We start from the raw sequence: 115343 nt of genomic DNA, 5'->3' as shown, positions 1-115343 counted from the left end.
AGCAGGTAATGTGATACCGACAATTGCACCAGGTTGATCGGTTTGCCCTTCAGCGCCGCCACGCTATCCGCGCCTTTCAGCAGGATACCGTCGTTACCGTTGGAGTAGTCGCCGACAATCAGCGCGGTGCTATCAACGCCGCCGGTGGCCGGAATGGTCAGGGCATCCATGTTGGTCATGGTGCAGCCATCAAAGCCGCCTGCGGTGTATTGGTTGACCGACTCGATATAGTCGTTGACCTGTACAAACTGGATGTCGATGCCGTATTTATCGGCCCATTTTTTCACGATGCCGTTCTGTTGGGCGTAATCCCACGGCATCCAGCCTGCATAGATGGACCAGCAAATCTTGAAGGAAGGTTTCGCGGCGGCCAGCGTGTTAACGCTGAACAGCGCGATGGTGCAAAGCAACAGCAAACGAAGGCAGGCTTTGATCATGGTGGTTCCTCTGACGTTAGCGGACGAATAAAGCAGGAGGCGGCGAGTAACGATCTCGCTTTCCTCCCGGGCTTTTATCCCGCCGTGTAACCGTCAGAGGACGGTCGGTCACTCTCGGACCAGCATCTCGCGATCGGAACCCTAGTGACCCATTGCAAATTGTCTGGCGACATCGGTTACCCGCTATCGCTCCTGCATCTGCTAATAGTCAGGCAAAAAAAGTGCCAATATTATATGAAATTGAAATATATGGATTATTTATAAAAAACCGCGCCAGGACGGCCTAAAGATGCACAGCGATGCAGCAACCACGCACCAGGATGTTGCAGGCAAACAGGCTGGAAGTTGACGCCCTTCTCACTTTTCATCTGGCACGAAAAACTTTTTCTTAACGATCATAGGGTTATTTATTCATTACCGAACCAATTAAAAATTGGTTCACTTCTTGCCTAAGCTGATAACAGCCCCCTCCCGTAGCGGCGCGATTTATCGCGCAGGTCTAAGCAGCCGTGAAACAGCTTAAGCGCGCGATAAATCGCGCCGCTACGATTAGGGCAGCATGACGCGTTTAATCGCATCGCAACATCTTTGATGAATAACCAGGCGAACCAATTATGAATGACACGCCAAAACCTGCCATCAACTCCAGTTCCGCACTGGAGCAATTGCGCCAGCTGATTCAACAGCAGGAGCACACGCCCGATCGCGCACTGCCGACCGAACGTGAACTGGCCGAACGCTTTGGCGTGGGTCGTCGTGAAATCCGTCGCGCGCTGGATGTGCTGGAAGAAGAAGGCCGCATCTGGCGTAAACAGGGCAAAGGCACCTTCGTTGGCCCGGCCGCACCGGTGCAGCCACTGGCGCTGCATGATTTGCCACAGCAGTCGAATCTGCTGGAAGTGATGGAAGCGCGGCTACAGCTGGAGCCAGGTTTGGCGCGTCTTGCTGCGCTGCGCGCCAGTAAAGAACAGATCGCCCTGATGAAGCGCCTGATTGAACGCATGCAGGGCATTGTCGCGCCGGAAGATGGCGACCAGCACGAGCTGTGGGATAGCGCCTTTCACCGCGCCATTGCCGAAGCCGCCGGTAACCGCCTGATGCTGGGACTGTTCGATGCCATCGATGCGGTGCGCCGCGATCCTGGCTGGCAGCATCTGCGGGTGCAGGCGCGTACCCCGGCGCGCCTTGATAACTACGACAACCACCATCAGCGCCTGCTGAACCATATCGCCAACCGCCAGCCCCATGAGGCGGCCGCAGCGATGCGTGAGCACCTGCTGGCGCTGCAACAGGCGCTGATGGAAACCCTGTACACCGGCCATGAGGAGACGCCATGAGCGCCCAACCTGTGTTATCGGTCAACAACCTGCGCGTGCAGTTTCGCGGCTCGCCGGTCACGGTGCTGGACGACATCTCCCTGACGCTGCACGCCGGGGAAACGCTGGCGCTGGTCGGCGAATCCGGCTGCGGCAAAAGCATCACCTCGCTGACGCTCATGGGCCTGCAACCCGGCAGCGCACAAATTTTACAGGGTGAGATGCGCTTTGATGGCCGCGACCTGCGCGCACTCAGCAGCAGCGACTACGCCAGTCTGCGCGGCAATCAGTTGGCGATGATTTTTCAGGAGCCGATGACCTCGCTGAACCCGGCCTTTACGCTGGGCGACCAACTGAGCGAAGCGGTGATACGCCACCGTAACGTTGATCGTCGTACCGCGATGGCGACCGCGCTATCGATTCTGCAAAAGGTGCAGATTCCGGCGGCAGAAATGCGTCTCAAGGCTTATCCACATCAGCTTTCCGGTGGGATGCGCCAGCGCGTAATGATTGCCATGGCATTGATCAATCAGCCGAAATTGCTGATCGCCGATGAACCGACCACCGCGCTCGACGTCACCATTCAGGCGCAAATCCTCGACCTGCTCAACACCCTGAAACAGGAAACCGGCACGGCGGTGCTGATGATCACCCACGACCTCGGCGTCGTGGCGGAAGTGGCGCAGCGCGTGGCGGTGATGTACGCCGGTCAGGTGGTGGAGAGCGGCACGGTGGAAGCGATTTTCAACGATCCGCAACATCCCTACACCATCGGGCTGATGGGATCGATCCCCAGCCTCAGCGCGCGCAGTGGCGCGCTGGCGACCATTCCCGGCGCCGTACCGCTACCGGAGAACATGCCCGCAGGCTGCCGTTTCGCTACCCGCTGTCCGTTTGCAGAACAGCGCTGCCATCACAACCGTCCGACGCTGCGCGCGCTGGCAACCGATCATCAGGTGGCCTGTTTTCGCGCCCCACTGGAACAGCACGTTACGCTGGGAGAGATCGCATGAAACCGATTTTAGAATGTCGCGACTTAAGCAAAACCTTCGCCGGACCGCATCGTCTGTTTAAACGCAATCACGGCGTCACCGCAGTGGATCGCGTGTCATTACAGGTGATGCCAGGCGAAACCCTGGCGATTGTCGGTGAGTCCGGCTCCGGTAAATCGACGCTGGGACGTCTGCTGCTGCGCCTGCTCGGTGCCAGTAGCGGCGAGGTGATGTACGAGGGCGAGAGCATCACCCACGCCAGCGGGGCGCGCCTTAACCAATTGCGTCGCGAATTACAGATTATCTTCCAGGACCCGTTCGCCTCGCTCAATCCCCGCATGACGGTACAAGAGATTGTCGGTGAGCCGTTATGGTTGCACGACAAACTGAACCGTGAGGCGCGCCATGCGCGCGTGGCGGAGCTGTTGCGCACCGTCGGTCTGCCCTCAGCCTGGGCGGAGCGTTATCCGCACGAGTTTTCCGGTGGTCAGCGCCAGCGCATCGGCATTGCGCGCGCCCTCGCCTCGCGGCCGAAATTATTACTGGGCGATGAGCCGGTATCGGCGCTGGATGTCTCAGTGCAGGCCCAGGTGGTGAACCTGCTGGAGAGCCTGAAGCAGCAATTTGGACTGACGATGATCATCGTGGCGCACGGTCTGGCGGTAATTCGTCATATGAGCGACCGCGTGGCGGTGATGTACCTCGGCCAGATTGTCGAGCTGGCAACCGTCGATGAAATTTTCGATGCGCCGCTCCATCCCTATACCCAGGCGTTAATTGCTTCTGCGCCGCAGATGCAGCCCGGAGCCAGCCGTTCCATCCCGATGTTGCAGGGCGATCTGCCGAATCCGGCCAATCCCCCCACCGGATGCCGTTTCCATACCCGCTGCCCGTGGGCCACCGCCGAATGCCGCCAGTTTGAACCGATCAACCAGGTACTGAGTGGTGGGCGACAGATCGCCTGCCACCGCTGGCAGGAGATTAACCGTGACCGCAGCGCGATTGTGATTGCGCCACCCTCCGCCGCCTTTTTACGTCGCCGTGCGCTGTTCGAGCAGGCGGTCAATCAGCAAGCCTAACCCTCTGGAGATAAGCCGTGAAGAAAGCGTTATTAACTGCCCTTAGTGGTCTGATGTTGCTGGGTGCCAGTGCGCACAGCCATGCTGAAAGCGTGATTCGTATCGGGTTGGGTGCTGACCCGGACATGCTCGATCCGCATCTGGCGCGTACCTACTATGGGCGTTTTGTGTTTGCGGCCATGTGCGACCGTCTGGTCGATGTCGATGAGAACCTGAAAGTGATTCCTGGCCTCGCCACCGATTGGGCGTGGAGCGACGACGGCAAAACCCTGACCATGAACCTGCGCGACGGTGTGACCTTCCACGATGGTGAGAAATTCGATGCCAACGCGGTGAAATTCAACATCGAACGTGCGCTGACCCTGCCGGGTTCACTGCGTAAAAGCGAAATCTCCTCGATTCAGAGCGTCGAAGTGACCGGGCCGTTGCAGGTGAAATTCCACCTGAAAACCCCGGATGCCGCGCTGCTCAGCCAGTTGACCGACCGTGCCGGTGCAATGTTAGCGCCAGAAGCCGCGAAGAAACCCGACTTCGCCACCCATCCGGTCTGCTCCGGTCCGTACCAGTTTGAAAGCCGCGTGCAGCAGGACCGCATCGTGCTGAAACGCTTTGATCATTACTGGAACAAAGGCGCGTACCACTTCGATAAAGTGATTTTCCTGCCGATTCCTGATGCCTCCGTGCGCCTCGCCAACCTGCGCGCGGGCGATCTCGACCTGACCGAAGGCGTGGCGGCCAGCGATGTGAAAACTGTCGAAGGCGACAGCAAGCTGGCGCTGGCGAAAGTTACCGGTCTTGGCTATCAGGGTATCACCTTCAACATTAACAACGGCAAAGTCGATGCCAACAGCCCGCTGAAAGATCCGCGCGTGCGGGAAGCCTTCTCGCTGGCGATTGATCGCGATGCGCTGAATCAGGTGGCATTCGAAGGTTTGTACACCCCGGCTAATCAGGCGTTTTCCCCGGTCAGCCCGTATCACGTCAACCTTCCAACTCCAGCGCGTGATGTGGAGAAAGCCAAAGCGCTGCTGAAGGCGGCGGGCGTCACCACCCCACTGAATCTGACGTTGCTGGTCACCAACAACCCGACCGCGCAGCAGGTCGGTCAGGTGCTTCAGGCGATGGTGAGCGAAGCAGGTTTCAACCTCAATCTGCAAATGAGCGAGTTCGCGACCCTGCTGGATCGTCAGCAGCGCGGTGATTATCAGCTCAGCCTGTCCGGCTGGTCTGGCCGTCCTGATCCCGATGGCAGCATCTATTCGTTTATTAACAGCAAAGGCACCCTCAACGATGGTCGCTACAGCAACCCGCAGGTGGATGAATGGCTGAACGCGGCGCGTTTAACCAACGATCAGGCACAACGCCAGGCGCTTTACACCAAGGTAGTGAACCAACTGCAAACCGATATGCCGATTGCTTACCTCTACTTTGAGCCACGTATTTTTGGCATGACGAAAAAATTGCAGGGCTTTAAAGCCTGGCCGGACGGGCTGGTGCGCCTGGCAGGCGTGAGCATGGCGCAGTAAGCCGCTAAGGAGCGATGATGCTGGAACTGATTGTTAAACGGCTGCTGCTGGCCATCCCGACCCTGCTGTTGGTGAGCATGATGGTGTTCGCGCTGCAAAAGCTGCTGCCGGGCGACCCGGTGCTGGCGATGGCCGGTGAGGAGCGCGATCCGGCGGTCATCGCTCAGCTACGCGCCGAATACCATCTCGATGACCCGATTCCCACGCAATATTTCGCGTGGATCGGCAATGCGCTGAAGGGCGACCTCGGTATGTCACTGCGCACCAAAGAGCCGGTGACCGCATTGATTGCCAGCAAGCTGCCGGTGACGCTGGAGCTGTCGCTACTGGCGATGCTGATTGCGCTGCTGATCGGCATCAGCATGGGGATTATCGCGGCGGTACGTAAAGACAGTTGGGTGGATCACACCACCAATTTTGTCGCGCTCTCGGGGATCTCGGTGCCGCACTTCTGGCTGGGGATTCTGCTGATCCTGTTGTTCTCGGTGCATCTGCAATGGCTGCCGGCGTCCGGTTTTGTGCCGGTGAGCGAAGACATGGCGCAGAACCTGAAAACCCTGCTGCTACCCGCGCTGGTGCTCGGCACTGGCCTTGCCGCCACCCTGATGCGCCATACCCGCGCCTCAATGATTGCGGTGCTGAAAGCCGACTATATCCGTACCGCGCGCGCCAAAGGCCTGCTGGCACCGAAAGTGGTGCTGAAGCACGCCTTTCGCAACGCGTTGATGCCGATCGTCACCCTCACCACCCTGCTGTTTGGCGAGTTGTTGGGTGGCGCGGTGCTGACCGAGCAGGTTTTTACCCTGCCCGGCTTCGGCAAGATGATTGTCGATGCGGTGTTTAACCGCGATTACGCCGTGGTGCAGGGCGTGGTGTTGGTGGTTGCCATCGGCTTTCTACTGCTCAACCTGCTGGCCGATGTGCTGTATCTGTTAATTAACCCGAAAATGCGAGGCTAACCATGAGCGAGGTCTTAACCGCTGGCGCTGTGCCTGCCGTAGCAAAGCCGAATCGCCGGGTGCTGAAGAAGTTTCTGCGTAATAAAAGCGCGCTGATCGGCGCGGTGATTGTGGTGCTGTTTGTCGCGGTGGCGTTGCTGGCCCCCTGGCTGGCCCCCGCCGATCCGATCAAAGCCAACTTTCTCGCGGTGCGCAAAGCGCCCTCGGTGCTGCACTGGTTCGGCACCGACGAACTGGGACGCGATATTTTGTCGCGGCTGATTTGGGGCGCACGTACTTCGCTGCTGGCGGGCTGCATCTCGGTACTGATCGCCATTCTGATTGGCGTCCCGCTTGGACTGATCGCCGGATACTGGCAGGGCTGGTGTGACGGCATTATCTCGCGCTTTATCGAAGCGCTGCTCGCCTGCCCGTTTCTGATTCTGGCGATTGCGCTCGGCGCGTTCCTCGGTCCGAGCCTGTCCAACGCGATGATCGCGATTGGCCTGTCGGCGATGCCGATTTTCGCCCGCCTGACGCGCGGCCAGGTGATCGCCATTCGTCATGAAGAGTATATCGACGGCGCACGCGCCATCGGCCTGCCGGATCGCTGGATCATCCTGCGCTACGTGCTGCCGAATGTGCTGTCGCCGATTCTGGTGCAGGCCACGCTGGCGATTGCTTCGGCAATTATCACCGAAGCCAGCCTGTCGTTTCTCGGTCTGGGCCAGCAACCGCCATCGCCCTCGTGGGGCGCGATGCTGAACACCGCCAAAGGTTATCTGGAACAGGCTCCGTGGATGTCGATCTTCCCCGGTCTGGCCATTTTTCTCACCGTGCAGGGCTTCAACTTGCTGGGTGACGGACTGCGCGACGCGCTCGATCCGCGCAATGACTCACATTAAGGAAAGGTTATGAGTGAACTGGATTTTAACGTTAGCTACGCCTCACACCGTGCCCCGATGATGGGACGCAATGCGGTCGCCACCTCGCAGCCGCTGGCGGCGCAGGCCGGTATCCGTATGTTGCAATTGGGCGGTAACGCCGTAGATGCCGCGGTTGCCACCGCTATGGCGCTGACGGTGCTGGAACCTACCGGTAACGGCATTGGCAGCGATGCCTTTGCCATTATCTGGGACGGCAAAGCGCTGCACGGCCTGAATGCCTCTGGTCGCGCCCCGGCGGCATGGAACCCGGAACGCTTCGCCGGGCAAAAAACTATGCCGGAAATTGGCTGGGAAGCCGTCACCGTTCCGGGCGCAGTCTCGGCCTGGGTCGCGCTGGCGGAACGCTTCGGCACCCTGCCACTCACTACCCTCGCTCAACCGGCGATTGAATACGCGCGCGATGGCTTTCCGGTTTCGCCGCTGATTGGTCAACTGTGGCAGCGCGGCTACAACAAACTGAAAGGTCAACCCGGCTTCAGCGCCTGCTTTGCGCCGGATGGCCGCCCGCCGCGTGCCGGAGAAGTGTTCCGCAATCCGGCACAGGCTGCCACCCTGCAAAAAATTGCTGAAACCCAGGGTGAAGCCTTCTATCGCGGGGAGCTGGCGCAGCAAATGGCCGCCTTCGCTGCCGAGCATGGCGCGGCGCTGACGCTGGAAGACCTCAACCAACATCGTGCAGATTGGGTGACGCTGCTGTCGCAGCCCTTCGCCGGGGGATCGGTGCAGGAACTGCCGCCCAACGGCCAGGGCATCGCCACGCTGATCGCCCTCGGCATTCTGGAGCATTGTGATATTGGTCGTTACACGCCGGACAGCGTGCCGTGGCTGCATCTGTCAATTGAAGCGATGAAGCTGGCGCTGGCTGACCTCGAACGTTACGTCGCCGATGAGGACCATCTGGAGTTCCCGGCTGAGTTGTTGCTGAGCGACGACTACCTGAAGCAGCGTGCCGCCTTGATCGACCCGGAGCGCGCCTCTGATTTTACCTACGGCTCACCACAGCAGAGCGGCACGGTGTATCTCTCCACCGCCGATGCCAGCGGCATGATGGTGTCCTTTATTCAGTCTAACTTTATGGGCTTCGGTTCTGGCGTTGTGGTCCCCGGCACCGGCATCAGCCTGCAAAACCGTGGCGCAGGCTTCTCGCTCGATCCAGAGCACCCCAATGTGGTGGCCGGCGGCAAACGTCCGTTCCATACCATCATTCCGGCATTTGCGCTGGACGGTGACGGCCAGCCGCTGATGTCGTTTGGCGTGATGGGCGGTCCAATGCAGGCGCAGGGCCATTTGCAAATGGCGCTACGCATCATGCTGCATAAACAGAACCCACAGGCGGCAATTGATGCCCCGCGCTGGCGCGTGGTACAGGGGCGCGAAGTGGTGGTTGAAGCCGGGATGGATCGTAATGCGATCGCAGCGCTACGTGGCATGGGCCATCAGATTGTGGTGGAGGACCCGCTTCAGGGCTACAACTTCGGCGGTGCCCAGGCGATTGTGCGCGACCCGCAAGGGTTCTATATCGCTGCCACTGAAAGCCGCAAAGATGGACAAGCATTGGTGTATTGACGCCAGCCAGTGATTCCCCGCGCAATAAATTGCGCCGCTACGTGCACTGAAGCGTCGCGGCGCGATTTATCGCGCAGTTTTTACCTCACCCCGCCGTTGTGTGCACCAGGCCATTGTTCTATCCTTTAGGACCTTTCCCATCGAATTGAAATCTGCCATTAGGTGACTTACAGGAGTTGAATATGGCGTCAGGAATTTCCCGCATCTGGATGCGTAGCGGCATGCTGGTCGTCACGCTGCTCGCAGTGCTGCAACTTACCGCCTGTGGCGACAAAGAGGGCGATCAGCGTAAAGCCTTTACTGATTTTCTCCAGAACACGGTCATGCGCAGCGGCGAGCATCTGCCCAGCCTGAGCGAAAACCAGAAGCAAACGTTCGGCAACTACGCGAGTGATTACGCCATTCTTTATGGTTTCTCGCAGCAGGTGAATCAGGCCGTTGAACAGGGCATGCGTCCGGTGGTCGATGAGTTGGCGGCCATTCGCGTACCGCAGGATTACCTGACGCGTCGTGACACGCTGCGCCAGGCCAGCGGCAATCTGAGCGTGCTGACACAGCAAATTCAGAGCGCCAAAATGCAGGCCGACAGCAGCCATGCTGCGCTGAAACAGCCAGATGACCTGAAAAAAGTGTATGACAGCGTCTATACCAAAGTGGTCACCCAACCGGCCAGCACCCTGATCCCGTTGCTGCCACAGTTGCAGGCGCTGAGCCAGGCGGCGGTACAGACCGGTGATTACCTGCAATCGCAGGGTACACGCGTGACTTTCAATGATGGCGGCGTGCAATTCCCGACCCAGGATCAGGCCACCCAATACAACACGCTGATGAGCACCCTCTCCAGCAATGCCCAGGCTCTGACCCAGGCGCAGAATACTGTTCAAAGCGGTTTTCAGTAATTCTTCAGGCGGGTAATCATGGATTACCCGCTTTTCAGACTTTTGTCACTTCCTTACATTCCGCTTTTCTGATTCTTCCTGCTGCGGCAGAGTGTGATCTGGCGCATTTTCGACCAAATATTGTTTGTGATCCTCATCACATTTATGAAACAAACCCCATAAGTAAAAAAGTGATAAATGTCACATTTAGCCTCCTGATTTGTCTAAATATTCAGCATCGTACTTTTCTTACACGGCATTTTTGTGATCAATATCACCTAATAGCACCCTTCTCACCCCAACTTAGCGTGATCTATATCACACTTTACCCACGCTCTACGCAGCGTCATAAACTAGTGCTAGAGTCCGCCTGCATACAGTAATGCCACGGCCCCCGCCGTAACGTCTTAACAAAAACAAACGCGCTCTCTTATTGCAGCGCGTCTCAATAAGGGGTGGGTTTATGTCCTCATCAGTGAAGGTCAAAGTTCAGAGCTTTGGTCGCTTTCTGAGTAACATGGTGATGCCTAACATCGGTGCGTTTATCGCCTGGGGTATCATCACTGCACTGTTCATTCCAACCGGATGGATTCCAAACGCGACGCTGGCGAAACTCGTTGGCCCGATGATTACCTACCTGCTGCCGCTGTTGATCGGTTTCACCGGTGGTCGTCTGGTGGGTGGCGATCGTGGTGGCGTGGTCGGCGCAATCACCACTATGGGTGTGATTGTCGGTGCGGATATGCCGATGTTCCTCGGCTCCATGATTGCCGGTCCGCTGGGCGGCTGGGCGATCAAACACTTTGACCGTGCCGTTGATGGCAAGATCAAAAGCGGCTTCGAGATGCTGGTGAACAACTTCTCCGCCGGTATCATCGGTATGCTGCTGGCGCTGCTGGCGTTTATCGGTATCGGTCCGTTGGTGGAAGGTCTGTCCCATATTCTCGCCGCAGGCGTAAACCTGATGGTGCAGAATAACCTGCTGCCGTTGACCTCCATCTTTGTTGAACCGGCGAAAATCCTGTTCCTCAACAACGCCATCAACCACGGTATCTTCTCTCCGCTGGGTATCCAGCAGGCGAGCGAAGTGGGCAAATCGATCTTCTTCCTGATCGAAGCCAACCCAGGTCCGGGTATGGGCGTACTGGTGGCGTATATGATTTTTGGTCGCGGTAGCGCCAAACAATCAGCCGGTGGTGCTGCCATCATCCACTTCCTGGGTGGTATCCACGAAATTTACTTCCCGTACGTACTGATGGCACCGCGTCTGCTGCTGGCGGTAATTCTCGGTGGTATGACTGGCGTGTTCACCCTGACCGTACTGCACGGCGGCCTGGTTTCTCCGGCTTCTCCGGGTTCCATCCTGGCAGTGCTGGCGATGACGCCAAAAGGTACTTACTTTGCTAACGTGACCGCGATTATCGCTGCGTTCGCCGTTTCCTTTGTCATCTCTTCAATCCTGCTGAAAACCAGCAAAGTAAAAGATGAAGACGACATCGAAGCCGCCACCAAGCGTATGCAGGACATGAAAGCCCAGTCTAAAGGCCAGAGCGTTGCAGGTGCGCCGGTTGCCGGTGATGCGATGAGCGTTGACCTGAACCACGTACGTAAAATCATCGTGGCTTGTGATGCCGGCATGGGTTCCAGTGCAATGGGTGCAGGCGTACTGCGTAAGAAAGTGCAGGATGCCGGTCTGAGCAACATTTCGGTGACCAACAGCGCCATTAACGCCCTGCCGGGTGATGTGGACCTGGTGATCACCCACCGCGATCTGACCGAGCGTGCGATGCGTCAGGCACCGCAGGCCCAGCATATTTCGCTGAACAACTTCCTCGACAGTGCCTTGTACACCAATTTGACCGAGCGTCTGGTGGCGGCCAATCGTAGCGAAGCCCATCGCGAAACCGTGCAGACCACGCTGGCTGACAGCTTCGATGCCGGTAACGCGCATCTGTTTAAACTGGGTGCAAACAACGTGTTCCTTGGCCTGAGCGCCAGCAACAAAGAGCAGGCGATTCGCTTTGCCGGTGAGCAACTGGTAAAAGGCGGCTACGTGCAGCCGGAATACGTGGATGCGATGCTGGAGCGTGAAAAGCTGACCCCGACTTATCTCGGTGAGTCGATTGCCGTACCGCACGGCACGGTGGAAGCTAAAGATCGCGTGTTGAAAACCGGCGTAGTGTTCTGCCAGTATCCGGCGGGCGTGCAGTTCGGTGAAGAGTCTGACGAAGTGGCTCGCCTGGTGATCGGTATTGCTGCGCGCAATAACGAACACATCCAGGTCATCACCAGCCTGACTAACGCGCTGGACGACGAAAGCGTGATTGAGAAGCTGGCGAACACCACCAACGTGCAAGACGTGCTGGATTTGCTGTCTGGTAGCAAAACCACCGCCTGAACAAATCGTTAATATCCCTGGGGCGGGTATGCCCGTCCCCACTTTCCGGGGCGGACATGCCCGCCCCATCGTCATTTGATATGGGTCAAATTATGAAAGCGTTACATTTTGGAGCAGGTAACATCGGCCGTGGTTTTATCGGTAAGCTGCTGGCTGATGCCGGTATCGAACTGGTATTTGCGGATGTGAATCAGGTGGTTCTTGATGCCCTTAACGCCCGTCATGAGTATCCGGTTCATGTGGTTGGCGAGCAGGCGAAAGTTGAGATTGTCAAAAGCGTCAGCGCGGTGAACAGCACCAGCGACGCTATCGTCACGCTGATTGCTGAGGTTGATATCGTTACCACGGCGGTTGGCCCGCAGATTCTGGAGCGCATCGCCGGTGGCGTTGCCAAAGGTCTGGCCAACCGCCGCGATAACGGTAATGTCCGTCCACTGAACATTATTGCCTGTGAAAACATGGTGCGTGGCACCAGCCAGCTCAAACAACACGTCCTGAAAGCGCTGCCAGAGCAATATCACGCCTGGGTTGAAGCGCACGTCGGCTTTGTTGATTCCGCAGTGGACCGTATCGTGCCGCCGTCAGAAGCAGGCAGCAACGACCCGCTGGAAGTCACCGTTGAAACCTTTAGCGAGTGGATCGTCGATAAAACCCAGTTCAAAGGCGAGTTGCCGAACATCCCAGGCATGGAACTGACCGATAACCTGATGGCGTTTGTCGAGCGTAAGCTGTTTACCCTCAACACCGGCCACGCCATCACCGCCTATCTCGGCCAACTGGCCGGTCACGCCACCATTCGCGATGCCATTCTTGACCAGAAAATCCGTACCGTGGTGCAGGGTGCGATGGAAGAGAGCGGCGCAGTGCTGATCAAACGTTACGGTTTCGAGGCAGATAAACATGCCGCCTATATTCAGAAAATCCTCAGCCGTTTTGAGAACCCGTATCTGAAAGATGACGTGGAGCGCGTGGGTCGTCAGCCGCTGCGTAAGCTGAGCGCGGGCGATCGCCTGATCAAACCGACGCTGGGCACGCTGGAATATCAGTTGCCGCACGCCAACCTGGTGCAGGGCATTGCCGCCGCGATGCATTATCGCAGCGCGCAGGACCCGCAAGCGCAGGAGCTGGAAGCCCTGTTGGCGGAAAAAGGCCCACAGGCCACGCTGGCGCAGATCTCCGGGCTGGATGCCAACAGCGAAGTAGTCACCTCAGTGGTGAGCGCTTACAACGCTATGGCATAATGCGCGCCACTTAGACTCATCACGCCAGACGGCGGTAGCTGAACGATGCAGGCAATAATGGAAGAGAAGCAAGCTTTTGAAAACCGGGTGCTTGAGCGCCTGAACGCCGGTCGTTCGGTGAGAAGCTTCCTGATCGCCGCCGTTGAGCTGTTGACCGAAGCGGTTAACCTGCTGGTTTTGCAGGTTTTCCGTAAGGATGATTACGCCGTCAAATACGCCGTGGAGCCGTTGCTGCTGGGCAACGGCCCGCTCGGCGAGATGTCGGTTCGGCTGAAACTGATCTACGGTCTTGGCGTGATCAATCGCCATGAATATGAAGATTGTGAGCTGTTGCTGGCACTGCGTGAAGAGTTGAACCACGACACCTTTGAGTACCGGTTCACCGACGATGAGATTCTCGGCCCTTTTAGCGAGTTGCACTGCGTCGCCGCCTGGCCGCCAAAACCCGACTTTACCCGTGACGACGACGAACTGCGCGCCATGCAACAACAGCGCTATTTGCAGATGGTACGTTCGACGATGGTACTGTCGCTCACTGAACTGATTTCCCGCATTTCTCACAAGCAGGCATTTAAAAAGCCCGCCGTCTGAGCTAAAACCTTGCGCGATTTATCGCGCACAGTCAGCGCGGTGCACAGCCGTGCTGATTTGGTGTATCCTTTCCCTGTTTTCCTTAACGAGTTTCCCCGATGAAAGAACAAGAAAAAGCTGAGATCAAACGCCTGAGCGATCAGCTGGATGCCCTGAACCGTAAAGAACCCCAGCTGCTGGAAGCCGGTGATGCCGAAAAACTCGGCGTACTGCTGAAAGAGAAAGAGGCACTGGTGGTGGAGATTGAACGTCTGCGCAATGTGCGTGACGAGAAGCTGAGTAAAGAGGCGCAACAGCTGCAAAAGCTGCCGTTCAGCCGTGAGATCACCAAAAAAGAGCAGGCGAATATGGGTGCGCTGAAGAAAAGCGTGCGCGGCCTGGTGGTGGTACACCCAATGACCGCGCTGGGACGTGAAATGGGTCTGACGGTGATGACCGGCTACGCGAAGCAGCCGTTCTGATTCCTTACGCGGCGTGCGATACGTCGCGTACCTCTGTCACACCCGCCGCCTGTAACACCTGCTGCGCCAGATTATCCAGCAATTCATAACGACGGCGATACTCCGCACGCTTCTTGCTGGCAATCTCATCCAGTGATTTACGCGCCATCTGTAACGGCAACGTAAATACGCCATCCGCCCGCGCTTCTCCGCCTAATGACTGCCAGAATTCACTGTAGCTGGCAAAGAAGTGGTCGCCTTTGCTGCGTCGGTAGCGCAGACTGCGAAATACGTGGGTGGTATCTCCCACCGCGCTAATCGCCTGCACGCCGCATTGTTGCGCCAGAATAAATACCACTTCCATCAACAGACGTTTTGGAAATAAACCCTGGGCAGATTTAGTAGCATCACGAATTACATCATTAGAAATATGTTTTCGTGGCCCCTGCAACCCGCCAATTAATAAGCTTCTTTGTTGGTTCTCATTAAAAATAGAGAAAGACAATGAGGCGATTAATTTCTCTTCATAGCGTAATTCCAGCGTAATCTCGCCTTCACGGTCAAAACGGCCCGGACAGCAGTGAATCACGAATGATTCGTCATTTTTACCTTTAAAGCTGGCCAGCAAATTATCACCCGGACTTTGCAGCAACTGACGCAGGGTGGTATTTTCCAGCGCAGCCATCAGGTGGTAATGGTCAAGAATTGCCTGGGCGCGCTGCGCCACGCTAAAACCAGCCCGCAGATAAGGGCGATGCAGTTTGGCAGGCAGCAAGCCTTGTACCGTCAACATTTGCGGCAGCTGTGGCAGCGCGGCCAGTTGATTCAGGTAACGGTGAGTCGTAACAGGATAAACAAGCGATCTTAAAGCAAATTTAAACCGGAAACTTTTGCTGTGCCACAATTTATTTGGCACAAACTTTCCAGTGACTAACTGAAAAAACAGCGATGTAGACGAATCATTATTCGCCGCAGAAGTGGTTATCATGGACATAATTATTATTTCGTCGAGAAAAACTGACGCGACTATATGCCCCAAATTATCAACGACAGGTTAATAAGTTAGCGGCTGAGGGTTTAGCTGGCGAGAATAGGTGGTTTGTTTAGAAATGGTTTAAAAAAACCGGCGGAACCTGTCCACCGGTTGATGTCATTCAGAATGGCGATGACTTACTTAGCAGAGGCGAAACGCGCAGCAGCTTCGTCCCAGTTCACGACGTTCCAGAATGCTTTGATGTAATCAGGACGTTTGTTCTGATACTTCAGGTAGTAAGCGTGTTCCCACACATCCAGACCAATGATCGGGAAGCCAGAAGCGCCAGAGATCGCTTCGCCCATCAGCGGGCTGTCCTGGTTAGCGGTAGAAACCACAGCCAGTTTGTCACCTTTTTTCACCAGCCACGCCCAGCCAGAGCCAAAACGGGTGGTAGCGGCTTTCTCAAACTCTTCCTGGAATTTTTCAACGCTGCCGAAATCTTTCTCAATTGCAGCTTTCAGTTCACCCTGGAGGGTGGTGCCGATTTTCAGACCTTTCCAGAACAGGCTGTGGTTCGCGTGACCACCGGCGTTGTTACGCAGCGGGCCTTTTTTGTCTGCTGGCAGTTTGTCCAGTTTAGCGATCAGCTCTTCAACCGGAATACCGTCGAATTCTGTACCTTTCAGTGATTCCAGCGCCGCATTGGCGTTGTTCACGTAGGCCTGGTGGTGTTTAGAGTGATGGATTTCCATCGTCTGCTTGTCGAAATGCGGTTCCAGTGCGTCGTAATCGTAAGGCAGGGATGGCAGTGAATAACTCATGTTCTTCCTCTCCATTAGTGTTTGAGCAGCACGACCTCGCTGGCGTGCCGCGTAAGCAGTTGGATCATTATAGTTAAATTCATGATCCGGAAAAGGGTTATCAATGCCTTAGTAATGATAAGGATTTGAGGAATTTGGCGTAGCGGCGCGATCAATCGCACCGCTACAAAGGGGAACTTTTTACCGACCCAACTCGGTCAGCGATTTATCCAGCGCACCGACCAGCCAGTCGATATCACTTTCCTGGAACGCCAACGGCGGACGCAATTTCAATACGTTACCGTACGGGCCAGCCACCGACGTCAGCACATGGTGATCACGCAGCTTCTCGATTAAATCCAGTGCCAGCGCTTTATCCGGCGTTTTGCTGCTGCGATCGGAGACCAGTTCAAAACCAATAAACAGACCCGCACCACGCACATCGCCAATCGCCTCGTGCCTTGCCATCAGTTTCGCCAGCTCGGCCTGCAATTTCGCCCCCACCACGCGGCTGTGTTCCTGCAAGCCCTCTTCTTTGATCACCTTGAGCACCGCCTGCGCGGCCGCCATCGCTACCGGGTTGCCACCGAAGGTGTTGAAGTAAGGGATCTCGTCGCTGAACGCTGCCAGCACATCGCTTTTCGCCAGCAGGCCAGAGACCGGAATTCCGTTACCCATCGGCTTGCCGGTGGTGACCACATCCGGTACCACCCCATGACGGGCGAAGCCCCAGAAGGCATCCCCGGTACGAGCAAAGCCCGGCTGCACTTCGTCAGCAATAAAGATACCGCCGTTGGCATGCACCACATCCACCGCTTTTTGCAGGAAGCCCGGCGGGTTCGGCAGTACGCCATCAGAGGAGAAAATTGAGTCGGCGAGGAAACCGGCGAACTTGATACCGTGCGCCTTCATGTCATCGATCTGCTTCTGGATTTCATTGGCAAACCACTCGCCCAGATCCGGCGCATTAACGCGGTAATGATCCGGTGGCGGCACCAGACGCGTCGTCGGTGCCAGCGGCTGACCGGTGCCCAATGCCGGAGAAGCGCCGGACGTCAGGTCGCTGGTGCCGTGGTAAGCCTCCTGCGACACGATAATCCCGGTACCGCCGCTAAAGGCGCGCGCCACGCGAATCGCCAGGTCATTGGCCTCAGAACCGGTACACATATACATCGCACGGTCGATGGCATCCGGTGTGGTCGCCAGCAGTTCTTCGCTGTAATCCAGAATACGTTCGTGCAGATAACGGGTATGGGTGTTCAGCATCTTCATCTGCTGATTCACCGCCTCAATCACCGCCGGATGACAATGACCGATACTCGCCACGTTGTTATACACGTCCAGATATTTGTTACCTGCGGCATCCCACAGATACTGCCCTTCACCGCGCACCAGATGCACCGGCTTACGGTAGAACAGGCGATACGACTCGCCCAGCACTTTGCTGCGTTTATCGGTCAGTTTGCGCGTATCGGCGTCCAGACCGTCGGCGTGCTCAGCACGAAAACTGTTGGTATCCATGATGGTGGAACGTGTAGCCATGATAACTCCCGTTGCGAGGTGAAAGGGGTGCATGCGTAATAACCGTCTGCTGATATCATGCCGGTTTTTACGACAAATGCAACCAAATACACAAATACAACTAAATACACATGACGGAATGATGAAGCTCAGGTAATCTTAGGCCCACGCTGAACTCGCTACAGGGAAATGTCATGTTGCAGGAAACCCGTTTACATCGCATTCGCGCGCTGCTGACGACACATCATCAGGTCAGTACCGAACGCGTCATCAAAGAGCTGGGCATTTCGCGGGAAACGGCGCGGCGAGATATTATCGAGCTGGAAGCGCAGGGTGTGGCACGGCGTGTCCACGGTGGTTTAGTCGCGGTCGACAGCCAGCCGGAAGCGCCGCTACGCGTACGTCGCAGCGCACAGGCGAAGGAGAAACGCGCCATTGCCGTGGCTGCGGCACAACATCTGCAACCCGGCCAGACGTTATTCCTCGATTCTGGCACCACCACCACCCTGCTGGCCGAAGAACTGCGCACCATGTCCGGGCTGACTATCATCACCAACAGCCTGCAAGCCGCGCTGGCGCTCAGCGCATCGGAAGAACATGAGCCGCTGAATAATCAGGTGATTTTGCTGGGCGGCATGATGTCTGCCGGGGCACAACAGACGCGCGGGGAAATAACGGTGGGCGAGATTTATCGCTATCGGGCCGATGTGGCGCTGTTGTCACCGGTGGGCATTGAGGCCAAACACGGAGCCACCAGCTTTCACCCGCATGAAGCCGCGATTGCGCGCGCCATGGTGCAGCAGGCCAGCCGCACCATCCTGCTGGCGGATCACAGCAAACTGGGCGTGGTGAGCCGTACCCAATACGCCCCGATTGCCGGAATTGATCTGCTGATTTGCGATGCGGGTCAGGCGAAACCCGGTGCGCTCAGCGCGCTGCAACAGGCGCTGGCGCAGGTTCAGGTGGTTTAGCGCAACCGCTGGGGGTGGGTATAGATGGTGGCGCGGCCCGGTTTACTGAAACCGACCAGCGTCAGGTTGCTACGTTGCGCCACCTCCACCGCCAACTGCGTTGCCGCCGACACCGCGAACAGAATTTCAACGCCGCACATCGCCGACTTCTGCACCATCTCATAACTGGCGCGACTGGAAACCAGCACCGCGCCCTGCTGCCAGTCGGCCTTGCTGCGATAACCGAGCAGCTTATCCAGCGCCACATGACGCCCCACATCTTCACAGCCGCCGCGCAGCTCACCTTGCGGCGACATCCAGGCAGCAGCGTGAGTGCAGCCGGTCAATTCACCCACCGGCTGGAAGTCGCGCAGACGCGCTAATCCGGCATCGAGATGCTCAAGGGCAAAGGTTTGGGTAAAAGGCAGCGGTGTAATCGGTTTGCCTATCTGATCCAGCTGCTCCACACCACATACGCCACAGCCGGTACGGCCTGCCATCGCCCGGCGTTGTTCCTTCAGTGCCATAAAGCGACGGCTGGAGAGTTCGATTTGCACTTCAATGCCGTTGCAGCCGGGCACCACATCAAGACCAAAAATATCCTGTGGTGTGTCGATGATGCCTTCAGAGAGCGAAAAGCCAAGGGCAAACGCCTCCAGGTCATTGGGCGTCGCCATCATCACCACATGGGAAATGCCGTTGTAGACCAACGCCACCGGAACTTCCTGCGCCAGCCAGTCAGGCTCCGCGTGAGTGATATCACGCCGCTGCCACACCTGCGCCTGACGCGCGCCTGAGATCTCACTCACATTAGCCTGATCTTTCTGTGTCACTTTGTTCGCCTCGCACAACAACCTTACAAAAGCAGTGGTAATATTTAGCCGCTATACTCGCTTTTTTAGTTGGGTCATTTTGAACCCTTAGCCAGTGCACCGCAAAAATAATAAACGTGAGTAATGTCGAACCAAGGATTATCTCCCATGAACGTCAGCAGAAGAAAATTCTTCAAAATCTGCGCGGGCGGTATGGCGGGGACCACGGCAGCCCTTCTCGGTTTTACCCCCGAGGTGGCGCTGGCGGAAACGCGACAGTACAAGCTGTTGCGCGCCCGCGAAACCCGTAATACCTGCACCTACTGCTCCGTCGGCTGTGGCCTGTTAATGTACAGCCTCGGCGATGGCGCAAAAAACGCTAAAGAAACTATCTTCCACATTGAGGGCGATCCGGATCATCCGGTCAGCCGCGGGGCGTTGTGCCCGAAAGGCGCAGGTCTGCTGGATTTTGTTCACAGCGACAGTCGCCTGCACTACCCGGAATATCGCGCGCCAGGTTCGGATAAATGGCAGCGCATCAGCTGGGACGATGCTTTTGACCGTATCGCGAAGTTGATGAAAGCCGACCGTGATGCCCACTTTATGGCGCAAAACGCCGCCGGTGTCACCGTCAACCGCTGGCTGACCACGGGCATGCTGTGTGCCTCGGCTTCCAGCAATGAAACCGGCTATCTCACCCAGAAAATGACCCGATCGCTCGGTATGCTGGCGGTCGACAACCAGGCACGCGTCTGACACGGACCAACGGTAGCAAGTCTTGCTCCAACATTTGGTCGCGGTGCGATGACCAATCACTGGGTCGACATCCGTAATGCCAACCTGATTGTGGTAATGGGCGGTAATGCGGCTGAAGCGCATCCGGTCGGTTTCCGCTGGGCGATGGAAGCCAAAATCTTCAACAAAGCCAAACTGATTGTCATCGATCCGCGCTTTACGCGCACCGCATCGGTGGCAGATTTCTATACGCCAATTCGCTCCGGCTCCGACATCGCTTTTCTGTCGGGCGTGCTGCGCTGGCTGATGGAAAACGACAAAATTCAGCATGAATATGTGCAGGCGTACACCAACGCCAACCTGATTGTGCGCGAAGATTTTCATTTCGAGGATGGCCTGTTCAGCGGCTATGACGCTGACAACCGTAAATACGACAAAACCAGCTGGAACTACGAGTTGGGCGAGGACGGCTTCGCCAAACGCGACGACAGCCTGAGCCATCCGCGCTGCGTGTGGAACCTGCTGAAGCAGCATGTCAGCCGCTATACGCCGGAGATGGTCGAACGCATTTGCGGCACGCCAAAAGCGGATTTCCTGCACGTCTGCGAACTGATCGGCGAAACCAGCGCGCGCGATCGCACCACCTCGTTCCTGTATGCCCTTGGCTGGACCCAGCACTCCATCGGGGCACAGAACATCCGCACCATGGCGATGATTCAGCTACTGCTTGGCAACATGGGGATGGCAGGTGGCGGCGTTAATGCGCTGCGCGGCCACTCCAATATTCAGGGGCTGACCGATCTTGGCCTGCTGTCACAAAGCCTGCCGGGCTATATGACGCTGCCGTCGGAGAAGCAGACCGATCTGCAAACCTATCTCAACGCCAACACGCCAAAACCGGCGCTGCCCGGCCAGGTCAACTACTGGGGCAACTACCCGAAATTCTTCGTAAGCATGATGAAAGCCTTCTTTGGCGACAAAGCGCAGGCGGAGAATAGCTGGGGCTTTGACTGGCTGCCGAAGTGGGACAAAGGCTACGACGTGTTGCAGTACTTCGAGATGATGTCGCAGGGCAAAGTGAACGGCTACCTGTGCCAGGGCTTCAACCCGGTGGCGTCGTTCCCCAACAAACGCAAAGTGATTGATTCGCTGTCGAAGCTGAAATTCCTCGTCACTATCGACCCGCTCAACACCGAAACCTCGACCTTCTGGCAGCATCACGGCGAGTTTAACGATGTTGATCCGGCACAGATTCAGACCGAGGTATTCCGCCTGCCCTCCACCTGTTTTGCCGAGGAGAATGGCTCAATCGTCAATTCCGGTCGCTGGTTGCAGTGGCACTGGAAAGGTCAGGATGGACCGGGTGAAGCGCGCAACGACGGTGAAATCCTCGCGGGCATCTACCTGCGGCTGCGCGAGATGTATGCGCGCGAAGGCGGTGCCGCGCCGGAACCGGTGCTGAACATGACCTGGAACTACCTGACGCCAGAAAACCCGGCGTCGGAAGAGGTGGCAATGGAGAGCAACGGCAAGGCGCTGGCGGATATCATGGATGACAAAGGCACCCTGCTGGTGAAAAAAGGCCAGCAGCTCAGTACCTTTGCGCATCTTAAAGATGACGGCAGCACCAGCAGCGGCTGCTGGATCTTTGCCGGGAGCTGGACGCCGGAAGGCAACCAGATGGCGCGACGCGATAACGCCGACCCATCCGGTCTTGGCAACACGCTGAACTGGAGCTGGGCGTGGCCGCTCAACCGCCGCATCCTCTACAACCGCGCCTCCGCCGACCCACAAGGCAACCCGTGGGATGCCAAACGTCAGTTGCTGAAATGGGATGGCAGCAAGTGGGCCGGGATGGATATCCCGGACTACAGCACCGCCGCCCCGGGCAGCAACGTCGGGCCGTTTATCATGCAGCCCGATGGCATGGGCCGCCTGTTCGCGCTCGACAAAATGGCGGAAGGCCCGTTCCCGGAACACTATGAACCGTTTGAGACGCCGATTGGCACCAACCCACTGCACCCCAATGTGGTGTCAAATCCGGCGGCACGCGTGTTCAAGGACGATCTGGCGGCGATGGGCAACGCCGGACAGTTCCCGTACGTCGGCACCACCTATCGCCTCACCGAGCATTTCCACTTCTGGACCAAACACGCGCGGCTCAACGCCATCGCGCAACCGGAGCAGTTTGTTGAGATCGGTGAAGTACTGGCGAACAAGCTCGGCATCGCCCAGGGCGACACGGTGAAAGTCAGCTCGAATCGCGGCTATATCAAGGCCAAAGCGGTGGTCACCAAACGTCTGCGTCCGTTGCAGGTAGATGGCAAAACCGTGGATACCATCGGTATCCCGATTCACTGGGGTTATCAGGGCGTGGCGAAAAAAGGCTTTATCGCCAATACCCTGACGCCGTTTGTCGGTGACGCCAACACACAAACGCCGGAGTTTAAGGCGTTTCTGGTTAACGTCGAGAAGGTGTAAGGAGAACGAAGATGGCTTATCAATCGCAAGACATTATCCGCCGCTCCGCCACCAACGGCGTGACGCCGCCACCGCAGGCGCGCAACCATCAGCAGGAGGTGGCGAAGTTAATCGACGTCACCACCTGTATCGGTTGCAAAGCCTGTCAGGTCGCCTGTTCGGAATGGAACGACATCCGCGACGAGATCGGTCATAACGTCGGGGTGTATGACAACCCGGCGGATTTGACCGCCAAGTCCTGGACGGTGATGCGTTTTTCTGAGGTTGAAGAGAACGGCAAGCTGGAGTGGTTGATCCGCAAAGATGGCTGCATGCACTGCGCCGATCCTGGCTGTCTGAAGGCCTGTCCTTCAGAAGGGGCGATCATTCAGTACGCCAACGGTATTGTTGATTTTCAGTCTGAGCAATGTATCGGCTGCGGTTACTGCATCGCCGGTTGTCCGTTCGACGTGCCGCGCCTCAATAAAGAGGACAACCGCGTGTATAAATGCACGCTGTGCGTCGATCGTGTCACCGTCGGTCAGGAACCGGCCTGCGTGAAAACCTGCCCGACCGGGGCAATTCATTTTGGCAGCAAAGTGGATATGCAGACCCTGGCCGGAGAACGGGTGGAGGAGCTGAAAACACGCGGCTACGCCCATGCCGGGCTGTACGACCCGGCAGGCGTTGGCGGTACGCATGTGATGTATGTGCTGCACCACGCCAACAAACCGCAGCTTTACCACGGCCTGCCGGAAAACCCGAGCATCAGCTCCGCCGTCACCTTCTGGAAAGGCATCTGGAAACCGCTGGCGGCGGTGGGTTTTGCTGCCACCTTTGCGGCGGCGGTGTTCCACTACGTCGGCGTCGGGCCGAACCGGGTAGATGAGGACGAGGAGGAAAAATGATGAAAAAGCGCGATCGCCTGGTACGCTACAGCGCGCCGGAACGCATCAATCACTGGATTGTGGCGTTGTGCTTTGTCTTCGCTGCGCTCAGCGGTTTAGGTTTCTTTTTTCCGTCGTTTAACTGGCTAATGCATGTTTTGGGTACGCCGCAGCTGGCGCGTATTCTGCATCCTTTTGTTGGCGTGGTGATGTTTGCTGCCTTTTTAATCATGTTCTTACGTTACTGGCGGCAGAATTTGATTAACCGTGAGGACATCATATGGGCGAAAAACATCCACAAAATCGTGCGCAATGAGGAGGTCGGTGATACCGGCAAATACAACTTCGGGCAGAAGTGTGTGTTCTGGGCTGCTATCATCAGCTTAGTCATGCTGCTGGTGAGTGGAATTGTGATTTGGCGGCCATACTTCGCCGGTGCCTTCTCCATTCCGCTAATTCGCGCCGCACTGGTGGTGCATTCGGTCTCAGCCGTGGCGCTGATTATCGTGATTATGGTGCATATCTACGCTGCCTTGTGGGTTAAGGGCACCATTACCGCGATGGTTGAAGGTTGGGTCCCTGCCGCGTGGGCGAAGAAACATCACCCACGCTGGTATCGCGAGCAGCGCCAACGCCAAACACAACAGGAAAAACGCCCCTGATGAGTATTCGCATTATCCCGCAGGACCAGCTGGAGAAAAGCGATAAGAAAACGGCGGATAACATTCCGCCGTTACTTTTCCCCCGGCTGAAAAACTTGTATAGCCGACGGGCCGCCCGTTTGCGCGAGCTGGCAGCGAAAAATCCGCTCGGTGATTATCTGCGCTTTGCCGCCCTGATCGCCCAGGCACAGGAAATCGTGCTGTATGACCATCCTCTCCAGCTCGATTTGCGTGCCCGCCTGGCGCAAAGTGCCGAACAGGGCATCCCGCCGCTGGATATTCACACTTACCCGCGCGATCCCCACTGGCAACGGCTACTGCATTCGCTGATCGCCGAACTGAAGCCAGAGATGAGCGGTCAGGCGCTGGCGGTGCTGGAGAATCTGGAGAAAGCCTCGGCGACTGAACTGGAGACGCTGGCGACTGCACTGCTCGAAGGTAACTTCGCCCAGGTCAGCAACGATAAATCACCGTTTATCTGGGCGGCATTATCGATCTACTGGGCGCAGATGGCGGCATTAATTCCGGGTAAAGCCCGTGCTGAATATGGCGAGCATCGTCAGTTCTGTCCGGTGTGCGCCAGCGTGCCGGTCGCCAGCGTGGTACATATGGATGTCGGTCAGCAGGGATTGCGTTATCTGCATTGCAATCTGTGCGAAAGTGAATGGTATGTGGTACGCAGCAAATGTTCTAATTGCGAGCAGACGCGTGACCTGCATTACTGGTCGCTGGACAGCGAGATGGCGGCGATAAAAGCCGAAAGCTGTGGCGATTGCGGCACCTACCTGAAGATGCTGTACCAGGAGAAAGATCCGGCGGTGGAGCCAGTGGCAGACGACCTGGCTTCACTGGTGCTGGATGCGCGGATGGAGCAGGAAGGGTTTTCCCGTAGTAGCCTGAACCCGTTTTTGTTTCCAGGCGAAGGGTAATTCTGCGTTTTACATATTTCTGCGCATCGTAGCGGCGCGATTTATCGCGCAATATCGTGAACCGTGCCCGAAAAAAACCGCGCGATTAATCGCGCTACACCACGGAGGCGTTCGATGAAACTGATTGGCAGCTACACCAGCCCTTTTGTGCGTAAAATTTCAGTGATCATGCTGGAAAAGGGCATCGTCTTCGAGTTTGTTAACGAATCACCGTGGAACGCTGACAGCCATGTGCCGCATTACAATCCGCTGGGTAAAGTTCCGGCGCTGGTTGATGACAACAAGCTCACCTGGTTTGACTCGGCGATCATCGCCGAAGCCATCGAGCTACGAGGTGAAGCACCTCAGCTTTTGCCTGATGACCGCTGGCGCGCGTTGCAAATCCGCCAACTGGAAAAACTGGCCGACGGCATCAGCGATGCAGCCCTGCTGATTGTACGCGAACAAATGCGCCCCGGAGATCAGCAATCCGAAGAGGTTTTGTTGCGTAACCGGGAAAAAATCCTGCGCGGTCTGGATGCACTGGAAATCGCTGCCGCTCAGGGCGATCTGCTCAACAGCGACACCCTCAATCTGGCGGATATCGCCACCGGTTGCATGATTGGCTACATTAATTTCCGCCGCGTGGTGCCGAACTGGTGCGTCAATCGTCCGGCACTGATCAAACTGGCAGAGAAGCTATTTAAGCGGGAGAGCTTTGCCCGCACTGTCCCGGCCTCCAGTTAAAAGTTCTGCTTAATGAAAAATCTGTTTAGTCAGCTGCCTGCCATTGATAGCCTGCTGCGCGACCCCGCGTTGCAGCCATTAATTGATGATGCAGGCACCGCCTTTGCCACCCGACAGCTCCGCGCGATGCAGCAAGAAGCACGCGAGTATATCCAGCAACATCAGGGACTTCCCGCCTGGCACGCTAACTGGCCGGATGAAGCGCTGCGCCGCAGTGAGCAACAACGCCAAAGCGCGTTGCGCCCGGTGTTTAATCTGACCGGCACGGTGCTGCACACCAATTTAGGCCGCGCCTGTTTAAGCGATGCGGCAATCGCGGCTGTCACCGCCAGTCTGCGCCAGCCGGTGACGCTGGAATATGCGCTGGATGATGCCGCGCGCGGTCATCGCGATCGCGCGGTTGCCGCCCTGCTGTGCGAACTTACCGGCGCGGAAGACGCCTGTATCGTCAACAACAACGCGGCGGCGGTTTTACTGATGCTGGCGACCCTGGCACCAGGGCGTGAAGTGGTGGTTTCCCGTGGTGAGCTGGTGGAGATTGGCGGTGCGTTCCGTATTCCTGACGTGATGCGCCAGGCCGGATGCCAGCTGGTGGAGGTCGGCACCACCAATCGCACCCATTTAAAAGATTATCGAGCCGCTATCACCGACGATAGCGGCTTGTTGATGAAAGTTCACACCAGCAACTATCAGATTCAGGGCTTCACACATGCGGTGTCCGAGGCTGAACTGGTGGCGCTGGGAGAAGAACACCAGTTGCCGGTCATCACCGATCTCGGCAGCGGTTCGCTCATCGACATGACCGCATACGGTCTGCCCGCTGAACCCATGCCGCAACAGTTGATAGCGGCGGGCGTCAGCCTGGTCAGCTTTTCCGGCGACAAACTGCTGGGTGGCCCGCAGGCGGGGATCATCATCGGCAAAAAAGCGTTGATCGCCCGACTGCAACAACATCCACTGAAACGTGCGCTGCGCGTCGATAAAATGACGCTGGCGGCGCTGGAAGCGACACTGCAACTCTATCGTCACCCGGAGAATCTTGCGGTTGCGCTACCCACGCTGCACCTGCTGACGCGTCCCGCAGCGGAAATCCGGCAACTGGCGGAACGCCTGCTGCCTGCTCTGGAGAATGCGTTTGGTGAGGATTTTTCGCTGACAATCGCCCCTTGTTCGTCACAAATCGGCAGCGGATCGCTACCGGTAGAACGTCTCCCCAGCGTTGCTATTACCTTCAGCCCACGCGACGGTCAGGGCGGCACGCTACACGCCCTGGCACAACGTTGGCGCGCCCTGCCGCAGCCGGTCATTGGCCGTCTCCAGGAAGGCAAGCTGTGGCTCGATTTGCGCTGCCTGACAGATGAAACCGCCTTTCTGCGGAATCTGCTGCCATGATCATCGCCACCGCCGGACATGTTGATCATGGCAAAACCGCGCTGCTACAGGCGCTGACCGGCATCAATGCTGACCGTCTGCCAGAAGAACAACGACGAGGCATGACCATCGACCTCGGATATGCTTACTGGCCGCAACCCGATGGCCGGGTGATCGGTTTTATTGATGTGCCAGGCCATGAGAAGTTTCTCGCCAATATGCTGGCGGGCATCGGAGGCATCCACCATGCGTTGCTGGTGGTGGCCTGTGACGATGGCGTGATGCCGCAAACGCGTGAACATTTGCAGCTACTGAGCCTCGCCGGGCAACCGCCACTTAGCGTGGCGTTGACCAAAGCGGATCGGGTCGACGGCGCACGCATTGACGAAGTGCAGCAGCAGGTCGCGCAGCTCACGCAACAGCTGGGATGGCCTGATGCCGCGCAATTTGTTACCAGCAGCACCACGTTGCAAGGTATTGATGCCCTGCGCCAGCATCTGATTGGGCTGACGGAACCCCCGTTTACTCCCCGCTACCGTTTTCGCCTCGCCATCGATCGTGCTTTTACCCTCAAGGGCACCGGGCTGGTGGTGACGGGTACGGCGCTGGCCGGAGAAGTCCACATCGGCGATACCCTGTGGCTGACCGGCGTCAACCAACCAGTGCGCGTGCGCGCCCTGCATGCGCAGAACCAGGCCGTGAGTCACGCGCAGACCGGGCAACGTATCGCCTTAAATATTGTTGGCGAGGTGGAAAAAGCGCAAATCACCCGAGGTGACTGGTTGCTGAGTCAGCAGCAGGACCAGGGCACCACGCGACTCACGGTGGCGCTTAACCTGCTGCAACCCCAGAAAAATGCGTCTCAACCGGTACACGTCCATCACGCCGCCAGCCATATCACTGGCCGTTTAACCTTGCTCAGCGAGCAGCTGGGAGAACTGGTTCTCAGCACCCCACTGTGGCTGGCGGATAATGATCATCTGATCATTCGCGACAGCAACGCGCAGCACACGCTGGCGGGTGGACGGGTGATTCTGCTGAACAGCAAAAAACGCGGTAAACGCCAGCCCGATTACCTGACCTGGCTTGAGCAGCTGGCGCTGTCTGATGATGATGAAACCAACCTGCGCGCCCATCTCAGGCATCAACCGGCTGACGACAGTGAACTGGCATGGGCGCGACAGCTGACCCCGACCGCGATGGATGCTCTGCTCGCCCGTATTGCCCCGGTGCGTTTACATCATGCGTTGATGGACCCGGCCCAGGCCAGCCGCTGGCAGCAGCAATTGTGCGACGCGCTGGCGCATTTTCACCAGCAGCACCAGGAACAACCGGGTATTGGTCACGATCGCCTGCGGCGCATTGCGCTGCCACAGGCCCCGGCCGGGCTGGTGCTGGCGTTAATCGAGCAGATGCTGGCGCAAGGGGTGATTCAGCAACGCCACGGCTGGTTGCACCTCCCCAACTTCGAACCGCGCTTTAACCCGCAGGAAGAGATGTTATGGCAGCAGGCTGGGCCGCTGTTTGGCGACCAGCCACTTTGGGTGCGGGATATTTCCTCCGCACTCCGGCAGGATGAACTGACGGTTCGCGCCCTGCTGCTGACTGCGGCACGGCTCGGTCATATCACGGCGATCGTGCGTGATCGCTACTACCGCAGCGACCAGATCCAGATCTTCGCCGATCTGATTCGCCAACGCGCTGCGCTGGGTGGCAGCACCACCGCCGCCGATTTCCGCAACCAGCTTGGCACCGGGCGTAAAGTGGCGGTGCAGATTCTGGAATTCTTTGACCGCAGCGGTTTTACCCGCCGTCGCGGCAATGAGCACCTGCTGCGCGATGCGCGGTTGTTTAACGCCTGTTCCTCCGAACACGCAATTTCGTAGCGGCGCGATTTATCGCGCAATTAATGCCCAGAAAAAAAATCGCGCGATAAATCGCGCCGCTACGGAAAAACAAAAGGGACGATTTCTCGTCCCTTTCAGCTACTGCCTGGTGCGCGTTACTGCAACAGCGAAATATCCGCCACTTGCAGGAACAGCTCGCGCAGTTGGGCCAGCAGCGTCAGACGGTTAATACGTACCGCCTGGTCATCCGCGTTGACCATCACTTTGTCGAAGAAGTTATCCACCGATTCACGCAGTTGCGCCAGTTCAATCAACGCATCCTGATAGCGGCCTTCTGCGAAGTACGGTTGCAGTTTGCTGCTCAGGGCCGTCACGAAGGTTGCCAGTTGGATCTCTTCGTTCTCTTTCAGCAATGAAGCCTGCACGCTGTCGTTCAGGGTTTCGGTCGATTTCGCCAGAATGTTGGAAACACGCTTGTTGGCTGCTGCCAGCGTGGTTGCCGCTTCCAGCGTACGGAAGTGCGAAACCGCCTTCATGCGGGCATCGAAATCTGCCGGACGGGTTGGACGACGTGCCAGCACCGCCTGAATGGTGTCCACGCTGTGGCCTTCTTCCTGATACCAGGTACGGAAACGACCCAGCATAAAGTCGATCACATCATCCACAACCTTCACATTGCTCAGCTTGCTGCCGTACAGACGCACGGCTTCCTCGGTGAGGGTTTGCAGATCGAGCGGCAGGTTCTTCTCCACGATAATACGCAGCACGCCCAGCGCAGCACGGCGCAGCGCGAACGGATCTTTATCGCCTTTCGGGTGCTGACCAATCCCGAAGATGCCCGCCAGGGTATCCATTTTGTCGGCAATCGCTACGGCACAGGCAACCGGGTTGGACGGCAGTGCATCACCGGCAAAGCGCGGTTGATACTGTTCATTCAGCGCCACCGCCACATCTTCCGCTTCGCCATCATGACGCGCGTAATGCATCCCCATCACACCCTGGGTGTCGGTGAACTCGAACACCATGTTGGTCATCAGGTCGCATTTGGACAGCAGGCCAGCACGGGTCGCGTGATTCACATCAGCACCGATTTGCGCAGCAATCCAGCCAGCCAGCGCCTGAATACGGTCGGTTTTATCACGCAGCGTACCCAGCTCTTTCTGGAACAGCACGGTTTCCAGACGCGGCAGATGATCTTCCAGGCGCTTTTTGCGGTCAGTATTGAAGAAGAACTCGGCATCGGCCAGACGCGGGCGCACCACCTTCTCGTTACCGGAGATAATCTGCTGCGGATCGCTGGATTCAATGTTGGCAACGAAGATGAAGTTCGGCAGCAATTTGCCGTCGTTGGCGTAAACCGGGAAGTATTTCTGGTCACCTTTCATGGTGTACACCAGTGCTTCTGCCGGTACCGCGAGGAACTTCTCTTCGAACGTGGCAGTCAGTACCACCGGCCACTCCACCAGCGAAGTCACTTCTTCCAGCAGGCTGTCGCTCAGGTCAGCATTGCCGCCCAGCTTCAGCGCCGCTTGCTCGGCATCGGCTTTGATCTGTGCTTTACGGGCCGCGTAATCCGCCACTACCTTGCCGCGTTCCAGCAGCAGTTGCGGGTACTGATCGGCATGGTCGAGGGTAATTTCTGGCTCGCCCATAAAACGGTGACCACGGATCACACGATCGGACTGAATTCCGAGAATGGTAGCCGGGATCAGCTCATCACCCAGCAGCAGTGTAACGGTGTGCACCGGACGCACAAACTGCACGTCACTGGCACCCCAGCGCATCAGTTTCGGGATCGGCAGCTTACTGAGCGCGGTCGCGATCATCGCAGGCAGCAGCGTCTGGGCGCTTTCGCCCTGCACCTGCGCACGATATACCAGCCATTCGCCTTTATCGGTGCTCAGACGCTCGGCCTGATCAACGGTGATGCCGTTACCACGCGCCCAGCCTTCAGCGGCTTTGGTGGCATTGCCATCAGCATCAAACGCAGCAGCGATAGCCGGGCCACGTTTTTCAACTTCGCGATCCGGCTGTGCAGCCGCCAGGCTTGCCACTTTTAGCGCCAGACGACGCGGAGCAGCGAACCAGCTCACCTCACCATGCGCCAGTCCGGCGGCATCCAGTTCAGCGGTAACGTGCGCAGCAAAGGCTTCCGCCAGGCTGCGTAGCGCTTTCGGAGGCAACTCTTCGGTGCCAATTTCCACCAGGAAAGTTTTATCGGTCATGGCTGCCTCTTACTTGTTGTTATTGCACATCGGGAAGCCCAGCGCCTCACGGGAGGCGTAGTAGGCTTCTGCCACGGCTTTGGTCAGGGTGCGAATGCGCAGAATGTAGCGCTGACGCTCGGTGACCGAGATCGCCTTACGCGCGTCCAGCAGGTTAAAGCTGTGCGCGGCTTTCAGGATGCGCTCATACGCCGGCAACGGCAGTGGTTTTTCCAGCGCCAGCAGGTGCTGCGCTTCTTTCTCGTACTGCTCGAAGCAGGTGAAGAGGAAGTCCACATCAGCGTATTCGAAGTTGTAAGTTGACTGCTCCACTTCGTTCTGGTGGAACACATCACCGTAGGTGGTTTTGCCCAGCGCGCCGTCACTCCAGGTGAGATCGTAAACGCTGTCCACGCCCTGGATATACATCGCCAGACGCTCCAGACCGTAGGTGATCTCGCCGGTCACCGGCTTACACTCCAGACCGCCGACCTGCTGGAAGTAGGTGAACTGCGTCACTTCCATGCCGTTGAGCCACACTTCCCAGCCAAGACCCCAGGCACCCAGCGTCGGGTTTTCCCAGTTGTCTTCCACGAAGCGAATGTCGTGTACGGTCGGATCGATACCCAGCTCTTTCAGCGACCCAAGGTACAGCTCCTGAATGTTGTCCGGTGAAGGTTTGATGATCACCTGGAACTGGTAGTAGTGCTGTAAACGGTTCGGGTTTTCACCGTAGCGTCCATCGGTCGGACGACGTGACGGCTGCACATAAGCAGCAGCAATGGGCTCTGGCCCTAATGCGCGCAGGCAAGTCATCGGGTGAGAGGTGCCAGCGCCCACTTCCATGTCCAGCGGTTGGACGATGGTGCAGCCCTGACGCGCCCAGTAATCCTGCAAGGTCAGGATCAGGCCCTGAAAGGTCTTGGTATCAAACTTTTGCATGTTGAATTCGCACGCGATACGGGTGGATTAAAAAAGAGTGCGACAGTATACCCTTTGGTCGCGCAATGTGCAGCCGGAAATCCTGACGGTGGCATCGCGGGTAAAAACCGTTAAAACGCAACAATAAGAAAATCGTATACGATTATAGACACACCATTACATCCCGCCCAAAACCAATTTTAATGATTTAAAATCATACAGATAAATACATACCACATCTGCACCACTTCGTGACGCGCATCACCTTTTTTACCTCATGGTCAAAAATCGCACATTGACACTTGTATAATCGTATACGAAATTGCGGTGAAACGAATTTGATGAGAATTTGACCATGAAAACCGCGATTGCCTATCCCGGCATGAATGCCAACGACCGCCCGATGGGACCAGCACCGCTCTCTGCCGCCGTATTGCATGAGCCGATGCTGTTTATCTCCGGCCAGGTCGCGATTGATCCCTATAGCGGCCAGATCATCGGTAACGATATCGCCAGCCAGACCCGTCAGGTGTTGAAGAATGTTGGCGACCTGTTAAGCGCCGCGCAGATGACTTTCGACAACGTGGTGCGCGTGACCATTTTTCTCACCGACCTCAGCACCTTTGCCGCCATGAACGAGGCGTACAGCGAATTTTTCTCGTTCCCGTTCCCGGCGCGCGCCACCGTCGGCATTCAGCTCAACCATCCTGACCTGCTGGTCGAGATGGAAGTCACCGCGATGCGTTAAGGAGCGGCGATGCATATCCATATTGAAAACGATGCCAACGGCCCGGATGCACTGCAACTCCCCGTTGAACTGCTGCGTCAGCGGCTGGAGACACACCCGCAACTGCGGAGCCACTTCACGCTGACCGAAAACAGCGACGCCACGCACAGCGCCACCTTCCTCGCGAATGCCGACATTCTGTGGGCCGGGCGCAAGCTGGCGCTCGACCAGTTCGCAGCCCCTCGCCTCAGTTGGGTACAGGTGATGTCAGCGGGTGTCGAGCAGTGGCTGCCTCATTTGCCACAAGGCGTGACGCTGACCAACGCCTCGGGAGTACATGGCGACAAAGGCGCGGAATTTATTTTGATGGCAGCGCTGATGTTTAACTTCGGCATCCCTGGATTTCTTCAGGATCAGGCCCAGCGGTTATGGCGTCCGAGCTTCGGTGGCTGTGCGCGGGGCAAAACCGTGCTGCTGCTGGGTGTGGGCGGCATCGGCTCCGCAGCGGCCCGGTTGCTGACGGCACAGGGTTATCGCGTGGTTGGCGTCACGCGCAGCGGCGAATGTAGCGCTCCGGTGGAACGCTGCATCAGCATCGATGCCATCGATGAAGTGCTGCCGCAGGTGGATGTGTTGGTATCAACGCTGCCACTGACGGCGCAAACCCGCCGGTTATTGGATCGTCGCCGTCTCGACCTGCTGCCGAAGCGGGCGGGGATTGTGATTGTTGGTCGCGCCGATGTGTTTGATTACAACGCGATGCGCGAGAAGTTAAACGCGGGCGAACTGGCAGGCGCGGTACTGGATGTCTATCCGCAGGAACCGCTCCCCACTGACGACCCGCTGTGGCACACCCCCGGTGTGGTGATGACGCCGCACTGTAGCCTCGACGATCACGCCGCTTACCTTGAGGGTTGCCTTGAGGTGTTTATCGATAACCTGGTGCGCTTCCGCAGTGGTCGGGCGTTGCGTAATCAGGTGGATGTCGCTCGCGGATATTAAAGGACGCGTGATAAATCACGCCGCTACAAAACATGGGGAATTTTACGCATAGCGGCGCGATTTATCGCGCGAATTTAAAACAGCACCAAAAAGTTCATAAATCAGAAGGTCATCGCTTAACCATTCACCATGCACCAGGGGAACCTTATTATGAAATTTGCACGCCTCGCTTTGTTATCTGGCCTGACCGGCACTTTGCTGGCTGGCCTGTCCAGCGCCCATGCGGCCACTGATCCGATCAAACCCACCGCCAGCGACTTCGCCGCCATGGCGCAGTGCAAAACGCTGCAAACCAAATATCCGTCACTAAAAGGCAAAGATCTGGTGGTTGGCCTTGGTGGCTACACCAAAGGGTTTGAAGCGCCGTCAGAGAAAGATCCCAGCATCATTGAAGGTCTTGATCCTTCGCTGTTCGAACGTATCAGCAGCTGCCTCGGCGCAAAACACAGCTATCAGAACGGTTCGTTCAACGTGCTGCTGACCTCCATCGCCAGTGGCCGTGCTGATATCGGCCCGATGCTGTACGTCACCGATGAACGCCTGAAGCAGATCGCCTTCGTTGCGTCGGTACAGGTGCAGGATGGTTCCGTGGTCGCCAAAGGTAACCCGAAGAAAATCAACAGCGTTGATGATCTGTGTGGCAAAACCGTCGCCGCTGCCGCTGGCACCTATGAAGCCAACAAACTGGTGCCAGAGCAGAGCGCCAAATGCACCGCCGCCGGGAAACCGGAAGTCAGCATGCTGATGGTGCAGAACACCGACAACAGCATCCAGGCAGTGAAAAGCGGTCGTGCCGATGTTTACCTGACCGAAGCCGGCTCAGCCCGTGCCATCGCCAAAGCTGATGGCACGCTGGACAGCGCCTTCACCGTGGATCTGCCGATTATGGTGGGCTTCCCGATTGCCAAAGATAACGCCACGCTGCGCAGCGCGGTGCTGGATGCCATGAAGGTGATTCAGGAAAGCGGCGCACAGAAAAAACTGCTCGATTACTGGGGCCAGGGCAGCAGCGCCGAACGCCCGGTGGTTGCACGCGGTTAATTACGTTCCTGAAAGCCTGCCGGAGATAGTGTGGTGGATGATTTCTTAAAATATTTAACCCTGCCTTATCTCTGGCAGGGCGCCGTGATCGCAGTTGAACTGCTGGTCGGCGCGTTAGCGGGCGGCATTGTGATTGGTTTTTTCCTGGCACTGGCCAGCACCTCTAAGTATCTGTTTATTCGCTTACCGGTAAAGATTTATATCTATACCCTGCGCGGCACCCCGGTGCTGCTGCAACTGATCCTGCTGTACAACGTGCTGCCGGAATTTGGCTTGCGCTTCAGTCCGTTCACCAGCGCGCTGCTGGCATTGATGATTAACGAAACCGCCTTCTGCGCCGAAATCATTCGTGGCGGCATTATGGCAACCGATCGCGACCAAAGCATGGCGGCGCAGGCGTTTGGTTACTCGCGCACCAAAGAGATGATCCATGTGGTGATCCCGCAGGCATTGCGCGCCATCCTGCCGACGATGGGCAACGAAACCGTTGGCCTGCTGAAATCCACCTCGCTGGCCTCGGTGGTGGGCGTCAATGAACTGACCATGCGCGGCCAGGCGATTGTGTCGCAAAACTTCCTGTTTATCCCGGTGCTGGTCGCTTCCGGCGGTATCTATCTGATCCTCTCCACGCTGCTGGCTGGTGGTCAGTGGTGGATGGAGAAATTCTATAACCTCGACGAACGCGCCCGTCGCGCCCGCGCCCGACTGGCATCGCTGCCGCAGGACGCCGACATCACGCCGATGCACCTGCCGAAACGCCGTTGGGATACGCAAACCGCCGCGCCGGTACTGGAAATCGATAATCTGTGCGTCGAATACGCCGGGAAAACCGTTCTGAACGACCTGTCGCTCACCGTGCGTCGTGGTGAAGTGGTGGTACTGCTGGGCCGTTCTGGTTCCGGTAAAAGTACGCTGCTGAAATCGATTCTGGCGCTGACGCCGCGCCTGAAGGGCACCATTCAGACCGAAGGGCATTTTATGGGCACCGATGCCAACGGTAAGCCGCTGGCGCAGCGTCACCTGCCCGTTAACCGCGCCAAATCAGGCATCGGCATTGTGTTTCAGCACTTCGCCTTGTTCGATCACCTCACCGCGTTGGAAAACGTGATGAGCATTTTGCTGCGCGTCCAGGGTGCGCAGCCGGAAGTGGCACGCGCCAAAGCAATGCGCGCACTGAAAATGGTCGGCCTTGGTGATTTTGCGGCTTCGCTACCGCATGAATTGTCCGGCGGGCAGAAGCAACGTGTCGGCATTGCCCGCGCCCTCGCCGCCGAACCACAAATCTTGCTGTTTGATGAACCGACCTCGGCGCTCGATCCCGAACTGGTGCGAGAAGTGAACCAGACCATGCGCAGCCTGGCGCAAACCGGTATCACCATGATCATCAGCACCCACGATATTGCTTTTGCCGCTGGCGTCGCTGATCGCGTGGTGTTTCTGCAAAACGGCGCGCTGATTGAAGAAGGGCCACCAGCGATCCTGAAAAACCCGACCACGCCAGCCTTTGCCACTTTCCTTGAACACGAAAACGCCACGGAGGCGCAGCATGCTAACGCCTGAATTACCGTTTGAACGCGCGGCGCGCGAGCGCCTCGGCGAACCGTTGTTTCGCTATATGCAGGGGCTACCGGCGGATGCCTTTGGCGACGAAAATGATGCCAACCATCTGGCGTTGCGCCGTTTTCGCCTGCTGCCGCGCGTGTTGCAGGGCAACGAAAGCATCGACACGCACATCACCCTGATGAACCAGACATGGGCTGCTCCCATTGGGGTTGGAGCCTTTGCCGGGGACCGTATTTTCCATGAAGAAGGTTTGCTGCCGATTGCCCGCGCCTGCAAACGTCTGCAACTGCCGCTGGTGATCTCCGAAGAGACGGTGACGCCGCTGGCGCAGATTGGTGCGGAGTATGACCGCTGCTGGCTGCAACTGCGCGCAGCAGGTGAGGTCGCGCGGATCAAAGCGTTGATTGACCAAGCGGCAGAAAGCCACTTTAAAGCAATCGTGCTGACGGTGCTGGCACCGGTCCATCCGGTCGCTGGCCTACAACCGGGTGGGTTCTCGGTCGGCGATGCATTGAAACAACGCGGCTGGCACACCATCGGCGGCACGCAACCCGGAGTGGAACCCCTGCCGGCGTTTCCGGTATGGCGTTGGCAACAGATTGATGAAGTGGCAACGCACTGCGCCGATCGCGGTCTGCCGCTGCTGCTGAAAGGCGTGTTGCATCATGATGATGCCGCCCCGGCAGCGGCGCACGGCGTGAGTGGCCTGATCGCCTCCAACATCGGCCTGCGCCAGAGCGCGCGCTGGGTGACACCGGTCGATCAGTTACCCGATTTGCAGGCGGTGACGCGCCTGCCACTGCTGCTGGATGGCGGTATCCGCAGCGGCAGCGATGCCGTGGTCGCACGCTGCCTCGGTGCAACCTTATCACTGAGCGTGCGCCCGGTTATCACCGCGCTGGTCACTGGCGGAGAGACAGCGGTGTTTGACCTGCTTTCCGGCTGGATCAACGCCATCAGCGCCATCAGCCACTGGTGCGGGGTCAGCGACATGGGCGCGCTCAACGGCAGTTTTGTCACGGAGGCGCGTGACTGATGCATCACTTAATTTTCAATCAGGGCGATGCCAGCGAATCACGGATTTATTACTGCGCCCACTATCTGGCAGAAAGTCTCGGCCTGTATGCCGCGCAGCGGCTGAAAGTCTCCTTCACCACCAGCGAATCCGGTGGACATACCATTCAGGGCGGCCAGGTGCCTGCGGTGCTGAGTCGTGAGGCTGATTTAACCCTCGGCGGCCCGATGGTGGTGATGAAGCATTACCAGCAGCACGGTGCCGAGTTGCAGTGCTTCTGCGCCTCGGTCGCCGCCAACCCGTGGTTTCTCGCGGCGGCCCGACCCCAGCCCGATTTTCAACTGCGCGATTTACGTGGCAAGCGGGTGCTGGATGTGGGTAACGTCGGCACCGCCAGCCTGACCTTTCGCTGGCTGCTGGCCCAACATGGCCTGCTGGAGGATGTCAGCATCCTGCCCGGCAGCGGCAATGCCGAAGATGACTTTGCGACCGTGGCAACGGGCGAGGTGGATTACGCGTTGCACGCCATGCATGCGCTCGCGCCTGCCATCACCCGTGGACAACTGGCGAGCGTGATCAGCCTGGCGGGCCTGTGCGGCAGGGTGCCGTGGAGCGCCTATATCGCCCGCAGCGATGTACTGCACGAGAAAGCAGAAGCCTTTGCCGCCTTTGCTACGGCAACACAGCAGGCGCTGGCGTGGATCGCGCAGCATGACGCCACTCGCCTCGCTGAGCGGGTGAAACCCTGGTATCCCGATTATCGGTTTGCTGCGCTGGTCAGCGGGCTGGCGGCCTATCAGCAAGCACAGGTGTTTGCGCCGGATAGCCGCATCCCGCGCGCCGAATTTGACCACTTCAGCCAGTTACTCGGCGCTATCGGCTGGCTCGATCCTTCTCAGCCCGTACCTTATGACGCGCTGGTGACCCAGGCAGGAGCAGAATCATGAAACAGTTAATTATCAACGGCCTGGTCGTGACAGAAAGCGGTGCCGCACCGGCAGACCTGTTAATCGAAGCGGGAAAAATCAGTGGCATTCTGACGCCAGGTGCTTACGACGGCACGGTGGATAACCTGATTGATGCCAGCGGTCTGATCGTGCTGCCGGGAGCGATTGACGTACACACCCACTTCACTGGCTCGCATGATTTCCCCGAACAGGAGCTGCGCGAAGGCACACGCGGCGCGGCGGCGCATGGCGTGACCACTATCGTCGAAATGCCCCACTCGTTACCGCCCGCCACGTCGCTCGCCAGCTTTACCGCCAAACGCAGTTGGCTGGCTGAGAATTGCTCGGTGGATTACGCCATGTGGGCCGGGCTGGATGGTCGCAACGTCCACGAACTGGCCGCGCTGGATCAGGCGGGCGCACTGGCATTCAAAGCCTTTCTCTGTAGCGGCGCGCCGAATGGTGATGCCACGGATGCGAAAGGGTTACCGCGCCTTGACGATGACGGCCTGCTGCGCGCCATGCGTGAACTGGCGACCTTCGACGGTTTGATCGGCGTGCATGCCGAGAACCACGACATTCTGATTGGCGCAGGTAGCGAACTACGCCGCGCCGGGCGTAAAGATATCCGCGCCCATGCGCTGGCCGGGCCAGAAATTGCCGAGATTGAAGCGGTAGGACGCGTGCTGGCGATTGCCGCAGAAACCGGCGCGCGCTGCCATATCGTCCATGTCAGCTCGGCACGCGCCGCCGAAACCATCATCGCCGCCAAAGAGACCGTGCGCGCCAGCTTCGAAACCTGCCCGCACTACCTGATTCTTGATGAGGAAGATCTGGTGCGCATCGGTCCCAATGCCCGCTGCGGCCCGCCGATTCGTCCACGTCCGGTCGTCGATGCGCTGTGGCAGGTGCTGCTGCGGGGCGATATCGACATGATCGCTTCCGACCATTGCCCCTACACGCCGGAGCAGAAGCTGGCCGGTGAATTCAGCATCTGGGATGCCGGTATGGGCCTGACCGGGGTGGAAACCCTCAGCCCGATGTTCTTCAGCGCGGCGCATATCGACCGTGGCCTGCCGCTGACCGAATTTGCCCGCATGACCGCCAGCGGTCCGGCCAAAGCCTTCCGACTGTGGGGCAAAAAAGGGGCCATCGCGCCGGGCTTTGATGCCGATCTGGTGTTTTACGACGCCAGCCAGAGCTGGACGGTGAGCGGGGAAAATTTCCAGGGGCTGGGCAAATGGAGCGCATTTGAAGGCATGCGCTGTCAGGGTAAAGTGGTGCGCACGCTCATTCGTGGCGTCACCGTTTACCAGGATTCCCAGATACAGGTTGAACCTGGCTTTGGTCAGTTCGTGACCCGTCAGGCATAAACAGGATGATTACCATGGCAGGAAAGTCGACCCGTAATAAAAACAGCGCCCCACTGGCACTGGAAGAACAGACCGAAAACAGCTGGAACGCGGCGCGCCCGCGTACCCTGGTCGATCATGCAGTAGATGCCATTCTTAGCGCCGCCTCCCGAGGCCTGATTCTGCCCGGGGACCGCATTGCCGAGCCGGACCTGGTGGCGAAACTTGGCATGAGCCGCGTCCCTATCCGCGAGGCGCTGCGCATTCTCGAAAGTCAGGGCATCGTGACCAGCGAACCGTACAAAGGTATTCGCCTGATGGAGATCTCCCATCAACGGCTGGAGCAGATTATCGATGTGCGAATTCCACTGGAAACGCTGGCCTGCCGCCGGGCGATTGAAGCCGGGCGCAACAGCGCCGCGCAGCTCACCCAGTTGTACCAGGGCGTCGCCGCTATGCAGATGATGATGCAACACGAGGATGTGTATGGCTTTGCCTCAGCGGATACCGATTTCCATCGCACGCTGTGCAGCTTTGCCCAGAACCCGGTGTTGAGCAATTTGTGGGAGTCGATTGCGCGCCAGCTTACGGTGATTTTCGGCCTCTCCACCATGGGCAAATCGATGAGCGACATTATCGAAGAGCATCAGCGGCTGATTAACGTGTTCGCGGAAGGCGATATCGCCAAAATGACCGACGAGATTGAAAACCATATCCGCATTCAGGCTCTGGATGTGGACTACGAAACCATTATTTCGCAGCGCCGACAGCAACGTTCCAGCGCCGGTTGACGCCTTTTTTTGCTTTTACACCAGGATAACCACGATGAAGATTACCAACGTCGAGGCGTTTTACCTGCGCCTCCCGGTCATTGAACAGCGCACCGACAGTTCACAGGATGCGTTGTTGATTAAAATCACCACCGATGCCGGGATTACCGGCTGGGGCGAGGTGGATGGCAGCCCCTATGTCACCAAAGCCATCATCGAAGCCCCCTATTCCCACACCATGGTCACCGGCCTGAAATCGCTGCTGATCGGTGAAAACCCGCTGGAAACCGGACGGTTGTGGAAAAAAATGCATCGCGCCACCATCTACTATGGCCGCAGCGGTGCCGTGTTGCAGGCGATGGCGGGCATTGATATCGCGTTGTGGGATATCAAAGGTAAAGCGTTGGGTAAACCGATTGTCGAGCTGCTGGGCGGCGCGCTGCGCGACAAAATGCGCGTCTACTCCTCGAATATGTTCCAGTTCAGCGTGGCCGACACCGTGGCGCGAGCGAAGCACGCTATCGATACCGGCCATACCGGGGTGAAATTTGGCTGGGAGCCGTTTGGCACCGATGAAGCGCTGGATTTACGCTATCTGGAAGCGCTGCGCCGCGAGATGGGCGACAGCGTGGATCTGATGCTGGACGTCGGCCATGTATGGGATGCCAAAACCACCATCCGTCGTGGTCAGCGTTATGAGCATCTGAACCTGTTCTGGATTGAAGAACCGCTGCACCCGGACAACTACGCCGGTTACGGCCAGGTCTCGACAGCCTGCCAGCAGCACATTGCGGCAGGCGAACAGGAGTGTTCAGTGGTGGGCTTCCAGCGCCTGATCGACGAAGGCGGTATCGATATTGTGCAGATTGACCTGACGCGCACCGGCTTTACCCAGGCGATGGAAATTGCCAGCTATGCGCACAGTCGCGGTCGTAAGGTGTGCAATCACAACTTCACCACCGATATCAACACCGCCGCCTCGCTGCATTTCCTGTGCGCGATTGAGAATGCGCTGGTGATGGAATATTGCGTCGAGCCGGGTGAGATCAGCCGTTCGTTGGCGAAAAATCCGGTGCGCATCGCTGATGGCTACGCCTGGTTGCCTTCAGAACCCGGCCTGGGCGTGGAGCCGAACGAAGCAGTGATCGAAAAATTCCTCGTGCGTGATTAACCGTCAACGCGCCAGCAGCCAGATGGCTCTGAATTTCAGGCCAAAAGGTTGTTGGCGCGCCGGTCGCTGACTACCCTTCTCCACCAGGACGCTCTGCGCACGGGGAAGCTATGTCGCAAAAAATTTACTGGATCGACAACTTACGCGCCATCGCCTGCCTGATGGTGATCGTCATTCATACCACCACCTGGTACATCACCGGGCCGCTGGCGGTAACCGGCATCAGTTGGGACGTCGCCAACCTGCTCAATTCCGTTTCGCGCGTCTGCGTGCCGCTGTTCTTTATGATCTCAGGCTATCTGTTCTTTGGTGAGCGCAGCGCACAAGGCCGGCATTTGCTGCGAATCGTGTTGTGCCTGCTGTTCTACAGCGCGGTGGCGCTGGCGTATATCACCTGGCTGACGCCGATCAGCGAAGGGCGGTCGCTGCTGAAATTGTTGCAGAAGCCGGTGTTTTATCACCTGTGGTTTTTCTTTGCGATTATCGGTATTTACTTGCTGTCACCGTTGATTCAGGTAAAAAATGTGCCACCACGCTATGTCGCGCTACTGGTGGTGGTACTGGTGGTGCTCGCCAATCCCAATACCATCAACCAGTCGGTTGGCTCGTTCCATTGGTTGCCGGTCAATTTGTATGTCAGCGGCGACACTATTTATTACCTGTTATACGCGCTGTTGGGACGGGCGATTGGCTGTATGGACACAGAAAAACGCGGCATAACCGGGCTGGCGGCGCTGGCGTTTATTGCCTGTGTGGCGGGGATTGCGCTCGGCACCAAACAGATGCTGCGCATAAACGGAGCCTTCAATGATACCTGGTATCTCTACTGCGGGCCGCTGGTGTTTATTGCCGCCATCAGCGTGCTGATCTTGAGCAAAAATGTCCTCAATCGCCGTAGTTTGCCAATTTTAGCCACCATAGCGCGTTATTCCCTGCCCATTTACGGCTTTCACGCGCTGTTTATCCATTTCCTGCGCACCAATCATTACGACGACATGGCACAACCGTGGATTGATCTTCCCTGGGTGTTTGGCGTAACGCTAATCGGCAGCTTGTTACTGGCGATGTTGCTTAAACGGGTAGATAAACATCATCTGGTGAGTTGATCGTCCCAGCGCTCCCTGGCACGACGCAACTGTCGTGCAGAAGAGAAACCGGCCGCCAGCGCGGCTTTTTCCGCAGCTTCGCCCTGTTGCTGGCGTTGCCGGGCAATCACCAGCCGCAATTGCTCGTGATATTCGCGCACGCTGATGCCGAGATGCTGGCGGAACAGACGCGTCAGATGCCGCTCGCTGACGTGGGCACGCTCGGCCAGTGCCGGTAATGACCAGTCATGTTCAGGATGGGCAATCATCACATCCTGCGCGCGATGAATCGCCGGGTGCAGGTGATTACGGTAGCGCAGCCACGGCGAGAGTTGCGGATCATCACCGGAACGGCGGAACCACACCACCATCTCGCGTGCCACCGCCAGCGCCTGACGCGCTCCGCATAGCCGGTTAATCAGATGCAGCGCGAGATCAATACCCGCGGTGATCCCGGCGCTGGTCCAGATGCCGCCATCTTCAATAAATACGCGATTCTCTTTTACCCGCGCCGCCGGGGCCGCCGCCTGCAAACGCGGCAGCACTTCATGATGGGTGGTGCACAGCACACCATCCAGCAATCCCGCCTGTGCCGCCAGCAATGAACCGGAGCAGACACAGACCAGGGTGATGCGCTGGGCTTCAATATCCGCCCGTTGCTGCCGCAGCCAGTCACGCGCCAGCGTCGCCGCCGGGGTGTCATAGCAGGTACGCGAATCATGCACACCGGGCACCACCAACAGGCTGTTAGCCGGTAACCGTTCGGGCAGTGGCGCGATATTGCTGATGGTCATGTGGGTGGAGCCGAGCACGCTGGCTTCCGGGCCGATGTAATGCAGCGAGAAGTGACCGCCAGCCAACTGGAAGGTTTCGGCCGGGCCGGTGAGATCAAGCACCATAACGCCGGGTAACGTCAGGAAAAATACGGGTTGCGGCATGGGTATACTCCGGTTGGTTCCGTTTACGTCCCGCATTAAACCCGTAGCGGCGCGATTTATCGCGCATATTTTCGAGCCGGGATACCCGCTGCCAAAAACTTGCGCGATAAATCGCGCCGCTACGTCAGTGCTCATCTTACCTGACTTTATGGCCAGACCCATGCCAATTCCGGCCATCATGCTGACGTATCAGGACATCAACGACTTCAGTTGCTGATAGAGCCGGGCGAATACCTCACGTTGTGGTTGATAAGCCTGATGGCGAGCCGTATCCGGCTGATGGCGTTGCGCCAGTTCCGGTGTGGGCAGTTCGCTGTTGGCATCGACGGCCAACTGCGCCAGGCGTGCCGCCCCCAGTGCCGGGCCGACTTCACCACCATGACAATAATCCAGCGTCAACCCACTGATATCCGATAACATTTGTCGCCAGTAAGCGCTACGTGCGCCACCGCCAATCAACATCACCGTCTTTGGCTGGACGCCACATTCGTGTACCGCATCCATGCCCTCCGCCAGGGCAAATCCCACCCCTTCCAACACCGCTCGCGCCAGTTCCGGCCGGCCATGCTGATGCGTCAGGCCAAAAAATGCCCCCTGCGCCTGTGGATTGTTGTGCGGCGTGCGCTCACCCGAGAGATAAGGCAAAAACCAGACCGGTGAGACATCGCTGCTCGCCCGTTCAGCTTCAGCCAAAAGCTGTGGTACATCTTCGCAGCCGGTGAGTTTGGCCGCCCAGTCCAGACAGGAGGCCGCACTGAGGATCACCGACATCAGATGCCAGCGCTGTGGCAACGCATGGCAAAAACTGTGTACCGCGCGCTGTGGGTTGCTGAGATAACCATCACTCACGAGGAAGTAGACGCCGGAGGTACCGAGCGACAGCATCCCCTGCCCCGGCTCGACCATGCCAACACCCACCGCCCCGGCGGCATTATCACCACCGCCCGCCACCAGTGGCACTGGCTGCATCCCCCAACGGCTGGCGATGTCAGGTCGGAGCGTACCGGTTACCTGATTGCCCTCGAACAGCGTTGGCATCTGGCTACGATGCAGGCCACAGGCATGAAGCAATTTATCGCTCCAGTCACGCTGGGCCACATCCAGCCACATCGTCCCCGCCGCATCCGACATATCCGTGGCGAAGTCGCCGCTTAAGCGCCAACGCAGATAATCCTTTGGTAGCAAGACCTTAGCGACGCGGTTGAAAATTTCCGGCTCGTGCTGCTGCACCCATAACAGCTTGGGTGCCGTGAAGCCGGGCATCATCAGGTTACCGGTGATGGTGCGTGAATCCGGCACCTGCTGCTCCAGTTGGCGGCACTGCTCACTGCTGCGTCCGTCGTTCCACAGGATCGCCGGACGTAGCACCTGTTGCTGCGCATCTAACAGCGTCGCACCATGCATCTGGCCGCTCAGACCCATCGCCTGCACATGACCAAGGTCATGTCGCTGCGCCAGCGCCTGCATTGCCTTATCGGTTGCCAGCCACCAGCTTTCGGGATCCTGCTCGCTCCATAAAGGATGCGGGCGCGACACCTGCAACGGCGCGCTTTCCACGGCAAGCACCTGCCCTTGCGTATCCAGCAACGCGACCTTAACGCCCGAGGTGCCCAAATCGATCCCGATAACCATGCTGTTCTCCTGAAAGGTTAAAAATCAAAAAGGTAATGATTGACCAGGTTTTCCAGTTGTTCCTGACGTCCACTGCGGTGCTGCGGATTAAATTGCTGTTGCTGGGCATGCTGAGCAAGCGACGCCAGGGAGAATTCCCCTTTCAGGATCTGCTGACCAAACTCACCGTTCCAGCCGCTGTAGCGCTGCGCCACGCGTTTATCCAACTCGCCATCAGCCACCATCCGCGCCGCGACTTTCAGTGCCAGCGCCATAGTATCCATCGCGCCAATGTGACCGTAAAACAGGTCATATTTATCGGTGCTCTGACGCCGCACTTTGGCATCAAAGTTTAAGCCGCCGGTGGTGAATCCGCCCGCTTTGATGATCTCGTAAAGTACCAGCGCATTTTCTTCGACGCTGTTCGGGAACTGGTCGGTATCCCAGCCACACTGGATATCGCCACGGTTGGCATCCACCGAACCAAAAATCCCCAAGGCAATCGCGGTGGCAATTTCATGGTGGAACGAGTGACCGGCCAGCGTGGCGTGGTTGGCTTCCACGTTGACTTTGATCTCTTTCTCCAGGCCAAACTGTTTCAGGAAGCCATATACCGTTGCCACATCATAATCATATTGATGTTTGGTCGGCTCCTGCGGTTTTGGCTCAATCAGCAGCATGCCCTGGAAGCCGATTTTGTGTTTATGCTCGACCACCATCTGCATAAAGCGGCCAATTTGCTCACGCTCCTGGCGCAGGTCGGTATTCAGCAGGGTTTCATAACCTTCACGGCCACCCCACAACACGTAGTTTTCACCGCCGAGCGTTTGTGTTGCCTGCATGGCACTGCACACCTGGCTGGCGGCCCAGGCAAAAATTTCCGGATCAGGACTGGTGGCGGCACCCGCGCCATAGCGGGGATGGGTAAAACAGTTGGCAGTGCCCCACAGCAGTTTCACCCCGGTTTCCTGCTGTTTTGCCAGCAGTTTATCGGTCATTACCGCAAAGTTATCACGGTAGGTCTTCAGCGAGTCGCCTTCCGGTGAAACATCAACATCGTGGAAGCAGTAGTAAGGTACGTTCAACTTATGGAAGAACTCAAAAGCCACATCCGCCTTCAGCAACGCCCGCTCAAGCGCATCACCATTCTTCTGCCAGGGGCGATCAAAAGCGCCGACACCAAACATATCCGCACCGTTCCAGCAGAAGGTATGCCAGTAGCAGGCGGCAAAACGCAGATGCTCAGCCATAGTTTTACCGAGAATCACTTCATCAGGATTGTAGTGACGGAACGCCAGAGGATTATGGGTGTTGGTCCCTTCATAACGAACGCGATCAAGCTGGTCGAAATAGGCGTGCATGTTTTGCTCCTTAGCATGAGGACCCGAATGGTCAGCTGTGAGCCATTATTGTGGTGATGCGTTCTGCCGCTTCTCAATTACGATATTTCACACTTAACTTAAGATAATTATTATTTGTGCGTTAGCTCGCAAAACAATGTCGTTATTTCATTGCAATCCAACCCGCAATCCCGCTGCAATTCATTTTTCCGAAAACCGCCAAATATCGATCGCGCTCAAAAAATCACAAATAAACCAAAAAACGTAATGGCCGGATAAAAATCAGTAATTGATGTTGCCGGAAACTCAGGTCAACAATTCAACCGCCCTGTTCATAGCCTTATACCCTAAACAACGACAATAGCCTCCACCTACAGGATGAACACCATGAACATGAAGAAAACGCTGTTAGCCGTCTGCGCGGCCCTGGCACTTGTCAGCCACGCTGGCGCGGCAAAAGAAGTGAAAATCGGTTTGTCGATGGATGATTTACGCCTGGAGCGCTGGCAGAAAGACCGCGATATCTTTGTAAAACAAGCGGAATCTCAGGGTGCCCAGGTGTTTGTACAATCCGCCAACGGCAACGAAGAAACGCAAATGTCGCAAATTGAAAATATGATTAACCGCGGCGTGGATGTATTGGTGATCATCCCCTATAACGGCCAGGTATTAAGTAACGTGGTGGCCGAAGCGAAGCGTGAAGGCATTAAAGTTCTGGCCTATGACCGTATGATTAATAACGCCGACATTGATTTTTATATCTCTTTTGATAATGAAAAAGTGGGTGAACTTCAGGCCGAAAGTATTGTGCAGCAGGTACCAAAAGGAAATTATTTCCTGATGGGTGGCTCGCCGGTGGATAATAACGCACGTCTGTTCCGCGCCGGTCAAATGAAAGTCTTAAAACCTTACATTGATAATGGCAGCATCAAAGTCGTGGGCGATCAGTGGGTTGATGCCTGGTTACCGGAAAATGCGCTGAAAATTATGGAAAACGCCTTAACCGCAAACGGCAACCATATTGATGCCGTGGTGGCTTCCAATGATGCCACCGCCGGTGGGGCGATTCAGGCACTGAGCGCGCAGGGGCTGGCGGGCAAAGTGGCGATTTCCGGCCAGGATGCCGATCTTGCCGCCATCAAACGCATCGAAAATGGCACGCAGACCATGACGGTGTACAAACCCATCACGCAACTGGCGACCGAAGCGGCAAAAATCGCCGTGGAACTCGGTGACGGTCAGACACCTGCCAGCAACGGCAAACTTAACAATGGCTTAAAAGATGTGCCGTCCCGTCTGCTGACACCGATCCAGGTTAATAAAGGCAATATCGAAAGCACCGTGATTAAAGACGGCTTCCACAAGCAGAGCGAACTCTAAGCGCAGACCGCGAAGGAGAGATGTCGATGTTGCTGGAAATGAACCATATCACTAAGCGCTTCGGCGCGGTGAAAGCGGTGGATGACGTCAGCCTGCGGCTGGATGCGGGCGAAGTCATGTCGCTGTGCGGCGAAAACGGTTCGGGAAAATCGACACTGATGAAGATCCTGTGCGGGTTATACCCGCACGGTGACTTCGACGGCAGTATCCATTTTGCCGGTGACGAAATTCAGGCGCAGACCATCCGCGATACCGAGCGCAAAGGGATTGTGATTATCCATCAGGAGCTGGCGCTGGTACGGCAACTGACGGTGATGGAGAACATTTTCCTCGGTGCCGAACTGGGGCGCTACGGCATGGTGGATGACGAAACCATGACGCTACGTTGCCAACAATTACTGGAACGGGTCAAACTCAATGTGTCGCCAGACACGCGAGTGGGCGATCTCGGCCTCGGTCAGCAGCAACTGGTAGAAATCGCGCGCGCGTTGAATAAACAGGTACGTCTGCTGATTCTGGATGAACCCACTTCGTCGCTGACCGAGCAGGAAACCGAAGTGCTACTCAGCATTATCAAAAACCTGCGCGAACACGGCATCGCCTGCATCTACATCTCGCACAAACTCAACGAGGTGAAAGCGATTTCCGACACCATCTGCGTGATCCGCGACGGCCAGCACATCGCCACGCGCGATGCTGCCGGGCTGAGCGAGGATGACATCATCACCATGATGGTGGGCCGCGAGCTCACCGCGCTCTATCCACATACGCCACATGAAATCGGCGAGACGATACTGCAAGTCGATAACCTCACCGCCTGGCATCCCGTTAACCGCCATATCCGCCGCGTCAACAATGTTTCCTTCAGCCTGAAACGCGGCGAGATTCTTGGCATCGCAGGCCTGGTGGGTGCTGGCCGAACCGAAACGGTGCAATGCCTGTTTGGTGTCTGGCCGGGGCGCTGGCAGGGCGACATTACGATCAACGGCAGCAAGGTGCAGATTCACGACTGCCGCGACGCCATTGGGCATGGCATTGCAATGGTGCCGGAAGATCGCAAAAAAGATGGCATCGTGCCGCTGATGGGGGTGGGCAAAAACATCACCCTGGCGGCGCTGGATCAGTTCAGTCAGCGCCTCTCCACGCTGGATGAGGCACGAGAACAGCATGCGATTAACGACGCCATTGCCCGGTTGCGGGTCAAAACGTCCTCGTCAGAACTCCCTATTGGTCGCCTGAGCGGTGGCAATCAGCAGAAGGCGATCCTCGCCAAATGCCTGCTGCTTAACCCACAAATTTTGATTCTCGATGAGCCAACGCGCGGCATCGATGTCGGCGCGCGTCAGGAGATCTATCTGCTGATCAATGCGCTGGTACAGCAAGGGATTGCGGTGATTGTCATTTCGTCCGAGCTGCCCGAAGTACTGGGCCTGAGCGATCGGGTTTTGGTGATGCATGAAGGGCAAATCAAAGCCGATCTGATTAACGATAACCTGACTCAGGAGCAGGTGATGGAAGCCGCCCTGCGGAGTGAACACTATGCTTAAGACCGAAAGTACACAACGCGGCCTGACGACGCCGGGTAAAGCGGGCGCGGGTAAATTTCCGCTCCCCAATTTGCAGGTATTGGTGATGCTCGGGGCAATTGTGTTGATTGCCCTGTTCTTCACCTGGACCACCGACGGGGCCTGGCTTAGCCCGCGTAACGTCTCCAACCTGCTGCGCCAGACCGCCATCACCGGCATCCTCGCGGTTGGCATGGTGTTTGTCATTATTTCGGCAGAGATCGATCTCTCCGTCGGCTCCATGATGGGCCTGCTCGGTGGTGCGGCGGCGATTTTTGACGTCTGGCTCGGCTGGCCGCTGCCCTTAACCATTGTGGTCACGCTGGTGATGGGATTGCTGCTCGGCACCTGGAATGGGTGGTGGGTAGCCTACCGCAAAGTGCCCTCGTTTATCGTCACGCTGGCGGGCATGCTGGCCTTTCGCGGCATTCTGGTCGGTATCACCGATGGCACCACCGTCGCACCAACCAGCCCGGCGATGTCGCAGATTGGCCAAAGCTATCTGCCTGGCGGGGTCGGGTTTGGTTTCGGTTTTGCCGGTCTGGCGCTGTTTATTGTCTGGCAATGGCGCTTACGCCTGCGTCGTCAGCAGCTTGGTTTATCGCAACCCGCAGCGGGTGGTGCGGTCGCGCGTCAGGCAATCACCGCTATTCTGGTGTTGGGCGCCATCTGGCTGTTGAACGACTATCGTGGCGTGCCAACGCCGGTACTGCTGCTGGCGCTGCTGTTGTTGGGCGGGATGTTTATGGCAACGCGTACCGCCTTTGGTCGCCGTATCTACGCGATTGGCGGCAACCTGGATGCAGCACGGCTCTCCGGCATCAACGTCGCACGCACCAAGCTGGCGGTGTTTGCCATCAATGGTGTGATGGTGGCGATTGCGGGTTTAATCCTCAGCTCACGATTGGGTGCGGGTTCACCTTCGGCGGGTAACATTGCTGAACTGGATGCCATTGCCGCTTGCGTTATCGGCGGCACCAGCCTGGCAGGCGGTGTCGGTTCTGTCGCTGGCGCGGTGATGGGCGCGTTTATTATGGCTTCGCTGGATAACGGCATGAGCATGATGGATGTTCCCACCTTCTGGCAGTACATCGTCAAAGGGGCGATTCTGCTGCTGGCGGTGTGGATGGATACCGCCACCCGGCGTCGGGTGTAATCGCGTGGGCGATCACAATGTGGCGCAAATTCTTTCTGCTCCTCAGCCAGCCGTGCTATGCAATGCGCTGGGGGTTTAAGGGAGCGCGCCACTATGCATGAGAAACGATTTCGCATTACGTTACTTTTCAACGCCAATAAGGTGTATGACCGCCAGGTGGTCGAAGGCGTTGGCGAATATTTACAGGCGTCGCAAACTGACTGGGATATCTTCATCGAGGAGGATTTCCGTTGTCGTATCGACAATATTCGCGAATGGCTGGGTGATGGCGTGATCGCCGATTACGATGACAGTTCAATCGAAAAATTACTGGCGAATGTGCCGGTGCCCATTGTTGGGGTGGGCGGTTCCTACCACCAACAACAGGACTACCCGCCGGTGCATTACATCGCCACCGATAACGCCGCGCTGGTTGAGAGCGCCTTTTTACATCTGAAAGAGAAAGGGATAAACCGCTTCGCCTTCTATGGCCTGCCGGCTTCCAGCGGCAAACGCTGGGCGCAGGAGCGAGAGCATGCCTTCCGCCAGTTGGTGGCACGCGAGCGCTATCAGGGAGTGGTTTATCAGGGCATGGAAACCGCGCCGGAAAACTGGCAGCACGCGCAAAACCGCCTGGCTGACTGGCTGCAAACGCTACCGCAGCAAACCGGCATCATTGCCGTCACCGATGCCCGCGCTCGCCATCTGTTGCAGGCTTGCGAGTATTTGAAAATCCCGGTGCCGGAAAAACTCACCGTTATTGGCATCGACAACGAAGAATTGACGCGTTATCTGTCTCGCGTGGCGCTCTCGTCAGTGGCCCAGGGGACGCGTCAGATGGGATATCAGGCTGCCAAGCTGCTGCATCGGTTACTGGATAAACAGTCCCTGCCGCTGCAACGTATTCTGGTACCTCCGGTAAAAGTGATCGCCCGCCGCTCCACGGATTTCCGCTCACTGCGTGACCCGGCGGTGATTCAGGCGATGCATTACATCCGCTTTAACGCCTGCAAAGGCATCAAGGTCGAACAGGTACTGGACGCCATCGGCATCTCCCGTTCCAATCTGGAAAAACGCTTCCGCGATGAAACCGGCGATACCATTCATGCGATGATCCATCGCGAAAAACTGGAGAAAGCGCGTGAGTTGCTGGCCAGTTCTTCGTTAAGTATCAATGAGATCTCTCAGATGTGCGGCTACCCTTCATTACAATATTTCTATTCGGTCTTTAAGAAGAGTTACGCCACCACCCCGAAGGAGTATCGGCAACATTACGGCGAAAACGTGCTGTGACGCACGAGTGAGATCAACAACTTCACACCGTTTGCCGCTATAATTCTGCGGCTGCGGTAAAGGAAGATCGTCGTCTCCGGTGAGGCGGTCGGATTTCAAATCCGATTGGGGCCGCCAGCGGTCCCGGGCAGGTTCGACTCCTGTGATCTTCCGCCACCTTGTTCACGCCTGACCTTCAGGAAAACCCATGTTAATCCACCCATCCGATAACATCCCTTTTGCGGGTGACCCACGCAGAGACGAGTTGCGTCAACGGCTGCTGGAACCGAATGCGCCGAAGGTGATTGCCGTATCGTTGTCCAAAGAGTTGGATCGGGAGAGCCACACACATCGTCATGCTGCCGGACAACTTTATTGCCTGAAACAGGGGTTGATGACGGTTAACACGCCATCCGGTATCTTTGCCAATCCACCACGTTTAGTCGGTTGGATCCCACCGCACTTCGAACACGCGATCGTTGGACCCGGGCAGGTGTTGGGGTGGACCGTATTGATTGACGAAGATCTCGCCGCGCCATTGCCTGATCATCCGGTATTGTTATCCTGCCCGGCAGTGCTGGAACCTCTCGCCGAACGGCTGGCGACCTTAACGCCAGAATTTTGGGGCAGTGAACGCTACAACCGGTTGGGGGAAGTTTTCCTCGATGAACTCTATGAAGCCACCGTCCAGCCTCTCACTCTGCCTTTACCTGAAGATCCGCGTCTGCTCCAGATAGCGCGTTTGCTAATCGACAACCCATCTGACATGCGTACCGGACCCGAGTTGGCAGGCTGGGCAGGGCTTAGCCCCAGAAGTCTGAGCCGCCACTGGGCCAGTGCCACTGGCATGAGCCTGGCAAAATATCGCCAGACCTCACGCCTGTTGAAATCGCTGGAGGGACTCGCCGCGGGCAACAGCGTGCAGCAAGTTGCCTGGCAAGTTGGATTCGAGAATGTCAGCAGCTACATCAGTGCGTTTCGTCATGCCTTCGGCTCGACACCGGGAAAATATTTTACCGCACCGGATGACCATGCGAACGCAACATCAGCAGGCTAGCCGGACCATCAATATGCGGCAGGCTGTGCTGATATTTGCGACGAAATGCCCCTGGCGGTAGGTTGAACATGCGGCGAAAGGTGCGGCAGTAAGTCTGCTGTGAGTCAAAGCCAAACTGCAACGCAATATGCATCAGAGGGGTATTGTCGGTTAACAACGCAATCACCGACGCCGTGAGCTTCCTCTCGCGAATGTAGGTTCCCAGTGCGATACCGGTATAACTGCGGAACAAGCGTTGCAGATGCCACTGCGAATAACCCGCCCGTTGTGCAACGGTTTCCAGAATCAGTTTTTGTTCGATATTAGCCTCAATCCACAGCAGCAACTGATGTATGAAGGCCACGTTAATATCCATCATTCCTCCTGATGCGGTCAGTCAGGAGGATTATAAAAAGTCGGCAACTGGCTATGTTGATGCTTAAGGCCAATCAATATCGATAACTCGCCAAATTGTGCACACGAGTGCCAGGTCAGGGTTGCTTCACCAGACTTGCCTGCCAGTCACTAAACAGCGTCGGCCAGTTTTTTGCCGGGATATTCTGTTTTTTCACGATGCCGAAACCATGCCCGCCCTGCTGGAAAAGATGTAGTTCAACTGCCACCTTATTTTTACGCAACGCCTCAAACATACGCAGTGCGTTTTGCGGCGAGGCCGTGCCGTCATTCAGCGCCTGAACAAGAAAAGTGGGTGGCGTATGGGCAGTCACGCGGTCTTCCTGCGAGAAGTGCTGTTTGATGTCGTTGCTGATGTCTTTGCCAAACATCGCCGCACGCGTACCGTTATGAGTCACACCATCCTGTAGTGACAGCACCGGGTAGATCAACGCCGCAAAATCGGGGCGGGCGGAAACCTGATCGACATCATCCCGTGGTGGGTAATTGGTGGCATCAGGATCATTGCTGACGTTCGCCGCCAGGTATGCGCCAGCGGAAAAACCCATCACTCCTATTTGGTCTGGCGCAATACGATATTGAGCAGCACCGGCGCGAATCAGGCGCATAGCACGCTGAACATCAGCAAAAGCATTATTTCGATTAACGTCAGATCCGCCACGCGGCATACGGTAAAGCAGCACAAAAGAAGAATACCCTTTTTTACTCAGAACCTTCGCGACATCTAACCCTTCAAGATCTTGCATAATATACGAAAATCCCCCACCCGGAATGATTAGCACAGCCGAATGATTATTTTTACCGGCGGGAGGAACATAAATTATTTCTGGGGAATCGACTTTTGTGACAGCACGATTATTATCTGCCGGGTTTTTACTAAAATTAATAAATGTATTATTTCCTGACACTTCATTTGGCCAGATCGGAATTTCCTTATTGGCAAAGGCGCAGGGGAGATAAAACAGGAAAATCAATGCAGATAAAAAAGGTGACTTCATCTCTCTGGCTCCAAATCCTGAATAAAAACAATGATAAACATTCATTCTGAGTGCCATGACGACACAACATTCTGAATCAGAATCCTGTCCCAGAAGAAAAAACTAACATTATAATAAGTCCAATTGAATCTGTAGGGAAAGATAGCAAATAATGACCACCTTTTTCACTCAATATAATACCGGACCAGAAAAAATTAGACTTTTCTCATGTTTACGTTAACAACACCCTATGTTATAAGTAAATTTTAAACTATAAGAATCTGTGACCATGGGAATTTACTGGATCATAAGCCTGAGTTTGACTTTTATTGCAATCGTTGAAGTCATGCTGAGTAAAGATGAAAACACAGCGCGAATCCGATCATATATTTATTTTGTTGCCGTGGTCGTGCTTTTTACCTTTGGCGGGATTCGTGGTCTGGGCACGGGCCTGGATGATTTTCAGTATCGCCAGTTCTTTTCTCAATTCATCGATCAGATTATTATCGAAGGGTTCTGGAATGCCGTTGTCAATTTCCGCTATGAACCGGCTATTTATGCCATTGCAGGCTTCACCAGAATATTTACCGCTAACCCGGATATTTTTATCTATGTCTTTACCATGATAGCGGTCTGCGTCAACGCACATTATTTCCGTAAGCTGACACCATTACCGTTAGTTGCCCTGGCTGTTTATTCTGCGCACCTGTTTATCAATAAAGACATGAACCAGATCCGCTTTGGTTTGTGTTCCGCGTTTCTGATGGGCTTTGTCTATCATTTCGCGCGCAGAAGTAGACCAGGGATGATCACCACCTTCATTCTGTCGTTTATCAGCCATGCTACGGGTATTGTGGCACTGCTGATCCCAATGGCATTAATTGTCAGAAAAAACAAATACATTCCGATACTTATCGTCGTCGCCAGTCTACCCCTGGCCTTTATGGGAAGTTCGGCGTTAATTTCTCTTATTTCCAGCCATATCGGTTCTCTGGGCGACAGGGCAATGGGCTATGCCAACCAGGATTCCGCGCAGGAACAAGGCATCATTACGCTTTCCAACCTGAAAAATATTGGCTTCGTCTTCATTTTTAGCTTTCTGCTGCTAAGTGACAAAATAAAGAATTTCGACGAAGAAAAGTTTCGCCTCTACTACATTCTGGTCATTACGTTTGCCATTGGTAGTGGTTTAAGGATGGCATTGCAGGATTATGCCTCTGGTGGCCGCTTGGCAAACTATCTGTTGCAGGTTGAGCCGGTACTTATTTCTCTGTGTATCTGGGAAACCAGGAAAGCAATGAAGGTTCTGGCCGTGGGTATTACGGTACTCATGGTTCTTTACTATCTATATTACAATACCATTTCAAGTAAGCAGTCGATTACTGGCTACGAAGTTTCACGTACCTTCCAGTTATTCCGCTAATTTCTAATGCGCTGGCATCCAATGCCAGCGCACCTTCCTCTATTTAAGAATACCCCGATGGACACATAAGGAAAATCCGAATATCTTCCCTCATCAGGGCTTCACTTGATTTTTGAACCTTTTAAAACTCTAATAGTAGTACATCTGCGTCAGCAGTGATCGGAATATTCCTAACAACTCATGTAAAATCTAATAACGATTTTACTGGCGCAACGTCACTCAATGAAAGAATGCAGATATGAACGAAAAAAATAACTTCGACATCGTCCGACTATCGCTCGCCTTTATCGTGTTACTGGTGCATTCGGCAGAAGTGACGAGAAATGCTGACATTCGTTTCCTCTCGCACTTCCTGAATAGTGATTTTGCCGTAAGAGGATTTTTCGCAATAAGTGGTTTTCTTATTGCAAAAAGTTACTTGAGAAGTAAATCGCTGACCTCCTATTTTATTAAACGTGCACAACGCATTCTCCCCGCCTATATATTCGTGGTGATTATGTGTTTCGTGATTGGGATGTGCATCACCACGCTGCCTCTGGTCGATTTTCTGAAGAACAAAGAATCGATTAAGTATCTCATTGCGAACTTTTCGTTCCTCAACTTCATCCAGCCTTCGCTGCCCGGAGTGTTCACCAATAACCCCAACCAGCCGATGGATGGTTCGCTGTGGACGATTAAGGCCGAGCTGACGCTTTACGTACTGCTGCCCTTTGTGCTGCCGCTGATGAAGAAGAGCCCGTTGAAAGTCTGGACGGCGATTTTCATCATCTCCAGCCTGTGGTTCTTCTTTTTCTCGATGGTGTATACCGGCCCGAAAGCCGATACCCTGGCGAAACAGTTTATTTCGCTCGCCTCTTTCTTCTTCTTTGGCAGTCTGCTGGCAACGCATCAACCCACTTTTGACCGCCTGAAAGAGATCACCATTGTTTCGCTGGTGCTGTTTTTGTTGTTCAAAAACACCGACTACTCCTTCCTTATTGAACCCATCGCGTTCTCTTCCGTGGTGATTCTGTTCTGCACCAACCTGTGTAGCGAGATTAAAATCAGCCAGTATGGCGACCTGTCTTACGGCATGTACCTCTACCACTGGCCGATTATTCAGCTGCTGCAACACTTTGGGGTTTTCACCGCCAACGCTTACCTGGGCTTGCTGATGACGATTGTTATCACCCTGGCGCTGGCCTACACCTCATGGAATTTGCTGGAAAGCCGCTTCCTGAAACGCGCGCACCACACCCCACCCTCCATCGCCGGCAGCACCGCACGCGATTAAAGCGATTTATCGCGCAAATGAAAACAGCGCGATAAATCGCGCTGTTACGGGGTGTGGGTATTGTGATTCAGATGGTGGCACCCATCGATAAACGATAGTGCAGGTTGACCTGTTCGATGGTCGGCAGATGGTTAATCTTTTTGATGACAATCTCTGTCGCCACTTTACCCATTTCAAAACGTGGTGTGATGACACTCGCCAGGCGGGGCGTGGTGACCTGACCAATTTCCAGCCCGTGGAAACCGGCGATTGCCATCGATTGAGGCACCGCAATGCCAGCGGCATGGCACTCCTGCAACACCCCCACCGCCAGATCATCATTGGTACACAGAATCGCGTCCATATCCGGGTAGAGCTGGCGCGCCAGCGTCATCATGCCGGTACCAATCGACACTGAGGAGACTTTGTTCGGCACAATGCGCCCTTCCGGCAACCCCGCCGCTGACACCGCATCACAATAGCCGGCGTAGCGTTGTTCATCACGACGGTCCGACATGGAGCCAAAGTAGATTACGCGTTTTTTGCCGCTTGCCAGCAGCATTGCCGTCATGTCGTAACCGGCACGATAGTTGTCAAAACCCACATTGATACGATCGCGCGCCTCGGTCAGCCCCATCACCTCCGCCACCGGGATACTGGCCGCTTTGAGGTATTTTTCTGCGCGTACGGTGTGCACCGATTCTGTAAGGATCAGCCCTTTAATATTCAACGCCAGTACCGTGGCGATTTGTTCCTCTTCCCGTTGCGGGTTGTAGTCGTAATTGACCACCAACGTTTGATACCCCTGAGCGCTGGTCACCGATTCGATACCCGCCAGCAGGTCGGCAAAGATTTGATTATTAAAGGAAGGAATAAGCACACCAATGCGCGGTGGGCTGGAACTGGTCTGAGCAAGGTTGTCAGGATCGGGCGTATAACCGATCTCGGCAATCACGCTGGCAATTTTGTCGGCCGTTTCCGTTTTAACTTTTTCCGGCGTACGTAAATATCGGCTCACCGTCATCTTGGTGACCCCCGCCAGGGTGGCAATATCATCCAGAGTGATGCGCTGCGTTTTCATCGCGATATCCGCAAAGACGGCCTTTCAATCAACGTATTATGCCTGCTGCCCGGAAAAAAATGAAACCACGGAGTGCCGCTGCTACAGCCCCTTTTCAACGCGCCTTTTCAGAATGAAAATTCCAGTAAAAAGCAAGCCGTGCAACCTCCCCCTTCGGCAAAAATGACAAAAAAACCTATCATTTCATCTGGATAAACATTAGTCGATTTAACTCAAACCATAATTTTCGCAACACGCCTCACACATTTCGGAAAAAATGATCCAAAAATATCCATTTAGAAAATATATTTCAATATTGAGTACCCTGCGTGAAGAAACGGAACATCGACAACCTACAACATTCCTCTTTCTGGACAAGCAACGTTCAGGCCGTAGAGACAAGGGGCTATAACAATGAATACCAGGCAAAAACGCTACAACATGAAGTATGTCATCCTCTGCTGTACCGTCGCCGCATTTGGCGGACTGCTGATGGGGTATGACTCTTCCATCATCTCCGGTGCCATCGAACCATTAAGTGAATACTTCCAACTGACGCCAGCAGAAACCGGCTGGGCAGTGTCTAACATCCTGCTTGGCAGTCTGGTCGGCTGCTTTATCGCGCCACGTTTGAGCGATGTGCTGGGACGTAAAAAGTCTCTCGCCATCACCGCGTTACTGTTTACCGTTTCGGTCATTGGCACCGCCATTGCGCATAATTTTACGGTGTTCGTCATTTTCCGCATGATCGGTGGCCTGGCAATCGGCCTCGCTTCGGTGATCTCTCCCATTTATCTGGCCGAGCTGTCACCCTCCAAATTTCGTGGCCGCACCACGGCGCTTTATGCGGTGTGTTGTGTCGGTGGACAATCGGTGGTGCTGCTGACCAACTACTTCATCACCAAATCGATGCTGCCTGACGCGATGATCGCCCTGGGCTGGCGCTACATTCTGGCGACAGCGCTGGTGCCGTGTGCGCTGTTTATCTTCTTTATCGCCTTTATCCCGGAATCACCACGCTGGAACGTGCTGAAAGGCAAGTACGATGCCGCGCTGGATACGCTAACCAAAATCTCCAATCGCGAACATGCGGAGAGCGTCTTTAGCGAGATCAAACACTCGTTCTCCGCTGAGACGGCAAGCCAGCATAAAGCGCGCTTCCGTCTGGATAAAACCACCGTGCCTTTGCTGGTGATCGGCATCGGTCTGGCGGTAGGCAACCAAATCAGTGGCATTAACGTGATTCAGTATTTCGGTCCGACGCTGCTGAAGAACGTCTCGGGGAGTGTCGATTCGGCGTTGTTACAAACCTTCTGGCTGTCGGTCTGTCAGTTCATCGGCGTGCTGGCCGGGATGACGCTGATTGATAAAGTCGGACGTCGCAAGCTGCTGCTGCTTGGCGCAATCACCTCCTGCATCTTCCTCGCTTACTCGTTTATTGCCTTCTACTATCATCTGCCTGGCCTGCTGCCGGTGATCGGCCTGTTCGCGTATATGATTTTCTTCGGCATGACCTGGGGACAGATTGTCTGGACGGTGCTGGGTGAAATCTTCCCGACGGAAATTCGCTCCATCTGCGTCGGGATCTCGATTTGTGCGATGTCGATGGCAAACTTTGTCATCAGCACCACCTTCCCGATCATGAACAGCAATCCGCTGCTGATCGACATGTTCCACGGTGGTTTCCCGCTGCTGCTGTTCGCAATCTTCTCACTCGGTATGTACTTCTTCACTTTCCGTTATTTACCGGAAACCGCTGGGGTATCGCTGGAGAAAATTCACGGTCTGGTGCTGGAGAAGTTTAATGTTGAGGCCGAAGTGCCGGCCAGTAGCGGCAGCACGAAAACCAGTGAATCGCTGAATATTCCGCGTCATTAACACATATAGCGGCGCGCGATAAATCGCGCCGCTACGCATCGGAAGAGAGGTTAATCCATCCGCTGCTCATACTGTTCAATCACTGCCAGCGCCAAACCGTTGGCAGGATCAATACGCTGCGGCAGAAAATGCAGCGCGGTATGGGTGAAGGTAAACGCCAACGTACTCGCCTCCGCCGCCTGCTGTACGGCTCTGGTAAAGACCGGGCAGGCATTCCACGCGGCATCAATCATTATGCTGGCCGGATTAAGCAGTAGCATCACCTGACTCAACGCACTGCCGAGCTGCGCCCCTGCCTCACTCAATACCGCATCCACAATCGCCGGTTCACTGTCACGATTTTGCCAGCGCAAACCAGGCTTGCGGCGCAACAGTTGCTGTTGAATGGCTGGCTGACTGACCAGCGCTTCCAGGCAACCCAGCCGGCCACAGCTACAGCGTGGACCGTCAGGCTGTACGGTGAGATGCCCAACTTCACCCGCGGTCCAGCTGCTGCCGGTAAACACTTCACCGTGCTGAACCAACGCCCCGCCAATCCCTTCGGCAATACGGAGATAGAAATGGCTTTGGCTTTTGTCTAACGCTAGTTGCTGCACCGACAGCAAAGCCGCTGCCTTGACGTTATTCATGATGCGCAGTGGCAGGTCAATCCCGCGCCGTAGCGGCGTCAGCAGATCAACATCCTGCCAGCCAAGATGGGAAGAAAAATGCATCCAACCGCGTTGCGGATCGACGATGCCAGGAAAACCGATCGCGATGCCAATCAGTTCCGGGTGCGCTGCACGCAGGGCCTGGCAGCACTCCACCAGCTCCTGGAGCAGTAACGCCGGGTCGCTGGTTTCCGAACGCCAGGTTTGCTCGGCAATCACCTGCGAGAAATAGTCGCAAACTCGCCAGTGTATCGCCTGCCGTTCGACCATAATGCCCGCACTTTTGAGTTTCTCCGGGCGTAGCGATATCTCGATTTTCGGTCGCCCGGCAGCCGCGACACTCACCGGCCCCAGTTCGTTGATTAACCCCTGCGCCAGCAGATCATCCACAATCAGCGAAACGGTATTTTTGCTGAGGGTTAATGCCTGGGCTAAATCCTGGCGGGAGGTCACTCGGGTTTGCCGCAGCTGCGTCATCACCCGCTTCAGGTTATTCAGTCTTAGTAACGCTGGCCCTTTGCCCATCGTTTTCATGACAACCTCAACCGGCAGAATGGTAGAGGTTCAGTGTAGCAGTGTACGGGTGCGCTTTATCTCAGACTTTGTTGTCATTTTTGACGTAGCGCACCAGATAAAATGAGGTTGGATAATTAATACTCATCGCCGCGCACGCGGCTGCGGTAACTTTCCCAATCGAAGCGTACCCACAAGCTGTTGCCCAGGCGCATACGGTCCATTACGCGCTCGCCCAATAGCGCGTTCATACCGGCAGGGTCGAGGTTTGACAACATGCCCGTCGGGCGTTTCGACGAGGAGCGGCGATCAACAATCTGGTTGATGATCACTTTTTCATAGCGTGATTCGCTCTGCATACCGATCTCATCGATCACCAGCAGATCGACGGTGCTGAGATCCTGCAACAGGCGTTCCTCGGTGATATCGCTGCCACCGCTGAAGGTGCCTTTCATGCTCGACATCAAATCTGCCACGGTGACAATCAGCACGCTTTTACCGCGAATAATCAGATCATTGCCGATAGCCGCCGCCAGATGGTTTTTACCGGTGCCAGGGCGGCCGGAAAACACAAAGCTGGAGATACTGTTATCAAAACCCGCAGCGTATTCCCTCGCCAGACTCAACGCTTTGCGCTGCCCTTCGTTTTCCACCCGATAGTTGTCGAACGAGCAATTCATATGCAACTCACGGATACCGGAACGGCCCATGATGCGCTGCATTTTCATTGCGCGGTTTTCACGCACAATCGCCTCAGAACGCAGACGACCCTGCTCCTGATTCCAGGCCAGCAGCTCCTCGCCACTGGTGAATTTTGGCTTTACCTCTGTCGGCATCAGTTTTTTCAGGCGGTTGAATAGATCGTTCGGCGTTTTCATCATTCACCTCGAAAACCATCGGGAATATCATAATCAGTATTGCTGATCTGCGTGATATCGCGCTTCGGCTGACCGCCATTGGCGGCCCGGTTCATCTGCACGCTGCGCGCCAGTTTCTGTTGCCACTGCACATGATGAAACAGACGACCTTCAGCCTGCCAGTAAGCAACAAAGGTCGCCAGCTCAGCCGCCGTCACCGGTTCACTCAGCGCCACACCCCAGATTGCCGCCTGACGTTGAAAATCGGCATCGGGCTGCCAGCCCGCATACATGGCAAATTTACCGACCGGCGTCGCTATCGGGGCAAGCGGAGTGTCAAACAAACTGTCATCCAGGGTGACATCGTTGGGTTGCTGCGCGGCTGCTTCCAGCGCCAGCAATTGCGCCAGCCGTTGTGGCGTCAGCGCATAAAACGCCGGCGCGTTATGCTGCAACACCGCCAGCGTGCCGTTTTCTGCCTGTTGCAGCACCGCGATCGGGTCATGGCAAAAGCCATCTAACCCGACCAACGTAGAAGTTAAGATTTTGACTGACATGAAGAAACCTGACGTTGACAAACCCAGTGCGTCGAACGAATTTCCTCGTCCGACGCTATGGTTGCAGTGTACCTGTTTTAGCGCGCAGGATCGCCAAAAAAGGTTAGCGGGTAGCGATCTGAGGCTGGGCGTGATTCATATTGGAACTCGCTTTGGCAGCAGCCGGGGCGTTAGCGAGCTGTGGACGGGTTTGCCACAAATAACGCACCGAGGCGATGAGGCAAAGACTGTAACCCAGCAGCTCACTGCCTTCCTCAGCCATATTTTTCACCACGCGGTTGTAGCCATCCAGCATCAGATGCTCCCATAGCTGGTGCATACCAAACAGGCGAGAGAACACCAGCACAGCCAGCAAGCCACTCGCCATCATTTGCCAACTCCGGTGCTGAACCAGTTCGACCAGGCCCGGTAAAATCTGTTTAGGCTGACGCAAGGCCATTGCCAGTGAGGCTGCGGTGACTGCCAGAGCAAACCATACCCAGCAGCCATGCTTGATGATGTCGAACAGAAAATCCAGCTCGCGGATCAGCATGCAGGTAAAGAATCCACCCACCAGAATCAAAGCGGGTCGCTGGCGTGAGGCGATAAAAAACAGTCCGGCGTTAATTGCCAGCATGATTTCTTGCGTCACTTCGGTGAATGAAGTCTCCTTCATCGCATCGTTCATCCAGTTGACGTCGATGTAGACCATCGCCATCGCAAAAACTAAAACCAGCCCACTGATGAAAAAAGCCGATAATTCACGGCCAAGTATAAATAAATTGTCGCGCATGTTGTTACCAATGATAATGATTAGCATCCTTATTATATTTTTATCATCCTTATTTACTTCTCATTTTATGCCGATTAAAAACTGGCGCTGACGCCGAGGCTATAAATGAACTGCTCACCGCTGCTCATGGCACCGTTTTGCGAGAATGAGGCAAAAGCCGACAGATGTTGCCCCAGCGGCATATTGGCGCCGACGCTGACATCCATCCAGTTGTTCTCCCGTGCGATCCCCCCATCACTGCGCGGGGTGAAATTCATCTCCCCCAATTGGTGGCTGTAGCTAATCTGTGCGTAAGGGGCTATCCAGCCAAGGCTGGAATCAACGCGCCACCCCAATGATGCAATGTGATCATCTTTATCAGGTTCAACGAATTCGCACTGCGGGCAGCTCAGCGGTGACGAGTCGACAGCGTATTGCGCCACCGGCCCGGTCGTGAGCGTCTCATTGACAGGTAACTGCCAGCCTGCCGACATGCGATGAGTAAAAGGGTTAGCACCGACGCTGGCCGCTTCGGTATGGACGCTGACCACGGCCTCACCCGGTGCATTCAGCGCGGCATCCATCAGATTATTAGTGCTATTTTCTGTCAACATCAGGTGATTTTGGGAAATTTTTTCGGCAAGTATGGCGTTGTAATCCGGTGAAGCTACCGACTGACCCTGGCTGTTCTCATCCCAGGCCAATACCGGGCAGGACACGGCAAATAGCCATGCACACCCCATCACCAGCGCAAGATTGTGCTGGCCTGACCGCTGACTTTTCTGCAACATGAAAGACTCCTGACGAGCCAGATAGGAACCGGGCGTTTAGGTATTGGATATAACAGTTATCGGCGCCCTTTGATTAACTATTAACCGATTATTGAATACGTCAAGGGAAACGAAGTATTTTCCTCTGCTTAAGGAGTGATGCAATGCAACGATGTGGCTGGGTAACACAGGATCCGCTCTATCTGACGTACCACGATACTGAGTGGGGTGTTCCGCAAACCGATAAGCGCGCCTTATTTGAAATGTTATGTCTTGAAGGGCAGCAGGCGGGGTTGTCATGGATTACCGTGTTAAAAAAACGCGCCAACTATCAGCGAGCATTTCATCAGTTTGATCCGCAGGCCATCGCGTCAATGGATGAACAAGATCTCGATCGCCTGATGCAGGACAGCGGGTTAATTCGTCAACGCGCCAAGCTGGCGGCGATCATTACCAATGCCCGCGCTTATCTGGCGATGGAAGCCAACGGAGAGGACTTTTCCCGCTTTATCTGGGAATTTGTCAATAACACGCCAATTTTACACAATTATGCCGACTACAAACTGGCCCCCACCACCTCCGATCCTGCTATAGCACTGTCAAAAGCGCTGAAGAAGCGTGGTTTCAAATTCATCGGCCCCACGATTTGTCACTCGTATATGCAGGCTTGTGGCTTGATTAACGATCATCAAACCGATTGTTTTTGCCATCCCGCTAACCGTTAAGGCATTTCTTTACAATTTAAGACTTATTCTCACGTTTTTTCCCATGATTTGACGGCATAATCAGCACCGTTTTGGGGTTTTTTCCCCCACTTAAATCTAAGGGACTTTTAATGAATAAGCACATTGTTGCACTTGCCTTGTTACTGAGTGGCAGCCTGGCCCTGTCCGGCTGTACGACTAACCCCTATACCGGCGAATCGCAGGCGGGTAAATCCGGTATTGGCGCTGGTCTTGGCGCAGTGCTGGGCGCGGGTGTTGGCATGATGTCGTCATCGAAAAAAGATCGCGGTAAAGGCGCACTGATCGGCGCGGCGTCTGGCGCAGCATTAGGCGGCGGTATCGGTTATTACATGGATGTGCAGGAAGCGAAACTGCGCGACAAAATGCGTGGTACCGGCGTCAGCGTGACGCGTCAGGGCGATAACATCGTGCTAAATATGCCGAATAACGTCACCTTTGATTCCAGCAGCAGCAACCTGAAACCGGCGGGTGCCAACACCCTGACCGGCGTGGCGATGGTGCTTAAAGAGTATCCAAAAACGGCGGTCAACGTGACCGGATATACCGACAGCACCGGCACGCGCGCACTGAATATGCGTCTGTCGCAACAACGTGCTGAAAGCGTGGCCAGCGCGCTGATTGTGCAGGGTGTCGAAGCCAGTCGTCTGCGCACCCAGGGCCTGGGGCCGGATAACCCGGTTGCCAGCAACAGCACCGAGGCAGGTAAAGCACAAAACCGTCGCGTTGAAATCACCCTCACCCCACTGGGGTAATAATAAATGGGCCTGCATTGACAGGCCCATTTTGTCTTTTTTTACGCCACTTTTGGCACTTGCTGCTACCCATTACTGTCAAATATTATCAACCGATAGAGCCGCCGATTTCTTTATGTTAGCTTGATCAAAAATTGATCAATGGAAGCCCATCATGTCGCTGAAAGCCATCGCCTCCGTTCTCGGACTTTCCGTTACCACCGTGAGTCGTGCACTGAATGGCTATGATGATGTGGCAGAAGTCACCCGCAAACGTATCGAAGAAGAAGCCAGCCGCCGCGGCTATCTCCCCAACGCCGCAGCCCGCCGTCTGAAGACCGGCCGCGCCAACACCGTCGGACTGGTGTTTCCCGACAGCTCCCTGCCCCTGAGCGACAGCCATTTTATTGAATTGCTGCAAACACTCGACCAACGCCTTGCCCGCGATGAAATCGACCTGCTAATGCTGGCCGATAAACCGCAGGACCAGCAACGCACCTTGCGTATGCTGCGCAGTGGTGCCATTGATGCGTTGATCGTCACCCATGCCATGCCGCAGGACATTCGCCTGCAACGGCTTCAACAAAAGGGGTTTCGCTTTCTGTCACTCGGTCGCAGCCAACTGGCGCAACCTTATGCCTGGTTTGATTACGATAATTACGCCGGGGTAAAGCTGGCGACCGATCACTGCCTGGCCGCGGGATTAACCCGCCTGGCGTGGCTGGGGGGTAATGAACCCAGCAGCTTTGTGCGCGATCGCCGCCGGGGTTTCCTTGATACCGTTACTCAACATCAACCGTTGCCTGTTCCGTTGATGGCTACCGTACCGCCTTCACGCCGCGCCGGATATCAGCAAACCGCGACCTGGCTGGCTGAGGGACAGCAGCCACAGGCGATCATCACCGATTGCAGCCCGCTGGGAGAAGGGGCCGCGATTGCGCTGCAACAGGCCGGACGGCTCAGCGGCCCACAGGCGATCCGATTGTTTGTCTACGACGGGCTGCCGCATGATTCCATCATCGACCACCCGGTCAACGCCATCCTGCAATGCTCACAACAGCATGTGGGTGAAAAACTGGCGGAGATGGTGCTGCAACTGCTGGAGGGGACACCGGTCAATCAGCTACAAACCTTGTGGCAACCGCGTCTGCACCTCACTTCTGACTAGCCGATTCTTGCAGAGCGGCGTTCCTGTGGTAGTCTTCGCCTGTTTCTTTTGAACCAGGTGTATGCAATGAAGACCAGGCCGCCCCGCGCGACTATCAGCGATGTTGCCCGCACGGCAAAAACCGGTAAAACCAGCATTTCACGCTACCTCAATGGCGAACAAAATCTGCTGTCGCCCGATCTCAAAGCGCGTATCGAACGCGCCATCGCCGAACTCGACTATCGCCCAAGCCAGATGGCACGCGGGCTGAAGCGGGGCCGTACCCGCCTGATTGGCCTGATCATTGCCGACATCACCAATCCCTATTCTGTTGATGTGCTGAGCGGCATCGAAGCCGCCTGCCGCGCCCACGGTTTTACCTTGCTGATGTGCAACACCAACAATGAAGTGGATCTTGAGCAGCATTATCTGCAACTGCTCAGCAGCTACCAGGTGGAAGGCATTGTGGTAAACGCCGTCGGTATGCACGAAGACATCCTCAAACGCCTGCAACAGTCGATGCTGCCGATGGTGCTGATTGACCGTAAAATCCCTGATTTCGCCTGTGATGTGGTGGGCCTGAATAACCCGGAAGCGGCACAACTGGCGACAAAACATCTGCTGGCTAATGGCTACGAAGCGCTGTTGTTCCTCAGCGAACCGCTTGGCAGCGTCAATACCCGCCGTGAGCGTCTGGCGTCGTTCTTCAGCACCGTGGCAACCCAACCTGCGGTACAGGCGGAAAACGCCGAAGTTGCGCTGCACCAACCTGAGCAGATGGATGCCACCCTGCGCGATTTCCACCAGCGCCATGCTGGAAAACGCTGTGCGGTGATGGCGGCTAACGGCGCACTAACGCTGCAAGTAGCGCGCGCGTTGCAACGGCTGAACCTGAGCTGGGGCGAGTCCATCGGTCTGCTCGGTTTCGATGAACTGGAGTGGGCCGCGCTGGCAGGCGTCGGCATCACCACCCTCAAACAACCCACCTGGCAAATCGGTTATGCTGCGCTGGAAAAAGTCATTGCGCGTATTGAAGGCGATGCCCATCCCGTCACAGAACAAGTGTTTTCCGGCGAGCTGATCGTGCGTGGCTCCAGCCAGCGGCTGGGTTGATCGAAGCGGCGCGATTTATCGCGCAATTTTGAGCCATCCCGGGTAAACCCCGCGCGATAAATCGCGCCGCTACGAATCTTGCCTCCCCCAACTCATGGCTCACTTCGTGAGCAGGATCATACTTCCAACGTCTGCATCTTCCCTTTGGAACCGGTTCCATCTAACGTTTTTATAACGTTTGGGAGGCCGTGGGTGCCCGGAGAGATGAGATGAAACCAGAAATCATTGTTGTGACCGCTGCTTACGGCAGCAGCAAAGTGGCAGAACTTGGTGGTCAGTCGGCCCTGCTGCCGTTGATTAAACAAGCGGGAGCGGATGGCGTGGAGATTCGCCGCGAGCTGTTCAGCGCGGAGGATTTATCGCAGCTTCCCGCTCTGGGTCAAGCCATTACCCGCCAGGGATTAAGCGCCTGTTATTCAGTGCCGGAAACGCTGTATCTGGCCGATGGCGCACTGAACCCGCATCTGGCGCAGTTCCTGTCCGAAGCACAACAGATTGGCGCGCAGCAGCTGAAACTGTCGCTCGGTCACTTTATCGATCTCCATACCACCGCCTTAGCCGCCGTGCTGGCCGCTTCTCCCGTCGAACTGGTGGTGGAGAACGACCAAACGACCGACTGCAAACTGGCTCCGATGCAGCGCTTTTTCCATCAGGCGCGCGATGCGGCGCTGCCGCTGGAGATGACGTTTGATATGGCGAACTGGCGCTGGACCGGCGAAGACGCACGTCTGGCCGCGCAGCAATTGAGCCATTACGTTGGCTACGTGCATGTCAAAACAGCGGTACCGCATCGCGACAGCTTCCGTGCTATCGCGCTGGATGACAGCCCTGAAGACTGGCGCGCCCTGCTGCACGCTCTGCCTGCGGATGCGCCACGCGGCATTGAATTCCCGCTGGAAGGCGACGATCTGCTGGCGGTAACCCGCCATTACGTTGACCTGCTGCGCGCCCGTTAAGGAGTTGCTGATGACCACCCAACTTGATGTCGTGACCATTGGCGAGGCGATGGCGATGTTTATCGCGCAGCAGACCGGCGATCTGGCCGCTGCTGACCACTTTATCAAACGGATCGCCGGTGCCGAGCTGAACGTGGCGATTGGTCTGGCGCGCCTCGGCTTACAGGTCGGCTGGGTCAGCCGCGTCGGTGATGACAGCTTTGGCCGTTTTACCCGGCAACAGCTGGAAAAAGAGGGCGTGGATCACCGCTGCGTCACCACGGATGCCCGCTACCGCACCGGTTTCCAGCTTAAATCGCGCGTCGAAGATGGCTCCGATCCCGAAGTGGAGTATTTCCGCAGCGGTTCCGCAGCCAGCCATCTGTCACCGGATGATTTCAACGCCGATTACTTCGGCAACGCACGCCACCTGCATCTGAGTGGCGTTGCGGCCGCGATTTCCGACAGTTCGCTGGCGCTCTGCAAACATGCCGCCAAAGAGATGCGCGCGCGCGGCAAAACCATCTCGTTCGATCCAAACCTGCGTCCGGTGCTGTGGCGCAGCGAAGAGGAGATGCGCAAGCAGCTGAACCTGTTGGCGGAATATGCCGACTGGGTGCTACCGGGCGAGAAAGAGGGGCGGATTTTGACCGGCTACCGTCAACCGGAAGCCATCGCTGATTTCTACCTCGATAAGGGGGTGAGAGCGGTGGTGATCAAAACCGGCAGCGATGGTGCCTGGTTCAAAACCGCCGCAGGCGACAAAGGTCTGGTGGCGCCGATTCGCGTCGACAAGGTGGTCGATACCGTGGGTGCCGGTGACGGTTTTGCCGTCGGTCTGATCAGCGCCCTGCTGGAAGGAAAAACGCTGCCGCAGGCAATGCTGCGCGGCAACAAAATTGGTTCGCTGGCCATTCAGGTGGCGGGCGACAGCGAAGGACTGCCAACACGCGCCACGCTGGGCGATTACTAATTCCGTCGCGGTAACCCCCCTCTCCCTTATGGGAGAGGGTCGGGGTGAAGGTCATCAACCGCAGAGGACCACGCGATACATCGCGCCGCTACACTTGAGGATAATCCTATGAAAACGCAGACAATCGCACCAAAACGCTGGTGGTTTATCATGCCCATCGTGTTTATCACCTACAGTCTGGCGTATCTGGACCGGGCGAACTTTAGCTTCGCCTCCGCCGCTGGGATTAACGACGATCTGGGTATCACCAAGGGCATGTCATCGCTGCTCGGTGCGCTGTTCTTCCTCGGCTACTTCTTCTTTCAGATCCCCGGCGCGGTGTATGCCGAGCGCCGCAGCGTGAAGAAGCTGATTTTTTGCTGCCTGGTGCTGTGGGGGCTGTGTGCTTCGCTGACCGGGGTGGTCAGCAACATCCCGATGCTGGCCGCCATCCGTTTTGTGCTCGGCGTAGTGGAAGCGGCAGTGATGCCCGCGATGCTGATCTACATCAGCAACTGGTTCACCAAATCCGAACGCTCACGCGCCAACACCTTTCTGATCCTCGGTAATCCGGTGACGGTGCTGTGGATGTCAGTGGTATCCGGCTATCTGATCGATTCCTTTGGCTGGCGTGAAATGTTTATCTTTGAGGGGATTCCGGCGGTGATTTGGGCCGTTGCCTGGTGGTTTTTGGTGCAGGACAAACCGTCGCAGGCGAAATGGATGAGCGAGGCGGAGAAAGCGGCGTTGCAGGCGCAATTGCAGAAAGAGCAGCAAGGGATCAAAGCGGTACGTAACTACGGGGAAGCCTTCCGTAACCGCAACGTTGTTCTGCTGTGCCTGCAATATTTTGCCTGGAGCATCGGCGTGTATGGTTTCGTGCTGTGGCTGCCTTCGATCCTGCGTAACGGCACGCAGATGGGAATGGTGGAAGCGGGCTGGCTGTCAGCGGTGCCCTATCTGGTCGCCACCATTGCGATGATCGTCGTCTCCTGGGCATCGGATAAGATGCAGAATCGCAAACTGTTTGTCTGGCCGCTGCTGCTGATTGGTGCGCTGGCGTTCCTCGGTTCTTACCTGGTCGGTTCCAGCAATTTCTGGCTGTCCTATGCGCTGCTGGTGATTGCCGGTGGTGCGATGTATGCCCCATACGGCCCGTTCTTCGCCATCATCCCGGAAATGCTGCCGCGTAATGTGGCCGGTGGCGCGATGGCGCTGATTAATAGCATGGGCGCACTCGGATCCTTCGTCGGATCATGGATAGTAGGCTATCTTAATGGCGCAACCGGCAGCCCGTCGGCTTCTTACATTTTTATGGGCGCAGCGTTGCTGGCATCGGTGTGGCTGACGTTGATAGTCAAACCCGCCGAAAACAAAGCGCCGCCGCTGCACGGGGCAAAACACGCCTGAAAGCGTAAGCGAAAATGACTTTTCCGGGCGACGTTGTCGCCCGTCACTCGTTCTACAGGGAGCAAAAGATGAAACCTGCTGTGATTCTTTACAAGAGCCTGCCGGATGACCTGCGTGCCAAACTGGATGCGCATTTCACCGTGACCGAAGTCAGCGATATTTCGCCAGAAAGCGTCAAACAGCACGCGGCGCAGTTTCAACAGGCGCAGGGCCTGCTGGGTTCCGGCGGTAAAGTGAATGGCGATTTGCTGGCACAGATGCCGGCGCTGCGTGCCTGCTCTACCGTCTCGGTTGGTTATGATAATTTCGATGTCGCGGCACTCAGCCAGCGCGGTGTGGTGCTGATGCATACACCAACGGTGCTGACTGAAACTGTAGCCGATACTCTGATGGCGCTGGTGCTGAGCAGCGCGCGCCGCGTCACCGAGCTGGATGCCTGGGTGAAGGCCGGACAGTGGCAGGCCAGCATCGGCCCGCAACATTACGGCGTGGATGTCCATCATAAAACCCTCGGTATTCTGGGTATGGGGCGTATCGGCATGGCTGCGGCGCAACGCGCGCATTTCGGCTTTGGCATGAACATCCTCTATAACGCCCGCCGCCAGCATAGCGAAGCCGAAACGCGTTTCGGCGCACGCGCCTGTGATTTAGAGACTTTGCTGAAAGAGAGTGATTTTGTCTGCGTTATCCTGCCGATGACCGAACAGACGCACCATATGATCGGCGCGGCACAGTTAAAACTGATGAAGCCGAGCGCCATTTTGATCAACGTTGGCCGTGGCCCGGTGGTGGACGAGCAGGCGTTGATTAGCGCGTTGCAAGACGGCACCATCCACGCCGCCGGTCTGGATGTGTTTGAGCAGGAGCCGGTGCCTGCCGATTCCGCGCTGCTGAAGCTGCCCAATGTGGTGACATTACCCCATATCGGTTCCGCCACTCATGAAACCCGCTACGGCATGATGAGCGATGCTGTCGATAACCTGATCGCGGCATTAACCGGCAAAATCGAGAAGAATTGTGTCAATCCAGAGGTTGTGAAATAAGGCTTTGCACCTTTTCCCCGCCTGACCATTGCGCCCGCCTGTTACGGGCGCTATGGTTGTCCCCAATCAGTCATCACAATGTTTTAACCTGCTATGTCTTTTTCTCAGTTCGGCGACAAATTTACGCAACATTCCGGCATCTCACGTCTGATGGAAGATATGGGGGAAGGATTGCGTACCCCCGGCACCATCATGCTCGGCGGCGGTAATCCGGCACAAATCCCGGAAATGAATGACTATTTCCACCAGCTTTTGCAGCAGATGCATCAGGAAGGCAAACTGAGCGAAGCGCTGTGCAACTACGACGGCCCACGCGGCAAAGCGTTGCTGCTTGATGCGCTGGCGAAGATGTTACGCGACGAATTTGGCTGGCCGCTGACGGCGCAAAATATCGCCCTGACCAACGGCAGCCAGAGCGCATTTTTCTATCTGTTTAATCTGTTCGCCGGACACCGCGCCGACGGCAGCAAAAAACGCGTACTGTTCCCGCTGGCACCGGAGTATCTCGGTTACGCCGACGCCGGGCTGGAGGAAGGGCTGTTTGTTTCTGCCAAGCCGAACATTGAATTGCTGCCGGAAGGCCAGTTCAAGTATCACGTTGATTTTGACCACCTGCCGCTGAATGATGATATCGGTCTGATTTGCGTTTCGCGTCCGACCAACCCCACCGGCAATGTCATCACCGATGACGAGCTGTTACAACTGGATGCGCTGGCGCAGCAACATGAAGTTCCGCTGTTGATCGATAACGCCTACGGCGTGCCCTTCCCCGGCATTATCTTCAGCGAAGCGCGCCCACTGTGGAATCCCAACATTATTCTGTGCATGAGCCTGTCGAAACTCGGCCTGCCGGGGGCGCGTTGCGGCATTATCGTTGCCGATGAAAACACCATCAGCGCGATCGGCAATATGAACGGCATCATCAGCCTGGCACCGGGGAGCATCGGCCCGGCGATGGCGAACGAAATGATTGCGCGCGGCGATTTATTGCGCCTGTCAGAACAGGTGATCAAGCCGTTTTATCAGCATAAGGTTAGCGAGACGATCGCCATCCTGCGCCGCTATTTGCCGGAAGATCGCTGCCTGATCCACAAACCAGAAGGGGCGATTTTCCTCTGGCTGTGGTTCCGTGACCTGCCGATCAGCACCGAAGCGTTATATCAACGGCTGAAGGCGCGCGGCGTACTGATGGTACCGGGGCATTTCTTCTTCCCGGGCCTGGAACAGGAGTGGCCGCATACCCATCAATGTATGCGCATGAATTATGTGCCAGACGCAGCCAGCATTGAACACGCGGTGCAGATTCTGGCGCAAGAGATCGAAGACGCCTGGCGCGCCTAATCCTGCTTCGCTTCCAGCAATGACAGCTGGCACCACTGTGCCAGTTGTCGAATTGCCTGCTCCACTTCCTCATTCCAGCCAAATCCGGCGTTCAGTCGGAAGCAGTGATCATAGCGGTGGTCGGTGGCAAAAATATGCCCCGGCGCAATGCCAATCCCGGCATTGCGTGCTTTGAGAAACAGCGCACGCACGTTTAACGCCTGCATCGGCATCTCCACCCACAGTACGTAGCCGCCTTCGGGATCAGACACGCGCGTTCCTGCCGGGAAATAACGCAGCACCGCCTGGCGCATATGGTGAATCTGATTCGCCAGTTCACGCCGCAGCTTACGCAGATGGGCATCGTAGCCGCCATTACGCAGCAGCTCAGCAATCGCCGCCTGCGACAGCACCGAAGTCCCCATCGTCGAGGTGTATTTCAGCGAGGCGATTTTACGCATGTAATTGACGCTGTGCACCCAGCCAATACGGATACCTGGCGCCACGGTTTTCGAGAAGCCGCTGCACAGAATGACGTTCGGGCTGAAGGCGCGCATCGGGAACGGACGGCGTTCACCAAAGGCGGTATCACCGAAGATATCATCCTCAATGATCACCACATCGTTTTCGTCGGCCTGGCGTGCAATGTAGGCCTTTTGTTCGTTGGGGATGCTTTTGCCAAGCGGGTTATTGATGTTGTTGAGGCTGAGATACGCCTGCACCGCTTTGCGCTGGAACAACGTCGTCAGTTTCTCAACGTTGACGTAGCCTTCCGCGCCCGCCTCCACTTCAATCACCCGTAGATTGAGGTTGTGCAGCATCTGCAACAACACAAAATAACAGGGTGATTCCACCGCCACGATATCACCGGGACGAGTGGTGGCGCGCAGCGACAGCGAGATCGCCTCAATACAACCGTTGGTGATCAGGATGTCATCAGCGTTGATGTTGCAGCCATAATCCACCGCACGGCGGGCAATTTCCGCCTTCAATGGTGCATAGCCAGTACCCTTAACGGTATTCCCGAGCAGCGCCGGTTTGCTGTACCCCATCTGACGCATCAGCAGACCAATTTTCTTTACCGGATACAGCGAGATATCGCCGTTTGCCAGATCCAGCCTTACGCGACAATCCGAACCCACCATCGCCAGATGCAGTTCGGTCTGCTCATCCAGTGGTGCGATTTCACGCGGTTGTTCATGGCTGACCAACGGCAACTTTTTGTCGGCCTTACGTGGTGCCACAAAAAAGCCGGACTTGGGACGTGCCACCGCATAGTGTTCATCCTCAAGTGTGCGTAATGTTTTGAGCGCGGTGGTCATACTGACTCGGTACTGCGTAGCCAGCGTGCGCACCGAGGGTAAGCGACTGTCTGGCGGCAGCGATCCGCTGTGAATCGCCTGTTTGATCTGTTCTGCTATCTGACGGTAACGACTGCTCTGACTCTCCTGTTCTTCCGTCTCACCCGCCATCTGTTCCACCCCATATCGTGCTGATCTGTGCGTATCCATCAGATTACATTCAAAGTAGTTTAGGCTGCATCTGTTAAATCAATCACCTTGCGTATCGGTGGCTGGCACCCAGCCGCGCAGCATGAAGACTGAGACATTCATTCCCAAGCACCTTCGTGGCCCTTTACCCGCAATGTTGCCGTGTTCAAGGCAATAGCGATTTTATTAGCCAAAGGAAAAAGTGAAAAATGAATAATCTGTCCACCATGATGAGAGAAATTGAAGGATATCTATCCCCCGCCATTCTCGCATCTGCTCAGGCTTGTTCCCGCCGTTTGCTCGCCGCGCTACCCGATACGCACCACCCCGAAAACAACCGCGTGCTGCTCGCCTATGGCGGCGGCAAAGACAGCAGCTATATGGTGGCGTATGTCCGCTACATCCAGGGGTTGATCTGGCAACAGCGGGGGAGCACCTTTCAGCTCCGCATCAGCACCAACCGCCACGCGGCAATGAACGACAGCGTGATGGAGAATATCGATCGCGTTTATCGCGCGCTGCATATCCACCATGACGACTTTACCGAATGTCTGGTGACCGACGGATTACAGATTCGCCCTTTTTCCCGTTATTTGCCGATGCCGGAAGCGGTACGCCAGCAGAATCGCAGCGATGTGCTGATGAACGGCCACCGCTTCCGCGCCGATGCACGCTCCACCTTTTGCAACGCCTGCAACCTCAGCATGGTGAACTCCTTTGGCCTCGCGGCGCACTACGATGGCGGGGTGGATATGATCATCACCGGCGATTCGCCACAGGAACAAACCGCTTACCTCGCCTGGGCGCGCCACCTCTCCCGGCTGTTTAACGCACCGGTGGCGGATAAATCACGCGGCTTTAGCGGCTTTCTGCAAACCCTGGATGGCGTGGCGCAACGCTACTTTAGCGATGTCTACGGTGTCGATCAGGTTACCCCCGCGCACCGCATCACCTGGCAGCTTGAGCGCGATCCACTGTTCTTCAATATCTATCAGGACACCGCGTATGAAGCGGGGGCGCACTGGACGCTGCTCACTGAGTTTATGCAGTTCCGCTTCGATGAACTGATGTTCAGCTTCTCGGAATCTGACTGCGGCAACCCGACATTAATGGCCCATATTCGCGGCCTGCGCGCAGAAACCCTGTTGCAGCGTAGCTACGCCGAAGGCGTGCGCGAATATGCACGCTTTGCGCTGGGGTTGATGCAGCAAAAAGATTTTCCACCACAGCTGATCAGCGAAATGGCGGCACGTTATCAGGACGATGCCGCGATTGCGATTGCGCGGCAGCGGGCAACGCAGTTTGCCGAACAGGCATTTGGTCTCGATGAAACCCAGCTGGTGTGCATGATTTATTCGCCGTTTATCGCCGGTGGCCGCCAACTGAAAGCCTGGCTGCAACAGTTGCCGGACGCGCCGGAAGAAGCGGCGGTACGAGCCTTGCTGGAAGGCAACAGCAACCATCTGCTGTTGGCACAACAACTGGAGCAACTTTCCGGCCTGACCATCGCGCAGATGCGTCACTGCTGGCAAAGCGCGCAGGTGAGTTCATTGCTGGATAACCAGCAGCAGGATGCTCTGTCGCGCGTGCTGCGCTTCGACCCGCACAAAGCGGTGATCCAGGTTAACAATGGTGTCCTGCAGGACATCGTCACAGAAGTGATTTCCGGGCGTTAACCCGGTAAGGCCAACCGATGAGAAAGATTTTCCTGCAGATTGGTGCCACCCGCGACGGGCAAAATCCGTACTGCGCGGTGGCAAAGCGCGAAGGTTATTTCACTGTTCTGGCGGAGATGGGGGATTTTGTCGATTACCAGTCCCTCAGCCAGACCTTGCCGTTCGATCTGATCGTGCGGCTGGATCGACCGGAAAACCCCTGGGATGTGTTACAGGCGTGTCTGCATGCCGGGCTGCTGGAGCATCCACAGGTGGTGCTGGCGGGCTTTGAAGCCTATAACGCCAGCGCCGGTCGGGTGCGTGAGATACTGGCTGGCCCGGATGCCGGCCCCTGCTTTATCCCGCCGGACAAATACGCGCAACGCATGGCGCTGCGTAAGGCCTGGCCGCGTTTCCCCCAACCAGAGTTTCGCTTTTTTGCCTCGCCGCTCAGTATCCGCGACGCGCGGGAAGCGCTGCTCTACCCCTGCGTGATCAAGCCGGTCGATGGCGGCGGCGGCCTCGGTGTCTGGATGGTCGAGGAAGCCAGCCAACTGGATACCGTGATTAACAAACTGGTCGATACCATGAATTACGGTGGACGTGGGTTCTCGGGCTATATCGTCGAGAGCTGGCTGTGCGGCGACGAATATTCATTACAGGGCGTGGTGGATAACGGCCACGCGGTAGCCCTGACCTGTTGCCAGAAGGTGATTGAGCATCACAGCGACGCCGATGGCAGCATCAGCTTTTACGAATCCGGCCATGTGGCGATGGCCGCACAGCAACTGCCTGCGGCCTTTGCCAGCCTGATGAGTTTCTGTTGTGAAACTTTTGGCTACCGTCAGGGCGCTTTCCATATCGATTTCATCGTGGTCAATGGCGAACCGCATTTTCTCGAAATGGGTTTCCGCCTGTCGGGCATGGGTGTGGTGAACCTGGTTGAGGAAGTGACCGGCATCAACTGGGCCGACGTGGCATTTCAGATCGAAGCAGGACACGGTATGCCTGAGCTGCATTTCAATCAACAGGCGTCGGCGGTAGGTCGTCTGCGTTTGCGCCAGCCGCTGCAATATCACCAGGCAGAAAGCTGGATCGCGCAACAGCAGCGCGGCCAGCTACTGCCACCGCTCAATCTGCCCGCGCTGGAGGTATCACCGCGATCCTCATTGTATGCCGATTTGACCCGCCATGCGGGCATCCTCGCCACCTTCCGTCTGCCGGGTAACAGCCGCGACGACATTCTGGCGACCTTCCATCAGATTCTTGCGGTTCCGTCTTTTACCACGCGGGGGGATTTGCTATGTGCAGAATGATTCTGGCGCACGGTCAGTTTGATGCCGCTGCGGTACTGGAGGCGGCACGCGCCATGAGTTGTGGTGAAACCGCGACCCATGATGGCCCAATCAAGCAGCACCCAAACGGCTGGGGAATGCTGTGGATCGAGCAGGGAAAAATTCGCACGCTACACGGCACCGGCATGTTTGCCGATGCGCTACCGGGTATTGATGTCGATCGCCTGCGAGGCCGTTTTCTGGCGGTGCATGTGCGCCATGCCACCTTGAGCAAAAACCACGGTATCGAATTTTCGCATCCGCTGTGGCGCACCAGTGGCCAGACGCAGTGGTACATGATGCACAACGGCTTTTTACCAACGGTTTACCAGCAGCTTGGCATGGCGGAGTCACGCTTCGATTCGGCGGAATACCTTGAATACATCGTTGACCGCGCGACCCCGGCTGATTTCACCCGCGATTATCTGCGCGACAAAATGGCACAGGTAGCACCTGGCGGCAGTGCGGCCAACGCGATTTTTGTCACCCGCGAGAAAGCCTGGGCATGGCAATGGCATCCCACAGATACCCCTTATCCCGATTATTTCACCCTGCATCACTACAAACAGCACGACCGCACCTTTATCTCTTCTGAACCCATTGCAGCACTGGGCACGGCGTCGGAATGGCGTCGTATGAGCAACCATGAACTTCATGAAATTCCTTTGTCGGAGTGAACAGCATGGCCATTTTCAATCAGATACGCGTGATTAACCCCAAAATGTTTGTGGAAAGTACCTGGCTGGATGACATTGTGACTGCGCGCGTACCGCTGCTGGTACTGCGTAATTTCCTGACCCCGGAAGTCCGTGAAGCGGCAGTGGATGACCTGCAACTTTGCCGCGAGAAGGTGCGGGTGTCGCACTATCCCAATGGTGCACTCACCACCCTTGGCCCCTATCTGGCGAAGCACACCGCTGCGCCGGAAAACTATTTCACTGAATTACGCGACATCCAGCCCGCTTTGCCGCCCTCGCTGCACTGCCTGCGTGACCAGGTTTACAACTGGGTGAAACACGCCTTACGGCTGGAGAGCCTGAAAACCGCCACTGATCCCCGGCATGGCGACTATGCGGGTTCGATCGTGCGTTTCCATGCCAACGGCGTCGCCAACCCATTGCACAACGATAATATCGTGCGCGATGCGGCAGGCAGTGGCCTGGCGGTCACCGACATTTTGCATCAACTGAGTTGCGTGGTGTGCCTGCAAGAGTGCAACGCCGGTGGCGAACTGCGCATCTTTAATAAGAAATGGCAGCCGGTGGATGAGCGTTTCAAAACACCTGGCGAACTGGGCTACCAGAGTGGCGTTGTTGAATATTGCGAGACTTGTGAGTTTTCACCGCGCAGCGGCGATATCTATCTGTTTAATCCTGCTTTTTATCATGAAATTGATCGGGTGGAAGGCGATACGCGCATCACCATGGGCTTCTTCTTTGGTCTGACCGACAAAAAGATGAAGCACGCGATTGCCTGGAGTTAACCCGTGGCCCGTCATACGAGGAGATGAAGATGACAACCTATGAAAAATTGATCGCGCAGTTGGAGCAACATCAGGCGAATTTCCGTGTGGTCGAGCATGAGGCCATCGGTCAGACCGATGTCATCAGCGAGATCCGCGGCAATGATCTGAATCAGGCCGCGAAGGCGATGGTGCTGGAGGTGACCATGCCAGAAGGGGCGGAATCCCGTTATCTGCTGGCGATTGTCCCCGGTGATTGCAAAATCAACTTCAAAAGCGCGGCGCGTGCCATTGGTGGCAAGAAATCGAGCTTCGCCGCACCGGAAAAAGCCCAGGAACTGACGCAGTGCGTGATGGGAGCAGTGCCCCCCTTTAGTTTTGATGACCGGCTGGCGCTGCGCGTCGATACGCGTCTGCGCGATGTCGGTACCCTGTGGTTCAACGCAGGTGAACTGGAGCGCTCGGTAGCGCTGAATGTGGAAGATTATTTTCGTGTAGTCGGCGATGAATGTTGTGCAGAAATCGCCACCCCCGTGACGGCGACCGCCTGATCGCGGCAGAAGGAATTGTTATGTCAGTTAAAGATCTATTATTAGCCCTGTGTGTCGTGCTGGCCTGGGGTGTCAATTTTGTGGTGATTAAGTTGGGGCTGCATGGCATGCCCCCGTTTTTACTGGCGGGACTGCGTTTTACTCTGGTGGCATTCCCGGCGATCTTCTTTGTTAAACGACCAAACATCCCGCTACGCTGGCTGGTGGTGTACGGCATGACCATCAGCTTTGGTCAGTTTGCATTTCTGTTTCTTGCCATCAAACTTGGCATGCCCGCCGGGCTGGCGTCGCTGGTGGTGCAGGCTCAGGCATTTTTTACCCTGCTGCTCGGCGCGCTATTGCTGGCTGAGAAGCTGCGCTGGAACCATATCGCCGGGATCGTAGTCGCCACCCTCGGTATGTTTATGCTTGCCACTGCCGGTATGGAGGGACAAACCACCGCAGGGATTACGCTGACCACGATGATGCTGACGCTGGCCGCAGCACTGTCGTGGGGGTTAGGCAATATCACCAACAAGATTATCCTGCGTAACAGCAAAGTCCCGGTAATGTCGCTGGTGGTGTGGAGTGCGCTGGTGCCTATGCTGCCGTTCTTCGCCTGCTCATGGTGGTTCGAGGGTGAGGCGGCGATAGTCAGCAGTCTGGTGCATATTTCACTGCAAACCGTGTTGGCACTGATCTACCTGGCGTTTGTCGCCACCATTGTCGGTTATGCCATTTGGGGCAATTTGCTCAGTCGCTATGAAACCTGGCGCATCGCTCCACTCTCGTTACTGGTGCCGGTGGTGGGGATTCTCAGCGCAGCATTGATTTTGGGAGAAACCCTGTCGATGCAGCAAATGTTAGGCGCTACAGTGATTATTCTCGGCCTGCTGATTAATGTATTTGGCGGAATGGTGAGTCAGCGATTTCTGGTAAGAACGTAATAGTTCCCTCTGTAGCGGTGCGATTTATCGCGCTCTTGTCAGGGTTTATTTAAACCCGCGCGATAAATCGCGCCGCTACAACCCCCCTTTGCATGTGAACGTTGCACCCCACCTTCAGAAAAACCTCATCATAACTTCCTGAATTCTTATCAGGTCTGATTTTTTCAGCATTTCACAATTACAAAAAAAGATGAAATCACAAAAAAAATAAAACACAACCAATTGTTTTGTATGGTTTTAATATAATCATGATCAAATCATGAAAATGACGGTCATTAATCATTCCCAGGCTGAAAGAAATCCAGAATAGTCGTCGTACAAGTTTGAAATTCATTTAATGACCACGAAACTCCGTTGCCGAGTAATCTATCCCTCAGGGTCATAAATATTTGATGTATTTTTCACCCTGGAAATTCTACTCATGGAACGATTAGTTAATTGCAATAAGAAACTCTCGCTACTGGCAGCAGCCATTGCTTTTTCCTGTTCTTCCACTATGGCAGAAACGCTAAATTTTAATGCCAACGTTATTGAATCGTTAGGGCTTAGTAATGAACAGGCAAAAAGTGCGATTGAACAAGCAATTAAGCCACAAGGTAAAATGCAAACCGGTGTTTATTTAAATGGTAAATACACAGGCGTTAAAGAAATTGAATTTGATAGCAATGGCAATGCATGTCTGAATAGTGCTTTATTGCAGGAGTTTGGCTTAAAACCTAATGCCTTTGTGGTGACACCAAACTCTGATTGCCTTGATACAACTAAAGTCTCACAGCTAAGAATGAATTATGAGCGCAATAAAAATGCATTAAATATCAATATCCCTGACTTCTATCTGGAAAAAAACTCAGCGTTCTCGAATACACAGTCAGGTGGGTTTGGTACGTTCCTCAATTACAACCTCAGTGGCAATCGCAGTAACAACCGATTTTCGCATACCGATACCCTGACTGCACTGATGAGTTGGGGGGCGAATATCAAGAATGTCTTGTTGCGTACCCACTTTTCTTACCGCAGCTCCCAGTCGTCCAGCGGACTTACCTACAGCAATTACGACCTGAGTAGTGCCTATCTGGAAACAGATATGGCGGATATTTATCGCGTACGTGCCGGTTACATGGGGGTGGGTAACTCGTTGTTTGGTGCCGGTCAGATCACCGGTTTTACACTCAATAACAACGCAGGTCTGAAAGACGGTGATACCACCGTTACCGTCAGTGGCATTGCATCGGGCTATGCTCAGGTAGAGGTTTACCAACAGGGACGCGTGATCTTCAGTCGCCCGGTTCCTGCCGGTCCCTTCTTGTTTGAAGCAGTGCCACTGTATACCGCTTTTGCCGACGCGGAATTGGTGGTTCGGGAAAATAACGGCGGCGAACAGCGTGTCACCATCCCGAAAGCCGCATTTAATGTCAGCCAACAGATGGCAAGTCGCTTTTCATTATTTGCCGGACAAACCGATCCCTCACGCGGTATGGGAAATGTCCCGGTATTGGGTGGTGAGTATCGACTGCCGTTTTATCACTACTTGCAACCTTTTGCCGGGATGATGATTGCCACCCGCTACACGGGGATTGGGGCGGGTGTGGGGGCTAACTGGATTCCCTTCAATACTACCGGGGATATGAACGTCAGTCTGGCCAGAAGCGGCAAGAACGGAGATATCGGCGAGAAAGTTAGCGCGAACGTTGCTTCGCAGCTGGCTAATGCCTCACCCTGGCTCTCTTTGAGTTGGCAGAGCAACTATTATCGTGATCTGGGTGAAAGTCAGCAAACCTTTGAGAAAGACTATTCATATCAGAATTACAATACCCGTTATGCCATCTCTGCGGGTGTGAGTAAGCCATTTGGCTCAATTGGCAGCGGTTTATCTCTGTCGCGTTATTCTTTTTATAATTCACCGGATCGGAATACTCTGAGCGTCTTCGGTTCTTATAATGCTCGTTATTATACTCTCAGCGCGAATATGGCTTATGGCTGGGTACACGGCAACAGCAAAGATAATAACTGGTCAACAACAGTAAACCTGCGGATACCGTTCAACGCTTTTAGTAAAAAAGGTGCATTCTCCTCTTATGTGAATAATTATCAGCGCAATACCATTTTTGGTTCGCGTGTAGATCAGAACATCACCGACAATTTGAATATTGGTGCGGGTATTGATCGCTATACTGGTGTAAGCAATAGCACTAATCATAATGTTAACGCATTCTGGCGTACGCCTTATGCCAACACCAGCGCTTACTACTCTGGATCAAATAACGGCAGTAGAAATTACTCCACCAACGTATCTGGTGCACTGGTTAGCACGGGTGACAAGTTTATTTTTTCATCCGCTCATATTCAGGATAGCTTTGCAATCATTGACACCGGTGTAAAAGGATATACCAGCATCGCCACTCCAACCTCAAGTGTTATTACCAATTATGATGGCTTGGCTGTGGCCCCTCAATTGCATGAAGGAAAAATCAATTCAATAGATATTGTCACCAAAACGCTACCAGATGGTGCTTATGTAAAAAATCCGCACCAGGAAATCACCATCAAACGCGGCGCAGTTGGCAAGATTGATTATAAGTCAGACCAGGAGAGATTTTATCTTGTCAGATTAATAGCTGGAGAAAAAAACATTCCTTACGGGGCAAAAGTGTTAGATGACCATGCCGAATCGCTCGGTTATACCATTGACGAAAACGTACTGATGCTAAGTCATAAACAAGCGGAAAGATTGGAAAACCGTGCAGCAAAAATAAGCAACATCGGTGACATGGTTTGTCACATTGAAAAAGACAGTTTCAAACCCGTATTAACTAATGAAATGATTGATGTACCGGTTACTTGTGGAGAAAAAAATGACACGTATTAATAAAAGGATGCCAACATTTGCTTTGGCAAGTATTTTCATGGCAATGCCCGGTGCTGAAGCAATGGCCTCAGCAGTGCTCCCCACGACATCGGTGCTAATTATTGAAGAAGCTGATCGTGAGGGAACCATTGGTATCAAAAACACTAATAAAGAACCCGTATTGCTGTACAGCAGAGTCCAACGTCTGGAGGATGAAGATCTTGATGCCGTGCTTATACCCAGTCCACAAGCCGTGGTGGTTCAGCCAGGCGAGACACAGACAGTACGTCTGCTGTATCGCAGCAAGAATAAACTGGACAAGGAACATCTGGCACGAATTCAATTTATGGGCATTCCGCCCGAAAAACAGCAATCCGGAGCAAGTGTTGGTTTTATGGTTGGTCAGGACTTACCTGTCGTTATTCGTCCTAAAGGATATAAGCCAGTTGAAAACAAATGGCAGTTCCTCAAATGGAGCATACAGAATACGCAGTTATGTGTGGCTAATGAGACAAAAACTGTGATTCGATTTGTCAATGATGTCACGTTACTGCCAGGGAAAGAAGCAATAAAGATGCCTAAAGCTTATGCACTACCTGGTTCAAAAAATTGTGCAGAATTACCTGCAAATTATAAATACAACCTGGCAAGTAAAGTGAGATTCTCGGCGGTAACCGATTATAACTATGTGATTGACGATCGTCAGGCGGAAATAACAATAGCACCACCATCCTTATCTGTTAAAAAACAGTAATTATTTATATTTAACACTATTAACAAAGCGTGAGTTATTCATAAGGCAATCTCGGCCTAATAAAAACCCATACAAATATATTTGGCAGTTATGTGACTGCCAAACATATCCGGAAAAATTCACCTACGTGAAATACCGGAACACTAAAGCAGCACGCTTGCTGTATCTATGACTATACCTTCTCACAAGAGAACATTTAACAAGGACTTAATTTTATGCGTTATTCAAAATATTTAATTCTCGGTGCAATGATGGCTGCCGGAACTGCCCAGGCAGCAAACACCGCCATTAATGTTCAGGGTAAAATCACACCTCCGGCATGTAATGCTGAGATGTCTGTCGGTGCTGATTTAAACTGGGGGGATATTCCGCACAGTACTTTGAATGCCAACGACATGACCGTGCTTGATGCCAAGACGGCTACTCTGAAAGTAACATGTGAACCTGAGACGAAGACCAGTATCGCCTTTTGGGTAACTGACGCAAATAGCGCAAGTGCACTGGCAGGGAAAAGAATCGGCACTGCCGGTAAGAATGGTGATGATGCAACCCGTATTTTTGGTATTGGTTTCGATCCTATTACCACCAAGAAATTGGGTAACTTTACCTTAATCGGTAAGACGTCATCTTTTGACGGAGCCGAGAATAGCACCAACTTCGGTTATGTTGATAATGGCAGCGCTCATAACGCAACAAATTTCGCGGTAATGCCGTTTAGTCAAGGTTGGGGCATCGGTATTCCTCAGGAGTGGACTGTATTAGACACCACCAATAAACCCGCTTCAGCCAGCGATTTTACCTTCACTTTCGACGTAGTTCCGCAGCTGAATAAGAAGTCAGAAATCACCAACGCGCAGGAAGTGCCGTTCGCCGGTACTGCCCAGTTCTTTGTACGCTATTTCTGATTGAGGTTCTAAGACACGCGATTGATCGCGCAATAACAAAAAACGCCGCATCTTTGCGGCGTTTCTCCTTATAGCAACGCTATTACTTCAGAATTTCAATCCGACGCGGTTTCGCCTCTTCGGGGACGATGCGTTCCAGATCGATGCTTAACAAACCATTCTCCAGACGCGCATCGCGCACCACGATATGGTCAGCCAGCTGGAATTTACGCTCAAAGTTACGCTCGGCGATGCCCTGGTACAGGTATTTACGTTCCTGCTGCTCCTCGGGATGCGCACCGCGCACAACCAGCATGTTGTCATGAGAGGTGATATCTAACTCGCTCTGGGCAAAGCCCGCCACGGCAATGGTGATGCGGTAGTGGTTTTCATCCACCAGCTCAACGTTATACGGAGGATAGCCACCATTGGCCTGGTTCTGATTTGATTCCAGCAGATTGAACAGACGATCGAAACCAATTGCAGAACGATAAAGCGGAGAGAGATCAAAATTACGCATATTAGGACTCCTGAAAATCAGCAAGTTTTGGCAACCTTCCACCATGGACAGGTTGTGCGGCCCGTTGCTCTCCCTGTCGGCGAAAGCAGCGTGACCGTTCCTTAAAAGTGGGCGCTATTTTTTCACTTTCAAGGTTTCACGAGGAATTTCTTGCAGCAATTTTGATGAAATAGCATACACTCAGGTCATTATTCGCCTGGACAGAAAGACATCAACTCAGAGTGATGCTTAATCAGGTGACACACTCCAGCCAGGGCCATGCCATGACTGAAGGGATGAAAGAAGATGATGAAAATGATGAAACGCTTTTTGCTGCCCGGTCTGTTGATCTGTGGCGCAGGTATGACCTCCGGTTGCTCCAGTCTTATGTCTCACACTGGCGCGAGCCAGGGTTATTATCCCGGTACCCGTGCCAGCGCGGAGATGCTGACGGATGACCAAACCAGTTGGGCAATGAAACCATTACTCGCTATCGATCTGCCTTTCTCTGCGGTGATGGACACCCTTCTGCTGCCGTGGGATTACTTCCGCCACGACGATGACAAATCGATCGATTCACCACGCGAGCGCGTGCTGCAAAGCGAAAAACTGGCCGGGACTCAGGCCAGTCTGGCAACCGCCGCTTCTATGCCTGCGGAGTCGCACTGACGCAGAACAGCTGCCGCCAGCCGTTGATTTCTCGCATATAGGCGATCTTTCCTCCATCCGGCGACCAGACCACCGCATCACCTGACGGCGGCTGGTCACTGCGCTGCGTCAATCGCGTGCATTTGCCGCTCGCCAGCTCGCAGCGCATCACGCTGTTGTCACAGACAAAACTGATGGCCTTACCGGAAGGATGCCAGCTAAAGGCTGACTGGATGCTACTGGCTAGCTGCGTCACCTGACGTGGTATCTCCCCGTTGGGCGACACCGTCCACAGCTGCACCACGCCGTTTTTATCCGCCATGAGAAAAGCGATGGCGCTGCCATCCGGTGCGGCACGTAACCAGTGGCGTGGCTGTAACGCCAGCCCCTGCGTATGGGTAACGCGTCGTTGCTGTACCCCGGACGGCGGCGCTGGCAATGTGTCGGGCGTCCCCTGTAGGGGAGAAGCACCTGACTTCGCGTAATCCGCCAGCGCAGTTGGCAGATCGACCACAAACACTTCCGGTACTTTTTCGCCACTCACTGAGCGGGTATCACCAATAAACGCGATGGCCCAACGCTGCCAACTGCCATCCGGCTTTTGATAGCCGCGATCGCCTATCCAGCACTCCTCGTAGGCACGATCGATTTGATCACTGCCCGGCAGGGGATCACGTTGCGTCTGGCTGACCAGCACACAATAATGGCTTCCCTCATATTCACGCGGATGATGTTTTGACGGGCATACCGGATGCAGCGGCACAGCAACACCGACGTTACGCAGATCTTCGGCCACATCTTTTTCATGCATCACATGATCGTTGTAGGTAAAACTCAGACGCGAACCGTCCGGGCTGAAGACATGAACATGCGAACCACCGCGCAATGCGCCAGGCGTAAAGGGAGCGGTGATATCGCAGGCATCAAGATTCTCCGCGATCCCCTTCTGCACAATCACGCCACGCCGATGGTGGAAATCGTAATGCCAGTGTGCATCGGGATGTTCCGGGCCGTGGATACAGACATAGCGTGGCGGGAGATCCGGGCTGACGGTCACCACGCCAACGTGCGCGCCGTCGCGTGCCTGGTACAACACCTCAACTGCACCGCTTGCCACATTGACGCGTTCAATGGTCAGGCTGGTAAAGGAAGCACCGGAAGGACGGACATCAAACGCCAGCCATTGGCTGTCGGCGGTCCAGACATTGATATTGGTTAGTTGATGATGACGTTCTGCAAAGGTGAGTTGTTTTTCTGACATGGGGTAGCCTTAGATCCCGTAGCGGCGCGATTTATCGCGCAATTTCGTGCGCAATGCAGGAAAAAACCGCGCAATAAATCGCGCCGCTACAGGATTTGCATAGATCAAAGGAGAATTACAGCACCAACTCTTCGATGGCGTACGCCACGCCATCTTCCGCGTTGGTTTTGGTGATGAACTGCGCAATACTTTTTACCGAGTCAATCGCATTGCCCATTGCCACCCCGGTTCCGGCATACTCAATCATCGCCAGGTCGTTTTCCTGATCGCCAATCGTCATAACTTCTGCGGCTTGCAGGCCGAGTTTTTCCGCCAGCATTTTCACGCCATAACCTTTGTTGACGCGCGGATCGAGGATTTCGAGATAGTAAGGTGCGCTCTTCAAAATAGTGTAGCTGTCGCGGGCGCGGGCCGGCAGCGCAGCCACCGCCTTATCCAACAACGCAGGTTTGTCGATCATCATCAGTTTCGGGAAGCGCGTCGCCGGGTCCATCTCTTCCACGGCACGATAACGCACCGGGATGCCGGTCAGGCTGGCTTCGTGGATGGTGTACTCACTGATATCTTTGTTCGGCGTATACAACGAGGAGTGGTCAAACGCATGGAAATGGACGCCAAGTTCGCGCGCCAGTTGCTCGACGTAGAGAAAATCAGCAAAACTCAGCGTCACTTCCGCTACGCTTGCGCCGGTATCGGCGCGTTGGACCAACGCGCCATTGTTGCTGATGCAATATTGACCCGGTTGCTGTAAATCCAGTTCTTGCAGGTAGCGCTCGACACCGACAAAGGGGCGACCTGTGGCCAGCACAATGGCAACACCTTTATCGCGTGCACGGGCAATCGCGGATTTTACTGCCGGGGTGATCTGGTGGTACGGGTTAAGCAAGGTGCCGTCCATATCGATCGCAATCAGTTTTATCGCCATAACATCCTCGTTAATTCAGAGTTTGCATCCATGCTAGCGCGATTCAGCTCACATTGACCAGTTTATCGACGCCAGACGGCACCCTGCGTATCATTTCGCCTGGAGTGGCTTGCGCACAAACAGGCCGTAGCTCAGCGCACCAATCATCAGCAATCCCGCGCCCAACAGGAACACGTTGGTGAACTTGCCGGTAGTATCAAGGATGATGCCGGTGACGATCGGGGCCATTGCTGCCCCCAGGAAGCCACCGAAGTTCTGGATCGCCCCCAGCGATGCAACCTGTGATTTTGGCGCGATGTCACTCGCCAACGTCCAGAGCGCCCCCTGCGGCATCTGCGAGCAGAAATAGCCGAGCGCCAGCAGACCAATCGCCAGCGGTGTGCTATCGACAAAAGGAATCGGCGCGACAAAACAAGCCGCCAGCGCTGCACCGGTGACGATAGGGATTTTACGCGCGGTGATGGCACGCACGCCGTTACGCACCAGGCGATCGGACAGCATACCACCTACCAGCACACCCAGAATGCCGCACAGGAACGGAATCGAGGCAATCCATCCGGTAGCTTTCAGGCTGAAGCCGAGGGATTTTTCCAGATAGCCCGGCAGCCAGGTGAGGTACACCCAGATGGTGAACATGATGGAGAAGTTACCGATCACCATAAACCAGGTGGTGCTGTGACGGAACAATGCGCCCCAGCTCGCTTGCGCGCGTTCTTCCGGGGCAGCGACGCTGCGCTGTCCGGCGTGCAGCAGCGCATCTTCACGCGCATCCGGGTCGCGATAGAATTTCCACCACGCCAGCAGCAGCGGAATCCCCATCAGACCAATGGCAACGAACATCCCACGCCAGCCAAAAGTCAGCAGCAGCACGGTAAGAATCGGTGGCGCAATGGCGTTAGCGATTTGCGAACCGGTATTGATGATCGCCGTCGGCAGGCCTCGTTCATTATCACCAAACCAGCGATGGGTGATTTTGATGCCGGAGGTAAAGAATGGCGACTCAGAGACGCCCAGCAGCATACGCAGGCCATAGAAGAAGCTGTAGCTGTTTACGAAAGCCGCCAGCACGGTAAAGCTGGACCATAACCCCAGCGCCCAGGAGAACATTCTCTTCGGACCAAACTTATCCACCAGCCAACCCGCCGGCAGGTTTGCCAACGCATAGGGCCAGAGAAACGCCGACAGCAGCAGGCCCATCTCGGTCTGCGAGAAACCAAACTCTGCCGCGATAGTGGTGTTGGCGATACTCAGGTTGGCACGATCGAGGTAGTTCACCACCGCTGCCAGCAGCAGGATGGTAATGATTCCCCAGCGTAATTTGCCCACAAGCGTGGGCTGCGCCACTGCGGCGCCGGACAAGGTATTCACCGAGGTTTTCATTGTGTTGCCCCCACCGCGTTAAACAGGCTGAGGTTAATTTTGATCACCGCTTTACGGATCGGCTGCGCATCAGGCGCGGCACAGCAGGGACGATGCACGTCATGCGGGAAAAACAGCGCGAACATGCCCGGCGTCAGAGTGATCATCGATTCATCAATTGTGTCCTGATAAAAAACCACGTCACGCTCAGCGCGCAGATCTTCAATGATGACATGCTGCGGATGCGCCCGCGCCACGCCAATGTTCTCGCGTCCGGCCAACAGGTACTGAATATCAACGTAGTTAAAATGCGACTCGGCACGGCGATCGCTGGCCGGTTCGGTGTCCATTTCCTGCACCAGGCAGAACATCTGGTTATCCGGCAGCAAGTCATATTTGCCGGTGGCCAGTTGGCTGAAATCGGTGTCGGCTATCCAACGTAACGCCTGGTCGACGATGGGGTGGAAGGCATGGCGCTCACGCGCCCAATCCTGGCTATCACATACAATCATGGTGTTTTCCCTGTCGTTATCATTAATGGGTTCAGGTACAGCCGTAGCGGCGCGATAAATCGCACCGCTACGTATTTTTCTCAGAGGTTTTCGATACGTTGCTGCCAAATCTGGCTGCCATCGCGGATCTGGTCGAGCAATACGCCCAGTCCCCAGAATTTCTCCAGCACGTTGTCTTTATTAACGCGGCAATGCTCGCTGGCGAAGGTGCCCAAGCGTTGATGGTAGATTTTGGCGTTTTTCGGGTAGCCGAGGGTTTCCGTCACCGCGCTGAGCGACAGGAACAGCGAAAGCTCGTGGGCTTTCTCCGCCTGCTGCGCGCCCTGGTGGTACAGCCAGTGATACAGTCCCGGATGGAAGTTGGTGAAGACGCCGCTGAAACCTTTGGAACCGGCCTGCATGGCTGGCCAGGCGATGGCGGCGTTGGCGTTGATCACCGCCAGCGGCGTACCTTCCGCCAACTGCACTCGACGCTGTACCGTCGGCAGATCGCAGCTCACATCTTTCAGCACCACGAAACGGCCGCTGTTGGCGCAGAAGCTGAACTCTTCATCGCTCAACAGACGACGGTACGGAGCCGGACATTCGTACAGGCCCAGCGGCATGGTGTCAGGCAGCGCCTCCAGCAAATGATTGAGGTGTGCGTAGAAGGTTGCGCTGCCCTCATTTTTCGGGTCGAGATGGTTAGTCACCAGCACCAACGCATCGATGCCGGTGTTCGCCATCGCCTGCAACTCGGCGGTTTGTTGCGCCAGATCGTCGCTGATATGACCAGACGCAATCACCGGCACGCGACCCTGCACTTTTTCCACCACAAATTTCGCCAGCGCCACGCGTTCTTCGAGGCTTAAGAACTGCATTTCGCTCGACTGACATACCGCGAACAATGCATCGACACCTTCCGCCAGATACCAGTTAATCAGGCGCTCCAGCCCCGGATAATCAACCTGGTTGTCTGCCGTAAAGGGGGTAAGCATAACCGGCACAATGCCTTCGATTTTTTTCATGTTCTCTCCTGCCAGCGGTTCCACCGCTGTGATTTGTTATCGTTGATGAAGTCGGGCCATAACCTGCTGTCGATCCGGCATATTGCTGGCACCTTCGCGCTCTACCGCCAGCGCGGCAAAGGCCGATGCCCAGGTGGCGGCCTGCAACAGGCTTTGCCCCTGCGCCAGCGCGGCGGCCAGCGCACCGTTGAAGGCATCGCCCGCCCCGGTTGTATCGACGCTCAGCGCCGGGAAGGCCGGAATATGATGAAATTGTTGGTTATCAAGCAGTAACGCACCGCGTGATCCCATAGTGATGATGACGCGTCGCGCGCCCAGTTCGACGATGGCCTGTGCGGCGGCGCGCGCGCTGGCTAAATCGACGATTTCGATGCCAGACAGCAACGAGGCTTCGGTTTCATTGGGGGTTAGCACGTCAATCATCGCCAGACAGCTCAACACCTCGGCGGAAAACGGTGCGGGGTTCATAATCACCCGCACCCCGAGCGTATGAGCGAGACGAATCGCGCTGCGCGTGGCCTCAAAGTTGTTTTCCAGTTGCAGCAGCAGCACGCTGGCATCCGACAACTCGTGGGTCATCTCGGCGATTTCGTCGTCGGTGAAGGTTTTGTTCGCGCCGGAATAGATGGCGATCATGTTCTCGCCATTCTCCTGCGAGACGTAAATGATGGCGCTTCCGGTCGGCTCACTATCCGTCTGGTACAGACGGAACGAGTGGATGCCTGAGGCCGACAGATGGTCAAACGCAAACTTGCTGAACTGATCGGTGCCAACTTTGGCGACAAAATGTACCCGCGTACCGGCACAACTGGCCGCCATCGCCTGGTTGGCCCCTTTGCCGCCCGGACCGAGGGTGCTGCCGAGCGCCAGCAGCGATTCGCCGCCGCGAGGAAAACGTGCAACTTTAGCCACGATATCGACATTAAAGGCACCAAGAATGCAAACTTTGCCGTTTTTTACCGCAGATGTTGCGCTCGGACGCCGCGCCTGCAAACGCTCCAGCAACACTTCAAAATTACCGCCACTTTCGCTGATCAATTTTTCCTGGAGGTTGCGGCGCAGGGCAATCGCCCCGCCATAGCAGCGTTGTACCAATCCCTGACGCGCCAGTGCGCCGAGATCGGTACGAATAGTTTCGCGTGTAACGCCAAGCTGGCTTGCCAGCCCATTAACCGTTACGCGATCCTGTTCATCCAGCCATTTAAGTATTTGATTACGTCGCTCTTCCAGAAACATGCGTCATCCCCTCCGCTTCGCCCAAAGCGTAAGGGAGTGGACAACAGATGTAAGTGACACGGATCGCAGCGCACGGGAAAAAACGGAAGCAAACAAAAGCTAACGCAGATGTTTTTTAAGCAGAAAAGGAAATGTCAGGCGGGTAACAAACAAAAAACCCTTCCCGATTGGGAAGGGTTTTGACACATCAGATGTCGATGTTGGCGGCTTTCAGCGCGTTCTCTTCGATGAAGGCGCGGCGCGGTTCTACCGCATCGCCCATCAGCGTGGTGAACAACTGGTCGGCGGCGATGGCGTCTTTGATGGTGACGCGCAACATGCGGCGGCTGTCCGGGTCCATAGTGGTTTCCCACAACTGCTCCGGGTTCATCTCGCCCAGTCCTTTGTAGCGCTGAACTGACAGGCCACGGCGGGATTCTTTCACCAGCCAGTCAATCGCTTGTTCGAAGCTGGTTACTGGCTGACGACGTTCGCCACGCTCAATAAACGCATCTTCCTCAATCAGGCCGCGCAACTGCTCACCAAGGTCGCAGATTTTGCGGTATTCAGGACCAGCGATAAATTCGCTGTCCAGCGGATAATCGGTATCCACCCCGTGAGTACGTACACGCAGTACCGGCTCAAACAGGTGCTGCTCACGGTTAGCGCGCACCTGAGCAACGTAGGTGCTGCCATGCGCTTCGCGCTCGGTCAGATAGGCCACCAGACCATCCAGCCAACCTTTCACCGCGGCTTCATCGCTGAGGTCGCTCAGGGTCGGATGGTAAATCAGCCCACGCAGCAGCGCGAGCGGATAGCGGCGCTCCATACGTTTGATCATGCGCTGGGTGCTGTTGAAGCTCGCCACCAGATTTTCCAGCGGTTCGCCTCCCAGTGCCGGGGCGCTAGCGTTGGTGTGCAGGGTTGCGCCATCAAGGGCGATCGCGATTTGATATTGATCCATCGCTTCGTCGTCTTTGATGTACTGCTCCTGCTTGCCTTTCTTCACTTTGTACAACGGCGGCTGCGCGATGTAGACGTGACCACGTTCCACGATTTCCGGCATCTGACGATAGAAGAAGGTCAACAGCAGCGTACGGATGTGCGAACCATCGACGTCGGCATCGGTCATGATAATGATGCTGTGATAACGCAGTTTGTCCGGGTTGTATTCGTCACGGCCAATGCCGCAACCCAACGCGGTGATCAGCGTCGCCACTTCCTGCGAAGAAAGCATCTTGTCGAAACGCGCTTTCTCTACGTTGAGGATTTTACCTTTCAGCGGCAGAATCGCCTGGTTCTTACGGTTACGTCCCTGCTTGGCCGAACCGCCTGCGGAGTCACCCTCCACCAGGTAGATTTCGGACAGCGCCGGGTCGCGCTCCTGGCAATCCGCCAGTTTGCCCGGCAGACCTGCGAGGTCCAGCGCGCCTTTACGACGCGTCATCTCACGAGCACGACGTGCCGCTTCACGCGCACGCGCCGCATCGATAATTTTGCCAACGACGATTTTCGCGTCAGATGGATTTTCCAGCAAATACTCCGCCAGCAGTTCGTTCATCTGCTGTTCAACCGCCGATTTCACTTCTGAGGAAACCAGCTTGTCTTTGGTCTGCGAGGAGAATTTCGGGTCCGGTACTTTTACCGATACCACGGCGATCAGACCTTCACGCGCGTCATCACCGGTGGCGCTGACTTTGGCTTTTTTGCTGTAGCCTTCTTTGTCCATGTAGGCATTCAGGGTACGCGTCATCGCCGCACGGAAGCCCGCAAGGTGCGTACCGCCATCGCGCTGTGGAATGTTGTTCGTGAAGCAGTAGATGTTTTCCTGGAAACCATCGTTCCACTGCAATGCCACTTCCACACCAATGCCGTCCTTCTCGGTAGAGAAGTAGAACACGTTCGGGTGAATCGGGTTTTTGTTGCGGTTGAGATACTCAACAAACGCCTTAATCCCCCCTTCGTAGTGATAATGATCCTTCTTGTCATCGCGCTTATCTTCAAGGCGAATTGACACACCGGAGTTGAGGAACGACAGTTCACGCAGGCGTTTTGCCAGGATGTCGTACTCAAATTCAGTCACGTTGGTGAAGGTTTCATGGCTCGGCCAGAAACGCACGCGCGTACCGGTAGCATCGGTATCACCCACCACCGCCAGCGGGGCCTGCGGCACGCCGTGGACGTAGGTTTGCTGATGCACTTTGCCATCACGACGAATGGTCAGTTCCAGTTTCTGCGACAGGGCGTTAACCACGGAAACACCCACGCCGTGCAGACCACCGGATACTTTATACGAGTTGTCGTCGAACTTACCGCCCGCGTGCAGGACCGTCATGATCACTTCGGCCGCCGACACGCCCTCTTCCGGGTGGATACCCGTCGGGATGCCACGACCATCATCCTGTACCGATACGGAATTATCGGCATGAATGGTGACCACGATGTCACTACAGTAACCGGCGAGCGCTTCGTCGATGGCGTTATCCACGACCTCGAATACCATGTGATGCAGACCGGTGCCGTCATCCGTATCGCCGATATACATGCCAGGGCGTTTGCGTACCGCATCAAGCCCTTTCAGAACTTTGATACTTGAGGAGTCATAAGAATTCGACATCAACGTTTCTCGCTCATTTAATCTTCAGGTTGAACTGCTATTTTACCCTGTTCCACGCGGAACATCTTGCCCTTTTCGTCACTCATGTCGATTACATGCTCGACACCAATGGCACTGACAAACACCTGCGCCTGCGTGGCTTTCAATCGCTCCGCTAACAGGCGGCGACGCACGTCATCCAGCTCTGAAGCAAAGTCATCAATCAGGTAGAGGCAACGGCGTCCACTGCTGCGCGTTAGATATTCCCCCTGCGCCAGGCGCAGCGCGCACATCAGCAGTTTTAACTGGCCGCGTGAGAGTAAATCTTCCACCGGCGTACCCTCGGCACGAATGCGGAAATCCGCTTTGTGCGGGCCGCTGGCGGTGTAGGTTAGCGCGCGATCGCGCTCGAAATTACGTTCCAGCAGTTCGCCGTAGTCGCTCTCCTTGTCCCAGCCGCGCTGGAAGGAGAATGCCAGCTCAAACTCAGGCAAGAACTGGGCACAAGTCGCGGTGATTTCGCTGCAAATGGCTTCGCTGTATTCCGCACGCCAGGCGCTGATTTGTTCGGCCAGCGGCACCAGTTCCTGATCCCACGGACGAATCTGACTGTAACGCGTCACCTGGCGCAGTGCGGCATTGCGTTGCTTCAGCAAACGACGCAGGTTGCTCCAGGCGTTGAAAAAACCGGGGGCGGCATGAAAACAGCCCCAGTCGATATAGGCTCTACGGTATTTGGGGCCGCCGTTGAGTAAAGTAAACCCCTCGGGGGTGATTAACTGCATCGGCAACAACTGCGCCAGTTCGGCGACTTTATGACCGTCGCTACCGTCGATACGTACCTTGCTTTCACCGGCGCGATTTTTGGTCAGCCCGACCGCCAACTCGCGCTCGCCACCTTCGATGCGACCATGCAGCACGAAGGCTTGTTGATCATGACGAATGACCCGTCCGGCCTGCAAACTGCGAAAGGCACGGCCATGCCCCAGGGTGTATATCGCCTCCAGTACGCTGGTTTTGCCGCTGCCGTTGGCACCCACAAGGAAGTTAAACCCCGGCGCTAATGTCAGATCGGCCTGTTCGATGTTACGAAAATCTTTAATCAGGAGGCGGGTTAAAGCCATCAATCAATCCAGCTTTGGAGGACAAGAAGAGGGTGTTTACCAAACTTCAACAAATCAGGCCTGGCTTATTTGCCAGGCCGATATTTTCTACAACCGCATTGGCATGACAACGTAGGCGGCTGCCGGACTGGCAACGTCCTCGATTTGCACACTCGATACGGAGTCAGTCAGTAGCAAACGCACATTTTCGCACTTCAGCGCGTTCAGCACATCCAGCACGTAACTCACGTTGAAACCAATCTCCAGCTCGCTGCCGTTGTAGCTGACATCCAGCATCTCTTCCGCTTCTTCCTGTTCCGGGTTGTTGGCGGTAATTTTGAGCTGATTTTCGGTGATATAGATGCGAACACCGCGGAATTTCTCATTCGACAAAATCGCCGCACGCGCAAACGCCTGCTTCAGCAGATCGCAACCGGCTTCCAGCGCTTTGTCGGGATTTTTCGGCAATACGCGGCGATAATCCGGGAAACGACCATCAACCAGCTTCGATGTAAAAATAAAATCGCCGACGTGGGCGCGGATGTTGCTGCTGCCGATTTGTACCTGTAACGGGGTTTCGCCGCCGTCAAGCAGACGTACCAGCTCAATCACCCCTTTACGCGGCACGATCACCGAATGGTTAGGTAACGCCTGACCGATAGGCATCGAGCAGACCGCCAGACGGTGACCATCGGTTGCGACGGTGCGCAACTCTTCCCCTTCGGTTTCAAACAGCATGCCGTTGAGGTAGTAACGCACGTCCTGATGCGCCATCGAAAACTGCGTAGCTTCAATCAGACGCTTCAGCGTGGCCTGCGGCAGGGTGAATTCCACCTCGCTTTGCCAGTCATCCAGATTGGGAAAATCACTGGCGGGCAGCGTGGAGAGTGAAAAACGGCTGCGGCCAGAGCGTACCAGCATTCTGTCGCCTTCCAGCGTCAGGGTGATCTCTGCGCCATCCGGCAGACCGCGACAAATGTCGAGGAATTTACGCGCCGGAACCGTAGTCGCACCAGGTTCATGCGGCTGCGTTAACGCCACGCGCGCCACCATCTCCATTTCCAGATCGGTGCCGGTCAGCAGCAGGGTGCCTTCATTAACCTGCAGCAGCAAATTTCCGAGGATCGGCAGCGTAGGACGCCCACCAAGCGGGCCGCTGACTTGTTGCAGCGGTTTCAGCAACTGCTCACGTTCAACAATAAATTTCATAGCGTCAGGAAGATAAAGTTCGAATGAGGTTAGAGAAATCTTCTTTGATGTCGTGGCTCTCTTCACGCAGCTGCTCGATTTTACGGCAGGCGTGAAGCACGGTGGTATGGTCGCGGCCACCAAACGCATCACCAATTTCCGGCAGGCTATGGTTGGTCAGCTCTTTCGCCATCGCCATCGCCATCTGGCGTGGACGTGCTACCGAGCGCGAACGGCGCTTGGAGAGCAGATCAGCCACTTTAATTTTGTAATACTCCGCCACCGTCTTTTGAATGTTGTCGATGGTGACCAGCTTTTCCTGCAACGCCAGCAGATCGCGCAGCGCTTCACGCACGAAATCGATGGTAATGGCGCGGCCGGTAAAGTTGGCGTTGGCAATAACGCGATTCAGTGCGCCTTCCAGCTCACGGACGTTAGAACGCAGACGCTTGGCAATAAAGAACGCCACTTCACCCGGCAGGCGAATGTCGTTTTCATCAGCTTTCTTCATCAGGATCGCAACACGCGTCTCAAGCTCCGGCGGCTCAATCGCTACGGTCAATCCCCAGCCAAAGCGCGACTTCAGACGATCTTCCACGCCGTTGATCTCTTTGGGGTAACGATCCGAGGTCAGGATGATCTGTTGATTGCCTTCCAGCAGCGCATTGAAGGTGTGGAAAAACTCCTCCTGCGATCGCTCTTTATTGGCAAAGAACTGGATGTCATCGATTAACAATGCATCGACGGAGCGATAGTAACGTTTGAACTCTTCAATGGCGTTGTTTTGTAGCGCTTTCACCATGTCCTGCACAAAACGTTCGGAGTGCATGTACACCACTTTGGCATTGGGCTTGCGCGCCATGATGCCGTTGCCGACCGCATGTAACAGGTGAGTTTTGCCCAGACCCGTGCCGCCATAAAGGAACAGCGGGTTATAAGCACCACCCGGATTATCCGCCACCTGACGTGCCGCCGCGCGCGCCAGTTGGTTAGATTTACCTTCAACGAAGTTGTCAAAGTTATGGCGGTTATTCACATTGGAGCGGTAAGTTACATCCGCTGGCGCGGGGACAGAGTCCCAGCTTGGGCGCAGCGTTTGCGCCGGAGCCGGACGGCTTTGCGCCGGAGCCGGCGCGCTAACGCTGGCCATCGCAGGCTGGCTGGCCGCAACTTGCGCCACCGGGCGCGTGCCCACCTCAAAACGCAGCAACGGCACATCCGCACCGCAGAATTCATTCAGCAGCCCATTGATACTGTTGAGATATTTATCCCGAACCCAGTCGAGTACAAACCGATTTGGTGCATATAAGGCCAGCGTATTGTCGTTCAATTCAGCTTGCAGCGGACGAATCCACATGCTGAATTCGGTGGCAGGAAGCTCATCCTGCAAACGGGCAAGACACTGTTGCCAAAGCGTAAGTGACACGGCGGACTCCACTCGTACAAAATCGATAAGAATTTTAGGCGCTAATAAAAGAAACGTTCGTTTTTTGACACAGGCGATCAGAAAGCGCCTGCGACCGCTATCCGCGGTAGCCTCCCTGCGATCTCAGAGTGGATCGTCAGCGGAAGGGCGGATCATAGCGCAAAGCGGCACAGAGATCTCCCCTTTCTACACAGTTTTGATCCAATTTATCCACAGGGTGCGGAAGCGCTAAAGAGTTTACGCCTTCTGGCGAAAAAGCGAGCGGGGATCAGGATGAAAGCTGTAAATTTTCTGGCCGTGTCTCGTTTTCCGCAAAAAAAATCCGCCGATCGATCGCAAGAAGATCCTGCTCGATCCTTGCGCTTTAACGTATAGCCCGTATAATTCTCCACCCCGGCGTTGTCGCGTTCAGCCCAATGCCCGGAATCAGCGGGCTGTATCCGGGTTTTCCTGGTACCGCGACCAGCGAAGTAAATTGACTCTGGACTGTACAATTATTACAATCCCGCCTCTTTATTAAAGACACATTGAGGCGTCGGTCGATTTACTGGCCCGAAAACGCGTCACCCAGTGAAAATTTTCAAGTTTAGGTAGAAATCGCCATGAAACGCACTTTTCAACCGTCCGTACTGAAGCGCAACCGTTCTCACGGCTTCCGTGCACGTATGGCTACTAAAAATGGTCGTCAGGTTCTGGCACGTCGTCGTGCTAAAGGCCGTTCTCGTCTGACCGTTTCTAAGTAATAAAAGCTAACCCTCGTGGTTAAGCTCGCATTTCCCAGGGAGTTACGTTTGTTAACTCCCACTCATTTCACTTTCGTCTTCCAGCAGCCACAAAGGGCTGGCACGCCGCAAATCACCATCCTCGGCCGCCTTAACTCGCTGGGGCATCCCCGCATCGGTCTCACCGTCGCCAAAAAACATGTTAAACGCGCCCATGAACGCAACCGGATCAAGCGATTGACCCGCGAAAGCTTTCGTCTGCGCCAACATGAACTGCCCGCGATGGATTTTGTGGTCGTGGCTAAAAAAGGGGTTGCTGACCTGGATAACCGTGCGCTGGCGGAAGCGTTGGAGAAATTATGGCGTCGTCACTGTCGCCTGGCTCGCGGCTCCTGATCGGCCTGATACGCGTGTATCAACGCGCCATCAGCCCACTGCTGGGACCTCATTGCCGGTTCCATCCCTCCTGTTCGCAGTATGGAATTGAGGCCTTACGTCGCTTTGGCGTAATAAAAGGCAGTTGGTTGACGATTAAACGCGTATTAAAATGCCACCCTTTGAACCCGGGTGGCGACGATCCTGTGCCGCCAAAAAAACTTTGAAACCAGAGAACATTAACGATGGATTCGCAACGCAATCTCTTTCTCATCGCTTTTCTGTTCGTGTCTTTTATGATCTGGCAAGCCTGGCAGACGGACCATGCTCCGCAGCCGCAGCAAACCCAGACCACGCAGACCACTAACAGCACAGCGGGTGATGCCGCCACTTCCGGCGTTCCCGGCAGCGGCCAGGGCAAAACGATCACCGTTAAGACTGATGTCCTGTCTTTAAACATCAACACCCGTGGCGGCGATATCGAGCAAGCCTCACTGCTGACGTACCCGGATAAACTGGGTTCGGATGCACCGTTCCAGCTGCTTGAAACTACCCCGGCGTTCATCTATCAGGCGCAGAGCGGCTTAACTGGTCGCAACGGTCCGGATAACCCGAACAATGGCGCGCGTCCGCTTTTCACCACCACTCAGGACCACTTTGAGATGGCGGAAGGTCAGACTGAGCTGCGCGTACCGCTCACCTGGACCGGCGAAAACGGTGTGGTCTACACCAAAACCTTCGTGTTCAAACGCGGCGAATTCGCTGTAAATGTTGACTACAACATCAATAACGCCAGCCAGCAGCCGCTGGAAGTCGCGATGTTTGGCCAGCTGAAGCAGACTATTGAAGTCCCGAAACACCGCGATACCGGCAGCAACAACTTTGCTCTGCACACCTTCCGTGGCGCAGCGTACTCGACCAGCGATGCGAAATACGAAAAATATAAATTCGATACCATCAATGATAACGAGAACCTGAACACCACCACCAGCAACGGCTGGGTGGCGATGTTGCAGCAATACTTTGCTACCGCGTGGGTTCCACGTACTGAAGGCACCAACACCCTGTACACCAGCAACCTGGGTAACGGCGTGGCAGCCATCGGTTATAAATCTGCACCGGTAACTATCGCCCCTGGCGCACAGCAGAATCTTGGCGCGACCCTGTGGGTTGGCCCGGAGATTCAGGACAAAATGGCGGCCATTGCGCCTCACCTGGATCTGACCGTAGATTACGGCTGGTTGTGGTTCATCTCTCAGCCGCTGTTTAAGCTGCTGAAATTTATCCACAGCTTCATCGGTAACTGGGGCTTCTCCATCATCGTTATCACCTTCATCGTTCGTGGCATCATGTACCCGCTGACCAAAGCGCAGTACACCTCGATGGCGAAGATGCGCATGCTACAGCCGAAGATTCAGGCGATGCGTGAGCGTCTGGGCGACGATAAGCAGAAGATGAGCCAGGAGATGATGGCGCTGTACAAAGCGGAGAAGGTCAACCCGCTCGGTGGCTGTCTGCCGCTGGTGATTCAGATGCCAATCTTCCTTGCCCTGTACTACATGCTGTCAGGCTCGGTTGAACTGCGTCATGCGCCGTTTATTCTGTGGATTCATGACTTGTCTGCGCAGGACCCGTACTACATCCTGCCGGTTATCATGGGTATCACCATGTTCTTCATTCAGAAGATGTCACCGACTACCGTGACCGATCCGATGCAGCAGAAGATCATGACTTACATGCCGGTTATCTTTACCGTCTTCTTCCTGTGGTTCCCGTCAGGTCTGGTGCTGTACTACATCGTCAGCAACCTGGTTACCATTCTCCAGCAGCAGCTGATTTATCGCGGCCTGGAAAAACGTGGTCTGCATAGCCGCGACAAGAAGAAAGCGTAACGTCCAGCTCCCACGAGCCACGACGTATACTCAAGGGGCGGCATTTATGCCGCCCTGTTTTTTTGCAAAAAAAGGTGATTTATGAGCCACAGCGATACCATCGTCGCCCAGGCGACGCCCCCCGGACGTGGTGGCGTCGGCATCCTGCGTATCTCCGGTGCCAAAGCCGCTGACATCGCGCAAGCCGTGCTGGGCAAACTGCCGAAACCGCGCTATGCCGACTATCTGCCGTTTACCGATAGCGATGGCAGCGTGCTGGATCAGGGCATTGCGCTGTGGTTCCCCGGACCAAACTCCTTCACCGGTGAAGATGTGCTGGAGTTGCAGGGCCACGGTGGCCCGGTGATCCTCGACCTGCTGCTGAAGCGTATTGTGGCGCTGCCCGGCGTACGCATCGCACAACCAGGTGAGTTTTCTGAACGCGCCTTCCTGAATGACAAGCTCGACCTGGCTCAGGCAGAAGCCATTGCTGACCTGATTGATGCCAGCTCAGAGCAAGCGGCACGTTCGGCGGTGAACTCGTTGCAGGGGGCATTCTCCATCCGCATTAACGCGCTTGTGGAAGCACTTACTTACCTGCGCATCTATGTGGAAGCCGCTATCGACTTTCCTGATGAAGAGATCGACTTCCTCTCAGACGGGAAAATTGAAGCTCAGCTGAATGCGGTGATCGGTGACCTGAATGGCGTGCGTGCTGAAGCACGCCAGGGTAGCCTGCTGCGCGAGGGGATGAAAGTGGTGATCGCCGGACGTCCAAACGCCGGAAAATCCAGTCTTCTCAATGCATTAGCTGGTCGAGAAGCCGCAATTGTCACCGATATTGCCGGAACGACGCGTGATGTACTGCGCGAACACATTCATATCGACGGAATGCCATTGCATATCATCGATACCGCCGGTTTACGCGATGCCAGCGACGAAGTAGAACGCATCGGTATTGAGCGTGCCTGGCAGGAGATTGAGCAGGCTGACCGTGTGTTGTTTATGGTGGATGGCACCACCACTGATGCCACGGAAGCGGCGGCCATCTGGCCCGATTTTGTTTCGCGTTTGCCAGCCGAACTGCCGATCACCGTGGTACGAAACAAAGCCGATATGACAGGCGAGTCCCTTGGTCTGTCTGAAGTAAATGGTCACTCACTTATTCGCCTCTCCGCCCGCACCGGCGAAGGTGTGGATACCCTGCGTGATCACCTGAAACAAACCATGGGCTTCAGCGGCAATATGGAAGGTGGCTTCCTTGCTCGCCGTCGCCATTTGCAGGCGCTGGAACTGGCGGCAACCCATTTGCAACAAGGCAAAGATCAGCTGCTGGGAGCCTGGGCGGGCGAGCTGCTGGCCGAGGAGCTGCGTCTGGCACAACAGGCGTTGAGCGAAATTACCGGTGAGTTCACCTCTGATGACTTGCTGGGGCGGATTTTCTCCAGTTTTTGTATTGGGAAATAGTTGTTTTAACATTCATTCCCCCTGGTTAGCATCGCGGCTAACCAGGGATATTTACTGCAATGTTATTTGGTAACCCTCTCTATTTGCAGTATAACGGTGAAGATCTTCACCAGCCGGACCGCCCTGCTGACTACCTTAATCACCGCCCAAAGTGCACCGACTGATCCAGGCCATTCCTCTATTCATGCTAAACATTGGGCTCAATTTGATGCCTGAAAAGGAGAGAAACATGAGTACACCGCTCGACAGCCTCGCTCTGAATACCCTATTCAATGAGGCTCGCACCCACAGCTACTGGCAGGAAAAACCCATTTCAGAAGAACTGATTAAACAGCTCTATCAGTTGACGGCGCTGGGTCCGACTTCTGCTAACTGTTCACCGGGTCGCTTTGTATTTGTTACTTCCCAGGAAGGGAAAGAGAAGTTAAAGCCAGCACTCTCCTCCGGTAACCTGGAAAAAACCATGAAGGCACCGGCTACGGTGATTGTCGCCTCAGATCCCGAGTTCTATGAAAATCTGCCGAAACTGTTTCCGCACGGTGATGCGCGTAGCTGGTTCACCAGCAACCCGGAATTGGTCAAAGAGACAGCGTTTCGTAATAGCAGCCTGCAAGCAGGTTACCTGATCATGGCCGCGCGCTCGCTCGGTCTGGACGCTGGCCCAATGTCCGGTTTTGATCCAGCCAAAGTCAACGCCGCCTTCTTCAGCGACAGCAAATGGCAGGTTAATTTGCTGATCAACCTCGGCTATGGCGAGGCCAGCAAGCTGCATGCGCGTCTGCCACGCCTCGGCTTCGATGATGTGTGCAAGTTTGCCTGAACAACGCTTGAATGAATGCGTAACAGCGCGATTTTTCGCGCTGTTTTTCAGAATTGCAGAGGCGGCCTGATTAGCGCGATAAATCGCGGCGCTACAGACCCAGCGAATGAAAACCACTGTTGAAGTAGACCATAGGCTCGGCAGCTTCCCCGGCCAGATTGATACCGACAATCCGTGCCAGCAGCACGCTGTGGGTATGCCATTCCACCACTTTTTCCAACTGACAATCAAAACTCACCAGGGCATCAGCCAGCACTGGCGCGCCTGTGGTGATCGTCTGCCAGTTGCCGGTCTGGAAACGTTCCTCACGGCGTGATGACTGACTGAACTGAGCACACAAATCCGCATGTTGCTCACGCAGTACGTTGACGGCGAAATGGCCCGCCTGCAAAAAATAGGCGTGGCTGGTGGCACTTTGATTGACACATACCAGCAAGCTCGGCGGTTCCGCTGCCAGTGAACTGACTGAGGAGGCAATCAGGCCATATTTTTCACCCGCGTGTTGCGTGGTAACCAGCGAGACACCTGAAGCCAGACGGCGCATACCATGACGAAAGTCATCCAGAGAAATTGATTCCTGGTGTGATGAAGTAACTGACATAAAAAACTCCGACGTGCGTTATTCTGCGATGAAGCGCGGCTGAAATTTAGCGATCATAATTTTCTCATCAGCCAGCTTTTTTTTACCGCCCAAATCCTACACCACATCAGGCTATTCAGCATCCATTCAGGCATTTATCAGCAAACTACTACCATGAAACAGCGGCTGATGCGGCGTCAGCGCATTGTCATGACCTTCGGCGTTATCTGAAATTCAGGTATTCCATGTAATGCCGGATGCAAAGCCATGAGAAAATTCTTACAATAGACCTGATGATTATCCGACCATTTTCACGGAGCGACAGATGGCTAGTCATTTTGTTCGTTGGACGGGTAACCCGCCCCTCTCCTCTGAGACAATGCGGGTCCCACAGGATGTGATCAATAGCGCACAGCGCCTGCCCGACAAGCGTCGGGGACGCTTTCTCGCCGCGCGTGGGCTGTTGGCGCAGCTAATGTTACGCGTCTATGGTATCAATGAATTACCACCGCTTGTGACCACCAGCAGTGGGCGCCCTTGTTTTGCCGATTCTGCCCTGCCTGATTTCAGCATTGCCTACGCCGGGAATATGGTGGGTGTGCTGCTGGCCGAAGAAGGCGGGCGTGCCGGGCTGGATATGGAGATTGTACGCGCCCATAGCCGCCAGACTCAGGATACATTAACGCAGGATCTCTCTTCCGGAGAGAAAGCCTGGATTAATGCGCAGCAGGATTTTATGGAAGCGGTAACGCAAATCTGGACCCTGCGCCAAAGCATCCTCAAACTCACCGGAGAAGCCGAAAGCGGTATCGATTCGCTGCGACTACATCCAGCCGCGGGACGCCTGCGCTCCAGTATATTTCCTGATATTCAGGCGGTGTGCGATGCCGAACCGACGCTGGTCTGGTCCTGTGCGCTCTCCCCCGGCACCGAACGGCTCCGGCTGTGGGAAATTGATGCCAACCATCAATGGATGCCGTTGCGCGACGTGGAGATAAGTAAACCAAATATCGGACCACGCACGCTACGCCTGACCAGCCTGCCGAGCGAACGCACCACTCCCCAGGAAATGGGACATCTGTGACAAAACAGGCCGCTTATGCGGCCTGTAACGTGTTAGTGGGCATCAATAAAGGCGATTTTCAGCACAAACAGCAGCGCGACCACCACTACGCACGGACTGATTTCACGCCAACGGCCAGTCCCCAGTTTCATTACGCAATAAGCAATAAAGCCCAGCGCAATACCTTCCGTGATGGAGAAACTGAACGGCATCATTACCGCAGTGACAAACGCCGGAACCGCTTCAGTGAGATCATCCCAACGCACCCGCGACAGCGATGCCGTCATCAATACACCGACGTAGATTAACGCCCCCGCTGCCGCGTAGGACGGCACCATCGCCGCCAGCGGCGACAGGAACATCACCAGCAGGAACAGAATGCCGGTGATCACCGCCATCAACCCGGTGCGCCCGCCAATCGCTACGCCAGAAGAACTTTCGATATAAGCAGTGACGGAAGAGGTGCCGATCAGCGAACCCGCCACCGAGCTGACGCTATCGACAAACAGCGCCTGCTGCATACGCGGGAAGGTGCCTTTTTCATTGGTCAGTCCCGCTTTGTCGGTCACACCGATCAGCGTGCCGGAGGAATCGAACAGGTTGACCAGCATAAAGGAGAAAATCACCCCGGCCATACCGATATTAAGCGCACCTTTGAGATCAACTTGCCCAACGACAGCGCCCACGGATGGTGGTGTCGCGAAAATGCCGGTGAACTTCACATCGCCAAGCAGCAAGCCAATCGCCGTGGTCACCACAATCGATACCAGTACCGCCGCATGAATGTTGCGAGAGGCGAGAATAGCGATAATAAAGAAGCCAAGTGCCCCCAGAAGTACGCTATGTGAGGTCAGGTTGCCCACCGTCACCAGGGTGTCGGCATTTGACACGATAATGCCGGCATTTTTCAGTCCCATCATGGCGATAAAAAGCCCGATGCCCGCGGTGATGCCAACACGCAGACTCAGCGGGATATTGGCGATCATCCAGTAACGCACGCGCAGCAGCGTGAGGATCAACAATCCCAGCGCCCCCCAGAAGATCGCGCCCATCCCGATCTGCCACGAATACCCCATTGCACCGACGACCACAAAAGCAAAGAAGGCATTCAGTCCCATTGCGGGTGCCAGCGCCACCGGCAGATTCGCCACCAGCCCCATCAGGATGCTGCCGAATGCCGCGATCAGGCAGGTGGTGACAAACACCGCCTGGGTGTCCATGCCAGCGGCACCCAGAATCTGCGGGTTGACGAAAACGATGTAAACCATCGTCAGAAAGGTGGTGAAACCGGCGATCACTTCTGTACGCACGGTGGTGCCGTGTTCCTGCAACTTAAAGACGCGTTGCAACAGACCCTGCTTGTTCATAGCTTATTCCGCTGAAAAATTTAACGCGCGTATCCTATAGATTTTGACTGACCAGCACACTGATTTTTCGCAAGCGTTTGCTCGGTGCGCACAGTGCGTTAGAGTGACAGCTTCTTGTTTAGCAAAAGGATGATGTCTGATGTCAGTTGAATGTGTTTTTTTTGATTGTGATGGCACGCTGGTCGACAGTGAGGTGATCTGTACACAATCCTACGTCAACACCTTTGCCCGCTACGGTATTGAACTCTCACTACAGGAGATGTTTGAAAAATACAAAGGGGTAAAACTCTACGACATCATCCGTGATGTTTCTGCGGAACATCAGACTGAATTGCCGATGGATGAGGTGGAAACGGCGTACCGCGCCGAGGTAGCACGCTTATTCGATTTAGAACTGAAGCCCATTGCCGGAGCGAAAGCGCTGGTGGAACAAGTCAAAGTCCCGATGTGCGTCGTCTCAAATGGTACGGTGAAAAAGATGCAACATTCATTGGGGCTGACCGGCATGTTGCCGTACTTTGCAGCACATCTTTACAGCGGTTATGACATCAACCACTGGAAGCCGGACCCGGAGTTGATGTATCACGCCGCAGAACAAATGCAGGTACCGATTGAGAAGTGCATTCTGGTGGATGACTCCGAGGCCGGTGCCCGCGCAGGGATCGCCGCGGGCATTCCGGTGTTTTATTACTGCGCCGATGCGCATAACCCGGAACTGGATCACCCGCTGGTGACCCGATTTGATGATATGACGCAGCTACCCGACTTGTGGCGTGCGCGCGGTTGGGCGTTGGTGTAACTGTCCACAGGGTCCCGTAGCGGCGCGATTCATCGCGCGGGGTTTTCCCGCAGCACGCAAGATCTTGCGTGATAAATCGCGCCGCTACGCTCAGCCTATCGCGCCGAGTGAATCCTCATTGCCCTGCTTCTTCGGCAATAAAAACAGCGTCGCGACGATATCCAGCAGATAAATCAGCGCCAGCAGGGTAATCGCTGCCGCGAATGAAATTTTCGTTGCCAGTAAGCCAATAACCAGCGGACCAAAACCCCCTACACCACGTCCGAGGTTAAACAAAACGTTCTGCGCCGTAGCACGCGCCTGGGTTGGAAAGGTATCGGAAATCAGCGCGCCATAACCGCCAATCATGCCATTCACAAACATCCCCATCAGCGCCCCGGTAAACAGCATCACGGTGGGATCACGTAGCTGAGCGTAAATGACCACCATCACGACCGCACCGAATTGATATAGCAGGAAAATTTTCCAACGTGCGAAGCGATCCGCCAGTACACCGAACAGCCAGATGCCAAAAGTCATGCCCACGACAGTGACGGCGGTCCACAGGCCGGATTTGGTCAGGCTGAAACCGAAGCTGGAGGAGAGATAACTCGGCATCCAGATCATCAGTCCGTAGTAACCAAAGTTCTGCACCGAGCAAAGAATGAAAATCCCCAGACTGGCTTTGCTGGTGGCGCGATCGCTAAACAACAATCGAATACGCGCCGCAAACGACAATTGCGGCGTTTTGGCCACATGTCGGGTAAAGCCTTCCGGCTCGCCCATGCTGCGCCGAATCACAAACGAAACCAACGCAGGCAGCAGGCCCACCAGGAACATTCCGCGCCAGCCAATCACGCTCAGCAGTGGCGGCGTGATAAAAGCCGCCAGCAACACCCCCAGTTGCCAGCCGATACCGACCCACGCTGAAGCACGGTTACGCTTCTCCTGCGGCCAGGCTTCAGCAATCAGCGCCATGCCGATACCGAATTCTCCCCCCAGCCCCATTCCGGCAAAGGTACGATACGCCAGCAGATCCCAATATCCCTGTGCCACCGCACACAATCCGGTGAATATTGAGAACATGAGAATGGTGACGGTGAGAATGCGGATACGGCCAAAGCGGTCGCTCAGATGACCAAAAACAATTCCGCCGACCACGGCACCAATCAGCGTCCAGGTGACCAGCGAACCGGCCTGAGAAGGATCGAGCGCCAGCGAGACGCTGATTGCCGGTAACATAAAGCCGAGGATCAGCAGATCGAAGCCATCCATCGCATAGCCACTGACGGCGGCCAACATCGCTTTTGCCGGGGTTACGCTCTGTTTCTTGTGTGGGGAGAGGGACATGCAGCAGCACCTTGCAGTAAAAAGTGCGCCAAGTATAAAGAGCGGAAAGACTTGAGACCAATCAGAAATGGAGATGGCTGCCAGTAAAACCAGCAGCCACGGGGTTATCAGGAAGGTTTGTTGCTGCCATCGTCGCCGGACAACAATTCATCCAGCTTGTCGCCGCCAACATGACGGAAATCCTGGCCCTTCACAAAATAGAAGATGATCTCACAGATGTTCTGGCAGCGGTCACCGATACGCTCAATGGCACGGGCACAGAACAGCGCAGTCAGTACGCTGGGGATGGTACGCGGGTCTTCCATCATGTAGGTCATTAACTGACGCACAATACCCTCGTACTCTTTATCCACCTTCTTGTCTTCACGGTAGATATCGATCGCCGCGTTGAGATCCATGCGCGCAAAAGCATCCAGCACGTCATGCAGCATCTGTACGGTATGGTGACCGAGTGATTCCAGGCTCACCAGCAGCGGCAGATGTTGCTGGCTAAATTTCTCCAGCGCGGTGCGGCTGATTTTTTCCGCCACGTCCCCAATACGTTCCAGCTCAGAGATGGTCTTGATGATCGCCATCACCAGACGTAAATCGCTGGCGGTAGGCTGGCGTTTGGCGATGATGCGCACGCAGGCTTCATCAATCTCCACTTCCATCATGTTGACCTTCTGGTCGCCGTCGATGACTCGCTGCGCCAGATCGCCATCCTGGTTATGCATCGCGGTAATGGCGTCGGTAAGCTGCTGCTCCACCATGCCACCCATGATCATCACCTGAGTGCGAATGTGTTCCAGCTCAGCGTTGAACTGACCGGAGATATGTTTGTTCAGATTTAAATTATCCATGTGCGTCTCCGTCAAATCAGCCGTAACGACCGGTAATGTAGTCTTCTGTCTGCTTTTGCGCTGGCTTGGTAAACAGCGTATCGGTATCGCTGAATTCAATCAGCTCACCCAGATACATAAAGGCGGTATGATCGGAACAGCGCGCCGCCTGTTGCATGTTGTGGGTCACAATCACTACGGTGTAATCCTGCTTCAGCTCGGTGATCAACTCTTCGATACGGCCCGTGGAGATGGGATCCAGCGCCGAGCATGGCTCATCCAGCAGCAACACTTCCGGGCGAATCGCAATGCCGCGAGCGATGCACAAACGCTGCTGCTGACCGCCGGAGAGACTGTAACCACTCTGATGGAGCTTGTCTTTGGTTTCATTCCACAGCGCTGCTTTCGTCAGCGCCCACTGCACGCGCTCATCCATATCAGCACGCGACAGCTTTTCAAACAGACGGACACCAAACGCGATGTTGTCGTAAATCGACATCGGGAACGGCGTAGGTTTCTGGAACACCATGCCCACACGGGCGCGCAGCAGGGCAATATCCTGGCTTGACGCCAGAATATTGTCCCCATCCAACAGAATCTCACCTTCTGCACGCTGCTCAGGGTAGAGCGAATACATTTTATTGAAGGTGCGCAGCAGGGTCGATTTACCACAGCCGGATGGCCCGATAAACGCGGTGACCTGGTTCTTTGCGATGTCCAGATTGATGTTTTTCAGCGCATGGAATTTCCCGTAATGGAAGTTCAGATTGCGCACCTGAATTTTGCCGGCAGAAGAAGTTGCCATACTCATTGCTCGTCTCTCATGTACCGCGCTGCCATAGCCGCGCCGGGAAATTAGTGTTTGCTCTTAGAGAAAATCACGCGTGCCAGGATGTTCAGCAGCAATACGCACAGGGTGATGATCAGCACACCCGCCCACGCCAGGCTTTGCCATTCCGCAAAGGGACTCATGGCAAATTTAAAGATGGTGACTGGCAGGTTGGCGATCGGCTGCATCATGTCGGTGCTCCAGAACTGGTTCGACAGCGCAGTAAACAGCAACGGTGCGGTTTCACCGGCAATACGCGCAATCGCCAGCAGCACACCGGTGATAATGCCGGAGACTGAGGCCTTGAGGGTGATAGCTGAAATCATCTTCCATTTCGGCGTCCCCAGCGCATAAGCGGCTTCACGCATGCTATCAGGCACCAGACGCAGCATATTCTCAGTGGTACGGATCACGATGGGAATCTGCAACAACGCCAGTGCCACCACGCCTGCCCAACCGGAGAAGTGCTGCATCTGCGCCACCACGATGGTGTAAACGAACAACCCCACCACAATTGACGGTGCAGACAGCAGGATATCGTTAATAAAACGAATCACCTCTGCCAGCCAGTGCTTGCGACCATATTCGGCAAGGTAGATCCCCGCCATGATGCCCAGCGGTGTGCCAAAGAAGGTTGACCAGAAAATCAGTAAACCACTGCCTGCGAGGGCGTTCGCCAGGCCACCGCCAGCGGTATTGGGTGGCGGGGTAGATTCAGTAAACAGCGACCAGGAAAGGCCATCAATACCACGGGAAATGGTGGTAAACAGGATCCAGATCAGCCAGAACAGACCAAATGCCATCGTCAGCAGCGACAGGGTCAGCGCGATTTTATTTTTGGTGCTGCGCCATGCCTGCATTTTGCGACGCGAGGCTTCCAGTTCAGCGCGGGCCTGCAATTCAATGGTTGTCATGACCGGGCTCCTTCACTTTTCGCCAAACGCAAAATCATCAGTTTGGAGATCGCCAGTACGATAAAGGTGATGACAAACAGGATCAGCCCCAGCTCCATCAATGCCGCCACATGGACACCGGATTCTGCCTCAGCAAATTCATTCGCCAGTGCCGAGGTGATGCTGTTGCCCGGCATAAACAGCGATGCGCTGTCGAGCTGGTAGGTGTTACCGATGATAAAGGTTACCGCCATCGTCTCACCCAATGCACGGCCCAGACCGAGCATCACACCGCCAATCACACCGTTTTTGGTGAAGGGCAACACGATACGCCAAATCACTTCCCAGGTGGTGCAGCCAATACCGTAGGCCGACTCTTTCATCATCACCGGGGTCTGTTCGAACACATCACGCATCACCGAAGCAATGTACGGGATGATCATGATGGCGAGGATAACGCCTGCCGCCAGGATACCGATCCCAAAAGCCGGGCCGGAGAACAGCGCACCCACAATCGGGATATTCGACATGATGTCGCCAACCGGCGTCTGAAAGTACTCGGCAAAGAGTGGCGCGAAAATAAACAGGCCCCACATGCCATAGACGATGCTGGGGATGGCCGCCAGCAGCTCGATTGCAGTGCCGAGTGGACGACGCAGCCAGCCTGGTGCCAGTTCCGTCAGGAACAGGGCGATACCGAAGCTCACCGGAACGGCGATGAGCAGCGCAATCAGCGAGGTTACGACGGTACCGTAAATCGGCACCAGCGCACCAAATTGTTCGTTAGGCGCATCCCAGGTTTTGGTCCACAGGAATGAGAAACCAAATTTCTGGATACTGGGCCAGGAGGAGAAAATCAGGGAGACGATGATGCCACCTAGCAGCAATAACACAATCAGCGCAGCCAGTTTCACCAGCGCGCCGAAGATCATGTCACCTTGTTTGCCAGGGGCTTTAAACGTCGGCTTAGTGGCAGCCATAGAAGTCTCTGTTCTCAGGGGAAGTCAGGGTGGCCAGCCTGTCGGCTGGCCAGGTCATTCACTTACTTGTACAGCGCTTTGCCGGAAGAATCTTTGATGTTGGCTTTCCAGGCATCACGAATCTGCGTGGTCACGCTTTCTGGCAGAGCTGCGTAATCCAGGCTGGTCGCCGTTTTTCCACCATTTTTGTAAGCCCAGTCGAAGAACTTCAGCACTTCGCTACCTTTCTCTGCATTAGCCTGATCTTTATAAACCAGGATGAAGGTGGTGGAAGTGATCGGCCATGCATCGTTGCCTTTCTGGAAAGTCAGGTCCTGGGCAAAAGATTCGCTCCAGTTCGCGCCTTTGGCCGCGTTAGCAAAGCTGGTTTCGCTCGGTGCCACAGCTTTGCCATCAGCATCGTGCAACTTGGTGTAAGTCAGGTTGTTCTGCTTGGCATACGCGTACTCGACGTAGCCGATTGAACCCGGCAGACGCTGGACGAATGCCGCCACGCCGTCGTTACCTTTACCGCCCAGACCGGTCGGCCAGTTTACGGTGTTGCCTTTACCAATTTTGCTGTTCCACTCTTCGTTCACTTTAGACAGGTAGCTGGTGAAGACGAAAGAGGTACCGGAACCGTCAGCGCGGCGTACCACGTTGATGTTGGTATCTGGCAGTTTCACGCCCGGGTTCAGTTTGGTGATCGCCGGATCGTTCCACTTTTTGATATTGCCCAGGTAAATGTCACCAACGGTTTTACCGTCGAGGGTCAGCTGACCAGACTTCACGCCAGGGATGTTAACCGCCAGAACCACACCACCGATCACGGTCGGGAACTGGAACAGGCCATTTTTTTGCAGATCTTCATCTTTCATCGGCGCATCTGACGCACCGAAATCGACGGTTTTGGCGATGATTTGCTTCACGCCGCCCGAAGAACCAATACCCTGATAGTTTACTTTGCTACCGGTGGCTTGCTGGTATTCTGCTGCCCACTTGGCATAAACCGGTGCCGGGAACGTCCCGCCTGCGCCAGTCAGATCGGTTGCTGCAAAAGCAGAGACCGCGCTTACTGCGAAGGTGGCGGCGAGGATTCGGGCTACGGTGCTACGCATCAGTGTCATGTTCCCTCCAGGGGAGTTAAAAAAATCAGGCTCTATGCCATTTTAGTAAGAGTCATTGATTGCTGCTGGAGGGAAAATAGGACAGTTTGATGACAGTCAAATGTACGAAATATGACAGTTTTATGACAAAGGTACCGACTCCGGTATAAGACGACGAGACGTTGTATAACAGGCTGTTAAGATTGTTTTTCTGTGGCGGAGCTAATGTGTCGAGTCGGCACACATCAGCCCCGTTTGCTTCACATTAGCCTAACCACTCAGACCATCATAAGGGATCTGCATCAGGATATGTGTTCTTTCATTATCCATTTTGACGGTGCAATCATTGATAGCATCAAGGTATGGATTTTTGGATTTATCGGCACCAAAAGCCTCCATCTCACACTGATACTTTCTTAAGTCCAGCCAGCTACGCTGCGCTTTGACAAAAATGTCCAGATAAGCCTCGGTGTCAGAAGGTGAGTCACGTAGCCCCTGCTTTATACGATCTTTTGCTTTCGCGTACTCAGCATTAAGAACTTTTTCCGCATTGTCTTTCTTATTTTCCAGACATTGATGAACTTCAGTATCATTTGCGGCGTTATCACAATCGTCGGCCCAGGCCATGTTGCTGGAGAAAATACCGTAGACTATCGATAAAAAAGCGAGATGTTTTATATGAATCAATTCCTGTTTCTCCGTAAATAATTTGCACGCTGGCGACCTCTTTCGTATCTCCGAGTACGATGATCGGTTTCAATAAAATGGATCAGTGAATCGAAGTCATTTGCCATGCAAGGTTCAAGATGGATTTGACCCTATATATCCAGACGCCTTTTCTCTCTTACGGTTGTGATAACTTTCTGCGTATATATTCCCGCGGCGAGCGATATCCCAGCGCGCTGTGCGGGTGATGTTCGTTGTAATGACTGAACGCCTCCGCCAGGTTCATCACCGCTACCTGGCTGTCCGGTTTTGGCATCACACTGATGTAATCCCGCTTTATCGTTTTCACGAAGCTTTCTGCTATGCCATTGCTTTCCGGGCTACGAACTGCGGTCGTACATGGCTCAAGCCCCAGCATCCGGGCGAACGCCCGCGTT

Annotated in this window: 104 protein-coding genes, 1 tRNA gene, 1 pseudogene and 1 riboswitch (1 of these 107 running past the window's edge); of the genes and pseudogenes, 66 read left to right on the top strand and 40 right to left on the bottom strand. The window is 55.4% G+C overall.

The genetic code is table 11. From position 1 onward, the window contains the following. Nucleotides 1-437 carry the 5' portion of a putative urea ABC transporter substrate-binding protein gene (locus CTZ24_RS00530; protein WP_208724510.1) on the bottom strand. Its footprint begins 622 nt before the window's first position, so the window shows 437 of its 1059 coding nt (coding positions 1-437); its start codon is at nt 435-437; its stop codon lies off the left edge, out of view. A 61-nt stretch (nt 438-498) separates the two neighbouring features. Further along, a riboswitch (guanidine-I (ykkC/yxkD leader) is annotated at nt 499-593 on the bottom strand. A gap of 458 nt (nt 594-1051) precedes the next feature. Between CTZ24_RS00530 and CTZ24_RS00525 the strand changes: the two genes are divergently transcribed. From CTZ24_RS00525 to CTZ24_RS00470, 12 genes are all read left to right on the top strand, one after another. Next, on the top strand, nt 1052-1774 hold the full coding sequence (locus CTZ24_RS00525) for a FadR/GntR family transcriptional regulator (protein ID WP_021183733.1): 723 nt from the start codon (nt 1052-1054) through the stop codon (nt 1772-1774). After that, entirely contained in the window at nt 1771-2766 is a 996-nt protein-coding gene (locus tag CTZ24_RS00520) for an ABC transporter ATP-binding protein (RefSeq protein WP_021183732.1), read from the top strand. The genes CTZ24_RS00525 and CTZ24_RS00520 overlap by 4 nt, the downstream gene beginning before the upstream one ends. Continuing rightward, entirely contained in the window at nt 2763-3824 is a 1062-nt protein-coding gene (locus CTZ24_RS00515; RefSeq protein WP_208724509.1) for an ABC transporter ATP-binding protein, read from the top strand. The genes CTZ24_RS00520 and CTZ24_RS00515 overlap by 4 nt, the downstream gene beginning before the upstream one ends. Before the next feature lie 53 nt (nt 3825-3877). Beyond that, nucleotides 3878-5350: an ABC transporter substrate-binding protein gene (locus tag CTZ24_RS00510; protein WP_036625909.1), complete on the top strand. Its 1473-nt coding sequence runs from the start codon at nt 3878-3880 to the stop codon at nt 5348-5350. A gap of 17 nt (nt 5351-5367) precedes the next feature. After that, a complete protein-coding gene (locus tag CTZ24_RS00505) occupies nt 5368-6309 on the top strand; it encodes an ABC transporter permease (RefSeq protein WP_208725478.1) in 942 nt (313 codons plus the stop codon). Nucleotides 6310-6311: 2 nt separating this feature from the next. Further along, on the top strand, nt 6312-7193 hold the full coding sequence (locus CTZ24_RS00500; RefSeq protein ID WP_021183728.1) for an ABC transporter permease: 882 nt from the start codon (nt 6312-6314) through the stop codon (nt 7191-7193). 9 nt (nt 7194-7202) lie between these two features. Next, a complete protein-coding gene (locus CTZ24_RS00495) occupies nt 7203-8801 on the top strand; it encodes a gamma-glutamyltransferase family protein (RefSeq protein ID WP_208724508.1) in 1599 nt (532 codons plus the stop codon). Between the two features lie 182 nt (nt 8802-8983). Beyond that, nucleotides 8984-9700: a DUF3053 domain-containing protein gene (locus CTZ24_RS00490; RefSeq protein ID WP_021183726.1), complete on the top strand. Its 717-nt coding sequence runs from the start codon at nt 8984-8986 to the stop codon at nt 9698-9700. Between the two features lie 442 nt (nt 9701-10142). Continuing rightward, on the top strand, nt 10143-12077 hold the full coding sequence (locus CTZ24_RS00485) for a PTS mannitol transporter subunit IICBA (RefSeq protein WP_021183725.1): 1935 nt from the start codon (nt 10143-10145) through the stop codon (nt 12075-12077). Nucleotides 12078-12169: 92 nt separating this feature from the next. After that, the gene (gene mtlD, locus CTZ24_RS00480; protein WP_208724507.1) at nt 12170-13318 is read left to right on the top strand and encodes a mannitol-1-phosphate 5-dehydrogenase; all 1149 of its coding nucleotides are present in this window, start codon (nt 12170-12172) and stop codon (nt 13316-13318) included. 45 nt (nt 13319-13363) lie between these two features. Then, a complete protein-coding gene (gene mtlR, locus CTZ24_RS00475; RefSeq protein ID WP_021183723.1) occupies nt 13364-13909 on the top strand; it encodes a mannitol operon repressor MtlR in 546 nt (181 codons plus the stop codon). Between the two features lie 98 nt (nt 13910-14007). Further along, the gene (locus tag CTZ24_RS00470; RefSeq protein WP_021183722.1) at nt 14008-14370 is read left to right on the top strand and encodes a YibL family ribosome-associated protein; all 363 of its coding nucleotides are present in this window, start codon (nt 14008-14010) and stop codon (nt 14368-14370) included. A 4-nt stretch (nt 14371-14374) separates the two neighbouring features. Here CTZ24_RS00470 and CTZ24_RS00465 read toward each other — a convergent pair whose 3' ends face one another. The 3 genes from CTZ24_RS00465 to CTZ24_RS00455 form a co-directional block, all read right to left on the bottom strand. Continuing rightward, entirely contained in the window at nt 14375-15343 is a 969-nt protein-coding gene (locus CTZ24_RS00465; RefSeq protein ID WP_208724506.1) for a VirK/YbjX family protein, read from the bottom strand. 176 nt (nt 15344-15519) lie between these two features. Continuing rightward, nucleotides 15520-16146 carry a superoxide dismutase [Mn] gene (gene sodA, locus CTZ24_RS00460; RefSeq protein ID WP_021183720.1) on the bottom strand — a complete coding sequence of 209 codons (627 nt, stop codon included), beginning with the start codon at nt 16144-16146 and terminating at the stop codon, nt 15520-15522. A 180-nt stretch (nt 16147-16326) separates the two neighbouring features. Continuing rightward, nucleotides 16327-17667, bottom strand: coding sequence for an aspartate aminotransferase family protein (locus CTZ24_RS00455; protein ID WP_021183719.1), 1341 nt, complete (start codon nt 17665-17667; stop codon nt 16327-16329). Between the two features lie 173 nt (nt 17668-17840). Here CTZ24_RS00455 and CTZ24_RS00450 point away from each other — a divergent pair, with 173 nt between their 5' ends. Next, on the top strand, nt 17841-18617 hold the full coding sequence (locus CTZ24_RS00450) for a DeoR/GlpR family DNA-binding transcription regulator (RefSeq protein WP_208724505.1): 777 nt from the start codon (nt 17841-17843) through the stop codon (nt 18615-18617). Here the strand turns inward: CTZ24_RS00450 and fdhD are convergent. Next, the gene (fdhD, locus tag CTZ24_RS00445; RefSeq protein WP_208724504.1) at nt 18614-19429 is read right to left on the bottom strand and encodes a formate dehydrogenase accessory sulfurtransferase FdhD; all 816 of its coding nucleotides are present in this window, start codon (nt 19427-19429) and stop codon (nt 18614-18616) included. The genes CTZ24_RS00450 and fdhD overlap by 4 nt on opposite strands. 147 nt (nt 19430-19576) lie before the next feature. On the opposite strand from fdhD, the gene fdnG reads away from it, so the two are divergent. From fdnG to selB, 7 genes are all read left to right on the top strand, one after another. Beyond that, complete coding sequence (gene fdnG, locus CTZ24_RS00440) at nt 19577-22624, top strand: formate dehydrogenase-N subunit alpha (protein ID WP_208724503.1); 3048 nt, start codon at nt 19577-19579, stop codon at nt 22622-22624. Between the two features lie 11 nt (nt 22625-22635). Then, on the top strand, nt 22636-23511 hold the full coding sequence (fdxH, locus tag CTZ24_RS00435; RefSeq protein WP_021183716.1) for a formate dehydrogenase subunit beta: 876 nt from the start codon (nt 22636-22638) through the stop codon (nt 23509-23511). Continuing rightward, entirely contained in the window at nt 23511-24152 is a 642-nt protein-coding gene (gene fdoI, locus CTZ24_RS00430; protein ID WP_036625907.1) for a formate dehydrogenase cytochrome b556 subunit, read from the top strand. The genes fdxH and fdoI overlap by 1 nt, the downstream gene beginning before the upstream one ends. After that, nucleotides 24152-25081 (top strand): formate dehydrogenase accessory protein FdhE, encoded by a 930-nt coding sequence (fdhE, locus tag CTZ24_RS00425; RefSeq protein WP_208724502.1) that lies wholly within the window; start codon nt 24152-24154, stop codon nt 25079-25081. Before fdoI ends, fdhE begins: the two co-directional genes overlap by 1 nt. 114 nt (nt 25082-25195) lie before the next feature. Further along, nucleotides 25196-25807 carry a glutathione S-transferase gene (locus tag CTZ24_RS00420; RefSeq protein WP_021183713.1) on the top strand — a complete coding sequence of 204 codons (612 nt, stop codon included), beginning with the start codon at nt 25196-25198 and terminating at the stop codon, nt 25805-25807. 12 nt (nt 25808-25819) lie between these two features. Next, on the top strand, nt 25820-27199 hold the full coding sequence (gene selA, locus CTZ24_RS00415) for an L-seryl-tRNA(Sec) selenium transferase (protein ID WP_208724501.1): 1380 nt from the start codon (nt 25820-25822) through the stop codon (nt 27197-27199). Further along, nucleotides 27196-29064, top strand: coding sequence for a selenocysteine-specific translation elongation factor (gene selB, locus CTZ24_RS00410; RefSeq protein WP_208724500.1), 1869 nt, complete (start codon nt 27196-27198; stop codon nt 29062-29064). Before selA ends, selB begins: the two co-directional genes overlap by 4 nt. A gap of 116 nt (nt 29065-29180) precedes the next feature. Here the strand turns inward: selB and glyS are convergent, their stop codons facing one another. Together glyS and glyQ are read right to left on the bottom strand one after the other, a co-directional pair. Continuing rightward, nucleotides 29181-31250: a glycine--tRNA ligase subunit beta gene (gene glyS / locus CTZ24_RS00405; RefSeq protein ID WP_208724499.1), complete on the bottom strand. Its 2070-nt coding sequence runs from the start codon at nt 31248-31250 to the stop codon at nt 29181-29183. Between the two features lie 9 nt (nt 31251-31259). Further along, nucleotides 31260-32171 carry a glycine--tRNA ligase subunit alpha gene (gene glyQ / locus CTZ24_RS00400; protein WP_021183708.1) on the bottom strand — a complete coding sequence of 304 codons (912 nt, stop codon included), beginning with the start codon at nt 32169-32171 and terminating at the stop codon, nt 31260-31262. Between the two features lie 334 nt (nt 32172-32505). Here glyQ and CTZ24_RS00395 point away from each other — a divergent pair, with 334 nt between their 5' ends. The 10 genes from CTZ24_RS00395 (at nt 32506) to CTZ24_RS00350 (ending at nt 42844) form a co-directional block, all read left to right on the top strand. Beyond that, nucleotides 32506-32898, top strand: a complete 393-nt coding sequence (locus CTZ24_RS00395; RefSeq protein ID WP_021183707.1) for a RidA family protein — start codon at nt 32506-32508, stop codon at nt 32896-32898. A gap of 9 nt (nt 32899-32907) precedes the next feature. Then, complete coding sequence (locus CTZ24_RS00390; RefSeq protein ID WP_208724498.1) at nt 32908-33879, top strand: D-2-hydroxyacid dehydrogenase; 972 nt, start codon at nt 32908-32910, stop codon at nt 33877-33879. 150 nt (nt 33880-34029) lie between these two features. Beyond that, nucleotides 34030-34920, top strand: coding sequence for a transporter substrate-binding domain-containing protein (locus tag CTZ24_RS00385; protein ID WP_208724497.1), 891 nt, complete (start codon nt 34030-34032; stop codon nt 34918-34920). A 33-nt stretch (nt 34921-34953) separates the two neighbouring features. Beyond that, nucleotides 34954-36480, top strand: a complete 1527-nt coding sequence (locus CTZ24_RS00380) for an amino acid ABC transporter permease/ATP-binding protein (RefSeq protein ID WP_208724496.1) — start codon at nt 34954-34956, stop codon at nt 36478-36480. After that, nucleotides 36467-37519, top strand: coding sequence for an alpha-hydroxy acid oxidase (locus tag CTZ24_RS00375; RefSeq protein ID WP_208724495.1), 1053 nt, complete (start codon nt 36467-36469; stop codon nt 37517-37519). The genes CTZ24_RS00380 and CTZ24_RS00375 overlap by 14 nt, the downstream gene beginning before the upstream one ends. Then, entirely contained in the window at nt 37519-38445 is a 927-nt protein-coding gene (locus CTZ24_RS00370; protein ID WP_208724494.1) for an ABC transporter substrate-binding protein, read from the top strand. Before CTZ24_RS00375 ends, CTZ24_RS00370 begins: the two co-directional genes overlap by 1 nt. Further along, nucleotides 38442-39818 (top strand): allantoinase AllB, encoded by a 1377-nt coding sequence (gene allB, locus CTZ24_RS00365; protein WP_021183701.1) that lies wholly within the window; start codon nt 38442-38444, stop codon nt 39816-39818. The genes CTZ24_RS00370 and allB overlap by 4 nt, the downstream gene beginning before the upstream one ends. 14 nt (nt 39819-39832) lie before the next feature. Next, on the top strand, nt 39833-40588 hold the full coding sequence (locus CTZ24_RS00360) for a GntR family transcriptional regulator (protein WP_208724493.1): 756 nt from the start codon (nt 39833-39835) through the stop codon (nt 40586-40588). A gap of 34 nt (nt 40589-40622) precedes the next feature. Continuing rightward, a complete protein-coding gene (locus CTZ24_RS00355; protein WP_021183699.1) occupies nt 40623-41738 on the top strand; it encodes a mandelate racemase/muconate lactonizing enzyme family protein in 1116 nt (371 codons plus the stop codon). A gap of 110 nt (nt 41739-41848) precedes the next feature. Next, nucleotides 41849-42844 (top strand): acyltransferase, encoded by a 996-nt coding sequence (locus CTZ24_RS00350; RefSeq protein WP_208724492.1) that lies wholly within the window; start codon nt 41849-41851, stop codon nt 42842-42844. On the opposite strand, the gene CTZ24_RS00345 is transcribed toward CTZ24_RS00350, so the two are convergent. The 3 genes from CTZ24_RS00345 to xylA form a co-directional block, all read right to left on the bottom strand. Beyond that, a complete protein-coding gene (locus tag CTZ24_RS00345; RefSeq protein WP_021183697.1) occupies nt 42829-43761 on the bottom strand; it encodes a GlxA family transcriptional regulator in 933 nt (310 codons plus the stop codon). The genes CTZ24_RS00350 and CTZ24_RS00345 overlap by 16 nt on opposite strands. 189 nt (nt 43762-43950) lie before the next feature. Further along, a complete protein-coding gene (xylB, locus tag CTZ24_RS00340) occupies nt 43951-45393 on the bottom strand; it encodes a xylulokinase (RefSeq protein ID WP_208724491.1) in 1443 nt (480 codons plus the stop codon). A gap of 17 nt (nt 45394-45410) precedes the next feature. Next, the gene (xylA, locus tag CTZ24_RS00335; RefSeq protein WP_021183695.1) at nt 45411-46733 is read right to left on the bottom strand and encodes a xylose isomerase; all 1323 of its coding nucleotides are present in this window, start codon (nt 46731-46733) and stop codon (nt 45411-45413) included. 366 nt (nt 46734-47099) lie between these two features. Here xylA and xylF point away from each other — a divergent pair, with 366 nt between their 5' ends. From xylF to CTZ24_RS00305, 6 genes are all read left to right on the top strand, one after another. Further along, nucleotides 47100-48092, top strand: coding sequence for a D-xylose ABC transporter substrate-binding protein (xylF, locus tag CTZ24_RS00330; RefSeq protein ID WP_021183694.1), 993 nt, complete (start codon nt 47100-47102; stop codon nt 48090-48092). A gap of 20 nt (nt 48093-48112) precedes the next feature. Next, nucleotides 48113-49639 (top strand): xylose ABC transporter ATP-binding protein, encoded by a 1527-nt coding sequence (locus CTZ24_RS00325; RefSeq protein ID WP_036625761.1) that lies wholly within the window; start codon nt 48113-48115, stop codon nt 49637-49639. Next, the gene (gene xylH / locus CTZ24_RS00320; protein WP_208724490.1) at nt 49632-50813 is read left to right on the top strand and encodes a xylose ABC transporter permease XylH; all 1182 of its coding nucleotides are present in this window, start codon (nt 49632-49634) and stop codon (nt 50811-50813) included. Before CTZ24_RS00325 ends, xylH begins: the two co-directional genes overlap by 8 nt. Before the next feature lie 93 nt (nt 50814-50906). Further along, nucleotides 50907-52085 (top strand): D-xylose utilization transcriptional activator XylR, encoded by a 1179-nt coding sequence (gene xylR, locus CTZ24_RS00315; protein WP_021183691.1) that lies wholly within the window; start codon nt 50907-50909, stop codon nt 52083-52085. Between the two features lie 61 nt (nt 52086-52146). Then, nucleotides 52147-52241 (top strand) — tRNA-Sec (locus CTZ24_RS00310). Between the two features lie 31 nt (nt 52242-52272). Beyond that, nucleotides 52273-53121, top strand: a complete 849-nt coding sequence (locus CTZ24_RS00305; RefSeq protein ID WP_208724489.1) for a helix-turn-helix domain-containing protein — start codon at nt 52273-52275, stop codon at nt 53119-53121. On the opposite strand, the gene CTZ24_RS00300 is transcribed toward CTZ24_RS00305, so the two are convergent. Both CTZ24_RS00300 and CTZ24_RS00295 read right to left on the bottom strand, forming a co-directional pair. Continuing rightward, complete coding sequence (locus tag CTZ24_RS00300; protein ID WP_208725477.1) at nt 53078-53476, bottom strand: helix-turn-helix domain-containing protein; 399 nt, start codon at nt 53474-53476, stop codon at nt 53078-53080. The genes CTZ24_RS00305 and CTZ24_RS00300 overlap by 44 nt on opposite strands. 115 nt (nt 53477-53591) lie before the next feature. Continuing rightward, on the bottom strand, nt 53592-54557 hold the full coding sequence (locus CTZ24_RS00295) for an alpha/beta hydrolase (protein WP_244634005.1): 966 nt from the start codon (nt 54555-54557) through the stop codon (nt 53592-53594). A 223-nt stretch (nt 54558-54780) separates the two neighbouring features. On the opposite strand from CTZ24_RS00295, the gene CTZ24_RS00290 reads away from it, so the two are divergent. Next, complete coding sequence (locus CTZ24_RS00290) at nt 54781-55914, top strand: EpsG family protein (RefSeq protein WP_021183687.1); 1134 nt, start codon at nt 54781-54783, stop codon at nt 55912-55914. Between the two features lie 238 nt (nt 55915-56152). Next, nucleotides 56153-57187: an acyltransferase family protein gene (locus tag CTZ24_RS00285; protein ID WP_208724488.1), complete on the top strand. Its 1035-nt coding sequence runs from the start codon at nt 56153-56155 to the stop codon at nt 57185-57187. A gap of 67 nt (nt 57188-57254) precedes the next feature. Here CTZ24_RS00285 and CTZ24_RS00280 read toward each other — a convergent pair whose 3' ends face one another. Continuing rightward, nucleotides 57255-58247, bottom strand: coding sequence for a LacI family DNA-binding transcriptional regulator (locus tag CTZ24_RS00280; protein ID WP_013507234.1), 993 nt, complete (start codon nt 58245-58247; stop codon nt 57255-57257). Nucleotides 58248-58640: 393 nt separating this feature from the next. Here CTZ24_RS00280 and CTZ24_RS00275 point away from each other — a divergent pair, with 393 nt between their 5' ends. Beyond that, entirely contained in the window at nt 58641-60104 is a 1464-nt protein-coding gene (locus tag CTZ24_RS00275; RefSeq protein ID WP_208724487.1) for a sugar porter family MFS transporter, read from the top strand. Nucleotides 60105-60154: 50 nt separating this feature from the next. Here the strand turns inward: CTZ24_RS00275 and CTZ24_RS00270 are convergent, their stop codons facing one another. The 5 genes from CTZ24_RS00270 to CTZ24_RS00250 form a co-directional block, all read right to left on the bottom strand. Beyond that, on the bottom strand, nt 60155-61288 hold the full coding sequence (locus tag CTZ24_RS00270; RefSeq protein WP_208724486.1) for an ROK family protein: 1134 nt from the start codon (nt 61286-61288) through the stop codon (nt 60155-60157). 116 nt (nt 61289-61404) lie between these two features. Then, complete coding sequence (gene dnaC / locus CTZ24_RS00265) at nt 61405-62145, bottom strand: replicative helicase loader DnaC (RefSeq protein ID WP_021183682.1); 741 nt, start codon at nt 62143-62145, stop codon at nt 61405-61407. Continuing rightward, on the bottom strand, nt 62145-62681 hold the full coding sequence (gene dnaT, locus CTZ24_RS00260) for a primosomal protein DnaT (protein WP_021183681.1): 537 nt from the start codon (nt 62679-62681) through the stop codon (nt 62145-62147). Before dnaT ends, dnaC begins: the two co-directional genes overlap by 1 nt. A 103-nt stretch (nt 62682-62784) precedes the next feature. Further along, entirely contained in the window at nt 62785-63453 is a 669-nt protein-coding gene (locus tag CTZ24_RS00255) for a hypothetical protein (RefSeq protein WP_036625895.1), read from the bottom strand. A gap of 74 nt (nt 63454-63527) precedes the next feature. Continuing rightward, nucleotides 63528-64223, bottom strand: a complete 696-nt coding sequence (locus tag CTZ24_RS00250) for an autotransporter (protein ID WP_208724485.1) — start codon at nt 64221-64223, stop codon at nt 63528-63530. A 143-nt stretch (nt 64224-64366) separates the two neighbouring features. On the opposite strand from CTZ24_RS00250, the gene CTZ24_RS00245 reads away from it, so the two are divergent. From CTZ24_RS00245 to CTZ24_RS00205, 9 genes are all read left to right on the top strand, one after another. Continuing rightward, nucleotides 64367-64927, top strand: coding sequence for a DNA-3-methyladenine glycosylase I (locus CTZ24_RS00245; RefSeq protein ID WP_208724484.1), 561 nt, complete (start codon nt 64367-64369; stop codon nt 64925-64927). A 110-nt stretch (nt 64928-65037) separates the two neighbouring features. Next, nucleotides 65038-65700 carry an OmpA family lipoprotein gene (locus CTZ24_RS00240; RefSeq protein WP_208724483.1) on the top strand — a complete coding sequence of 221 codons (663 nt, stop codon included), beginning with the start codon at nt 65038-65040 and terminating at the stop codon, nt 65698-65700. 154 nt (nt 65701-65854) lie between these two features. Next, nucleotides 65855-66847, top strand: a complete 993-nt coding sequence (locus tag CTZ24_RS00235) for a LacI family DNA-binding transcriptional regulator (RefSeq protein ID WP_208724482.1) — start codon at nt 65855-65857, stop codon at nt 66845-66847. Nucleotides 66848-66913: 66 nt separating this feature from the next. After that, entirely contained in the window at nt 66914-67939 is a 1026-nt protein-coding gene (locus CTZ24_RS00230; protein WP_208724481.1) for a LacI family DNA-binding transcriptional regulator, read from the top strand. Between the two features lie 209 nt (nt 67940-68148). Beyond that, entirely contained in the window at nt 68149-68895 is a 747-nt protein-coding gene (locus CTZ24_RS00225) for a sugar phosphate isomerase/epimerase family protein (RefSeq protein WP_208724480.1), read from the top strand. A gap of 10 nt (nt 68896-68905) precedes the next feature. Further along, nucleotides 68906-69847: a sugar kinase gene (locus tag CTZ24_RS00220; RefSeq protein ID WP_208724479.1), complete on the top strand. Its 942-nt coding sequence runs from the start codon at nt 68906-68908 to the stop codon at nt 69845-69847. A 108-nt stretch (nt 69848-69955) separates the two neighbouring features. After that, on the top strand, nt 69956-71236 hold the full coding sequence (locus CTZ24_RS00215) for an MFS transporter (RefSeq protein ID WP_208724478.1): 1281 nt from the start codon (nt 69956-69958) through the stop codon (nt 71234-71236). Nucleotides 71237-71304: 68 nt separating this feature from the next. Beyond that, entirely contained in the window at nt 71305-72279 is a 975-nt protein-coding gene (gene ghrB / locus CTZ24_RS00210; RefSeq protein ID WP_021183671.1) for a glyoxylate/hydroxypyruvate reductase GhrB, read from the top strand. Between the two features lie 93 nt (nt 72280-72372). After that, nucleotides 72373-73620 carry a valine--pyruvate transaminase gene (locus CTZ24_RS00205; RefSeq protein ID WP_021183670.1) on the top strand — a complete coding sequence of 416 codons (1248 nt, stop codon included), beginning with the start codon at nt 72373-72375 and terminating at the stop codon, nt 73618-73620. Here the strand turns inward: CTZ24_RS00205 and CTZ24_RS00200 are convergent. Then, complete coding sequence (locus CTZ24_RS00200) at nt 73617-75071, bottom strand: aminotransferase-like domain-containing protein (RefSeq protein ID WP_208725475.1); 1455 nt, start codon at nt 75069-75071, stop codon at nt 73617-73619. The genes CTZ24_RS00205 and CTZ24_RS00200 overlap by 4 nt on opposite strands. A gap of 227 nt (nt 75072-75298) precedes the next feature. On the opposite strand from CTZ24_RS00200, the gene CTZ24_RS00195 reads away from it, so the two are divergent. The 9 genes from CTZ24_RS00195 (at nt 75299) to CTZ24_RS00155 (ending at nt 85521) form a co-directional block, all read left to right on the top strand. Continuing rightward, nucleotides 75299-76765, top strand: coding sequence for a hypothetical protein (locus CTZ24_RS00195; protein WP_208724477.1), 1467 nt, complete (start codon nt 75299-75301; stop codon nt 76763-76765). A gap of 17 nt (nt 76766-76782) precedes the next feature. After that, the gene (locus CTZ24_RS00190) at nt 76783-78060 is read left to right on the top strand and encodes an ATP-grasp domain-containing protein (protein ID WP_208724476.1); all 1278 of its coding nucleotides are present in this window, start codon (nt 76783-76785) and stop codon (nt 78058-78060) included. Beyond that, nucleotides 78048-78755 carry a class II glutamine amidotransferase gene (locus tag CTZ24_RS00185; protein WP_208724475.1) on the top strand — a complete coding sequence of 236 codons (708 nt, stop codon included), beginning with the start codon at nt 78048-78050 and terminating at the stop codon, nt 78753-78755. The genes CTZ24_RS00190 and CTZ24_RS00185 overlap by 13 nt, the downstream gene beginning before the upstream one ends. 5 nt (nt 78756-78760) lie before the next feature. Further along, the gene (locus tag CTZ24_RS00180) at nt 78761-79561 is read left to right on the top strand and encodes a 2OG-Fe(II)-dependent halogenase WelO5 family protein (protein ID WP_208724474.1); all 801 of its coding nucleotides are present in this window, start codon (nt 78761-78763) and stop codon (nt 79559-79561) included. Between the two features lie 29 nt (nt 79562-79590). Further along, nucleotides 79591-80091 carry a YbaK/EbsC family protein gene (locus CTZ24_RS00175; protein WP_208724473.1) on the top strand — a complete coding sequence of 167 codons (501 nt, stop codon included), beginning with the start codon at nt 79591-79593 and terminating at the stop codon, nt 80089-80091. Nucleotides 80092-80111: 20 nt separating this feature from the next. Further along, nucleotides 80112-81017, top strand: coding sequence for an EamA family transporter (locus CTZ24_RS00170; RefSeq protein WP_208724472.1), 906 nt, complete (start codon nt 80112-80114; stop codon nt 81015-81017). 421 nt (nt 81018-81438) lie between these two features. Then, a complete protein-coding gene (locus CTZ24_RS00165; protein ID WP_208724471.1) occupies nt 81439-83883 on the top strand; it encodes a fimbria/pilus outer membrane usher protein in 2445 nt (814 codons plus the stop codon). Beyond that, complete coding sequence (locus CTZ24_RS00160) at nt 83870-84616, top strand: fimbria/pilus chaperone family protein (protein WP_208724470.1); 747 nt, start codon at nt 83870-83872, stop codon at nt 84614-84616. Before CTZ24_RS00165 ends, CTZ24_RS00160 begins: the two co-directional genes overlap by 14 nt. 215 nt (nt 84617-84831) lie before the next feature. Continuing rightward, nucleotides 84832-85521: a DUF1120 domain-containing protein gene (locus CTZ24_RS00155; protein WP_208724469.1), complete on the top strand. Its 690-nt coding sequence runs from the start codon at nt 84832-84834 to the stop codon at nt 85519-85521. Between the two features lie 82 nt (nt 85522-85603). On the opposite strand, the gene ibpA is transcribed toward CTZ24_RS00155, so the two are convergent. Next, the gene (ibpA, locus tag CTZ24_RS00150; protein WP_013507211.1) at nt 85604-86020 is read right to left on the bottom strand and encodes a small heat shock chaperone IbpA; all 417 of its coding nucleotides are present in this window, start codon (nt 86018-86020) and stop codon (nt 85604-85606) included. Between the two features lie 288 nt (nt 86021-86308). Here ibpA and CTZ24_RS00145 point away from each other — a divergent pair, with 288 nt between their 5' ends. Beyond that, the gene (locus CTZ24_RS00145; protein WP_036625886.1) at nt 86309-86668 is read left to right on the top strand and encodes a YceK/YidQ family lipoprotein; all 360 of its coding nucleotides are present in this window, start codon (nt 86309-86311) and stop codon (nt 86666-86668) included. Here the strand turns inward: CTZ24_RS00145 and CTZ24_RS00140 are convergent. The 10 genes from CTZ24_RS00140 to dnaA form a co-directional block, all read right to left on the bottom strand. Then, nucleotides 86646-87908: a YidR family protein gene (locus tag CTZ24_RS00140; protein ID WP_208724468.1), complete on the bottom strand. Its 1263-nt coding sequence runs from the start codon at nt 87906-87908 to the stop codon at nt 86646-86648. The two genes, CTZ24_RS00145 and CTZ24_RS00140, sit on opposite strands and share 23 nt — an antisense overlap. A gap of 115 nt (nt 87909-88023) precedes the next feature. Then, nucleotides 88024-88833, bottom strand: a complete 810-nt coding sequence (yidA, locus tag CTZ24_RS00135) for a sugar-phosphatase (RefSeq protein ID WP_208724467.1) — start codon at nt 88831-88833, stop codon at nt 88024-88026. A gap of 90 nt (nt 88834-88923) precedes the next feature. Next, nucleotides 88924-90213 carry an MFS transporter gene (locus CTZ24_RS00130; RefSeq protein WP_021183656.1) on the bottom strand — a complete coding sequence of 430 codons (1290 nt, stop codon included), beginning with the start codon at nt 90211-90213 and terminating at the stop codon, nt 88924-88926. Beyond that, nucleotides 90210-90704, bottom strand: coding sequence for a NanQ anomerase/TabA/YiaL family protein (locus CTZ24_RS00125; protein WP_021183655.1), 495 nt, complete (start codon nt 90702-90704; stop codon nt 90210-90212). The genes CTZ24_RS00130 and CTZ24_RS00125 overlap by 4 nt, the downstream gene beginning before the upstream one ends. Nucleotides 90705-90784: 80 nt before the next feature. Next, nucleotides 90785-91711, bottom strand: coding sequence for a dihydrodipicolinate synthase family protein (locus CTZ24_RS00120; protein ID WP_208724466.1), 927 nt, complete (start codon nt 91709-91711; stop codon nt 90785-90787). A gap of 36 nt (nt 91712-91747) precedes the next feature. Continuing rightward, entirely contained in the window at nt 91748-92947 is a 1200-nt protein-coding gene (gene rbsK, locus CTZ24_RS00115; protein WP_208724465.1) for a ribokinase, read from the bottom strand. 187 nt (nt 92948-93134) lie between these two features. Beyond that, entirely contained in the window at nt 93135-95543 is a 2409-nt protein-coding gene (gene gyrB, locus CTZ24_RS00110) for a DNA topoisomerase (ATP-hydrolyzing) subunit B (RefSeq protein ID WP_208724464.1), read from the bottom strand. 17 nt (nt 95544-95560) lie between these two features. After that, complete coding sequence (gene recF / locus CTZ24_RS00105; protein ID WP_021183651.1) at nt 95561-96646, bottom strand: DNA replication/repair protein RecF; 1086 nt, start codon at nt 96644-96646, stop codon at nt 95561-95563. 87 nt (nt 96647-96733) lie between these two features. Next, a complete protein-coding gene (gene dnaN, locus CTZ24_RS00100) occupies nt 96734-97834 on the bottom strand; it encodes a DNA polymerase III subunit beta (RefSeq protein WP_013507201.1) in 1101 nt (366 codons plus the stop codon). Nucleotides 97835-97838: 4 nt separating this feature from the next. Next, on the bottom strand, nt 97839-99239 hold the full coding sequence (dnaA, locus tag CTZ24_RS00095; protein WP_021183650.1) for a chromosomal replication initiator protein DnaA: 1401 nt from the start codon (nt 99237-99239) through the stop codon (nt 97839-97841). 602 nt (nt 99240-99841) lie between these two features. Here dnaA and rpmH point away from each other — a divergent pair. The 6 genes and pseudogenes from rpmH to CTZ24_RS00065 all read left to right on the top strand — a co-directional run bounded on the left by rpmH (nt 99842) and on the right by CTZ24_RS00065 (nt 104494). Further along, entirely contained in the window at nt 99842-99982 is a 141-nt protein-coding gene (rpmH, locus tag CTZ24_RS00090; protein WP_003849659.1) for a 50S ribosomal protein L34, read from the top strand. A gap of 15 nt (nt 99983-99997) precedes the next feature. Continuing rightward, nucleotides 99998-100357 (top strand): ribonuclease P protein component, encoded by a 360-nt coding sequence (gene rnpA / locus CTZ24_RS00085; RefSeq protein ID WP_036625704.1) that lies wholly within the window; start codon nt 99998-100000, stop codon nt 100355-100357. Next, nucleotides 100321-100579, top strand: a pseudogene (yidD, locus tag CTZ24_RS00080) (membrane protein insertion efficiency factor YidD). Before rnpA ends, yidD begins: the two are co-directional and overlap by 37 nt. A 2-nt stretch (nt 100580-100581) precedes the next feature. Next, nucleotides 100582-102228, top strand: coding sequence for a membrane protein insertase YidC (gene yidC, locus CTZ24_RS00075; protein WP_013511118.1), 1647 nt, complete (start codon nt 100582-100584; stop codon nt 102226-102228). Between the two features lie 81 nt (nt 102229-102309). Beyond that, nucleotides 102310-103674 carry a tRNA uridine-5-carboxymethylaminomethyl(34) synthesis GTPase MnmE gene (mnmE, locus tag CTZ24_RS00070; protein WP_208724463.1) on the top strand — a complete coding sequence of 455 codons (1365 nt, stop codon included), beginning with the start codon at nt 102310-102312 and terminating at the stop codon, nt 103672-103674. A 229-nt stretch (nt 103675-103903) separates the two neighbouring features. Further along, on the top strand, nt 103904-104494 hold the full coding sequence (locus CTZ24_RS00065; protein WP_208724462.1) for a malonic semialdehyde reductase: 591 nt from the start codon (nt 103904-103906) through the stop codon (nt 104492-104494). A 91-nt stretch (nt 104495-104585) separates the two neighbouring features. Here the strand turns inward: CTZ24_RS00065 and CTZ24_RS00060 are convergent, their stop codons facing one another. Continuing rightward, nucleotides 104586-105095: a flavin reductase family protein gene (locus CTZ24_RS00060; RefSeq protein ID WP_208724461.1), complete on the bottom strand. Its 510-nt coding sequence runs from the start codon at nt 105093-105095 to the stop codon at nt 104586-104588. Between the two features lie 304 nt (nt 105096-105399). Here CTZ24_RS00060 and CTZ24_RS00055 point away from each other — a divergent pair, with 304 nt between their 5' ends. Beyond that, a complete protein-coding gene (locus tag CTZ24_RS00055) occupies nt 105400-106158 on the top strand; it encodes a 4'-phosphopantetheinyl transferase family protein (protein WP_208724460.1) in 759 nt (252 codons plus the stop codon). 32 nt (nt 106159-106190) lie between these two features. On the opposite strand, the gene CTZ24_RS00050 is transcribed toward CTZ24_RS00055, so the two are convergent. Next, nucleotides 106191-107504, bottom strand: coding sequence for an NCS2 family permease (locus CTZ24_RS00050; protein WP_208724459.1), 1314 nt, complete (start codon nt 107502-107504; stop codon nt 106191-106193). 139 nt (nt 107505-107643) lie between these two features. Here CTZ24_RS00050 and yieH point away from each other — a divergent pair, with 139 nt between their 5' ends. Further along, on the top strand, nt 107644-108303 hold the full coding sequence (yieH, locus tag CTZ24_RS00045; RefSeq protein ID WP_208724458.1) for a 6-phosphogluconate phosphatase: 660 nt from the start codon (nt 107644-107646) through the stop codon (nt 108301-108303). Nucleotides 108304-108393: 90 nt separating this feature from the next. Here yieH and CTZ24_RS00040 read toward each other — a convergent pair whose 3' ends face one another. The 8 genes from CTZ24_RS00040 to CTZ24_RS00005 all read right to left on the bottom strand — a co-directional run. Next, complete coding sequence (locus CTZ24_RS00040; protein WP_208724457.1) at nt 108394-109632, bottom strand: MFS transporter; 1239 nt, start codon at nt 109630-109632, stop codon at nt 108394-108396. Nucleotides 109633-109739: 107 nt separating this feature from the next. Continuing rightward, on the bottom strand, nt 109740-110474 hold the full coding sequence (phoU, locus tag CTZ24_RS00035) for a phosphate signaling complex protein PhoU (protein ID WP_021183639.1): 735 nt from the start codon (nt 110472-110474) through the stop codon (nt 109740-109742). Nucleotides 110475-110490: 16 nt separating this feature from the next. Further along, entirely contained in the window at nt 110491-111264 is a 774-nt protein-coding gene (gene pstB / locus CTZ24_RS00030; protein WP_021183638.1) for a phosphate ABC transporter ATP-binding protein PstB, read from the bottom strand. A 44-nt stretch (nt 111265-111308) separates the two neighbouring features. Further along, nucleotides 111309-112196, bottom strand: a complete 888-nt coding sequence (gene pstA / locus CTZ24_RS00025) for a phosphate ABC transporter permease PstA (protein ID WP_208724456.1) — start codon at nt 112194-112196, stop codon at nt 111309-111311. Continuing rightward, nucleotides 112193-113155, bottom strand: coding sequence for a phosphate ABC transporter permease PstC (gene pstC / locus CTZ24_RS00020; RefSeq protein WP_208724455.1), 963 nt, complete (start codon nt 113153-113155; stop codon nt 112193-112195). Before pstC ends, pstA begins: the two co-directional genes overlap by 4 nt. Nucleotides 113156-113217: 62 nt before the next feature. After that, nucleotides 113218-114261 (bottom strand): phosphate ABC transporter substrate-binding protein PstS, encoded by a 1044-nt coding sequence (gene pstS / locus CTZ24_RS00015; protein WP_036625694.1) that lies wholly within the window; start codon nt 114259-114261, stop codon nt 113218-113220. A 249-nt stretch (nt 114262-114510) separates the two neighbouring features. Next, a complete protein-coding gene (locus tag CTZ24_RS00010; RefSeq protein WP_208724454.1) occupies nt 114511-114927 on the bottom strand; it encodes a lysozyme inhibitor LprI family protein in 417 nt (138 codons plus the stop codon). 157 nt (nt 114928-115084) lie between these two features. Further along, nucleotides 115085-115343 (bottom strand): integrase core domain-containing protein (locus tag CTZ24_RS00005; protein WP_208724453.1); only part of this gene is annotated, 259 nt, incomplete at its 5' end.

It is taken from the genome of Pantoea phytobeneficialis, from assembly GCF_009728735.1.
Taxonomy (GTDB): domain Bacteria; phylum Pseudomonadota; class Gammaproteobacteria; order Enterobacterales; family Enterobacteriaceae; genus Pantoea; species Pantoea phytobeneficialis.
The sequence above is the reverse complement of the archived record's forward strand: the minus strand, read 5'-3'. Positions and strand labels throughout refer to the sequence as shown.

Bases quoted from the DNA above. Each gene is read 5' to 3' on its own strand.
- CTZ24_RS00525 (WP_021183733.1), top strand. From the start codon at position 1,052: ATGAATGACACGCCAAAACCTGCCATCAACTCCAGTTCCGCACTGGAG.
- CTZ24_RS00520 (WP_021183732.1), top strand. From the start codon at position 1,771: ATGAGCGCCCAACCTGTGTTATCGGTCAACAACCTGCGCGTGCAGTTT.
- CTZ24_RS00515 (WP_208724509.1), top strand. From the start codon at position 2,763: ATGAAACCGATTTTAGAATGTCGCGACTTAAGCAAAACCTTCGCCGGA.
- CTZ24_RS00510 (WP_036625909.1), top strand. From the start codon at position 3,878: ATGTTGCTGGGTGCCAGTGCGCACAGCCATGCTGAAAGCGTGATTCGT.
- CTZ24_RS00505 (WP_208725478.1), top strand. From the start codon at position 5,368: ATGCTGGAACTGATTGTTAAACGGCTGCTGCTGGCCATCCCGACCCTG.
- CTZ24_RS00500 (WP_021183728.1), top strand. From the start codon at position 6,312: ATGAGCGAGGTCTTAACCGCTGGCGCTGTGCCTGCCGTAGCAAAGCCG.
- CTZ24_RS00495 (WP_208724508.1), top strand. From the start codon at position 7,203: ATGAGTGAACTGGATTTTAACGTTAGCTACGCCTCACACCGTGCCCCG.
- CTZ24_RS00490 (WP_021183726.1), top strand. From the start codon at position 8,984: ATGGCGTCAGGAATTTCCCGCATCTGGATGCGTAGCGGCATGCTGGTC.
- CTZ24_RS00485 (WP_021183725.1), top strand. From the start codon at position 10,143: ATGTCCTCATCAGTGAAGGTCAAAGTTCAGAGCTTTGGTCGCTTTCTG.
- mtlD (WP_208724507.1), top strand. From the start codon at position 12,170: ATGAAAGCGTTACATTTTGGAGCAGGTAACATCGGCCGTGGTTTTATC.
- mtlR (WP_021183723.1), top strand. From the start codon at position 13,364: ATGCAGGCAATAATGGAAGAGAAGCAAGCTTTTGAAAACCGGGTGCTT.
- CTZ24_RS00470 (WP_021183722.1), top strand. From the start codon at position 14,008: ATGAAAGAACAAGAAAAAGCTGAGATCAAACGCCTGAGCGATCAGCTG.
- CTZ24_RS00465 (WP_208724506.1), bottom strand. From the start codon at position 15,343: ATGTCCATGATAACCACTTCTGCGGCGAATAATGATTCGTCTACATCG.
- sodA (WP_021183720.1), bottom strand. From the start codon at position 16,146: ATGAGTTATTCACTGCCATCCCTGCCTTACGATTACGACGCACTGGAA.
- CTZ24_RS00455 (WP_021183719.1), bottom strand. From the start codon at position 17,667: ATGGCTACACGTTCCACCATCATGGATACCAACAGTTTTCGTGCTGAG.
- CTZ24_RS00450 (WP_208724505.1), top strand. From the start codon at position 17,841: ATGTTGCAGGAAACCCGTTTACATCGCATTCGCGCGCTGCTGACGACA.
- fdxH (WP_021183716.1), top strand. From the start codon at position 22,636: ATGGCTTATCAATCGCAAGACATTATCCGCCGCTCCGCCACCAACGGC.
- fdoI (WP_036625907.1), top strand. From the start codon at position 23,511: ATGAAAAAGCGCGATCGCCTGGTACGCTACAGCGCGCCGGAACGCATC.
- fdhE (WP_208724502.1), top strand. From the start codon at position 24,152: ATGAGTATTCGCATTATCCCGCAGGACCAGCTGGAGAAAAGCGATAAG.
- CTZ24_RS00420 (WP_021183713.1), top strand. From the start codon at position 25,196: ATGAAACTGATTGGCAGCTACACCAGCCCTTTTGTGCGTAAAATTTCA.
- selA (WP_208724501.1), top strand. From the start codon at position 25,820: ATGAAAAATCTGTTTAGTCAGCTGCCTGCCATTGATAGCCTGCTGCGC.
- selB (WP_208724500.1), top strand. From the start codon at position 27,196: ATGATCATCGCCACCGCCGGACATGTTGATCATGGCAAAACCGCGCTG.
- glyS (WP_208724499.1), bottom strand. From the start codon at position 31,250: ATGACCGATAAAACTTTCCTGGTGGAAATTGGCACCGAAGAGTTGCCT.
- glyQ (WP_021183708.1), bottom strand. From the start codon at position 32,171: ATGCAAAAGTTTGATACCAAGACCTTTCAGGGCCTGATCCTGACCTTG.
- CTZ24_RS00395 (WP_021183707.1), top strand. From the start codon at position 32,506: ATGAAAACCGCGATTGCCTATCCCGGCATGAATGCCAACGACCGCCCG.
- CTZ24_RS00390 (WP_208724498.1), top strand. From the start codon at position 32,908: ATGCATATCCATATTGAAAACGATGCCAACGGCCCGGATGCACTGCAA.
- CTZ24_RS00385 (WP_208724497.1), top strand. From the start codon at position 34,030: ATGAAATTTGCACGCCTCGCTTTGTTATCTGGCCTGACCGGCACTTTG.
- CTZ24_RS00375 (WP_208724495.1), top strand. From the start codon at position 36,467: ATGCTAACGCCTGAATTACCGTTTGAACGCGCGGCGCGCGAGCGCCTC.
- CTZ24_RS00370 (WP_208724494.1), top strand. From the start codon at position 37,519: ATGCATCACTTAATTTTCAATCAGGGCGATGCCAGCGAATCACGGATT.
- allB (WP_021183701.1), top strand. From the start codon at position 38,442: ATGAAACAGTTAATTATCAACGGCCTGGTCGTGACAGAAAGCGGTGCC.
- CTZ24_RS00360 (WP_208724493.1), top strand. From the start codon at position 39,833: ATGGCAGGAAAGTCGACCCGTAATAAAAACAGCGCCCCACTGGCACTG.
- CTZ24_RS00355 (WP_021183699.1), top strand. From the start codon at position 40,623: ATGAAGATTACCAACGTCGAGGCGTTTTACCTGCGCCTCCCGGTCATT.
- CTZ24_RS00350 (WP_208724492.1), top strand. From the start codon at position 41,849: ATGTCGCAAAAAATTTACTGGATCGACAACTTACGCGCCATCGCCTGC.
- CTZ24_RS00345 (WP_021183697.1), bottom strand. From the start codon at position 43,761: ATGCCGCAACCCGTATTTTTCCTGACGTTACCCGGCGTTATGGTGCTT.
- xylB (WP_208724491.1), bottom strand. From the start codon at position 45,393: ATGGTTATCGGGATCGATTTGGGCACCTCGGGCGTTAAGGTCGCGTTG.
- xylA (WP_021183695.1), bottom strand. From the start codon at position 46,733: ATGCACGCCTATTTCGACCAGCTTGATCGCGTTCGTTATGAAGGGACC.
- xylF (WP_021183694.1), top strand. From the start codon at position 47,100: ATGAACATGAAGAAAACGCTGTTAGCCGTCTGCGCGGCCCTGGCACTT.
- CTZ24_RS00325 (WP_036625761.1), top strand. From the start codon at position 48,113: ATGTCGATGTTGCTGGAAATGAACCATATCACTAAGCGCTTCGGCGCG.
- xylH (WP_208724490.1), top strand. From the start codon at position 49,632: ATGCTTAAGACCGAAAGTACACAACGCGGCCTGACGACGCCGGGTAAA.
- xylR (WP_021183691.1), top strand. From the start codon at position 50,907: ATGCATGAGAAACGATTTCGCATTACGTTACTTTTCAACGCCAATAAG.
- CTZ24_RS00305 (WP_208724489.1), top strand. From the start codon at position 52,273: ATGTTAATCCACCCATCCGATAACATCCCTTTTGCGGGTGACCCACGC.
- CTZ24_RS00300 (WP_208725477.1), bottom strand. From the start codon at position 53,476: ATGGATATTAACGTGGCCTTCATACATCAGTTGCTGCTGTGGATTGAG.
- CTZ24_RS00295 (WP_244634005.1), bottom strand. From the start codon at position 54,557: ATGAATGTTTATCATTGTTTTTATTCAGGATTTGGAGCCAGAGAGATG.
- CTZ24_RS00290 (WP_021183687.1), top strand. From the start codon at position 54,781: ATGGGAATTTACTGGATCATAAGCCTGAGTTTGACTTTTATTGCAATC.
- CTZ24_RS00285 (WP_208724488.1), top strand. From the start codon at position 56,153: ATGAACGAAAAAAATAACTTCGACATCGTCCGACTATCGCTCGCCTTT.
- CTZ24_RS00280 (WP_013507234.1), bottom strand. From the start codon at position 58,247: ATGAAAACGCAGCGCATCACTCTGGATGATATTGCCACCCTGGCGGGG.
- CTZ24_RS00275 (WP_208724487.1), top strand. From the start codon at position 58,641: ATGAATACCAGGCAAAAACGCTACAACATGAAGTATGTCATCCTCTGC.
- CTZ24_RS00270 (WP_208724486.1), bottom strand. From the start codon at position 61,288: ATGAAAACGATGGGCAAAGGGCCAGCGTTACTAAGACTGAATAACCTG.
- dnaC (WP_021183682.1), bottom strand. From the start codon at position 62,145: ATGAAAACGCCGAACGATCTATTCAACCGCCTGAAAAAACTGATGCCG.
- dnaT (WP_021183681.1), bottom strand. From the start codon at position 62,681: ATGTCAGTCAAAATCTTAACTTCTACGTTGGTCGGGTTAGATGGCTTT.
- CTZ24_RS00255 (WP_036625895.1), bottom strand. From the start codon at position 63,453: ATGCGCGACAATTTATTTATACTTGGCCGTGAATTATCGGCTTTTTTC.
- CTZ24_RS00250 (WP_208724485.1), bottom strand. From the start codon at position 64,223: ATGTTGCAGAAAAGTCAGCGGTCAGGCCAGCACAATCTTGCGCTGGTG.
- CTZ24_RS00245 (WP_208724484.1), top strand. From the start codon at position 64,367: ATGCAACGATGTGGCTGGGTAACACAGGATCCGCTCTATCTGACGTAC.
- CTZ24_RS00240 (WP_208724483.1), top strand. From the start codon at position 65,038: ATGAATAAGCACATTGTTGCACTTGCCTTGTTACTGAGTGGCAGCCTG.
- CTZ24_RS00235 (WP_208724482.1), top strand. From the start codon at position 65,855: ATGTCGCTGAAAGCCATCGCCTCCGTTCTCGGACTTTCCGTTACCACC.
- CTZ24_RS00230 (WP_208724481.1), top strand. From the start codon at position 66,914: ATGAAGACCAGGCCGCCCCGCGCGACTATCAGCGATGTTGCCCGCACG.
- CTZ24_RS00225 (WP_208724480.1), top strand. From the start codon at position 68,149: ATGAAACCAGAAATCATTGTTGTGACCGCTGCTTACGGCAGCAGCAAA.
- CTZ24_RS00220 (WP_208724479.1), top strand. From the start codon at position 68,906: ATGACCACCCAACTTGATGTCGTGACCATTGGCGAGGCGATGGCGATG.
- CTZ24_RS00215 (WP_208724478.1), top strand. From the start codon at position 69,956: ATGAAAACGCAGACAATCGCACCAAAACGCTGGTGGTTTATCATGCCC.
- ghrB (WP_021183671.1), top strand. From the start codon at position 71,305: ATGAAACCTGCTGTGATTCTTTACAAGAGCCTGCCGGATGACCTGCGT.
- CTZ24_RS00205 (WP_021183670.1), top strand. From the start codon at position 72,373: ATGTCTTTTTCTCAGTTCGGCGACAAATTTACGCAACATTCCGGCATC.
- CTZ24_RS00200 (WP_208725475.1), bottom strand. From the start codon at position 75,071: ATGGCGGGTGAGACGGAAGAACAGGAGAGTCAGAGCAGTCGTTACCGT.
- CTZ24_RS00195 (WP_208724477.1), top strand. From the start codon at position 75,299: ATGAATAATCTGTCCACCATGATGAGAGAAATTGAAGGATATCTATCC.
- CTZ24_RS00190 (WP_208724476.1), top strand. From the start codon at position 76,783: ATGAGAAAGATTTTCCTGCAGATTGGTGCCACCCGCGACGGGCAAAAT.
- CTZ24_RS00185 (WP_208724475.1), top strand. From the start codon at position 78,048: ATGTGCAGAATGATTCTGGCGCACGGTCAGTTTGATGCCGCTGCGGTA.
- CTZ24_RS00180 (WP_208724474.1), top strand. From the start codon at position 78,761: ATGGCCATTTTCAATCAGATACGCGTGATTAACCCCAAAATGTTTGTG.
- CTZ24_RS00175 (WP_208724473.1), top strand. From the start codon at position 79,591: ATGACAACCTATGAAAAATTGATCGCGCAGTTGGAGCAACATCAGGCG.
- CTZ24_RS00170 (WP_208724472.1), top strand. From the start codon at position 80,112: ATGTCAGTTAAAGATCTATTATTAGCCCTGTGTGTCGTGCTGGCCTGG.
- CTZ24_RS00165 (WP_208724471.1), top strand. From the start codon at position 81,439: ATGGAACGATTAGTTAATTGCAATAAGAAACTCTCGCTACTGGCAGCA.
- CTZ24_RS00160 (WP_208724470.1), top strand. From the start codon at position 83,870: ATGACACGTATTAATAAAAGGATGCCAACATTTGCTTTGGCAAGTATT.
- CTZ24_RS00155 (WP_208724469.1), top strand. From the start codon at position 84,832: ATGCGTTATTCAAAATATTTAATTCTCGGTGCAATGATGGCTGCCGGA.
- ibpA (WP_013507211.1), bottom strand. From the start codon at position 86,020: ATGCGTAATTTTGATCTCTCTCCGCTTTATCGTTCTGCAATTGGTTTC.
- CTZ24_RS00145 (WP_036625886.1), top strand. From the start codon at position 86,309: ATGAAAATGATGAAACGCTTTTTGCTGCCCGGTCTGTTGATCTGTGGC.
- CTZ24_RS00140 (WP_208724468.1), bottom strand. From the start codon at position 87,908: ATGTCAGAAAAACAACTCACCTTTGCAGAACGTCATCATCAACTAACC.
- yidA (WP_208724467.1), bottom strand. From the start codon at position 88,833: ATGGCGATAAAACTGATTGCGATCGATATGGACGGCACCTTGCTTAAC.
- CTZ24_RS00130 (WP_021183656.1), bottom strand. From the start codon at position 90,213: ATGAAAACCTCGGTGAATACCTTGTCCGGCGCCGCAGTGGCGCAGCCC.
- CTZ24_RS00125 (WP_021183655.1), bottom strand. From the start codon at position 90,704: ATGATTGTATGTGATAGCCAGGATTGGGCGCGTGAGCGCCATGCCTTC.
- CTZ24_RS00120 (WP_208724466.1), bottom strand. From the start codon at position 91,711: ATGAAAAAAATCGAAGGCATTGTGCCGGTTATGCTTACCCCCTTTACG.
- rbsK (WP_208724465.1), bottom strand. From the start codon at position 92,947: ATGTTTCTGGAAGAGCGACGTAATCAAATACTTAAATGGCTGGATGAA.
- gyrB (WP_208724464.1), bottom strand. From the start codon at position 95,543: ATGTCGAATTCTTATGACTCCTCAAGTATCAAAGTTCTGAAAGGGCTT.
- recF (WP_021183651.1), bottom strand. From the start codon at position 96,646: ATGGCTTTAACCCGCCTCCTGATTAAAGATTTTCGTAACATCGAACAG.
- dnaN (WP_013507201.1), bottom strand. From the start codon at position 97,834: ATGAAATTTATTGTTGAACGTGAGCAGTTGCTGAAACCGCTGCAACAA.
- rpmH (WP_003849659.1), top strand. From the start codon at position 99,842: ATGAAACGCACTTTTCAACCGTCCGTACTGAAGCGCAACCGTTCTCAC.
- yidC (WP_013511118.1), top strand. From the start codon at position 100,582: ATGGATTCGCAACGCAATCTCTTTCTCATCGCTTTTCTGTTCGTGTCT.
- mnmE (WP_208724463.1), top strand. From the start codon at position 102,310: ATGAGCCACAGCGATACCATCGTCGCCCAGGCGACGCCCCCCGGACGT.
- CTZ24_RS00065 (WP_208724462.1), top strand. From the start codon at position 103,904: ATGAGTACACCGCTCGACAGCCTCGCTCTGAATACCCTATTCAATGAG.
- CTZ24_RS00060 (WP_208724461.1), bottom strand. From the start codon at position 105,095: ATGTCAGTTACTTCATCACACCAGGAATCAATTTCTCTGGATGACTTT.
- CTZ24_RS00055 (WP_208724460.1), top strand. From the start codon at position 105,400: ATGGCTAGTCATTTTGTTCGTTGGACGGGTAACCCGCCCCTCTCCTCT.
- CTZ24_RS00050 (WP_208724459.1), bottom strand. From the start codon at position 107,504: ATGAACAAGCAGGGTCTGTTGCAACGCGTCTTTAAGTTGCAGGAACAC.
- yieH (WP_208724458.1), top strand. From the start codon at position 107,644: ATGTCAGTTGAATGTGTTTTTTTTGATTGTGATGGCACGCTGGTCGAC.
- CTZ24_RS00040 (WP_208724457.1), bottom strand. From the start codon at position 109,632: ATGTCCCTCTCCCCACACAAGAAACAGAGCGTAACCCCGGCAAAAGCG.
- phoU (WP_021183639.1), bottom strand. From the start codon at position 110,474: ATGGATAATTTAAATCTGAACAAACATATCTCCGGTCAGTTCAACGCT.
- pstB (WP_021183638.1), bottom strand. From the start codon at position 111,264: ATGAGTATGGCAACTTCTTCTGCCGGCAAAATTCAGGTGCGCAATCTG.
- pstA (WP_208724456.1), bottom strand. From the start codon at position 112,196: ATGACAACCATTGAATTGCAGGCCCGCGCTGAACTGGAAGCCTCGCGT.
- pstC (WP_208724455.1), bottom strand. From the start codon at position 113,155: ATGGCTGCCACTAAGCCGACGTTTAAAGCCCCTGGCAAACAAGGTGAC.
- pstS (WP_036625694.1), bottom strand. From the start codon at position 114,261: ATGACACTGATGCGTAGCACCGTAGCCCGAATCCTCGCCGCCACCTTC.